Source organism: Niabella sp. (genome assembly GCF_030150205.1).
GTDB lineage: Bacteria > Bacteroidota > Bacteroidia > Chitinophagales > Chitinophagaceae > Niabella.
The window spans coordinates 57,672-173,014 of record NZ_JASLGT010000030.1 but is presented as its reverse complement, the minus strand read 5'-3'; the positions used below and the strand labels follow the sequence as shown (position 1 = coordinate 173,014).

98 protein-coding genes, 1 tRNA gene and 1 riboswitch (1 of these 100 only partly in view) are annotated in these 115,343 nt (G+C 46.5%); of the genes, 64 read left to right on the top strand and 35 right to left on the bottom strand.

The window, feature by feature from the left end; genetic code table 11:
- The 5 genes from Q1V85_RS22760 to Q1V85_RS22740 all read right to left on the bottom strand — a co-directional run.
- Positions 1 to 151: the 5' portion of a FecR domain-containing protein gene (locus tag Q1V85_RS22760; protein WP_300603697.1), read on the bottom strand. The gene continues 578 nt to the left of window position 1, outside the view; only the first 151 of its 729 coding nucleotides appear in the window; the start codon lies at positions 149 to 151; its stop codon lies beyond the left edge, outside the window.
- Between the two features lie 82 nt (positions 152 to 233).
- Entirely contained in the window at positions 234 to 464 is a 231-nt protein-coding gene (locus Q1V85_RS22755; protein ID WP_300603694.1) for a hypothetical protein, read from the bottom strand.
- 212 nt (positions 465 to 676) lie between these two features.
- Complete coding sequence (locus tag Q1V85_RS22750; protein ID WP_300603691.1) at positions 677 to 835, bottom strand: hypothetical protein; 159 nt, start codon at positions 833 to 835, stop codon at positions 677 to 679.
- Positions 836 to 1,698: 863 nt separating this feature from the next.
- A complete protein-coding gene (locus Q1V85_RS22745) occupies positions 1,699 to 3,147 on the bottom strand; it encodes an alpha-L-fucosidase (protein ID WP_300603689.1) in 1,449 nt (482 codons plus the stop codon).
- Positions 3,148 to 3,361: 214 nt separating this feature from the next.
- Positions 3,362 to 3,538 carry a hypothetical protein gene (locus tag Q1V85_RS22740; protein WP_300603687.1) on the bottom strand — a complete coding sequence of 59 codons (177 nt, stop codon included), beginning with the start codon at positions 3,536 to 3,538 and terminating at the stop codon, positions 3,362 to 3,364.
- Between the two features lie 384 nt (positions 3,539 to 3,922).
- Here Q1V85_RS22740 and Q1V85_RS22735 point away from each other — a divergent pair, with 384 nt between their 5' ends.
- Positions 3,923 to 5,941, top strand: a complete 2,019-nt coding sequence (locus tag Q1V85_RS22735; RefSeq protein ID WP_300603684.1) for a hypothetical protein — start codon at positions 3,923 to 3,925, stop codon at positions 5,939 to 5,941.
- 1,045 nt (positions 5,942 to 6,986) lie between these two features.
- On the opposite strand, the gene Q1V85_RS22730 is transcribed toward Q1V85_RS22735, so the two are convergent.
- Positions 6,987 to 7,355: a DUF1304 domain-containing protein gene (locus tag Q1V85_RS22730; RefSeq protein ID WP_300603682.1), complete on the bottom strand. Its 369-nt coding sequence runs from the start codon at positions 7,353 to 7,355 to the stop codon at positions 6,987 to 6,989.
- Between the two features lie 232 nt (positions 7,356 to 7,587).
- Here Q1V85_RS22730 and Q1V85_RS22725 point away from each other — a divergent pair, with 232 nt between their 5' ends.
- Complete coding sequence (locus Q1V85_RS22725) at positions 7,588 to 9,384, top strand: erythromycin esterase family protein (RefSeq protein WP_300603679.1); 1,797 nt, start codon at positions 7,588 to 7,590, stop codon at positions 9,382 to 9,384.
- 31 nt (positions 9,385 to 9,415) lie between these two features.
- On the opposite strand, the gene Q1V85_RS22720 is transcribed toward Q1V85_RS22725, so the two are convergent.
- Positions 9,416 to 10,000, bottom strand: coding sequence for a dihydrofolate reductase family protein (locus Q1V85_RS22720; protein ID WP_300603676.1), 585 nt, complete (start codon positions 9,998 to 10,000; stop codon positions 9,416 to 9,418).
- A 188-nt stretch (positions 10,001 to 10,188) separates the two neighbouring features.
- Complete coding sequence (locus tag Q1V85_RS22715; protein ID WP_300603673.1) at positions 10,189 to 11,607, bottom strand: PLP-dependent aminotransferase family protein; 1,419 nt, start codon at positions 11,605 to 11,607, stop codon at positions 10,189 to 10,191.
- Positions 11,608 to 11,699: 92 nt separating this feature from the next.
- On the opposite strand from Q1V85_RS22715, the gene Q1V85_RS22710 reads away from it, so the two are divergent.
- Positions 11,700 to 12,590: a DMT family transporter gene (locus tag Q1V85_RS22710; RefSeq protein ID WP_300603671.1), complete on the top strand. Its 891-nt coding sequence runs from the start codon at positions 11,700 to 11,702 to the stop codon at positions 12,588 to 12,590.
- A 297-nt stretch (positions 12,591 to 12,887) separates the two neighbouring features.
- On the opposite strand, the gene Q1V85_RS22705 is transcribed toward Q1V85_RS22710, so the two are convergent.
- The 3 genes from Q1V85_RS22705 to Q1V85_RS22695 all read right to left on the bottom strand — a co-directional run bounded on the left by Q1V85_RS22705 (position 12,888) and on the right by Q1V85_RS22695 (position 17,939).
- The gene (locus Q1V85_RS22705; RefSeq protein WP_300603668.1) at positions 12,888 to 14,936 is read right to left on the bottom strand and encodes a M13 family metallopeptidase; all 2,049 of its coding nucleotides are present in this window, start codon (positions 14,934 to 14,936) and stop codon (positions 12,888 to 12,890) included.
- Positions 14,937 to 14,994: 58 nt separating this feature from the next.
- Entirely contained in the window at positions 14,995 to 16,761 is a 1,767-nt protein-coding gene (locus Q1V85_RS22700) for a DUF885 family protein (protein WP_300603666.1), read from the bottom strand.
- 170 nt (positions 16,762 to 16,931) lie between these two features.
- Positions 16,932 to 17,939 carry a helix-turn-helix transcriptional regulator gene (locus tag Q1V85_RS22695; protein ID WP_300603663.1) on the bottom strand — a complete coding sequence of 336 codons (1,008 nt, stop codon included), beginning with the start codon at positions 17,937 to 17,939 and terminating at the stop codon, positions 16,932 to 16,934.
- Positions 17,940 to 18,187: 248 nt separating this feature from the next.
- On the opposite strand from Q1V85_RS22695, the gene Q1V85_RS22690 reads away from it, so the two are divergent.
- Together Q1V85_RS22690 and Q1V85_RS22685 are read left to right on the top strand one after the other, a co-directional pair.
- Positions 18,188 to 20,059, top strand: a complete 1,872-nt coding sequence (locus Q1V85_RS22690) for a PAS domain S-box protein (RefSeq protein ID WP_300603660.1) — start codon at positions 18,188 to 18,190, stop codon at positions 20,057 to 20,059.
- An 81-nt stretch (positions 20,060 to 20,140) separates the two neighbouring features.
- Positions 20,141 to 20,923 (top strand): hypothetical protein, encoded by a 783-nt coding sequence (locus tag Q1V85_RS22685; RefSeq protein ID WP_300603657.1) that lies wholly within the window; start codon positions 20,141 to 20,143, stop codon positions 20,921 to 20,923.
- Between the two features lie 81 nt (positions 20,924 to 21,004).
- On the opposite strand, the gene Q1V85_RS22680 is transcribed toward Q1V85_RS22685, so the two are convergent.
- Positions 21,005 to 21,790 (bottom strand): mechanosensitive ion channel family protein, encoded by a 786-nt coding sequence (locus tag Q1V85_RS22680; RefSeq protein WP_300603654.1) that lies wholly within the window; start codon positions 21,788 to 21,790, stop codon positions 21,005 to 21,007.
- 357 nt (positions 21,791 to 22,147) lie between these two features.
- Here Q1V85_RS22680 and Q1V85_RS22675 point away from each other — a divergent pair, with 357 nt between their 5' ends.
- From Q1V85_RS22675 to Q1V85_RS22665, 3 genes are read left to right on the top strand one after another with little or no spacing between them, the layout of a single operon-like run.
- Entirely contained in the window at positions 22,148 to 22,339 is a 192-nt protein-coding gene (locus Q1V85_RS22675) for a DUF3606 domain-containing protein (RefSeq protein WP_300603651.1), read from the top strand.
- A gap of 18 nt (positions 22,340 to 22,357) precedes the next feature.
- Positions 22,358 to 25,087: a DNA ligase D gene (gene ligD / locus Q1V85_RS22670; RefSeq protein WP_300603649.1), complete on the top strand. Its 2,730-nt coding sequence runs from the start codon at positions 22,358 to 22,360 to the stop codon at positions 25,085 to 25,087.
- A 36-nt stretch (positions 25,088 to 25,123) separates the two neighbouring features.
- On the top strand, positions 25,124 to 25,324 hold the full coding sequence (locus tag Q1V85_RS22665) for a CsbD family protein (RefSeq protein WP_300603646.1): 201 nt from the start codon (positions 25,124 to 25,126) through the stop codon (positions 25,322 to 25,324).
- Between the two features lie 442 nt (positions 25,325 to 25,766).
- Here the strand turns inward: Q1V85_RS22665 and Q1V85_RS22660 are convergent, their stop codons facing one another.
- Positions 25,767 to 26,477: a porin family protein gene (locus Q1V85_RS22660; RefSeq protein WP_300603644.1), complete on the bottom strand. Its 711-nt coding sequence runs from the start codon at positions 26,475 to 26,477 to the stop codon at positions 25,767 to 25,769.
- A gap of 417 nt (positions 26,478 to 26,894) precedes the next feature.
- Positions 26,895 to 27,572, bottom strand: a complete 678-nt coding sequence (locus Q1V85_RS22655) for a dihydrofolate reductase family protein (RefSeq protein ID WP_300603641.1) — start codon at positions 27,570 to 27,572, stop codon at positions 26,895 to 26,897.
- 331 nt (positions 27,573 to 27,903) lie between these two features.
- Here Q1V85_RS22655 and Q1V85_RS22650 point away from each other — a divergent pair, with 331 nt between their 5' ends.
- The 3 genes from Q1V85_RS22650 to Q1V85_RS22640 all read left to right on the top strand — a co-directional run bounded on the left by Q1V85_RS22650 (position 27,904) and on the right by Q1V85_RS22640 (position 31,262).
- Positions 27,904 to 28,926, top strand: a complete 1,023-nt coding sequence (locus Q1V85_RS22650) for an LLM class flavin-dependent oxidoreductase (RefSeq protein ID WP_300603638.1) — start codon at positions 27,904 to 27,906, stop codon at positions 28,924 to 28,926.
- 13 nt (positions 28,927 to 28,939) lie between these two features.
- Entirely contained in the window at positions 28,940 to 30,025 is a 1,086-nt protein-coding gene (locus Q1V85_RS22645) for an NAD(P)-binding domain-containing protein (protein ID WP_300603635.1), read from the top strand.
- A 265-nt stretch (positions 30,026 to 30,290) separates the two neighbouring features.
- Positions 30,291 to 31,262 carry a YihY/virulence factor BrkB family protein gene (locus Q1V85_RS22640; protein ID WP_300603632.1) on the top strand — a complete coding sequence of 324 codons (972 nt, stop codon included), beginning with the start codon at positions 30,291 to 30,293 and terminating at the stop codon, positions 31,260 to 31,262.
- 35 nt (positions 31,263 to 31,297) lie between these two features.
- On the opposite strand, the gene Q1V85_RS22635 is transcribed toward Q1V85_RS22640, so the two are convergent.
- On the bottom strand, positions 31,298 to 31,645 hold the full coding sequence (locus Q1V85_RS22635; RefSeq protein ID WP_300603630.1) for a response regulator: 348 nt from the start codon (positions 31,643 to 31,645) through the stop codon (positions 31,298 to 31,300).
- A gap of 28 nt (positions 31,646 to 31,673) precedes the next feature.
- Positions 31,674 to 32,783, bottom strand: a complete 1,110-nt coding sequence (locus Q1V85_RS22630; protein WP_300603628.1) for an ATP-binding protein — start codon at positions 32,781 to 32,783, stop codon at positions 31,674 to 31,676.
- A gap of 714 nt (positions 32,784 to 33,497) precedes the next feature.
- Here Q1V85_RS22630 and Q1V85_RS22625 point away from each other — a divergent pair.
- From Q1V85_RS22625 to Q1V85_RS22600, 6 genes are all read left to right on the top strand, one after another.
- Positions 33,498 to 33,935, top strand: a complete 438-nt coding sequence (locus tag Q1V85_RS22625) for a rhodanese-like domain-containing protein (protein WP_300603625.1) — start codon at positions 33,498 to 33,500, stop codon at positions 33,933 to 33,935.
- Positions 33,932 to 34,471, top strand: a complete 540-nt coding sequence (locus Q1V85_RS22620) for a TlpA disulfide reductase family protein (RefSeq protein WP_300603621.1) — start codon at positions 33,932 to 33,934, stop codon at positions 34,469 to 34,471. The genes Q1V85_RS22625 and Q1V85_RS22620 overlap by 4 nt, the downstream gene beginning before the upstream one ends.
- Positions 34,472 to 34,871: 400 nt before the next feature.
- Entirely contained in the window at positions 34,872 to 35,963 is a 1,092-nt protein-coding gene (gene dinB, locus Q1V85_RS22615; protein WP_366914025.1) for a DNA polymerase IV, read from the top strand.
- Between the two features lie 427 nt (positions 35,964 to 36,390).
- Positions 36,391 to 37,203 carry a DUF4249 domain-containing protein gene (locus Q1V85_RS22610; RefSeq protein WP_300603618.1) on the top strand — a complete coding sequence of 271 codons (813 nt, stop codon included), beginning with the start codon at positions 36,391 to 36,393 and terminating at the stop codon, positions 37,201 to 37,203.
- Positions 37,204 to 37,577: 374 nt separating this feature from the next.
- Positions 37,578 to 38,069, top strand: a complete 492-nt coding sequence (locus Q1V85_RS22605; RefSeq protein WP_300603615.1) for a GNAT family N-acetyltransferase — start codon at positions 37,578 to 37,580, stop codon at positions 38,067 to 38,069.
- 200 nt (positions 38,070 to 38,269) lie between these two features.
- Entirely contained in the window at positions 38,270 to 38,425 is a 156-nt protein-coding gene (locus Q1V85_RS22600) for a hypothetical protein (protein ID WP_300603612.1), read from the top strand.
- Here the strand turns inward: Q1V85_RS22600 and Q1V85_RS22595 are convergent.
- The gene (locus Q1V85_RS22595) at positions 38,422 to 39,465 is read right to left on the bottom strand and encodes a hypothetical protein (RefSeq protein WP_300603610.1); all 1,044 of its coding nucleotides are present in this window, start codon (positions 39,463 to 39,465) and stop codon (positions 38,422 to 38,424) included. The genes Q1V85_RS22600 and Q1V85_RS22595 overlap by 4 nt on opposite strands.
- 949 nt (positions 39,466 to 40,414) lie before the next feature.
- On the opposite strand from Q1V85_RS22595, the gene Q1V85_RS22590 reads away from it, so the two are divergent.
- The 5 genes from Q1V85_RS22590 (at position 40,415) to smpB (ending at position 43,808) form a co-directional block, all read left to right on the top strand.
- Positions 40,415 to 41,194, top strand: a complete 780-nt coding sequence (locus Q1V85_RS22590; RefSeq protein ID WP_300603607.1) for a (Fe-S)-binding protein — start codon at positions 40,415 to 40,417, stop codon at positions 41,192 to 41,194.
- A gap of 19 nt (positions 41,195 to 41,213) precedes the next feature.
- Positions 41,214 to 41,675: an SRPBCC family protein gene (locus Q1V85_RS22585; RefSeq protein ID WP_300603604.1), complete on the top strand. Its 462-nt coding sequence runs from the start codon at positions 41,214 to 41,216 to the stop codon at positions 41,673 to 41,675.
- A 2-nt stretch (positions 41,676 to 41,677) separates the two neighbouring features.
- Positions 41,678 to 42,187, top strand: coding sequence for a hypothetical protein (locus Q1V85_RS22580; protein ID WP_300603602.1), 510 nt, complete (start codon positions 41,678 to 41,680; stop codon positions 42,185 to 42,187).
- A 101-nt stretch (positions 42,188 to 42,288) separates the two neighbouring features.
- A complete protein-coding gene (gene accD / locus Q1V85_RS22575; protein WP_300603599.1) occupies positions 42,289 to 43,197 on the top strand; it encodes an acetyl-CoA carboxylase, carboxyltransferase subunit beta in 909 nt (302 codons plus the stop codon).
- 164 nt (positions 43,198 to 43,361) lie between these two features.
- A complete protein-coding gene (smpB, locus tag Q1V85_RS22570; RefSeq protein WP_300603597.1) occupies positions 43,362 to 43,808 on the top strand; it encodes an SsrA-binding protein SmpB in 447 nt (148 codons plus the stop codon).
- A gap of 298 nt (positions 43,809 to 44,106) precedes the next feature.
- Here smpB and Q1V85_RS22565 read toward each other — a convergent pair whose 3' ends face one another.
- Both Q1V85_RS22565 and Q1V85_RS22560 read right to left on the bottom strand, forming a co-directional pair.
- Complete coding sequence (locus Q1V85_RS22565) at positions 44,107 to 44,721, bottom strand: response regulator transcription factor (protein ID WP_300603594.1); 615 nt, start codon at positions 44,719 to 44,721, stop codon at positions 44,107 to 44,109.
- A gap of 23 nt (positions 44,722 to 44,744) precedes the next feature.
- Positions 44,745 to 46,673 (bottom strand): ATP-binding protein, encoded by a 1,929-nt coding sequence (locus Q1V85_RS22560; protein WP_300603591.1) that lies wholly within the window; start codon positions 46,671 to 46,673, stop codon positions 44,745 to 44,747.
- A gap of 217 nt (positions 46,674 to 46,890) precedes the next feature.
- Here Q1V85_RS22560 and Q1V85_RS22555 point away from each other — a divergent pair, with 217 nt between their 5' ends.
- From Q1V85_RS22555 to Q1V85_RS22545, 3 genes are all read left to right on the top strand, one after another.
- The gene (locus Q1V85_RS22555) at positions 46,891 to 47,970 is read left to right on the top strand and encodes a hypothetical protein (RefSeq protein ID WP_300603590.1); all 1,080 of its coding nucleotides are present in this window, start codon (positions 46,891 to 46,893) and stop codon (positions 47,968 to 47,970) included.
- Between the two features lie 32 nt (positions 47,971 to 48,002).
- Positions 48,003 to 48,509 carry a hypothetical protein gene (locus Q1V85_RS22550; RefSeq protein ID WP_300603587.1) on the top strand — a complete coding sequence of 169 codons (507 nt, stop codon included), beginning with the start codon at positions 48,003 to 48,005 and terminating at the stop codon, positions 48,507 to 48,509.
- Positions 48,510 to 48,576: 67 nt separating this feature from the next.
- A complete protein-coding gene (locus Q1V85_RS22545; RefSeq protein WP_300603585.1) occupies positions 48,577 to 48,705 on the top strand; it encodes a hypothetical protein in 129 nt (42 codons plus the stop codon).
- 146 nt (positions 48,706 to 48,851) lie between these two features.
- Here the strand turns inward: Q1V85_RS22545 and Q1V85_RS22540 are convergent, their stop codons facing one another.
- The 5 genes from Q1V85_RS22540 to Q1V85_RS22520 form a co-directional block, all read right to left on the bottom strand.
- On the bottom strand, positions 48,852 to 49,265 hold the full coding sequence (locus tag Q1V85_RS22540; protein ID WP_300603583.1) for an arsenate reductase ArsC: 414 nt from the start codon (positions 49,263 to 49,265) through the stop codon (positions 48,852 to 48,854).
- Entirely contained in the window at positions 49,262 to 49,771 is a 510-nt protein-coding gene (locus Q1V85_RS22535) for a DUF6428 family protein (RefSeq protein WP_300603581.1), read from the bottom strand. The genes Q1V85_RS22540 and Q1V85_RS22535 overlap by 4 nt, the downstream gene beginning before the upstream one ends.
- Positions 49,772 to 49,829: 58 nt before the next feature.
- Positions 49,830 to 50,159 (bottom strand): metalloregulator ArsR/SmtB family transcription factor, encoded by a 330-nt coding sequence (locus Q1V85_RS22530; protein WP_300603579.1) that lies wholly within the window; start codon positions 50,157 to 50,159, stop codon positions 49,830 to 49,832.
- Between the two features lie 550 nt (positions 50,160 to 50,709).
- Positions 50,710 to 51,339: an HAD family hydrolase gene (locus Q1V85_RS22525; RefSeq protein ID WP_300603577.1), complete on the bottom strand. Its 630-nt coding sequence runs from the start codon at positions 51,337 to 51,339 to the stop codon at positions 50,710 to 50,712.
- A gap of 94 nt (positions 51,340 to 51,433) precedes the next feature.
- Positions 51,434 to 52,420 carry a DUF5009 domain-containing protein gene (locus Q1V85_RS22520; RefSeq protein WP_300603575.1) on the bottom strand — a complete coding sequence of 329 codons (987 nt, stop codon included), beginning with the start codon at positions 52,418 to 52,420 and terminating at the stop codon, positions 51,434 to 51,436.
- 362 nt (positions 52,421 to 52,782) lie between these two features.
- Positions 52,783 to 52,887: riboswitch (TPP riboswitch) on the bottom strand.
- A gap of 280 nt (positions 52,888 to 53,167) precedes the next feature.
- Between Q1V85_RS22520 and Q1V85_RS22515 the strand changes: the two genes are divergently transcribed.
- The 12 genes from Q1V85_RS22515 (at position 53,168) to Q1V85_RS22460 (ending at position 71,870) form a co-directional block, all read left to right on the top strand.
- Positions 53,168 to 53,338 (top strand): lmo0937 family membrane protein, encoded by a 171-nt coding sequence (locus Q1V85_RS22515; RefSeq protein WP_300603573.1) that lies wholly within the window; start codon positions 53,168 to 53,170, stop codon positions 53,336 to 53,338.
- A 126-nt stretch (positions 53,339 to 53,464) separates the two neighbouring features.
- On the top strand, positions 53,465 to 53,848 hold the full coding sequence (locus Q1V85_RS22510; protein ID WP_300603571.1) for a nuclear transport factor 2 family protein: 384 nt from the start codon (positions 53,465 to 53,467) through the stop codon (positions 53,846 to 53,848).
- A gap of 622 nt (positions 53,849 to 54,470) precedes the next feature.
- Positions 54,471 to 57,497 carry a TonB-dependent receptor gene (locus Q1V85_RS22505; protein WP_300603568.1) on the top strand — a complete coding sequence of 1,009 codons (3,027 nt, stop codon included), beginning with the start codon at positions 54,471 to 54,473 and terminating at the stop codon, positions 57,495 to 57,497.
- A gap of 41 nt (positions 57,498 to 57,538) precedes the next feature.
- Positions 57,539 to 59,209 (top strand): RagB/SusD family nutrient uptake outer membrane protein, encoded by a 1,671-nt coding sequence (locus Q1V85_RS22500; protein ID WP_300603566.1) that lies wholly within the window; start codon positions 57,539 to 57,541, stop codon positions 59,207 to 59,209.
- Between the two features lie 73 nt (positions 59,210 to 59,282).
- Positions 59,283 to 61,190 carry a glycosyl hydrolase family 28 protein gene (locus Q1V85_RS22495; RefSeq protein ID WP_300603564.1) on the top strand — a complete coding sequence of 636 codons (1,908 nt, stop codon included), beginning with the start codon at positions 59,283 to 59,285 and terminating at the stop codon, positions 61,188 to 61,190.
- A 79-nt stretch (positions 61,191 to 61,269) separates the two neighbouring features.
- On the top strand, positions 61,270 to 64,437 hold the full coding sequence (locus Q1V85_RS22490; RefSeq protein ID WP_300603562.1) for a glycoside hydrolase family 2 TIM barrel-domain containing protein: 3,168 nt from the start codon (positions 61,270 to 61,272) through the stop codon (positions 64,435 to 64,437).
- A complete protein-coding gene (locus tag Q1V85_RS22485; RefSeq protein WP_300603559.1) occupies positions 64,434 to 65,987 on the top strand; it encodes a glycosyl hydrolase family 28 protein in 1,554 nt (517 codons plus the stop codon). The genes Q1V85_RS22490 and Q1V85_RS22485 overlap by 4 nt, the downstream gene beginning before the upstream one ends.
- Complete coding sequence (locus Q1V85_RS22480; protein WP_300603557.1) at positions 65,977 to 67,452, top strand: glycosyl hydrolase family 28 protein; 1,476 nt, start codon at positions 65,977 to 65,979, stop codon at positions 67,450 to 67,452. Before Q1V85_RS22485 ends, Q1V85_RS22480 begins: the two co-directional genes overlap by 11 nt.
- 1 nt (position 67,453) lies before the next feature.
- Positions 67,454 to 68,512: a hypothetical protein gene (locus Q1V85_RS22475; RefSeq protein ID WP_300603554.1), complete on the top strand. Its 1,059-nt coding sequence runs from the start codon at positions 67,454 to 67,456 to the stop codon at positions 68,510 to 68,512.
- A gap of 5 nt (positions 68,513 to 68,517) precedes the next feature.
- A complete protein-coding gene (locus Q1V85_RS22470) occupies positions 68,518 to 70,104 on the top strand; it encodes a glycosyl hydrolase family 28 protein (RefSeq protein WP_300603552.1) in 1,587 nt (528 codons plus the stop codon).
- Between the two features lie 15 nt (positions 70,105 to 70,119).
- Positions 70,120 to 71,571, top strand: coding sequence for an acetylxylan esterase (locus Q1V85_RS22465; RefSeq protein WP_300603549.1), 1,452 nt, complete (start codon positions 70,120 to 70,122; stop codon positions 71,569 to 71,571).
- 225 nt (positions 71,572 to 71,796) lie between these two features.
- Positions 71,797 to 71,870 (top strand) — tRNA-Asp (locus Q1V85_RS22460).
- Between the two features lie 305 nt (positions 71,871 to 72,175).
- Here Q1V85_RS22460 and Q1V85_RS22455 read toward each other — a convergent pair.
- Genes Q1V85_RS22455 through Q1V85_RS22440 form a run of 4 tightly spaced genes read right to left on the bottom strand, consistent with a single transcriptional unit; the run spans position 72,176 to position 74,826 of the window.
- Positions 72,176 to 72,865, bottom strand: a complete 690-nt coding sequence (locus Q1V85_RS22455) for a DUF1080 domain-containing protein (protein ID WP_300603547.1) — start codon at positions 72,863 to 72,865, stop codon at positions 72,176 to 72,178.
- A gap of 52 nt (positions 72,866 to 72,917) precedes the next feature.
- Complete coding sequence (gene rlmB, locus Q1V85_RS22450; RefSeq protein ID WP_300603544.1) at positions 72,918 to 73,688, bottom strand: 23S rRNA (guanosine(2251)-2'-O)-methyltransferase RlmB; 771 nt, start codon at positions 73,686 to 73,688, stop codon at positions 72,918 to 72,920.
- Between the two features lie 24 nt (positions 73,689 to 73,712).
- On the bottom strand, positions 73,713 to 74,237 hold the full coding sequence (locus Q1V85_RS22445) for a DUF4112 domain-containing protein (RefSeq protein ID WP_300603541.1): 525 nt from the start codon (positions 74,235 to 74,237) through the stop codon (positions 73,713 to 73,715).
- 31 nt (positions 74,238 to 74,268) lie between these two features.
- Positions 74,269 to 74,826 carry an NUDIX hydrolase gene (locus Q1V85_RS22440; protein ID WP_300603538.1) on the bottom strand — a complete coding sequence of 186 codons (558 nt, stop codon included), beginning with the start codon at positions 74,824 to 74,826 and terminating at the stop codon, positions 74,269 to 74,271.
- A gap of 199 nt (positions 74,827 to 75,025) precedes the next feature.
- Between Q1V85_RS22440 and Q1V85_RS22435 the strand changes: the two genes are divergently transcribed.
- Both Q1V85_RS22435 and Q1V85_RS22430 read left to right on the top strand, forming a co-directional pair.
- Positions 75,026 to 75,637 carry a superoxide dismutase family protein gene (locus Q1V85_RS22435; protein WP_300603535.1) on the top strand — a complete coding sequence of 204 codons (612 nt, stop codon included), beginning with the start codon at positions 75,026 to 75,028 and terminating at the stop codon, positions 75,635 to 75,637.
- Positions 75,638 to 75,819: 182 nt separating this feature from the next.
- Positions 75,820 to 77,157, top strand: coding sequence for a saccharopine dehydrogenase C-terminal domain-containing protein (locus Q1V85_RS22430; protein WP_300603533.1), 1,338 nt, complete (start codon positions 75,820 to 75,822; stop codon positions 77,155 to 77,157).
- A 352-nt stretch (positions 77,158 to 77,509) separates the two neighbouring features.
- On the opposite strand, the gene dapA is transcribed toward Q1V85_RS22430, so the two are convergent.
- Positions 77,510 to 78,400 (bottom strand): 4-hydroxy-tetrahydrodipicolinate synthase, encoded by an 891-nt coding sequence (dapA, locus tag Q1V85_RS22425; protein WP_300603530.1) that lies wholly within the window; start codon positions 78,398 to 78,400, stop codon positions 77,510 to 77,512.
- 121 nt (positions 78,401 to 78,521) lie between these two features.
- Complete coding sequence (locus tag Q1V85_RS22420) at positions 78,522 to 79,496, bottom strand: acetyl-CoA carboxylase carboxyltransferase subunit alpha (protein ID WP_300603527.1); 975 nt, start codon at positions 79,494 to 79,496, stop codon at positions 78,522 to 78,524.
- Between the two features lie 217 nt (positions 79,497 to 79,713).
- Here Q1V85_RS22420 and Q1V85_RS22415 point away from each other — a divergent pair, with 217 nt between their 5' ends.
- The 18 genes from Q1V85_RS22415 (at position 79,714) to Q1V85_RS22330 (ending at position 102,389) form a co-directional block, all read left to right on the top strand.
- Positions 79,714 to 80,568 (top strand): polysaccharide biosynthesis/export family protein, encoded by an 855-nt coding sequence (locus Q1V85_RS22415; RefSeq protein WP_300603524.1) that lies wholly within the window; start codon positions 79,714 to 79,716, stop codon positions 80,566 to 80,568.
- Positions 80,569 to 80,618: 50 nt separating this feature from the next.
- Positions 80,619 to 83,000: a polysaccharide biosynthesis tyrosine autokinase gene (locus Q1V85_RS22410; protein WP_300603521.1), complete on the top strand. Its 2,382-nt coding sequence runs from the start codon at positions 80,619 to 80,621 to the stop codon at positions 82,998 to 83,000.
- Between the two features lie 124 nt (positions 83,001 to 83,124).
- Entirely contained in the window at positions 83,125 to 83,703 is a 579-nt protein-coding gene (locus Q1V85_RS22405; RefSeq protein ID WP_300603518.1) for a serine acetyltransferase, read from the top strand.
- A gap of 337 nt (positions 83,704 to 84,040) precedes the next feature.
- A complete protein-coding gene (locus tag Q1V85_RS22400) occupies positions 84,041 to 85,327 on the top strand; it encodes a nucleotide sugar dehydrogenase (RefSeq protein ID WP_300603515.1) in 1,287 nt (428 codons plus the stop codon).
- 35 nt (positions 85,328 to 85,362) lie between these two features.
- Positions 85,363 to 86,754: an oligosaccharide flippase family protein gene (locus Q1V85_RS22395; RefSeq protein WP_300603512.1), complete on the top strand. Its 1,392-nt coding sequence runs from the start codon at positions 85,363 to 85,365 to the stop codon at positions 86,752 to 86,754.
- Positions 86,755 to 86,757: 3 nt separating this feature from the next.
- Positions 86,758 to 87,765 (top strand): polysaccharide pyruvyl transferase family protein, encoded by a 1,008-nt coding sequence (locus Q1V85_RS22390; protein WP_300603509.1) that lies wholly within the window; start codon positions 86,758 to 86,760, stop codon positions 87,763 to 87,765.
- Complete coding sequence (locus Q1V85_RS22385; protein ID WP_300603506.1) at positions 87,766 to 88,890, top strand: glycosyltransferase; 1,125 nt, start codon at positions 87,766 to 87,768, stop codon at positions 88,888 to 88,890. It abuts the gene before it with no gap.
- Positions 88,891 to 89,605: 715 nt separating this feature from the next.
- Complete coding sequence (locus tag Q1V85_RS22380) at positions 89,606 to 90,325, top strand: hypothetical protein (protein WP_300603503.1); 720 nt, start codon at positions 89,606 to 89,608, stop codon at positions 90,323 to 90,325.
- A gap of 128 nt (positions 90,326 to 90,453) precedes the next feature.
- Positions 90,454 to 91,926 carry a hypothetical protein gene (locus Q1V85_RS22375; protein WP_300603500.1) on the top strand — a complete coding sequence of 491 codons (1,473 nt, stop codon included), beginning with the start codon at positions 90,454 to 90,456 and terminating at the stop codon, positions 91,924 to 91,926.
- A gap of 13 nt (positions 91,927 to 91,939) precedes the next feature.
- Complete coding sequence (locus Q1V85_RS22370; protein ID WP_300603497.1) at positions 91,940 to 92,944, top strand: glycosyltransferase; 1,005 nt, start codon at positions 91,940 to 91,942, stop codon at positions 92,942 to 92,944.
- Positions 92,941 to 95,052 (top strand): bi-domain-containing oxidoreductase, encoded by a 2,112-nt coding sequence (locus Q1V85_RS22365; protein WP_300603494.1) that lies wholly within the window; start codon positions 92,941 to 92,943, stop codon positions 95,050 to 95,052. Before Q1V85_RS22370 ends, Q1V85_RS22365 begins: the two co-directional genes overlap by 4 nt.
- Positions 95,053 to 95,062: 10 nt before the next feature.
- On the top strand, positions 95,063 to 96,166 hold the full coding sequence (gene wecB / locus Q1V85_RS22360) for a UDP-N-acetylglucosamine 2-epimerase (non-hydrolyzing) (RefSeq protein WP_300603491.1): 1,104 nt from the start codon (positions 95,063 to 95,065) through the stop codon (positions 96,164 to 96,166).
- Positions 96,156 to 97,727, top strand: coding sequence for an alginate lyase family protein (locus tag Q1V85_RS22355; protein WP_300603488.1), 1,572 nt, complete (start codon positions 96,156 to 96,158; stop codon positions 97,725 to 97,727). The genes wecB and Q1V85_RS22355 overlap by 11 nt, the downstream gene beginning before the upstream one ends.
- Entirely contained in the window at positions 97,728 to 98,900 is a 1,173-nt protein-coding gene (locus Q1V85_RS22350; protein WP_300603485.1) for a glycosyltransferase family 4 protein, read from the top strand.
- Positions 98,897 to 99,835, top strand: coding sequence for an NAD-dependent epimerase/dehydratase family protein (locus Q1V85_RS22345; protein WP_300603482.1), 939 nt, complete (start codon positions 98,897 to 98,899; stop codon positions 99,833 to 99,835). Before Q1V85_RS22350 ends, Q1V85_RS22345 begins: the two co-directional genes overlap by 4 nt.
- Entirely contained in the window at positions 99,813 to 101,024 is a 1,212-nt protein-coding gene (locus Q1V85_RS22340; RefSeq protein WP_300603479.1) for a UDP-N-acetylglucosamine 4,6-dehydratase, read from the top strand. Before Q1V85_RS22345 ends, Q1V85_RS22340 begins: the two co-directional genes overlap by 23 nt.
- Positions 101,025 to 101,099: 75 nt before the next feature.
- Entirely contained in the window at positions 101,100 to 101,774 is a 675-nt protein-coding gene (locus Q1V85_RS22335; protein ID WP_300603477.1) for a sugar transferase, read from the top strand.
- Between the two features lie 51 nt (positions 101,775 to 101,825).
- A complete protein-coding gene (locus Q1V85_RS22330; protein WP_300603474.1) occupies positions 101,826 to 102,389 on the top strand; it encodes a DUF5715 family protein in 564 nt (187 codons plus the stop codon).
- On the opposite strand, the gene Q1V85_RS22325 is transcribed toward Q1V85_RS22330, so the two are convergent.
- Positions 102,376 to 102,816, bottom strand: coding sequence for a VOC family protein (locus Q1V85_RS22325; RefSeq protein WP_300603471.1), 441 nt, complete (start codon positions 102,814 to 102,816; stop codon positions 102,376 to 102,378). The two genes, Q1V85_RS22330 and Q1V85_RS22325, sit on opposite strands and share 14 nt — an antisense overlap.
- A gap of 104 nt (positions 102,817 to 102,920) precedes the next feature.
- Here Q1V85_RS22325 and Q1V85_RS22320 point away from each other — a divergent pair, with 104 nt between their 5' ends.
- Positions 102,921 to 103,931 (top strand): helix-turn-helix domain-containing protein, encoded by a 1,011-nt coding sequence (locus Q1V85_RS22320; RefSeq protein WP_300603468.1) that lies wholly within the window; start codon positions 102,921 to 102,923, stop codon positions 103,929 to 103,931.
- Between the two features lie 56 nt (positions 103,932 to 103,987).
- On the opposite strand, the gene Q1V85_RS22315 is transcribed toward Q1V85_RS22320, so the two are convergent.
- Positions 103,988 to 105,028 (bottom strand): LLM class flavin-dependent oxidoreductase, encoded by a 1,041-nt coding sequence (locus tag Q1V85_RS22315; protein WP_300603466.1) that lies wholly within the window; start codon positions 105,026 to 105,028, stop codon positions 103,988 to 103,990.
- Positions 105,029 to 105,336: 308 nt separating this feature from the next.
- Here Q1V85_RS22315 and Q1V85_RS22310 point away from each other — a divergent pair, with 308 nt between their 5' ends.
- A complete protein-coding gene (locus tag Q1V85_RS22310; protein ID WP_300603464.1) occupies positions 105,337 to 106,014 on the top strand; it encodes a DUF1003 domain-containing protein in 678 nt (225 codons plus the stop codon).
- Positions 106,015 to 106,102: 88 nt separating this feature from the next.
- On the opposite strand, the gene Q1V85_RS22305 is transcribed toward Q1V85_RS22310, so the two are convergent.
- Positions 106,103 to 107,575 (bottom strand): glycosyl hydrolase family 32, encoded by a 1,473-nt coding sequence (locus Q1V85_RS22305; protein WP_300603462.1) that lies wholly within the window; start codon positions 107,573 to 107,575, stop codon positions 106,103 to 106,105.
- A 153-nt stretch (positions 107,576 to 107,728) separates the two neighbouring features.
- Between Q1V85_RS22305 and Q1V85_RS22300 the strand changes: the two genes are divergently transcribed.
- The 3 genes from Q1V85_RS22300 (at position 107,729) to Q1V85_RS22290 (ending at position 111,750) form a co-directional block, all read left to right on the top strand.
- Entirely contained in the window at positions 107,729 to 109,972 is a 2,244-nt protein-coding gene (locus Q1V85_RS22300) for an HAD family hydrolase (protein WP_300603460.1), read from the top strand.
- 40 nt (positions 109,973 to 110,012) lie between these two features.
- A complete protein-coding gene (locus Q1V85_RS22295) occupies positions 110,013 to 110,822 on the top strand; it encodes an SDR family oxidoreductase (protein ID WP_300603457.1) in 810 nt (269 codons plus the stop codon).
- A 97-nt stretch (positions 110,823 to 110,919) separates the two neighbouring features.
- Positions 110,920 to 111,750, top strand: a complete 831-nt coding sequence (locus Q1V85_RS22290; RefSeq protein WP_300603454.1) for an SH3 domain-containing protein — start codon at positions 110,920 to 110,922, stop codon at positions 111,748 to 111,750.
- A gap of 88 nt (positions 111,751 to 111,838) precedes the next feature.
- Here the strand turns inward: Q1V85_RS22290 and Q1V85_RS22285 are convergent, their stop codons facing one another.
- Positions 111,839 to 112,702: a fumarylacetoacetate hydrolase family protein gene (locus Q1V85_RS22285; RefSeq protein WP_300603452.1), complete on the bottom strand. Its 864-nt coding sequence runs from the start codon at positions 112,700 to 112,702 to the stop codon at positions 111,839 to 111,841.
- 79 nt (positions 112,703 to 112,781) lie between these two features.
- Positions 112,782 to 113,546: a glucose 1-dehydrogenase gene (locus tag Q1V85_RS22280; protein WP_300603449.1), complete on the bottom strand. Its 765-nt coding sequence runs from the start codon at positions 113,544 to 113,546 to the stop codon at positions 112,782 to 112,784.
- Between the two features lie 317 nt (positions 113,547 to 113,863).
- Here Q1V85_RS22280 and Q1V85_RS22275 point away from each other — a divergent pair, with 317 nt between their 5' ends.
- The gene (locus tag Q1V85_RS22275) at positions 113,864 to 114,475 is read left to right on the top strand and encodes a SatD family protein (RefSeq protein WP_300603446.1); all 612 of its coding nucleotides are present in this window, start codon (positions 113,864 to 113,866) and stop codon (positions 114,473 to 114,475) included.
- Positions 114,472 to 115,209 carry a DUF3307 domain-containing protein gene (locus Q1V85_RS22270; protein WP_300603443.1) on the top strand — a complete coding sequence of 246 codons (738 nt, stop codon included), beginning with the start codon at positions 114,472 to 114,474 and terminating at the stop codon, positions 115,207 to 115,209. Before Q1V85_RS22275 ends, Q1V85_RS22270 begins: the two co-directional genes overlap by 4 nt.
- Positions 115,210 to 115,343 lie beyond the last annotated feature (134 nt).

Sequence of the window (115,343 nt, the reverse complement as noted above, 5' to 3'; positions counted from 1 at the left end):
GCAGCCCGGGAACTTCCTTTTCAAAAAACGAAGACGTTTCCATAAAAGCGGGAACAGCCTGCACATGTGCCCGATCTTCGAAGTTGCTGCAAAACAAGGGAAGCCCGGCTTCCTCCGGCTGCGGAAGCTTCCCCATTTTATTCTTTACCATTTAATATTCCCAAACGTTTACGATCCATCAATAAAAACCAGCTGTTCAACACCTCATATAGCAGCGCTATGGGCACCTGCGTTCATTTCACAATAGAAATAATGTGATGACGAACCAGGTCCGACACAAATATTGCTATCGAATCCGTACGCAAATAGATCTTTTCAAAAAGGAACTTACGTTTTTGGTATCCCTCCATAAAATCGAAAAGATCTTTAGAACGCTCGGGATCATGTTTACGCATCCACTCAATTAGTTTTTTTTCGGAGCTGAATTTAACTTTCTTCTCCCTGTTGTTAAAAAGTACCGTCATAATAAGAACATAATAGTAGTAAAGGTATACAGGCTGCGATCACCTTTCAATGAAGCAGAAGTCAACCGGTCACTGACCGCCGGCAGTATCTTCCGATCCAATGACCGTACCTGCTGGTTCTGTCCGTTTATAAAAGCAAGAGGGGAAACCATAGCCTAAAAAAACCGGGAGACCCACTCTTGTCCCTCTAGTAAATTTCAAATAGCCGGGGCTTATTGCTCCCAATGCCATCGCGCTTCAATCCTGTTGCCAGTCACTTCATTGATGCCGGCAACAAGGCTGTAGTTATGAAGCACCGGGATCAGCAGAAAACCATTCTGCCTCCGCACCACACACATATACATTTCCGTTTTTTCTGGATTGCGTTTCATAAACTTCCCGGAACAAAAATAAAATCAAGCGCAAAAACAGGCTTATTCAAACATCTCTTTTATTTTCTTATTTGTCTCTTTTTGAAAGCACTACAGCTATATCGAAAGGCCTGCAACAGGCAGCAGCGATGAACCATTGGCTTTCATCACCTGGGGCGGCATCACACAGTTGAATGGTCGCTCAGTCTTCGGGCCGCCTGGCATCACAGGGATGCTTCGGCTGCGCCCGGCGCGACGATAACAGGATTGGTGGACCTGCGAACCGGCCCTGTATCAAATCGGTGGCCTCTACAAACAAGCAAGAAAAAAGAGACAAACGCACAACACGTTTATCGAATCAAGTTTGATATTTGGCCCTCGAAAGAAAACACTTACCGGGCCGTTGCTTTAAAGTGCTGCCACCTGTACCGGAGGAGGGGTTTACCTTCCATCACAGGTGCGCAGGACCAGAACCTATAGTGAATACCAAAATGTAATATAGCTATAACAGGCCCTATGAACGCGATATATGCAATCATAGGTGATCCCTTATAGCACCGAAAGATGCAGTTTTATTTTAGAGGATTAATCAATCCGGCCCTGCTTAATCTTAGGCAGGGTTTTTTATGCCCCAGGTATAGAAGAACAATCCGGGTGACGAAATGGGGTTTATGTCATCCGACAATGGTAATGAAAGCAAATCACGCTACCGTCATGCAGCGTAGCCAATGACAAAATCAGTACGCTCATGCGGGCAGGATTACCGTTACCCCGACCGTAGCAGAGCGGTCTTTACGGAATCATCCAGGCAACGTAAATGGGTTTTATTTATTAGGCTAAATACAGTCCAGGCCGGGGCAAACTTCCGTTGTTTCAAAAAATCCTTACCAGGCGTTTTTAATTTTCAACACCAATAGTTCATCCGGTGCCTCCCTGGGTTTTAGTGCAGAGAGATCGATCCAACAGCCCTGCTCATTATTCCGGATCTTAAAAACCTTATGAATACCACAGATCTCCGTCGTGGCATTTGGAGGCACCCGCAGGTCCCGGATCTGCAGTACCGGTTTATATGCCGGTAATATGCAGTAAAGATCCCTGCCTTTAGTGGTAAAAAAGATTTCAATATGAGCAGTGTCTGTCTTTGGCTTTACCAGTTCTTCAATATTATAATTTGCCCATAAAACCTGTTGCTTTCTTTCCGGCACCTTCCCGCTGCTCCATTGACAGGCGTGCTTAAAAGGACGTGTGTCATAAATCGCTTCTCCGTTTACTGCCAGCCAGGCACCTATATCTGCCAGGCGTTGTTGCATGATCACCGGTATGCGGCCGTCTGCTGTTGGCCCAATGTCTAACAGCAGGTTGCCGCCTCGTGAAACCACGTCGGCCAGCATCAGGATCAGATGCCGGCTGGTTTTATAATCCTCCAGCTGCTCATTCCGGTTGTAACCGTAAGAATGCCCGATGCCCTGGCTTTCTTCCCAGATCACGGTGGCATCCAGGCCGGTTCCGTATTCAGACGACCGGTACGTAGCCGCATATTTTCCGTTGACATTGCTTCCCCAACGGTCATTGATCACTACGTCTTTTGCTACGGGCGATTGGTTGAACAACCAGCCCAGCAGCTCCTCACTTTTCCATGCCGTGTCTTTTAAACTCCAGTCGCCATCAGAAAAAATAAGGGCGGGTTTATACCGGGTTACCAGATCCTTAAACTGCGGAAACAAATGCTCCGTTACATATTGCTTCTTATCACGCAACCAAAGGGGGTTAAACCATTCGTACAAGGAATAATAATAGCCCATCTTCATCCCTGCCTCCCGCACGGCGTTGGTAAGATCGCCCAGCAGGTCGCGTTTGGGAGTGCCCGTTACCGCATTCCATGGACGCCCCCAGGCCCGGTCGGCCTCCACACTGTTCCACAGGCAGTATCCGTCATGATGTTTACTGGTAAGTACTACGTAGCGCGCCCCCGACCGTTTTAATACCCCCGCCCATTGCTGCGGGTCAAATAGCTCGGCGTTGAACATAGACTCAAACTGCGGATATTCAAAACTGCCGCCATAGCGTTTCTGGTGGAAATTTACAAAATCCTTTACGCCTTTATTCAGCCAATACCAGTACCATTCTGAAAAGCTGGCGTCGCCGGTAGTTTTGACGGGCGCATAAGCCGGAACGGCATATACCCCCCAGTGAATAAAAATACCGAACTTATCCTTATGAAACCATTCCGGCATTTTACGGGTATTGAGCGAGGCCCAGTTTGCTTCATACTTTTGAGCAAACGTTCCCTGCAAAAAAAGAATGGTTAACAACAGGCTGCATATTATTTTCATATAGATCCGCTTTTGTATCGTGTAAATCAGACAGAGGCCGTCCCGGGCAAAAAGCAGGTGCAAGGTAACGGATCCTGTTGCATGCGCATTTTATCCCTAATTGAGGAGGCGCGGCAACTATTTTCACAATAACGCGTACTCCAATTTTCATTCCTGCCGGCACCTGCCATTAAATATTCCATCTCCAATGCAACGCAGGCGCCTCTCTTTATCTTTACTCAAAAAGCTGTTTGCAAACGGGGTAAACAACACCGATCACACCAATGATTAACAGGACGATTTGCCAGTTGGCCAGGCCTTCCTTCCCTTTTATTGCATTGCGAACAACCGAACACAAAAGAACCAGCAACGTTGTTGTGCCAACGATAACGAACAGGTTAGTAAATTTCATACCATTTTTATCTTTCACCCCAGATGAGTGCCTGTATACACAACAGCATTCCCCCATTTCATAAATATACGAAGATCATAAAAACGCCGGAATCCATTGCTGCTAACAGCTTTCGCATTTGTCTCTATTATTGGGAATTTGTCTCTTTTTATGGCCTGGGCCGGGGATCCCTGGCATATTGCCCGCTCCGTCGCCGGCAGCTCCATTCTTTATCCTGCCGCTAAACACAAAAAAAGGAAGCCGATGTTCTTTCTGTTTCCTGAACAGCGCCGTCTTCTATCTAAAGAGACAAACACACAACAAATAAGAGACGATGCGGCACCCCTTGCGGGAAAGGCTATGCTAGTTTTGCAAACGGATCTCCTAAAATAAAATGCAATGCACATGTTAAAAACCTTACTGATCTTTACATTTGGCGTATTCAGCACGCTGGCCTTAACGGCACAAAAGTATAAGACCCTTTTATCGGAAGACTTCGGAACGCCGGGCCCTCCCATCAGCACCAACCCTGCAGGGCTTATCAGTCCGGGCACAACAGACTATGCGGTGAAGACCGCAAACCCCGTAAACGACGGACAGTATGCGGTAGCAACCAACCCCGACCTGGTAGATGATTTTGCCACTTCCGGTGTTAACCAGAATGCCTGGCAAAACACCGGCGACCATACCACCGGCTCCGGGTATATGATGATCATAAACGCCAACACCGCAAAAACCGGGGAATTCAGCGGCAGTTATTATGTATACAGCACCAGCCAGCTGAATATACCCGGTGCTACCTACCGGATCAATTTCTGGGCTGCCAATATACTCCATTACGACCTGGCTACCCGGCCCTCCGGTAACGGTTCCGGGAACACTTACAAAGAAGGATATATCGGTATTTCCGTACGCGATAATGCCAATGGAACCGGTACAAAGTACAATGCTACCGTAAATGGCCAGCCCCAGATAACTACCTGGGTCCTGCCCCGCGCTACGGCTAACCGGAACAATCTTTCCTGGCAAAACCTTACCTCGGCATTTACATTACCCGCAAGCGCAGCGCCCGCCCAGCTGGTATTTAACTTTTACAACGCTGATAACACCGGTGTAAACAGTAATGCCGGTAACGACCTTACGATTGACGATCTCCTCATCGAAATGCGGGCGGTTAACTTATCCGGCACCATCTTCAACAACAACAATGCCAACGGTATCCTGGACGGAACCGAAACCGGCGTTAATGGCACCACTACGCCCTTATATGTATACATTACCGATAATACCGGCAAGGTCATTGCCAAAGCCCCGGTAGATGCCAATGGCAACTATGTTTTTGACACGGAAATACCATACGCTGCCGGCGACATCGGGCTGAAAGCCACCCTTTCTACCCAGAACCTGAACATCGGCGATCCGGGTCCTGCCACCGCCTCCACACCGCCCGGCAGCTCCGTTGTAAGTGAAAACGGCGGTGGAAACCCGGCCCTCCAAACCGGAAGTCCGGATGGGATCATTCGCTTTAACAATACGGCTGCCGACATCTCCGGTCTTAACATCGGGCTACAGCAGATCCCGGTAGCCAACCCGGTGTCTTATGTACTCAATTACCAACCGAAGGCCGGCACACCGATCCCGCTGAACGGAGCTGTTGGCGGTTCCAATACCGGTACCAGGCCTACAGCACCCAATGGTACGGATGCAGAAGACGGCAACCTTGGCGGAAGCACGGTTACCAGCACTTTTGTACTTACAGCTGCCCCGGCCAATGGAACCCTGATGTATGATTTTGGCGCAGGACCAGTGGCTATTGTTTCCGGAACGGAGATCCCCAACTTTGATGCGGCTAAACTAAGCGTTATCCCCAACGGCAGCGGCAGTACTTCCGTTAGTTTCCAATACGCCTTTAAAGACAGGGCAGGTGCGCAAAGCATACCCGTATCCTACTCCGTTACCTGGGCCCAGCCACTACCGGTGGTGTTTGGCGCTGTAAATGCCCGCATCCGCAACGGTATCTTACAGGTTAACTGGGAAAGCCTGGAAGAAACCAATAACCATCATTTTGAAATAGAGGCTTCTGCAGACGGACAACATTTTGTAAAGATCGGTGAAGTACTATCTAAAGCCAATAATGGCAATACCAGCGAAAATCAATCCTATGCATTTTCCATTGCAGCAAATGCGATCCCTCTTGGCACTGCCGGGGTATTGGTAACCGGGCTGCTGGGTATGGGATTCAAACGCCGCAAATGGTTTTTATGGATCCCCGCCGCTATAACTGCAGCCGCTGTTCTTTATTCCTGCAGTAAGAACAACAACCCGCAGCTTCATGAAAACGGGAAATTGTTTGTACGGATCGGCCAGGTAGACAAAGACGGCAACAAAATATACTCGAAAATTTTCCAGGCAACAAATGAATAAAAGACAGATATGGCTATATCGGAAAGGTACCCTGTATGGTCTGTTGGGTTTATCACAAAAATACACAAGAATAAAGAGACAAATACACAACGCATTTCCATTTTAAAGATGCATTTTTGTACCTGATTAAAAAATCACTAATATTTCTCAATGGGCGGGCTTATTCCTAAGCCGGCCTTTTTTTTGAAAAAAACAGCATCCATTTTTTGCATTTAACAAATACCGTATGCCAGACACGGCCAATGCTTCGCGTGCTTTATTATTGAAAAGATCTTTCTTATTCTGCCATATGTAACAGATGGCTTCAAACAGGTATCATTGTATTTGATCAACAGGAAGTACCGGAACGTTTTGGTATCAAAGCCTGCAAGTTGATCAACAGCTGCAGCAGCAGGTTCAGACTTGAAATTGAAGGGCCTTCTTTTAGAACGATGGCCGGCATGCCGGACTTGATAAAAAAAACGAGTCCCGGTAAAGAATTACCCCGACTCTTCGTATTGCTTGTAAATGCTTTTCTGTATTTAAACCATGCAACATCATCACCAGCCGGCAGCGGATCCTGCGAGGCATTTGCGATTACAGCCGCCCCTTGTATCCGTTAAAGCCACCTGGGCTCTATTCATACCATACACAACCGCTAAACTATAATAAAAGCTCCGGCATCACTTTCCTATCCGTCTCTTTCGGATGTGTTATTTGTCTCTATTTTTTAATAAGCTACACAGGCTGCAAATACCCGGTCTCTATCCGGATACAGACCCGGGTCAAAATCCTTCTGTGATCCCTTACTACTAATAAGATAGCGGTTGGTAATGCGGTTAATCCGTTTATTGGCAACCGGAATGAACAATAATAATGCGCTCCTTCCGGCAGCGCCGGGGCTCTTTTGTCCTGGATACTTATAAGAAGAGAAAAGTTCGTGTTGGTTTAAACCAGGGCCGTGTACTAAAAATCCAGCTCCATTAAATACTTCAATTTTTCAGTTACCGGTTTTGAATTGTACATGAAAACCAGGCAGGCCGGTTCTGTCAATATTGGCAGGCGATTACCGGGACAGGCATACCAGTATAATGGCAATAAGGGCGGGCAATGCCTGGATAAAAAATATTTTCCGCGAAGCTGTAGCCGCGCCATAAATACCCGCCACGGCCACGCAGGCCAGAAAAAACAACCGGATGTTTAGCATCCAACCAGTATCTGAAATCAGGAATGACCATATCAATCCTGCAGCCAGGAACCCGTTATACAAACCCTGGTTTGCAGCAAGCTTTTTGGTAGGTTTAAATAACGCATCCGGTAAAGACCCGGCAAAGGCCTTTTTACCTGCTGTTTCCCAGGCAAACATTTCCATCCAAAGTATATACAGGTGCTCTAAAGCGACAAATGCGGTCATGATAAAGGCTGCTGTTTTCATAAACGGATGTTTAATTAAAGTTAGGAATAAAGCGCGATAATGGCTGAGCATTGCTTATTTCGCACACGCTATCTTGTTCCGGGGGAAATTGCCAACATATATAATCCAGGCGGCTGCCGGATGTTCGGCCAATAATTAAGCCACCGTTTTTTTTCCTGCAGATCTTTTAACTTTTTTTTGAACCCGGCGCTTGTTAATTTCATAAGCCAACGCAAATTAAAACCGGATAATTATGAGAACCTTATTGCTGCTGATGATCCTTTCCCCTGTCATCGCCGGTGCCCAACACCCGCTTAATTTTGATTTTGAAGCGCTGGACAATCATTCCGGCATGCCTCAGGGAATGCGGGCAAAAGTACCCGAAGGATGCCGCGTTTCAATTGACGCTGTTCATGTGCATTCCGGAAAATACTCCATAAAAATGGAAAAGGATGCGGCCGCCGCTACGAATGCCTTTGCTTCCGTTTCCTTTGTGCTGCCGGCAGAATACTCCGGCAAACAATTAAAGCTTGAAGGGTATATAAAAACAGAAAACATAAGCGATGGTTATGCCGGTCTCTGGATGCGCATTGACGGTACGCCTCAGCTTGGAAACATGTATCATGAAGCGCTTAAAGGCACCCACGACTGGCAACGGTACAGCATTGAGCTGCCATTGGAAAAAGGAGCCACGGCTATCGTAATGGGTGGAATGCTGACGGGGAAAGGGCGTATGTGGCTGGACAACCTGCACGTAACGCTCGACGGGGTGGATATTGCAACGCTCGCCAAAACAATCCCTGCGGCTTATGCGCCTCAGCCAGATCAGCTTACCTGGATCAGGACCAATGCTGTGCCTTTAACCACCGTTTATGCGGGCAATGGTTTTGCCGACCTGCAACCACTGAAACATTTTGTAGGCGATGCCCGCATTGTATCGCTGGGCGAATGTACACATGGCACCAGCGAAATATTCAGCATGAAACACCGGTTGCTGGAGTTTCTTGTTTCAGAAATGAAGTTCAACATTTTTGCAATAGAAGCCAATATGGCGGAAACCAATGGCATGAATGATTATGTACTGCGGGGCACCGGCAATCCCGAGCACCTGCTGGACACCATGTACTTCTGGACCTGGAATACAAAGGAGGTAAAGGATATGATGACCTGGATGCGCGGTTACAACCAGGCGCACCCAAATGCACCTGTTCAGTTCACTGGTTTTGATATGCAGATGGGAAAAGGAGCTGCCGATAACCTGGAGCGTTTTGCAAAGCAATATGCCGGCAGCCTGGTTGCCACTACAACGGCTATCAGTGGCCTTGTTGAAAAACTGGAGAAACGCAACTGGCAGCAACCGGCCGACTCCCTGGCAGCCCTGCTATTAAAAGAACTGGAGCCCGTAAAAAAACATCTTGATGTACATAAACAACCACTGTCTGCCGCCATGGGCACACAAGCATTTGCATGGATCGTACAAAACGCAACACTGCTGAACCAGTTTGCGCTGCTGGCAAAAGCAGGCCGGAAGGGCCCTTCTGTACGAGACCGGTCAATGGCCGCAAATGCAGACTGGCTGCTGGCACAAAACCCTGGCAGCAAGATGGTCATTTGGGCGCATAATGGACATGTAAACCGCCGCAGTTATACAATGGGAGGCTACCTGGAGGAAAATGGACATAAAACCGATATGCGGGTTATTGGGTTTTCTGCAGGAGCAGGCACCTATACAGCAGTTGTAAAGGGCAAAGAAATCGGCAACAGTAATGCATTGATTGCCCCGATACCCCGCAGTTTTGAAAGTTATGGCCGCGCTGCGCAACTGGGTAACTTCTTCCTCGATATCCGCGCTCAGCAACTGCAACATAAAGATGCAGGCTGGCTGCTGAAGAACCTGAATGTACGTTCCATTGGTGCCGTGGCCATGGATTATCCCCAGTTTCAAATGGATGTGCAACCCGATCTTTACGATGCCCTTATTTACCTGGATCAAACAAAAGCAAGCGATTGTTTCCGGATCAACGGCCAGCAAGCGCCCGTTTCAAAATAATAGCGCCCCGGGATAAACGAACGGGAACCTGCTACACCCGGTAGGTTACGGCCATAACGCCACCGGGAAACGCCTTTACCCCCGCCCATTTCAGATAAAGCGGTACTCCTACCCCCGTGAATACCGGCATGCCCGAGCCCAATGCCACGGGATGGATGGCCAGGTGGTACTCATCGATCAGCCCGGTGGCAATAAGGGCCTGCATAAATCCTGCGCCGCCGATTGCCAGGATCGGTTTCCCGGATCCGCTGGCTTTAAGCTGCCGGATCGTTCCGGCAAGATCCCCGTCAAAAACCTGTGCCCCGGTCCAGGAGGCCGCAGCCGCCCGTTCCTCCGGATTTATTGCAGACGCGGGGTTAAATCCTTTGCGGGTAAAGACACCCTTGGGGATCTCGTTCATCGGCGCGGCAAAGGGACCGGTTGCCGTTGGCCAGTAAGGAGCCATTGTTTCAAACGACTTCCGGCCCATGATAATGAGCCCGGCTTCTCGGGTAACGCCTGCACTCCAGGCCTGTGATTCCGGGTCACCGGTTTTGAAAAGCCAGTCCTTCCCGCCATCGGTGCCGCTTACAAAGCCATCGATCGAAACCGACATTTTCATGATTAATTTTCGCATGGTTACATGATTTACCTTACAAAGGTACCGGCCAGCTCCGGAGGCCGCGGTGGACAAAAACGACAATCATAAGGGGCAATTACAACCGCATCCACCCGAAGAAATGCCGGCTGCTGTATACTGTTTTAAAAGATTGGAGGTATCGCCTGCAACGAAAAACCGGGAAAATCCGGCAGGTTCAGCAGCTGTCATATGCACAAGCTCTTCGCCAGCGTTCCCAGCTGTTTCAGCTTCAGCCCCAGGTCATCCGTCCACGGTAACCCGATACAAAGGCGCATACAGTTATGAAACTGATCCTGTAAGGTAAACATTCTGCCGGGTGAAATACTGATGCGCTTTTTTAATGCATAATTATACAATTCGCCGGTATCGATCGCCCGGGGAAATACTACCCACAATGCCAGTCCGCCCTGCGGCCGGCTTATTTTGGTTCCTTCCGGAAAATGCGCCGCTATTGCAAGCGCATAACGCTGATAATTTTCCTGTAAGGTTTTGCGTAAGTGACGCAGGTGGTTTTCATACCTTCCGGTCATGAGGAAGTTTCCTACCGCTTCATTGATAACAGAAGCGGAAGATAAAGAATGGACCAATTTTAATTTTAGTATTTGCTCCTTATACCTGCCCGGTGCCACCCAGCCCACCCGGTAACCCGGGGCAAGGGTCTTAGACACAGAGCCACACCATAACACATTACCATCTGTGTCAAATGACTTACAGCATTTGGGGCGTTCCGTACCAAAATAGAGATCGCCGTAGGTATCGTCTTCGATAAGCGGAATATAATATGTTGCCAATAATGCCGCCACTTCCTTTTTACGGGCATCGGGCATACAATATCCCAGGGGTGTATTAAAATTGGGCACTAAAAGACATACATCTATCTTAGGCAACAATTTTTTCAATGCATCGATCTCTATTCCGGTTACCGGGTGGGTGGCCACTTCCAGCACTTTTAATCCCAAACTCACTGCAAGCTGAAGAATACCGGGATAACAGGGGCTTTCCAGTGCGATGGTATTGCCCGGTTTTGTAAGGGCCATCAGGCAAAGCGCCAGGGCGTTCATACAGCCGTTTGTAGTGATGAGGTCCTGCTCCTTTAAATCGCCCTTCCAGGCCAATGAACGGGCAGCAACCATTCTTCGCAGTTTTACATTCCCCGGTAAGGGCTCATACTCCGTTCCCCCCTCTTTCAGTTCCCTTGTAGCCAGCACCAGCTCTTTTTTCAGCTTGGCCAATGGCAGGAGATTACCGGAGGGCACGCCGATAGAAAAAAGCGTCAGATCCCTGCGCCCCATATTGGAATAAACGCCGTCGATCAGTTCGCCCGGCTCCCTGTTATTGGCAACGGGCAAAGGATGACTGGCTTCCGGCAGCGGCAGTTTCAAATAGGGTAACGGGCTTACAAAATAGCCGGATTGCGGTTTTGATGCTACCAGCGATTGGGCCTCCAGTTCAAGAAAAATCCGTTTAGCCGTATTGATGCTGATCCCATGTTCCTTACTTAATATCCTTACGGAAGGCAAACGCTCACCGGCTTTCAAAACACCCTTCCTGATCTTGTTTGCGATGTTGCCGGCAATTTCGTTGTATATAAATACTTTTTTCACAGCACAAAGCTAACTGTGTCCATCAAAACAACAAAAACTGTGGCTGTGTTTATCCGGCTTCATTACCGAATTTTGCAGCAAAATTAGATCGCATGACCGCATTGAGTACAAGTAAAGTAGCAGCAAACACCACACAAGGCTGGCTGAATGGATTTATTGGTGTGGTATTATTTAGTGGTTCCTTACCTGCAACAAGAGTAGCCGTTGCCGCATTTAACCCGTTATTCCTTACGGCTGCGCGGGCGTCCATTGCGGGCATACTTGCGTTGGTGGTGCTACTGGTCTTTAAAGAAAAACGCCCTAACCGGAAACAGCTCATCCCCTTAGCGATCGTGGCGCTGGGTGTAGTGGCAGGCTTCCCCTTATTAAGTGCACTGGCATTAAGATATGTAACCGCGGCGCATTCCATTGTTTTTATAGGGATCTTGCCGGTGGCAACCGCCATATTTGGTATCATCCGCGGCGGGGAACGTCCACGGCCTGTATTCTGGCTATTTTCCCTTACCGGGAGTTTACTGGTGGTAGGTTATGCGCTTGCACGCGGCGTTTCGGCTTCGCCTGCAGGCGACACGCTGATGATTGGTGCCGTTATCCTTTGCGGACTGGGTTATGCGGAGGGGGCAAAACTAACAAAGATACTTGGCGGCTGGCAGGTGATCTCCTGGGCGCTGGTGCTTGCACTGCCGGTCATGTTGCCCCTTACATGGGTTTATATACCGGCATCCTTTGAAGGCATTGGCACAGCCGCCTGGGTTAGCCTGGCGTATGTATCGCTGTTCAGTATGTTTATCGGCTTTGTTTTCTGGTATAAAGGGCTGGCACAGGGCGGCATTGCTACCGTAGGCCAGCTGCAGTTATTGCAGCCCTTTTTGGGGCTGGCATTAGCCGCTTATTTATTACACGAAAACGTAAGCATGGGCATGGTTGCCGTTACACTTGGAGTGATTCTATGTGTGGCGGGCACAAAGAAATTTGCAAGGTGATGGCCGGCAGCAAGGGACATAAAAAAAGGCCAGGTACCAGCATTATGATTGCACGCAACCGCAAGGAACAAGGGCCGCGCCAGGTTTGCCAGGGCAACTGCCATAATAATTTTCATTGCGATCTTTGCGTCTAAATTTTTACCGCAAGGCGCGCAAAGAATCCGCGAGGCCCGCTATAACAACAGGTCGGATGGCGTTCAAGCTATCCTGTCATCTGCCATTGACAACCATGTTAAGCCGACCTTATCATAGCTTCCGTTTAGCATCCATACATGTTCACATTGTCCTGGCTTCCCGCTACCAGATCCTTATCCGGTCTTTCGGTTCCCGGTACATTTTTTGGCCGGGTTGTACATTGAATGCCTTGTAGAAGGGATCAAAATTCATCAAAGGCCCGCGTACCCGCCAGTCAGGCGTGGAATGCGGATCTGTATGCACCAGCATTCGCATAATAGCATCTGTATACTTGGTCCTCCATGATTCTGCATAGGCCAAAAAGAAACGCTGGTCGGGTGTAAAGCCATCAATTTTTGTATCACTTTTCCCTTGCTGGGTCATTTTAAAGGCATCATAGGCAATGGCCACCCCGCCAAAGTCTGCAATGTTCTCCCCCGATGTCAGCTTACCATTGAGGTGCATGGAATCCAGCACTACAAAGCCATCATATAACTGTTGTATCTGTTTTACTTTTTCATCAAATTTTACTTTATCCTGTTTGGTCCACCAATCGTGTATATTGCCCACTTTATCAAATTGTGCCCCCTGGTCGTCGAATCCATGGGTGATTTCATGCCCGATCACCGCACCGATGCCGCCATAGTTTACAGCATCGTCTGCATCCTTGTCAAAGAATGGGAACTGCAAAATACCCGCGGGAAAATTAATATCGTTCTTGGTTGGATCGTAATAGGCGTTCAGCGTTGGCGGTGTCATCATCCAGATCGTTTCATCTACCGGCTTGCCTAACTGGGATAACTGGAATTCAAAATTATTCTGACTGGCAGATACGACATTCTCAAAATACTTCGACTTGTCAACATGCACCTTACTGTAATCACGCCATTTGTCCGGATAGCCAATTTTCCTGCGGATGGTTTTGAGCTTTTCTTCGGCCACTATTTTGGTGGAATCGCTCATCCAATCCAGTTTTTGAATGCGTGCTGCAAAGGCTTTTACCAGGTTATTGATCAATGCATCCATACGCTGTTTTGCCTCGGGCGGAAAATATTTTTTTACGTATAGCTGCCCCAGGGCCTCACCCAGTTTTTTGTCGGTAACACTGCAGATCCGCTCCCAGCGCGCCTGCTGCACTTTCTGGCCGGTCAGATCTTTCCGATAGCTAAACGCAGCATCCTGAAAAGGCTGACTCAGGTAACCGGAATAGTTCTTTAATATATGAGCCCGGAAATAGATTCTCCAATCGGCGATGGGCACCGTTTGTAAAAGGGTGTTCAGCCGGGTATAATAACCGGGTTGCTCCATATCTACGGAGTCAGCACGGGCACCGATATGGCTGAAGAAGGCCGTCCAGCCAATATTGGGTTGTTCCTTATCGATTTTGGCAAACGCCACTTTATTATAGTTCTCTTTTACATTGCGCAGCTCCACTACTGTTTTATGTGCCGTTGCCATCTCTTTTTCTATCTGATACACGGTAGCGGTATTTTTCGCGGCCGTTGCAGGATCCGCACCGGCTAACCGGAACAAGGTTGCCAGATAATTTTTGTACGAAGTTTGAATGGCAAGCGTGGCACTGTCTGTTCTGAAATAATAATCCCTTTCAGGCATACCAATACCGGTTTGCAGTAATATGGCAATATTCATGAGACTGTTTCCCTGGTCAGAGTCTACATGAAAACCGAAAATGGTTTCATTCCCCTTTTTTTCCTCTTCTGCCACAAACTTCAGCAGGGACGGCAGATCCGTAATGGCATCAATTTGGGCCAGCAATGGTTTTACCGGTTCGTACCCCCGGTTGTTAATGGTAAGCGTGTCCATACCCGAAGCATAAAAATCGCCCACCTTTTGTTCAATACTTCCGGCACTGCCGCTATTGTTTTTCGCAGCATCATCTAAAAGTGTTTTCAACTGCTGCTGTATTCTCCGGTAAACATCCAGGCCACTTCCTGCATCGAAATAATCCGGGGAAATTTTAGCAGTGTCCGCCCATTTACCATTGGCAAACCGGTAAAAGTCATCGCCGGGCTTTACGGTACTATCAACGAACTGTGTTTCTATAAAATGTTCACGAACCGAACCGGGATGACTGCCGTTGTTGTGGCATGCAGCAATGGCGCTCAAAAGCGCAGCGCCAACGGCAAGAGTAGTGAGCCTGCTTTTATTCATTTGTTTTGTTTTTATTATTGAACGCAATCCATGTAATGACCGGATCTTTTAGTTTGGGTTATTTAACCGATGCCGCCCAATCATCCATATAATTTTCAAATACCGTTAAAGGCATGGCACCGCCTTTCAGGATGGCATCATGAAAATCGCGGATACTGAATTTGTCGCCTAAGCGGGCTTTGTACCGGTTGCGCAGCTCCTTTATTTTCAGTTCGCCAATTTTGTAGGAAAGCGCCTGGGCTGGTAAGGCCATATAACGTTCAATTTCCAATGTCACCATTTGTTCCGACATCGGTTCATGATCCATCATATACTTTATAGCCTCTTCCCGGGTCATTTTGCCGGTATGCAAACCAGCGTCTACCACCAGGCGGATGGCCCGGTGCATTTCCGCGCTCAGCGCCCCCAGCTGATGATAGGGACTGGTGTAAACGCCCAGCCCCCTGCCCAATGATTCGATATATAAGCCCCATCCCTCTGTAAAGGCACTGTTGGCATATTTTTGCCGGAACAGCGGAACGCCCGTATTTTCATGTTGCAGGCTCAGCTGGTAATGATGCCCGGGAATTGCTTCATGTAAAAACAAATTCTCTATATCCAGGTTGGTGATATTGAATGTTGCAGGATCCACAATGGAAACATAAAAAATGCCCGGGCGGTTGGTAGGCAGATCTCCCGGAAGATATTCAGCAGGAGTAGACGCGGCCCTGAAAGCTTCGGTTTTCCGGATCTCAAAAGGTGTTTGGGGCGCAACGCCAAAATATTCCGGAAGATGGGGTTTTATCGTTGCATAAACTGCGTGGATGGCATCCAGCACTTCCTGGTCCGTTTTAAACGGCATAAATTGTTTGTCGGTTTTCATAAATTCAAACAATTCGGACAGCGTTCCTTTATAACCGATGGAATCTTTTATCTTTTCCATTGCTGCCGTAATCCGGGCCACTTCGGACAGGCCTAACTGATAGACGGCTTCCGGGTCTTTATCAACCGTTACAAAAGCGGCAATATAGTCCTTATACATTTCCCTGCCGTTGGGCAGGGCATTGAGCCCGGAACTGGAACGGGCGGCGGGTAAATATTCATCCTGGAAGAAATCGGCCAGTTTCTGCATCGAAGCAAAAACAGCGGTGGCCATCACGTCTTTAAACGCCGCGCTTAAACGTTCCCGCTCTTCTTTGGAAAAATTTTCCGGGAAGTTTTTTATTGGTCCGTAAAAAGAAGCGGCTTCTTCATTTTTTGCCAGTGCCTGCATTTGCGGGATGGTTTTTATAACCAATGCCCGGGGCAGTACGATTCCTGTTTTAATACCTTTACGCATATTATCAATCGCCACATCGGTCCATCTTGTAAAAGCCCGGCAGCGCTTCAGCCAGTTGTCGTAATCTTTAACGGTTTTAAAAGGCTGTGCCGATGTTCCTGAACCTGCTATAGCCAGATACATGGGGAAGCTGAAAAACTGGCTGATAGGCATATATTCCAGGTGGTGTTTTTCCATTCTAAGCCCGGTTTGAATATCACTTTCCAAAATTGCCAGGGAGATCCGGTCTTCTTTGTTCAGTGCTTTTTTTTCAAATGTGTTCAGCTGGGCCAGGTAGCTGGTGTACATATGGTGCACCGCTTCCAGATGCTGCGCATCATCCGCAGGAAACTGATCGTTGTAACCATCAACACCATCAAATGTTGCCTGCAACGGATTGAGTGCATAATATGCTTTATAATACTGGTCGAAAAGCCGGTGAAGTTTTGCATTTTTTTGCTGTGCATGGCCGGCGATGATGCTGCCGGTAAAAATAGCAGCGCAAAGGATCATTTTTCTCATATTCATTGTACAACAGTTTTGTTACCAGGTTCTCAGGGCCAATCGTTACCTGTTTTTCAAAAGCAAGTGGCAGTTGTTTTGGCTGCGACCCCGGGGGCATACGAATCTGCTACTTGCCGAAGTGCAAATTTCACCAAAACCGGTATGCAGATCTGGCAAAAAAATGTGCAGAAACACTATTTTTTCACGTAAGAAGCCGGGCTTTCACCATACACCTGCTTAAAACTACGCCCAAATGCGGACGTATCCTGGTACCCGATCTTATAGCAAACATCTTTTACATGATGCCCCAATTCCAAAAGCTTGAGCGCTTCCTTCATTTTCAGGTTCCGGAAATATTGCGCGGCCGTAAGCCGGAAGATGGTTTTAAATTTTTTATTAAAGGAGCTCTCCGACATTTTACATTGCGCTGCAAGGAAACCGGTTCCCGGGAAATCTGCGGCATAGGATTTTTCCATATAATTGAGCGCAACTTCCAACTCGCCGGACTCCTGGCCTGATGCACCTGTTTTGTACTTTTGTATGCCGGAAATTTCCTCCAGGAACGAGCTGATCAGCGTATATGATCCTGTTTTTAGCTTCAGCTTCTGAAAAATGTCCTTTTCCTTGTTGAATGCGGAACAAATAGCTTCAGCCAGGTGCTGGTATTGTTTCACTTCTGCCTGCACGAAGGCCTTTTCCCGGAAATTTAATACAGGGGCAATCAATGGCTTTTTTGCCAGGGAGGCCATATCCAGGTTTTCGGCGATCCATTTTTTATGCATTTCGATCTGGATGCCAAATGCCTGCTGCCGGGCCTTGATAAAAATTTCGGCATTCATTTGTCCGTTGAAAAAAGCGGCAAACTGGTTGCCCGAATAAAACTGTTCGTCAACTTTCAAATACAATGGATTCTTGGTACGCTTTTCCGTAAAATAAAAAACAAGGGTAAAATAGTCGGAGTCAGGATTGGGGATCAATCCATATTCCGCGTCTACCGGGCTGTAACTGGTAAAAGAAAACAGGAAGAGCCCGTCCTCCAGGAGCCGGTATTTAAACGAAGAATCTATGACCTCATTTTTAATTTCTATGGCCCCGGAATTTTGATCGTGCCGGGCATCGGGGTGCAGCTGCAACATGCTATTGATATACACTTCCGGGTCGGAAATAATGGTAGAAAAGCGGATCGATTCAGGGAGCTCCATATTTTACAGGGTATAATCTTCAAATTTATTAAATTATACGTAAATAAGGAGCACTAACCGGAATTCGGGGTTCTGTTATTTGAAGCACAGCGAAGCCATTACGTTCTCCGGGAAGTAATCCGGGCAAAAATCAACCTGCTGTAGATTTTATTCCCCACAATTTCCTTTTCCGGATCTGCCAGGTGGTCTTTCAACTCCTTTTACGCGCCTTCGTCCAAATCCAAAAGCAGAAACCTGAAAGGTGTTGAATGAATGCGTATCTTGTGTTTACTCTTATGAAAGAATCGAATCGCCCCCCTAAACCCTTCACCAGTTCCGAAAGCTCCTTAACCGCTTTGGCTGCATCTGCATTTGATGCCGTTTTTAGTATGAGCGGCGACTGGCAGCAGATGCGGAGTCTTAAAGGCGCCGGCATTGCTGTAACCGCTCCCATCGCAGACTGGATGCAGGTATATATTCCGCAGGAGGAACAGGCCCGGGTTTCCAATGCCATCCGGCAGGCAGTTTTAAACAAAAAAAAAATCCGCTTAACGCACCGCGTGCTGCAGCCCGATGGCAATACCGGGTGGGTATTATCCACTGCCGTACCGGTCCTGGATCACCAGGGTGCTATTACGGAATGGTTCGGCGGCCTCATCGATATTACAAAAAGCCACCGTACACCGGAGCTGATGCAGGCGACCGGGCTGATGGCGGAGCGTCAAAAACGCCTGTATGAAACCATTACTGCAAACACGCCCGACCTGATGTATGTATTTGACCTGGAGTACCGCTTTACCTATGCTAATAAGGCCCTCCTGGCCATGTGGGGCAAAAGATGGGAAGATGCTATTGGAAAAGGATTGCGGGAAAACGGGTATGAAGACTGGCATGCGGAAATGCATGAGAAAGAGATCGATGAAATCAGGAGAACGCAACAACCCATCCGGGGAGAAGTGTCTTTTCCGCATGCCGTTCTGGGCCGGCGTATATACGACTATATTTTTACACCGGTATTAAATGATTGGGGTGAAGTGGAGGCCATCGCCGGTACCACAAGAGATATTACGGATATACGGAATGCTGAAATGAAAATCGCTGAAAGCGAAAACCGGTTCCGGAATATGGCCGAAGGTGCAGACGTAATGATCCATGTAACAGACGGGCAGGGAACCAACCTGTACTTTAACCGGCTATGGGCCGTAGTTACCGGGCTTCCCATACCCAAACTATTAACATCCGGCTGGGTACACCTGGTGTATCCCGAAGATAAGGCACGGGTAGAAAGCTTACTGGCCGAAGGTATTGTGAAAAGGCACCGTTGGAAATCCGAGTTCCGTATTTTAAGATCAGACGGCGCCTACCTGTGGTTGCTGTTACAGGCAACGCCCCGTTTTCATTCCGATGGTTCTTTTGCAGGCTATATTCATTCGCTGGTCGACATCACGGAAATCAAGGAAAACGAGCAGCGCAAAAATGATTTCATCAGTACCATCAGCCACGAATTACGAACGCCGCTGACCTCTGCCGCCGGCTTTGTAGAAATACTCCAGGCCAGGGCAGCAACTGATGGTGACCGGCAGTCTGAAGACCTGCTGACGATCGTAAACAAACAGCTCGAAAAGATGACACGGATGCTTCATAACTTTTTGCATGCTGCCCGTTTTGATTTACCCGCCCCTCCTGTAAACCCGGAGCGGTTTAATATCCGGACCCTCCTGCTCGACTTAGAGGAGGAGTTTAACGCAACCACCAGCAGTCACACACTTACCTTTAAGCTGCAGGATATCTGGATCGATGCGGATAGAGAGAAAATTGCGCAGGTCATTCACAACCTCGTCAGCAATGCCCTCAAATATGCACCGGCCGGATCCACCATTACCATCGAATGCAGCGTTACCAATGGCTTGCTGCGGTTAACGGTTGAAGATACCGGCCCGGGCATCCGCCTGGAAGAGCAGCCGTTGATCTTTACGCGGTTTTACCGGGTTCGCAACACACAAACCCGCTATATTTCGGGATTTGGCATCGGCCTGTTTATCTGCAGCGAAATCATTAAAGCACATAACGGGCAAATCGGGGTGGAAAGCTGGCCCGGCAAAGGCAGTGTTTTTTATTTTACCCTGCCGGTTGCCCATTGACCGTGTTTGCACCCTCTTGTTTATTTGAATGTGGTGGTATGGAACAGTTCTTGTGCATAACCATAGCTGAACTTTAAAAATATGGCCCAATCAACTAAAGACTTACCCTCATTTATCGTTTACCAGCCCAACGCAAAAACATTCCATATCTGCCTGGAGGCCGGCAGCGTTTACTATGTATGGTCCGGCATCTATCCGCCTACCCGCGATAACCGGTTTGCACGCAGCATTACCCGGCAAAAGGACATGGCCCAAAAAGAAATCCCCCAAAAAAAGGTTTATGACAAAGGCACATATACGGTGAACAAAGGCGATGATAAAGCTGCTGCAGAAAAAAAACTAAGAGCCGGTACCAGTAAACAATCTTTCTCTTTTATCTTTTACGGAAAGCGGCTCAAGGGCCGGTTTATTATTAAGCAAACTGCAGCCGGCACCGTAATTCAAAAATTTAAAGACTCATTTGCAACTGAAGAAAATGTTTTAAGTGAGGACCTTGGCAGAACCATCAGCCTGATGATACCGGATTACGATCCGGATTCCATAAAACTGCCTTCTCCTCAAAAAGAAAAGCGACCGGCAGCCGTTAAAAAGGATAAGCCGGCTAACGCAGCGAGCCGGCATTCCGCTGAACAACCAACCGCCGACAAGCGGATCGGCAACACCGGGTATCATTTCGCTTTTTATCACTCAGATGCCGGCCCGGATCTTTGCGTTGTTACGAATGACCGGAATGAAGTCCTCGTTTTGCAAAAGCACAAAGACCACTGGCAGTTGCTCAAAGCCGCTAAAGGTGCGGTGCTGAAAAAGGCCGATGCACTTGCTTCACATGTCCGGGCGCTGCGTCGGATCCAGGATCCATCTTAACAATAACGAACCGGCCTTCCTTCATCGCTCCTTTAGAACGGTCAGCAGGCATATCATTAAACCGAATACGCAGCCCTGCAGCTACATTCCCGGCAATGGCAGCCCCGATTGTTTCAGGCGTTGTAACAATTTTTCCTGGAATTGAAATTTGGTATCGGTAAAACCATGCGCATTGATCCAGAGGTTCAGCATCACTTTATACCCATCGGCTTCCAGAGAAGAAATCCCGATCCTTTTGGGCGGTTCATGGAGAATATTCCCCGAATCTTCAATTGCCTGGCCGATGATCTGCTTTACCTGCTCGTAGTCCGTACCATTCGTAAATTTCATCTCAATATCCAGCCTCCGGTTACCGGACGCACTTACATTAATAATAACTTCATTGGATAGCTTGCTGTTGGGAATGACAACGATCCGGTTATCGAAGGTAGTTACAATCGTATAAAAGATCCGGATCTCTGTTACCGTGCCTTCCTGCCCCTGTGCGATGATATTGTCCCCGGCCTGGAACGGTTTTAAAAAAAGGATAAGCACACCACTGGCAAAATTCTGCAAGGTACCCGAAAGTGCCAGTCCGGCCGCTACACCAAAAGAAGTGATCAATGCGGCAAACAGGGTCATGGTAATACCCGCGATCTGCATAACGGCCAGTAACAGCAGCACCCGGAGCAGCACAACCACCATACTTTGCAGAAAGGGTTTTAATGAACGGTCGATTTGCTTCTTCCCCATTACACGGCTCAGATAAGCAGCAAAAAGCCGTATCAGCCATAAGCCCAGGAACAATACAACAAGAGCCAGCAGCACAGCAGGCCCATGCGTGATCATCCATGAATACATCCGATGCAACCAAACTTCTGCTTTCATGATTACTGTTTTTATCGGCAGTGAGCGCTGATACTGTTTGCCTGTGAACAGCACCGCCTCTTTGTCCGCATTTTCACCCGCAATTACCATTCCTAATGTTGTTTCCTTAAGAGGACCTGGAAATATCGCAACACTTTTTTTGGAAAAAGCGGTAGTATCACCTTAAACACCCTCGGAGTTAAGCCGTTTAGTGATTCTTCTTTGGCAACAATTTTGTAGTTCCAAATAAACGGGGAGCACCGTTTCCCGGCCCCGGCATTACCTGCTGTTTTTAAAACGGGTTTTAAAGTTGCCGGCAAACAGCCCCCATAACTCCAGGTCTTGATTCTTTAAATAAATGATTAAAACACTCTGACCATGACAGACAATAAAGCGATACAGGACGCGCGCGACCGCAGCAAGGTAAGCGGATCCGAAAAGTATGAGATACAGTACTTCAAAGATAAGCTGGGTGTGTCGGCCCAGGCTGTTATGGGGGCTATAAAAGCAACCGGCTCCAACAACCGGAAAACCCTGGAGCAATACTTAAGGAAAAGACACCATAAATAAACCCATAACAGACTTCGCATGTCCCTTACAAAATACCGGCAAAAGCGCAACCCCTCTAAAACTCCGGAGCCCTTTGGCGGCGAAAAGGCAGAAAAGGAATTGCTGCGCTTTGTAGTGCAGAAACATGCTGCTTCACATCTTCACTACGATTTCCGTCTTGAAATGCGGGGAGTATTGAAAAGCTGGGCGGTGCCAAAGGGACCATCTACCGACCCGGCTGTAAAACGGCTGGCGATGATGGTAGAAGACCACCCTTATGACTACCGCAACTTCGAGGGTATTATTCCGGCGGGGCAATATGGCGGCGGAACCGTTATTGTTTGGGATGAAGGCAGATTTGCAGATGCGGACCTGGAGGATAGGCCCAAGGCCGAACAGGAAAAGCACCTGCTTCATGGTTTGTTTACCGGGAAGTTAAAGTTTGTGCTCCATGGCAAAAAACTGAAGGGCCGGTTTGCCCTTGTTCGTGCGCCGGGCCGCGGAGAAAATGCATGGCTGCTGATGAAACTGGATGACAAATATGCCTCGCCAAAAGATATCTTATTAAAGGATAAATCGGTACAGTCTGGCAAGACCATAGAAAAAATAGCCGCAACCAGTAAACATATTTATGGTCAGGCCGCATCTAAAGCAACAGCAGCAAAAAGGCCGGCCTCAAAAACTTCTTCCGCAAGAAAAAAGAGCAACAAACCATTGCCAGCCACCAGTGCGCAATTGGAGGAAACACTGGATACGGACGTAGATGCGCTGCTGGCAAAAGCCAAGCGCGGCAGTATGCCCGTTAATATTAAACCGATGCTTGCTACCCTGGTTGACAAGCCTTTTGATGATCCGGACTGGCTTTATGAGATCAAATGGGACGGTTACCGGGCGCTGGCATTCCTGCGGAACGGGCAAACCAGCCTGCGCTCGAGGAATGATAAGGTCTTCGATAAAAAGTTTTACCCGGTTTATGATATCATCAGCCAGTGGAAGTTCAATGCCGTGTTCGATGGTGAAATTGTAGCCTTAAATAAAAAAGGAGGATCCAACTTCAACATCCTGCAAAACTGGCGCAGTGAAGCCGACGCCGAACTGGCCTTTTATATTTTTGATATTCTTTGGTACAATGGAAAAAATCTTATGGGCCTGCCCTTAACCGAACGGCAGGCCATCTTAAAAGCAGTATTGCCGGCAGATGATGACCGGATCCGGCTTAGTACGGTTTTTAATGTACCGGGTACAGAGATGTTTGCAGCGGCTCAAAAAATGGGACTGGAGGGTATTATGGCCAAGCGGGCAAGTAGTACATACACGGCGGATCTGCGCAGCAAAGAGTGGTTAAAAATTAAGGTTCATAAACGGCAGGAGGTGATCATTGCCGGTTTTACAAAAAATGCAGGCACCTCCAAAACCTTCAGTGCGCTGCTCTTAGCGGTTTATGATAAAAAAAAGCTTACTTATGCCGGCAAGGTAGGAACCGGTTTTTCCGATAAGCAGCAAAAAAGTATGATGGAACAATTTAAGCCGCTTATTACAGACCATTCGCCCTTCCGGGAAGAAATTGATGTAGACAAACCTTCACGGTTCAGGCAGCGCATGGGCGCAAAACCTACCTGGCTAAAGCCCCGGCTCGTTTGTGAGATCTCATTTGCGGAGATTACGGAAGACGGCGTGTTCCGGCACCCTTCCTTTGAGGGCATGCGTGCCGATAAAAAAGCTGCCGATGTGATCCGTGAAACAGCAGCCGATACGCTGCAGGTGGTGGATGAAGTAAACAACCAGCTTAAGCCCTCAACGGTGTTAATGAAGCCGCCTGAAGATCAAAGCCGCAAAACATTGCTTAACCCTACGAACGAAACGCAGGTACGGAAAATTAACGGCCATGAATTAAAGTTCACCAACCTGAGCAAAGTATTCTGGCCAAAGGAGGGCTACACTAAAAGAGACCTGTTTAACTACTATTACCAGGTAGCCGAATATATACTGCCCTATTTAAAAGACCGGCCTCAATCGCTTAACCGTTTTCCGAACGGGATCAGCAAACCGGGCTTTTATCAAAAAGATGTAAAGGGCAAATCTCCCGACTGGGTAAAAACATTCCCTTACACAACAAGCGAAGGAGAAAATAAAGAATTCCTGGTTGGAGATAACGAGGCCACCTTATTATGGATGGCGTCCCTTGGCTGTATTGAAATGAATCCCTGGTTTAGCCGCGTTCAGTCGCCGGATCATCCGGATTATTGTGTACTGGACCTCGATCCGGATAAAAACACCTTCGACCAGGTGATAGAGATCGCCGTTGCCATCAAATCGGTACTGGATGCCATCCAGGTACCCTGCTGCTGCAAAACTTCGGGGTCTACCGGTTTGCATATTTATATCCCTTTAGGAGCAGCATATACCTATGATCAGTCACAGCTATTCGGACGTTTGATTGTAAGCGTGGTGCAGCAGCAATACCCATCTTTTACCAGCCTGGAACGAATAGTGAAAAACCGGAAAGGAAAAATGTACCTTGACTTTCTTCAAAACCGGCCTGGTGCCACGCTGGCCTGCCCCTACTCGCTTCGTCCCAAACCAGGTGCCACCGTTTCTATGCCGCTTCATTGGGATGAATTAAAGCCGGGTCTGAAAATGACGCAGTTCACCATTCAAAATGCAGTGCACCGTATTAAGGAAACCGGGGACCTGTTTAAACCCGTTTTGGGCAAAGGCATTAACCTGGAGGCTGCCCTGAAAAAGTATCAGCGCATATTTGAGCAATAATTATACGCATATTTTAAACATTAAAATTTTAACATTATGAACCCCGTAAACGACAAGATCAAAGGACACTGGAACATTATTAAAGGCAACCTGAAACAACGATGGGCCGACCTCACGGATGATGATCTGCTTTACGAAGAAGGCAGAGAAGATGAATTGCTGGGAAAAATACAAAAGAAAACCGGCGAAACGAAAGAAAACATCAATGCCTTCATCGATAAAATGAAGTTTGATTAAACAGGGCCGGCCATTATAAACCATAAAGTTACCGGGCTACTGAGGCACAGAAGAACCACAAAGACCGAAAGGCACAAAGAAACACAAAGAGCAAATAGCCTTAGTGCATCTTCGCGCCTTGGTGTCTTGGTGGCTAATACCCGCGCCATAGCCACCTGCAGCCCCTTAAATAAAAAAGATCACAGCCAACCTTCATTAGCTGTGATCCCTTATCTGTTCAAGACGGATTGAATGACTTAGAAGTAGAACACCCCGCTTACACCAGGGGATCGGGATGACTTGTGAGCCATCGAGCGGTACCTAACCTTAGTGCATCTTCGTGCCTTCGTGTCTTGGTGGCCAATACCGGCGCCATAGCCATCTGCAGCCCGTTAAATAAAAAAGATCACAGCCAACCTTCATTAGCTGTGATCTCTTATCTGTTCAAGACGGATTGAATGACTTAGAAGTAGAACACCCCGCTTACACCAATGGCACGATGCTGATTACTTTTATTGGCATTATTATCATTGCTTCCCCCGGGAGCCGTATTGGTAAGGCCGATGCCGTATTGCGCGTGCACCCCTACTCTGCCAAAATCCAACCCGCCGATAATATTTGCACCAAAATCAAACCGTTTAAATTGTCCGGAACCTACTGTTCCATTCCGGTCACTACCATCCAGCGGATTATCATTTCCCCATTTAATATTTTGAGATGATGTTGTCGTAGTGCTTCCTGTTTCCACGGTGGTCTTCAGCTTACCACCCAGGCCCACAGCCGCATAGGGCCCTGCTCCTATATAGGCTTTCACCTTATCATTAAACGGCAACATGATGGCCACATTTACCGGCAATTCCAGGTACAGCGGGTTTACTTTATAAGTGGTTTTTACACCATTCGTTAACGCGGTTGAGGATTCTGTTCCTTTAGATGTAAGATCCAGGCCGGTTCTGATTTCAAAGGTAGATCCCAGCGGAATGGCTCCGATCACCCCTGCATTAAAGCTATTTAAGCTTTTACTGTCGTCTAAATTGCCTTCCCGGCCATTTGTAATGTTCGTGTTGTTCCACCCTGCTTTCACTCCAAACTTTGCATCGGCAAAACCCTGGGCATGAGCAAAACCGGTCATTCCAAAAAGGGCCAGGGCTCCAATAATTAATTTGCGTTTCATAGTTTCTGTTTTTTTGATAAATAATTGCGGTACATATCCCAATTGTTATGTCATATTGCATGCCAAAACCGGGCTGCCCGCTGCTGCAATTATTTATTTTAAAAAATAAAAACAGGACGCCCTTCTTCAATGACCTAGTTTCCAGATGATTATTTCCCTATTTTTTCAGTGCACACACCCGGCCGGATTTTAATCCCGTTTTTCATAGGTTTTTGAGATTAAACATCCGCCATTCATAGCGCCGGACAGCAATCCTGCAAAAAACAATGATAAAAATACAGCCATCGGTATCGAATGGCTATAAAGTTAAAAATTGGTGTAACGCATATGGCAGCTGTGTTACGGTTTGCTGCAATCGCAATCAGCATTACCTGTTTCAAAACAGCGGTCTGCGCTGCGAATGATCTGTAATGCTTCTTAAACCGTATTGTTCCGACCTTCCTCTTCCGCCCATTTCCTTCTTCGTTCCATTTCAGCTTCACTGATGGTGGCTGCTTCAAAATGGCCCAGCTTCACTTCGCCCGCCGGTACATAGCTGGCAATAATGATACCGGCCGGTGCTACTGCCGATGCGGTCATTTTCCACTCCTGGGCAAGTGTACCTTCCCCAAACAATCGCTTCCCTTTTCCCAGTGTGATCGGGTATATCCAGGTATGCAGTTCATCTACCAGCCGGTGTGCAAACAAGGTTTGTACCAGCACACTACTGCCAAACACCAGCAGATCCGGTCCATCCTGTTCTTTTAATTGCTTTAATTCGTTTACCACGTTTTTGCTGATCAATACCGAATGATTCCAGGAAGTGTTAACCGGCGTTGTGGCCACTACATATTTGTTGACCTGGTTAAACGTTCCGGCGATGGCATCGTTTTGATAAGGCCAGTACGCCGAAAATATTTCATAGGTACGGCGCCCCAGCAGCAGGTCAAACGGCTTGTTCATCAGTTTTGCCAGTTCCCTGTCCGTTTGCTCATCCGGATATCCGAATTGCCAGCCACCCCATTGAAATCCATTGGCAGGATCTTCTGCAGCCCCACCCGGTGCCTGCAGCACCCCGTCCATTGTCAGAAATGTTGTTACAATTATTTTACGCATCGCTGTTTGATTTATCATACAAAGCTAAACTGCTTCCAACTCCGGAGTGGCATAAACTTGCGACAATGCTGCGGGCCGTTTACGCCAGGGGATCCGCTTACCAAAAGCATGGCCGGCATCTTCCGCTTAGATCAAACCGCTTCAGGGTTAAAGAGACATCCGGCAAAAGCTTCGTTCCGGATGCCAAAGAGCGTGGCATTGATTTCCGGGTGTCCCCTGTTTACAACAATCGCGGCAGATGTTTGTTATTTATTAAATTTGAATCGTATATACCAAATCTCCGGAGGAGCGATGATCCATCGCCCGGCGCACCGGGAAACAAATAAAACAGATGAAAAAGATAGGTTTTTTATCATTTGGACATTGGGCCAATCATCCGGCCTACAGCACCAAAACGGCGAGCGACACCTTGCTGCAGTCAATTGACCTGGCGGTAGCGGCAGAAGCGATCGGTATAGATGGTGCCTATTTCCGGGTACATCATTTTGCCAAACAGCTGGCATCCCCGTTTCCTTTATTGGCCGCCATTGGGGCCAAAACCAGCAAAATAGAAATCGGTACCGGGGTCATTGATATGCGGTACGAAAACCCGCTGTATATGGTGGAAGATGCCGGTGCTGCTGATTTAATATCCGGCGGACGTCTGCAACTGGGCATCAGCCGCGGCTCGCCCGAACAGGTCATCGACGGCTGGCGCCATTTTGGTTACGAACCGGCTGCCGGGGATACCGATGCCGATATGGGCCGTAAAAAAGGACTGGAATTTTTTGAGCAACTGAAAGGTGTGGGATTTGCCCAACCCAATCCCAACCCGATGTTTCCCAATCCTCCCGGGCTTTTACGTTTGGAACCGTTTTCCCCCGGGCTGCGCAACCGTATCTGGTGGGGATCTGCATCGGACGCTACAGCGGTTTGGGCCGGAAAAGTGGGTATGAACCTGCAGAGCTCCACCCTTAAATTTGATGAAAGCGGCAAGCCCTTTCATATACAGCAGGCCGAACAGATCCGGTTGTTTAAACAGGCCTGGAAGGAAGCCGGCCATACACATCAGCCCAGGGTTTCGGTAAGCCGTTCTGTGTTTGCATTGGTCAACGACCAGGACCGGTATTACTTTGGTCATGAGGCCGACCGGACCGATAAGGTGGGCATCCTGGAAGCAGACAAGCGTGCCATTTTTGGCCGGAGTTATGCCGCAGAGCCGGATCAGCTCATTAAAGAGCTGGCCGAGGATGAAGCCATTCAGGAAGCCGATACGGTCTTATTAACCATTCCCAATACCCTGGGAGTAGATTATAACATCCACGTGCTTTCTTCCATATTGGAGCATGTAGCGCCCGGACTGGGATGGCGGTAAACGGAGCAGTAGCATGGTGCATAAAATCCGATATAAAACCAGGATCGCCGTTATTGGCGCCGGGCAGGCAGGACTATCCGCTGCTTATCATTTAAAGAAACAGGGATTGCATATTGGCCGGGATTTTATCATTCTTGACGAAGCCCCCGGCCCCGGTGGTGCCTGGCAATACCGGTGGCCTTCGCTTACACTGAGCACGGTTAACCGCATCCACGATCTGCCCGGCATGTCGTTCGAGGCAACGGTTAACACCCATGAAACGGAGGTGAGGGCCAATGCGGCCGTACCCCGTTACTATGATTTGTATGAAAAGAAAATGGGCATCCGGGTATACCGTCCGCTAAAAGTTGAAACGGTTTACAACCATGAGGGACGGTTTTATATCGACAGTTCCAAAACCCTGTTCTCTGCCTCCGGCATTATCAATGCAACGGGTACCTGGGAAAATCCTTATATCCCCGAATACCCGGGCGGGGATCTTTTCCAGGGGGAACAATTGCATACCAAAGATTTTAAAACGGCCGGTTATTTCAAAGGCAAACATGTGATTGTAGTGGGTGCCGGCATTTCCGCCATCCAGTTGCTGGATCAGATTTCGAAGGTAACCACCACAACCTGGGTTACCCGCCGCCCACCCGAATTCAGAGAAGGTCCTTTTGATGATGTGGCCGGTCACAATGCCGTTGCCCTGGTAGAAGAGCGGGTGCGGAAAGGGCTGCCGCCGCTGTCTGTAGTTTCAGTTACCGGCCTGCCTGTTTCACCCGAAGTGATCGACATGAAAAAAAGAGGGGTTTTAAAACGGTTCCCCATGTTTAATGAGATCACCCGGGATGGCGTAAAATGGAGCGATGGCCATGAAGAAAAAGCAGATGTCATTCTCTGGAATACCGGTTTTAAAAGTGCCCTGGAACATCTAAAGCCCGTTTTACCACGGGAAGCAAACGGTGGCATCCTGATGACCGGAAGGCTGGCAACCATGGTAGCCAAAGAACCCCGCATTCACCTGGTGGGCTATGGTCCGTCTGCATCCACCATTGGCGCCAACCGCGCCGGAGCCGCCGCGGCAAGGGAATTAATGAAGACATTGGAACTATTATAAGTTCCTTCCATCTCTGTTTTCCAGCGCAGGTGATAAGGCTTTATCATCCTTACATACAGGTATTTTGAAAATCCTGCATACTCCCTGGTGGAATACGGCCTTCGTTTTCATTCCAGGAGGTGCAGCCCGCCCTCCTGCTTTATAACCCTTTACCATCTGTATTAAAAATATGGGTTTGGCATGTTTATTTATTATAATTAATGCCCTTTGTACACATTAAACAGGCATACCAGGTACCGATCATTCATTATAACCGGAAACCACTATGACGGAATTATCAGCAGCAGCCCGTACAGGAAAACCGATCACCCTTAAAGGAATATGGAAGGTGCTGAAAGCCACCTTTAATGGTTTTTCCGAACATAAGATCACCAAACTAAGCGGTTCGCTGGCGTATTATACCGTGTTTTCGATGGCCCCCCTGCTGGTCATGATCATTTCCCTTTGCGGTCTCTTTTTAGGAAGAGAAGCGGTGGAAGGCGAAGTATTTTCCGTTTTACGCGGTTTTGTAGGACAGGATACCGCCAGTCAGCTCCAGGAAATTATCAGGCATGCCTCCCTTACCGGCAAAAGCAAGATCGCGGCCATTATTGGCGGTATAACGCTTTTAATTGGGGCAACCACTGTTTTTGGCGAAATCCAGGATTCAATCAATACGGTATGGGGGCTGAAGCCCAAGCCCCGGAAAGGCTGGATAAAGCTATTGCAGAACCGGTTTCTTTCCTTTTCGGTTATCATCAGCCTGGGGTTCCTGTTACTGGTTTCGCTTACGATATCCGGCATCATCGAGGGCATCAGTAACGGGCTCCGTGCCCGGTACCCGGATGTTACCGTGGTGGTTTTCTATGTGATCAACCTGGTGCTTACCCTAACGGTCAGCGCTGTTATTTTTGCAGTGATCTTTAAGGTGCTTCCCGATGCCCGGATCCGCTGGCGCGATGTAATGGCCGGAGCATTGGTTACCGCCCTTTTATTTATGCTGGGCAAGTTTGGGATTTCGTTATATATTTCACAAACAAAAGTGGGCAGCACTTATGGTGCCGCCGGTTCGCTGGTGGTCTTGCTCGTATGGGTATATTACTCTTCCATCATCCTGTACCTGGGGGCAGAATTCACAAAGGCCTATGCCGTGGAATACGGTGCCGATATCCATCCTAATGATTATGCGGTTACCACAAAGGAAGTTACTGTTGAAACCGGTAAAAAAACGGTGCAGGAAATGGAGGCGCAAAAGTAAAAAGGTTAGCTATTATTATATCCAGGCAGTACCGGTCAGGAGACCCGCTCCACGGATGCAATGATCTGTTTAATGCTGAATGGTTTACTGATAAAATCATCGGCGCAGGCATCTTCCATATTGTTAAACTGATGCGCCGACATCATGATCACAGGTATATGACGGGTTAAATGATTTGCTTTCAGCGACCGGCACAATTCCACCCCATTGCCATCCGGAAGCATAATGTCCAGTATAATAATATCCGGTTGCTTTGCCTGCAGTTCCGTATTCAGATCGCTTGCAGAAGCGCCGATCCGCACTTCATACTGCGCCTTCTTAAGCACATACTCTATCAGGTAGCGAATGTCCTCATCATCTTCTATAATTAAAACATTTTTCACACTAGTCAATTAAAATAGGATACATGGGTTATGGATGCTGCTTTGGAATGGAACATATAAAAACCGATCCGTGGCCCTTCCGGCTTTCTGCCCGGATGGTTCCGCCATGCCGTACAATGATCTCTTTACTGATATATAAACCGATGCCCAGCCCGGAAATATTGGAATTGGGTTCAACTGCCCGGTAAAACTGGGTAAAAATTTCGGGTAGATGCGCGGCATCAATGCCTACCCCTTCATCGGCAACCGATATCTGCACCCAGCCATCCGTTTCCTCTATTTCCAGGGTCACCTTTCCTCCGGAAGGGGCATATTTAACGGCATTATTAAGCAGGTTGATCAGCACCTGCTCCAGCCGGATCCGGTCAGCATAAACAACGATGGGGTTTTCATTTTTAAAAACGAATGTGTGCTTAGAAAAATGGGCAAAGCCGGCCAGTACTTCATGTGCCATTGCCACTATATCAAAATCTTCGCAACGCAGCAGCAATTTTCCAAGCCGAAGACGGGATACATCCAACAGATCATTCAGCAGCGTTGTTAATTTGTTGACCTGCCGCATACTTCGTTCCAGTAATCCAAAATGAATGCTATCCGGAGTAGCCTGTATTTGCAGCACCTCCAGGAAGCCCCGCAGGGAAGTGATCGGCGTTTTTAGTTCATGTGCTGCCAACGCAATAAATTCATCTTTTTTCCGGCTCAGCATTTCAACTTCCTGGTAAAGCCGCTCTTTCTCCTGCTTGGCGGCGATGTCTTCTGAAATATCGCGTGCAATTTTAGATGCGCCAATAATTTCCTGCCGGTCATTAAATACCGGCGAAATCGTAAGTGAAATGGGAATCAGTGCTCCGTCTTTGGCCATACGTACCGTTTCAAAATGTTCTATTCGCTGGCCCCTGCCTATCTTCTGCAGAATATAGTCTTCTTCATGTACCCGGTCTTTGGGTATAATCAGCGAAATATGCTTACCCAGCACCTCTTTTTCCTTGTAGCCAAAAAGCCGTTCGGCTGCAGGATTCCAACTTGTAATGATTCCTTCCAGTGTTTTGCTAACGATCGCGTCCTGGGATGAGGATACAATAGCCGCCAGCAGGGCCTGCTTCTCTTCCGCTATTAAACCTGAACTCCGGATATACATATTACTAATACTCTTTGTATCCTTAAATAACGGGAACTGCCAGCACCGATACGAATCAAAGGTCTCAAAACCAACAGCCCTTTTTCGCTACCGTTACAAGCCGGCAAAAAACATTCCATCATTCCGTTGCGGCGATGCAGGATGCGCATTGGTTCTTTCTCCATCAGCATACCGGTAAGTATCCTGCACAACGGGCGTCCGTTACATAAGCATTCGTCGTAAATTTACCATCCTATATGAATTGCGACTAATTTAAGAAACTTCAGCGATACCGTCATCCACTTTTACATTCCCTTTTAAAAAACTTTTTGAAACCCTGTCTACCCGGCGTTTCCATGCAATTTTCGCCATGCGAAAGTATATACCTGTGGAAAATATTCTACATGATCTAAAAATAAAAGATGGCTGCCCCAATCCGCAACACAAAGAATATTTTTTAGAAGGGCTCCGGCCGGTTAAAAACAACCGCCTGTTTCATATATGCCGTTCCGGAAACAGATAGCATTTAAAACCGGCTTATCCTCACCTGTTTTCCAAATCGCTATAAGCATGAATATCATAAAAAATATGCAGCAGCATTAATAAAACAACCTGCTAAGCAACTGCGATCACCTGCCTATTGGCCCCGGGTTATCATCGCTTCCGGCGCCCTGCCCCCTGTTCAACACCTATTGACTGAATATCCAAATCCCTATCTTCGCTAAAAGATATAATATGAAGCAGGCAATTTTCTTATGCTGCGTATTCCTGTTGTTAAAAGGCGCAGCGGGTGCGCAAAACACAAAAGAGCCCTGGAATGAAGCACAGCTGATGGCCACGCAAACACTTGCTGACCGGATCGACAAAAAGCAGGACGGAAATCTTTTGATTTTATCAGTAGGCCCCGATGCCGTTATCAAGGGTTCTGTGAACATGGGCCCGGCGCATGAACCGGAACATTTACAGCAATTAAAACACTACCTGAAAAAAATTCCCAGATCCAGGGAAGTGGTGCTCTATTGCGGTTGTTGCCCGTTTGACCGCTGCCCCAATATCCGACCGGCGTTTAAAACATTAACCGGTATGGGTTTTAAAAAAGCAAGGCTGCTCAACATCCCTAAAAATATTAAAGCAGACTGGCTGGATAAGCATTACCCCGTAAATGAAGAATGATGTACCGGATGCTGAACCTCTTCCTGGTTTGCCTGGTTGCCGGGAGCAGCGTTGCGCAAAGCAATGCATTAAAGACAGGACAGGCTGCACCGGAGATCCATATGCCCCGGCTTAACGGTACGGCTTTCGCCCTCAGTGAGATGCGGGGACGGCTGATCCTGATCGATTTCTGGGCCAGCTGGTGCGCCCCCTGTGTAAAAGAGCAGCCGCAATTAAAGGCCTTGTACGAAAAATTTGCGCCTTTTGTAAAAGCAGAAAAATTTGAGATCCTGGGCGTTTCGCTGGACAAAAACAAGCAGACCTGGGAAAAGACGGTGGCTCGTCTTAAAATCAGCTGGACGCAGGTGAGTGACCTCAAATTCTGGAAAAGTCCGGTGGCAACAGATTACAACATAGAAGAATTACCGTTTAATGTACTGGTGAATGCGCAAGGCAAAATAGCAGCCATCAACCTTCATGGAAAAGAACTGGAGGACTTTATACAACAACATCTTCAGCAAAGCCCGCCTCCTGCCGCAAATGATCAACCAAAATAAGGATGGATAAACGGGCATTTAAAGGCCGCTCCTTAAGGAATAAAATCTGCGCATCTGCGGCTAACGACCACGTTAGCAACCATCAACATTTTTATTGCCGCTAATCTTCTTGCTTGCCCTCTTTATCAAACTGGCAACTGCTTCTTAATTGACCATTTCCGGCATTAAAAACAAAATCTGCGCATCTGCGGCTAACGACCACCTTAGCAACCATCAGCCTTTTTATTGCCGCTGCTGCTTCCTGCCGGGCCTTTTTTATCAAACTGGCAACTGCTTGTTATTGACCATTTCCGTTAAAAACAAAATCTGTGCATCTGCGGCTATAAGAATCGCTCATTCGTCTTCCTTTTTCTAAAAAAACTAAGCCCTCCACAGGTTATGCTTACCTTGCGGCCAAAACATCAGCCTGCAACGCAAGATCATTCATATCGATATGGACGCCTTCTATGCTTCGGTGGAGCAACGCGATTTTCCCGAATACCGCGGCAAGCCCCTTGTAGTGGGCGGCTCACCGGAAGGGCGCGGCGGCGTGGTGGCCACGGCCAGCTATGAAGCCCGGAAATATGGTATTCATTCGGCCATGTCTTCCAAAACAGCGCAGCGGCTTTGTCCCACCGCCCTCTTTGTTTTTCCAAGATTTGATGCATATAAAGCCGTATCCCGCCAGATCCACGCCATCTTTCACCGGTATACAGATCTTATAGAGCCGCTTTCGCTGGACGAAGCCTACCTCGATGTAACCGAAGACAAGCTGGGCATCGGGTATGCGATGGATATTGCGCAGGCCATTAAACAGGCTATAAAAGAGGAACTGAGCCTAACGGCATCTGCAGGCGTATCGGTAAATAAATTTGTGGCTAAGATTGCTTCCGGTATGCAAAAACCAGACGGACTTACATTTATCGGTCCATCGAAAGTAACCGCATTTATGGAACAGCTACCGGTTGAAAAGTTTCACGGAGTGGGCAGGGTAACCGCCGCCAGGATGAAGCAAATGGGGTTGCATACCGGGGCTGATCTTAAGAAAATGCCAGAAGCCGACCTCATCCGGCATTTTGGCAAAACAGGAAAATTTTATTACCAGATCGTGCGTGGCATCGACGAGCGGCCGGTGGAACCAGACCGGGAAACAAAGTCCATCAGCGTGGAAGACACCTACCAGGAAGACCTCACAACAAAGGAAGCTATGCTCCGCGAATTGGAAACGCTTACAGAAAAACTGGAGGAGCGCCTGTTGCGCGCCCGGCTAAAAGGCCGCACGGTAACCGTTAAATTTAAGTTTCACGATTTTACCATCAGCACGCGCAGTCATTCGCTTATTACGTCGTTCAATGACCGCGTGCGGTTGCTCGATACCGTTCGCCTGATCCTGGATAAAGCCGATCTTTCCGACAGGAAGGTGCGACTGCTGGGTGTGGGGCTTTCAAACTTTGACGCATCTGGTGAAGAAGCCGGTGCAGCGCAGCGTGGCAACCAGTTAAGATTGTTTTAGTTTTTATGCCCCAAAGGCTGGCGGGGCAGGCGGCAGCCACTAAGGCACTAAGGCTCGAAGAGACACTAAGGTTATTTTTTCTTTGTGTTTCTTAGCGTCTTTCGGTCTTTGTGGTTCTTAATTCTCGCAACGGCGCAAAGGTGCAAAGACGCGGCGGGTCAGTCGTTGGCCACGAAAGCACTAAGGTTAAGTATCGTCCAATATCCCACAAGTCATCCATGTTCCCTTAAAAGCCCACTATGATAAAATCAAAACCCGTATAAAAAGAAAAAAGGCCTGCCCTAAAAAGAGCTGGCCGTTGCTAACCTATGAAAAACACCGGGTGCAAGATACATAAATAATTTAAAAAAAGAAAAAGAATTATTTTTACCCAAAAAAAAATCAGCGACACCGGATTTGACCGATGGTGGAGCGTGTTTACCGGTTTATGATATCCTACCACAAAGCTTTTTATGTATCCCTGTTGCTCCTGATGGCCTGTTGCTCCTGCAGGAAAGTAATTTATCCGAAATATAAAGCCGGTGTGGCACCGAAAGCCGTTATACAGGCAACCCTTTCCAATCAGAAAGATTCTGCCATCGTATATATTTCCCAAACCCTGGCTGTAGATGATCCGAATATATATTCCGGAACTGATGGCGCCACGGTTTCCATCACCCGGAATGGCAGCACACCTGTAACCCTGAATGCAATGGGTAATGGCCGGTACAGCGGGCATATTCTTACGGCTGCCGGGTACCAGTATACTTTAAGGGCGCAGGTTGGGGGCACAACCTTTAACGCAGTTTCGAAAATGCCGGCCAAAGTGTCCTTCGACTCCCTTTTTATTACACAAAGAACCATCCTGGGAAGAACCATGCGGATCCCAACAGTCATATTTACCGATCCGCCGGCCAGCGGGAATTATTACCGGTTTATTTTGTCGGTAGACGGTTTTGAAAGCACCACCATTTTTATTGAGGACGACCGTCTGTTTAATGGAAATAAGATGACACTGGAACTGCTGGATGTCTTTACAGACAGCAATGCTCCTACCTTTATCAATAAATATGATCGTGTGATTGTTGAAATGCAATGCATCAGCAAGGAAACCTTCGATTATTTCAATCAGTTAAAAGCCGGAGCCCTGGGACAGGGCAACAGCGCTAACCCCGGCAACCCTATATCCAATATTACCGGGGGGGCACTGGGGTATTTTAGTGTGCATACCTCCGAGAAAAAAGAGCTGTTTGCCGATTAGTGTTGAGCGGTAAGGTTTCCGCGGATTCTTTTACGCTTTATCGCAGGGAAGGGTTCCCGCTGATTCCGCTGATTTCTTTCACTGATCTTCGCTGATTTGATTTCCTTCGCTTTTTATGGCTCATTGATTACACCGATTTACACAGATGCTTTGAACGTGCATCGTATACAGTTCATCCATCCTATGTGCTTCTGTGAAATCGGTGAGGGCCCTATCAGCTCCTGATTCGCGCCATCTGCGGGAGACGCTCCTGATGATTCAGCTGATCTTTACCACTGATTTGCATCCATTATTTTTACATTGCGTCTGCGAAAATCTGCGGGGCAATTCCCCCGGGCAATCACTCCCTCCCGGAATTTGTTACATTTGAGCCTATGAACCCAGCAGCAACAACAACGCCATCCCCGGAAATCCGGCAAATCCGGTTCCATGAAGCGTTCCTGGTAGTACCCCTCTTTGATCAGTACCGGGTATTTTACAAACAGGCATCCGATATTCCCCGGGCACAGGCCTTTATTGAAGCAAGGCTGCAAAACAACGAGTCCGTTATCTTCGTGGCCTTTACAAATCAGAACGGGTTGCTGCATCCTGCCGGGTTTACCCAGCTTTACCCCACCTACTCCTCCGTAAGAACCATAAGAAACTGGATCCTGAACGATCTGTTTGTAGAAGCCGCCTACCGGAAATCCGGGTTTGGCGAAGCGCTGATCCGCAGGGCGATGGAATTTGCCACTGCTGCCGGCGCCCGTTTCCTGCAACTGGAAACAGCAAGCGATAATTTACCGCGCAAAAACTATATAAACGCATCGGGTTTCAGCAACAGCAGCCCGGTACAGATTTCCAGTTGTACCGGTACCCGCTGGTGAACTAACAAATACCTCAAAAAAATGGGATCCCCAGGAATACGCTAAGTGCGTAATGACATTCGTTTTTTACCCCCTTGCAAGCATTGCGGGTTCCTGGCGATCTTTGCGGTAAAAAAACCAACCGCATGGTGCGTAAGGTACACGCATCCCAGTTGGCAATTTGCCGGATTGCCATTACCTTTACGTAAAACGATACATCCATGTCACTATTGAATCAGAAGAACCAGAAGGATAAAAAAGGTAAAGATAAAAAGGGCGGCGCTGCAGCTTCTGCGAATTCCAAATTCATTCAAAAGCCCAAAAGCTCCGGCTTTGTAAGCAAACAACAGAACACCGGCTCCCAGCGGGGCAGCTAATCGAATTGTTCCAATACCTTAAAATGTTTCCTGGAAGCACGGAGAAATGCTTTCCCCTGGCGAAATGACCAGTACGGTACCCCGTGTTTGTAATTATACCGGCTAATAGTATATAGGGCCTTCCAGTGCCGGAGGATCTCTTTATAGGCCTTACCCAGTGACATATTGCAATCATAAATATGATTGGGCTCCGCTCCCGCCCCGTTAAACTCCAGCACGATAAAATTCTTTCCGGCCTTTAGATCTTCAACAGAGGTCGTTTTGATATCATAGCGGCCGTAAAAAAAGCTTTCGTTATAATGGCTGAGCCGGTCAAATACGCTCCGCAACCGGTCATCGATCTCTGCATCCAGGTTGGTAAACCTTGCCCCGCGATTGTGGTTACCCGCGTACGACAAATAAAACACTTCCTGGTCCGGCAATACCCGGTCGTACCGGTGGTGATGCCGGTGCTCCATCTCCTGCAGCCGGTACCGTGCCCGGGGATGCTGTTGAATCAGTTGCTCAAGCGTATGTTTTCCGTCACCCTGCACCTGCAATAATTCTTTATGAATAAACCCGGAAACCACCCCCTCTTTCTCCCAGGGATAACGATAATAAAATACGCTCACCTCAACCGGGTAATCCACTTTTTCCTGCGCAATATATTCTACCGGCATCCGGTCGTGGTATTTTTTCAACTGCTGTTCGTTCTCAATCACCCGGAACAGGATCCCCTTCATGCCCACATCGGGCTTTACAACAAACGGGAATGTTAAACCCGACGCCTTCAGCTGGGCCAGCACTTTCTCAAAAGGAATACCGTTCCGGATATAGATCGTAAGCGGAATGACTTCGGCCGGAAGCTGCTCGTACATTTCTTTTTTCCCTTCTCCTTCAAAACCGCCAAAAGCAATGGTAGGATTGCTGGGTGTAAAAAACCAAAAGGACCGGCTGCGTAAACAGTACCAAAGCCAAACCGGGCTAATCGGCGCATACAGCACATTAAAATTCCACAATTCCCAGTTAACGATCCTTTTAAAAAAATTCCTTACGCTCATTAATAAAATATGCACAAATATAAGGGTATCTGGTCCCCCCTCCGGGAATTTAAAATAACCAGGGAGAAATATATTATAATTTGAAAATTTGAAGATGTGGAAATGAAGATCCGGGTATCTTTAAGCGATCAGCTGTCAGCCATCAGTGATCAGCAATCAGTTTTCAGTCTTCAGTTTTCAGCCGGTTCCGTACGGGATCACAGATTTGTCAATTCTCAGAGCGTGTTAAACAGGAAATCACCCGTGGACTAAGAATCGTTTGTATGCCGGAAAAATTCCATAGTCTCCCCAGTCTGCATGTCCCCCAAAAAGCTAACCTGAAACCAGGAACCGCTTTTAGCGATCAGCCGTCAGCCATCAGTTTTCAGTTTTCAGTTATCAGCCGATTCCGTACGGGATCACAGACTTGTTCGCTCTCAGAGCGTGTTAAACAGGGAATCACCCCCTGGCACATGAATCGTTCTGTATACTTGAAAAATCCCAACGTCTCCCCAGTCTACATGTCCCCCAAAAGCTAACCTGAAACCAGGAACCGCTTTTAGCGATCAGCCGACAGCAATCAGTTTTCAGTTTTCAGCCGATTCCGTACGGGATCACAGACTTGTCCGCTCTCAGAGCGTGTTAAACAGGAAATCACTCTTGGACTAAGAATCGTTTTGTATACTTGAAAAATCCCAAAGTCTCCCCAGCCTGCATGTCCCCCAAAAGCTAACCTGAAACCAGGAACCGCTTTTAGCGATCAGCCGTCAGCCATCAGTTTTCAGTCTTCAGTTTTCAGTTTTGATTATTTTCAAATTCTCACATTTCCACATTTTCACATTTCCACATTTTCACATTTTCACATTCCCCAATTTGCCCATTCTCACATTTCCACTCCCGATAGTCATCGGGATTCAAATTTCAAATTATTCCTCCGTACCTTCGTGTGCAACAGAATTGATAAAAAGAAATGAGTATAGCTACTGTAGCGGAATTGTTTGCAAAGGGCGAAACCCCGGAAGTATTATTTTGGGTGGGTTGCGCCGGAAGTTTTGATCAGCGGGCCCAGCGCATTACCCGCGCTTTTACAGCCATGCTGGACAAAACGGGCATCAAATACGCCATATTGGGAAAGGAAGAGATGTGCACCGGAGATCCGGTAAGACGTGCCGGCAATGAATTTATGTTCCAGATGATGGCCTACCAGAATATCCAGATACTAAACGGATATGATATAAAAAAGATCGTTACAGCTTGTCCGCATTGTTTCAACACTCTAAAAAACGAATATCCTGCACTGGGCGGCAATTACGAGGTAATTCACCATACCACCTTCCTGCAGCAGCTGATCGAAGAAGGACGGATCAGGTTAAAAGAAGGCGGTTCGTTTAAAGGCAAAAAGATTACGTATCACGATAGCTGCTACCTGGGCCGCGCCAATGATATTTATGAGGCACCCCGGAAAGTACTGGAACTGCTGGATGCCGAACTGGTGGAAATGAAACGTTGCCGCAGCAAAGGCCTGTGCTGCGGAGCCGGTGGCGCGCAAATGTTTAAAGAAGAAGAAAAAGGCACCACACGCGTCAACCTCGACCGCAGTAAGGAAGCCATTGAAACCGGGGCCTCCGTCATCGCATCTGCCTGCCCGTTCTGCAATACGATGATGACCGATGGTGTAAAAAACGCTGAAAAAGAAGATACGGTACAGGTCCTGGATATTGCGGAAATCATTGCAGGTGAGCTGGAATAACCCCTTATCTGAAACCAATATGATCACAAATATTTCAAAAATCACCATCGATGCCCCTCCCCAAAAGGTTTGGGATGCCCTTACCCTGCCGGAGCTGGTAAAACAATGGCAATACGGAAGCGAGCTCAAAACCGACTGGAAGACCGGCAGTTCCATCCGTTTTACCTCAAAATGGCAGGACCAGGTATTTGAACAATGGGGCACCGTACTGGATGTACAGCCCTATCAGCAGATTATTTATAATTTATTTGCGCCGCGACCGGATCTGGAAGACCGGCCGGAGCATTATTTTATCATGCGTTATCTTTTAACAGAAAAAGACGGCGGCACAGAGCTGGAGATTCAGCAGCTCGACGATCGCCCGGGCGCCAGACAGGAGCCGCCCCAGGGTGCAGAGAACCCCATACTGCAAACGCTGAAAAAAGTAGCCGAATTGAACGAAACCGATCCGGGTACTGTTATACAAGAAACAGATAATTGATCATGAATTTAGCATATAAACATCTTTTAAATCCCGATTTCTCCCCCTACTCCCGGGTTTGGGTGTACCAATCTTCCCGGCTGTTAAGCCTTTCCGAGGCCTTTGATGCAGAGGACCAGATCCGGGAATTTACCAAAGCCTGGGTTAGTCACAGCGATGATGTACAGGCAGAAGGGCATTTGTTCTTTGGCCGGTTTGTAGTGCTGATCGCGGATGAAACCCATATAAAAGTAAGCGGTTGCAGTACGGACAGCTCCGTTCGTTTTATAAAAAAACTGGGAGAAGCCTTTAAAGTAGACTTTTTCGACCGCCAGAACCTGGCCTTTGTCAAAAACGATAAGATTGAAATCCTACCCCTGTCGCAGGTAAAATATGCGCTGCAGCACGCGATCCTGACGCCGGACTCGCTCTATTTCAACAACCTGGTATTGAACAAAGCGGAGCTGGAAAACGACTGGATCCTGCCGATTAAGAACAGCTGGCTGGCAAAAAAAACGGGGATCGCCGTCTGAACCCGGAAAAGCGGTTTTCCGGAGCCAGAAGCTGTCTGAATTGGTAAAAAATGAACAATCCTTATATTTGTTCCTCAAAACATTAAACAAGGAAACTGAATATGTCCAAAGAGATGGAAGATTTTGATGCCGACCTGAGCGGGGCTGGTCAGGATAAAGAGAAGGCAGGTTGGTTCAAAAGAATCAAAAAAGGTATTCTTACCAAAACATCCGAAAAGCGGGAAACACAGGAAGGGCTTTGGACAAAATGCCCGGAGTGTAACTATATTTCCACGCAAACGGAGTTAAAAGAGCAGCAGTATGTCTGCCCCAAATGCGGATACCATCACCGCATCAGCAGCTTACAATACTACGATATCCTGTTCGATGATAAAGAATATACCGAGTTGTTTGATAATATCCGCGGAAGGGATTTCCTGGGTTTCACGGATCTGAAACCTTATAAAAAAAGACTGGAAGATTTTTGGAGCAATACCGATATGGACGACTCGATGCGCGTGGCGGTTGGCAAAGTGGAAGGCGAAGGCATCGTGGTGGCGGCTATGGACTTTGCGTTCATAGGGGGGTCATTGGGCAGTGTGGCAGGAGAAAAATTTGCGCGGGCGATCGATCATTGCATCAAGCATCGCCTGCCGTTTATGTGCATCTGTAAAAGCGGCGGTGCCCGCATGATGGAAAGTGCTTTTTCACTGATGCAGCTGGCCAAAACCAGTGGCAAACTTTCCCAGCTTACAGACGCGCAGCTCCCCTATATTTCCTTTTTAACTGATCCTTCATTCGGAGGCATCACCGCCTCTTTCGGAATGCTGGGCGATCTGAATATTGCGGAGCCCGGTGCACTCATCGGTTTTGCGGGTCCGCGCGTTATCAAGGAAACGATCAAAAAAGACCTGCCGGAAGGCTTCCAGCGCAGCGAGTTCCTGCTGGAGCACGGGTTTCTGGATTTTATTGTAAACCGGAAGGACCTGAAGCATAAACTGGCAACCGTTCTCCGTCATTTCCGGAATTAATTTTATGGGCCCGGCGTCCCTGCAAATGGCAGCTTCCTTGCGTCGCACACTTGTACACCAGTGCATAAAGCAGCCAGGGTCATCAGCTACAGTAACGTTTAAACGCATCCGCTTTTAAACCCGGAACCTGAAACTTGAAACATTCAACCTGAAACTTGCCCCCGTTGGCCAACCAGATATCCATAAAGAACCGTTCAGCATACTTTGAGTACTTCATCGATGCTACCTACCTCGCCGGCATGGCCCTGCTGGGCACGGAGGTAAAATCATTGCGCGCGGGCAAGGCCAGCTTTAACGACAGCTACTGCATCATTCACCAGGGCGAGATCTGGCTTAAAAGCCTGCACATTGCTCCCTATTCGCATGGCACTGTAAACAATCACAATCCAGACCGCGACCGTAAGCTCCTGTTACAAAAACGGGAAATAAAGAAGATACAGGCCAAGCTCAAAGAAAAAGGCTACACCCTTATTCCCCTGCGCATTTTCCGCAACGAGAACCAGCTCTTCAAAATAGAGATCGGCCTCGCCAAAGGAAAAAAATTATACGACAAACGCGAGAGTATTAAAAAGCGTGATGTGGAACGCGATCTGAAGAAGTATGTAAGGTAGGTACAGCTTTTAGCGTTTAGTTATCAGTTTTCAGTTATCAGCCTTCAGTAATCAGTTTTCAGTCATTGTTGTCTTGTGATCGGTGATACAGCATCGGGCATCAAACGGACCTAACCGGAAACTTCAAATCTCAAACCTGGAACAGGCGATCAGCCTTTAGCCTTCAGTTGCACGCTTTGTCATCCGTTTCTATGTCTCCCTTGTCTCCTTGTCACCCCAATAATTGAATGGGGAAAAGTAAAGCGTTGCCGTTCGGCACACCTAACCTGAAACTTTAAACCTCCAACATGGACCCATTCTATATCAACGCCAGCTGCACCGCCTTGCGTACCAGGGCTGCGGTATTTTTGGCATCCAGCTTTGTCAGCAGGTTTTTGCGATGGGTATCAACGGTGGCAACGCTTACAAAGAGGCGCTGTGCCATTTCATTATTGGTAAATCCTTCGGCAATCAGTGCCAGTACTTCCTGCTCCCGCCGGGTAAGCACTACCGCAGGGATATTGTCTTTTCTCATAGCCTGGGAGGCCTCTTCACTCAGGTAAACCTTTCCCTTTGCTACATCCCGGATGGCTTCCAGCAGTGCTTCCTTAGTGGCATTTTTTAATACATATCCCGAAGCCCCGTTCTCCATCATTTTCTGAATAAAACTCTGCTGACTGAAAGTACTGAGGCCAATCACAAATACAGAGGGGTAAAGCCTCCGTACTTCTTTGCAAAGCTCCATTCCATTTCCATCCGGCAAATTAATATCCATCAGGATCACATCCGGCAATTGCCGCTGAAGAAAGGCCAGGCAGGAAGCAGCGGTCGTGGCATGTCCCGCCCATTCGATCTCTTTTTCTGCTCCCAGAAGCGACCGGATGCCCTCAATCACCATATGATGATCGTCTACGATAAATACGGTATATATCATAAAAAAATAATTCAGGCCGTTGCTTAAGGATTTCCCGCCGGGATTTCGATAAATACAGACATTCCCTTACCCTCCTGCGTTTGTACGTCCAGTGTTCCCTTCAGGAAATCTACCCGGTTTTGAATATTCTGCCAGCCGATGCCCCCACTGTGCAGGAGTTTTGCCGGATCTGCTCCCCTTCCGTCATCTTCCACCGTAACCGAAAACAATCCATTTGCATAGCTCACCTGTACAACGGCATGGGCTGCGGCAGCATGTTTCAGTACATTATGGATCAGCTCCTGCACGATCCGGTAAACGGTCACTGCGGTGGTTTGTTTCACCGGGGCCTGTTCCATCCCGATAGACTGGTATACCAGGTGCAGCGCACCGCTCTGACGGATGCTATTACAAAAATCGCGCAGCGCCGTATCCAGGCCAAACTTTACCAGTGATTCCGGCATCATATTGTGCGCCACGCGGCGCATTTCCTTAATGGAGCTGTCCAGCATATCCATACTGCGTTCAAAGGCCAGCTGGTTCTCCGGCGTCATGATTAAATTTCCTTGCATGGATTGAAATGCATGTTTTATACCACTCAGCATCCCTCCCAACCCATCATGCAGGTCTTTGGCAAGCCGGGAGCGTTCCTGTTCTTCACCTTTTAATACGGCCTCCGTAGCGGTAAGCTGCCGTTCCGTTTCCAGCTCCGTGATCCGCTGCTGCTGGGCGTTACGGCGATGCCGGTAGTTGCGATACAGCAATACCAGGATGGCAAGCAACCCCAGTGCGCCACCGATCAGGATATGATTAAGGGTACTTTTTTGACGGATGGAGAGCCGGTTAATTGTATCCTGTGCCTTCAACTGTACAATTTCCTGCTCTTTGTTTTCAATACGGAAGCGCACTTCCAGCATGGAAATCTTTTGCCGGCTTTCTTCCGAGTTCAAGCTATCAGAAAGCGCTTGCTGCTGCCGGTTGTAGATATATGCCTTTTTATAATCACCACTCCGGGCATACCACTCGCTATATAATTCCAGTGCATCGGCCTTGAAGCTTCTCATACCATTTCCGCCGGCAAGCCGGTATAGCGAGTCGATGCAGGCAAGTGCACCCGCCTGTTTCAGATCTGTTTTAAGCTGTGCCAGGGCCACCAGTGCTTTTGCGATCTGCACCACATCCTGGTTTTCGCGGGCATATGTATACGACTGTTTATAGTACTTCAATGCCATCAAAGAATCCTTTTGATAATAGGCCGCTACATCCCCTTTATTCAAATAATAAGCAAACAGGCTTTTGCTGTTCTGCAGTTGCCGTACAACGGGCCAAACGACCGCCAAAATAGAGTCGGCAGCGGCATAGCGATCGATATTCATCAGCATGGTAGCCTTATTCATCAAACAGGTGGCCAGCAAACGCGGATCATCAAATTGCCGCGCCGATGCCACCGCCCTGTCGGAAAACTCCATAGCTTTTTGATCGTTACTCAGCTCCGTAAAGCAATTGGCAATAGAAGAATAAACACTCGCAATGGTTTTGAAGTGTTGGTTCTTTAAAATCCGCTCCGCCTGAAAGTAATCATCAAGCGCTTTACGGAAGTCCCCGATGCTGTAATACAGGTTTCCCCTGTTATTGTGCAAATGCCTCTTATTTAATACCAGGTTAGAGGCAGTATCGCCACCCAAAAGCGCTGCGGCAGTATCTCCATACCGCAATGCGGTTTCATAATTCCCGATATTTTTATAATAGGATAACGATAAAATGTAGGCGGTACTCAATCCCCATTTGAAAGCGGTCTTTTTGCTTAAGCGGATCATTTCTTTCAGGTAGGGTTCAAAATCGGACGTATTCTCATTCAGGGTTGCCTTCATATATTCATACATGGCCACAATACGAAGACTGTCGGTTTGAGCAATGCTGATATTCCTGCGCAGGCTGTCTTTATTGATCTGCGCCGGTACCTGTAAGTTCATTAACAGAGATAGAACAACAAGCGGCAGTATTTTTTTTCTTGCACAGAAAGATCCCGTTGTCTTCATCCTACAAATAAAAGGTATTGCCCCCGCCACGGGCATCCCCTATTTCAGGGAGATTTCAATCCTGCCGGTAAAAATCCCCTTTTTACAGGATAACAGGCCGCTGTTGCACTCTATAGTTTTACAGCATCAAATAAAATCAAAAACATGCATTATGAAACGTATCGCCCCCATTTTGCTCCTGGTGCTTCCACTTTTGCACAACTGCACCAAGTCTTATGATGTAAGCACAGAGCCGTTAAAAACAACGCAGCAAGCCGGCTCCATCTATAGGTTAAAGACATCGGAAAAAGATAGTACCGGTGCATTTCCAGACAAAGCCTATCCTTTTCCAACAGACTTTGAAAACCGGGTAGCTGAAATTGTAAAGCCCGCCCAGGAAGCTTTACTGGCCATTTTAAACAAAGACGAAACCGGCACCTACAGGGCCTATCTCGAAGACATTCAAAAAATAAAAGATCTTAAATCCATTGAAGATGGGTCAAAAACACTGGACCTGATCAAAGAAAAATATTACCCCTTTATCCGGGACGCCTGGAAAAAGGCAGCGATCGATGAAAAGGAATACAAAGTAAAAATTCTTAAGGCGCTGCCGGACAGCCTTAGAGCATCTATTGAATTTGCACCCGAATTCCTGGTATTTACGATGAAGGGCCATACACGGAAACCGGATCCCGAACCGTTTCCCACGGCACCCTCATTAACATGTGTGGATGCACAAGTCACCATTTTTGATGTTCCGAAAACCGACAAGGCATTAGCAGCAACAGCTACTGCCATGTTAGACCAGGGTCGTTTTTTGTTCGCCACTGCCAGCAGCTTTCCTCCGGGCGGAGGATCTTCTGCAAGGGATGATGCGGCAACAAACGTTACCATACCGGGCACCTTTCCAAACGACGATAACCTGATACGTATCAAAAAAGAATTTGAATGGATGGGGGGAGCAATGGCTATATCCGGAGGATGGCTGTCTGTAAGCGAAACAGCCTATGGGTCGCATTGGTGGGGCTGGGATCATTTTGTAAAAGTGGTAGCCCCGGTAATCTGGTATGTAAATTATACGGCAACCAGAACCCTGAGCAGTGAAGAACTGGTAGAAAAGCGGTTCCTGTTAAATATCCGGTATGGCTTTAGTTCCTTTGCGGCCGCCAGAACGCTGCCCATTTCAGGTGCCACAGCCAGTTCCGATATTACCATCCGGAAATGGGAACTATGCGAAGAAAAGCCCCAATAACATTAAATACCCCCCACCATCAATCAATGATTATGAAAACAGGATTCCTATTTACATTCATTTACAGTATACTGCTGTTCTCCTGTGCTAAAACAAAGGAATACAGCACGGCAGATCTTTCCCTTCAGGCAACAAACCGGCAACCCGCTTTGGCCATTACAAAGGCGGCAAGGTATCCGCCGCTAAAGCAATACATCACCACCATCACCTGGCGCGGCGCCCGGGTGTGGTATACCCCCGGGGCAGCCTGGGTAGATTCGGTACTGTCGGTAAATTTTTATGGCAATGGCCGGCTCGAGTGGGTAAAACAGGGCTGGGAATATGTACCCCGCCTGCCCGGCACCTATTCCATACAGGGCAATAACATTACCATCCGGTTCCGGTACCCGCCCTATACGCATCAGCTGGAGGGCGTATACGACCGGAATACCGGGGCGATCACCGGCACATTCACCGAAACCCGGGATCCGGCCAGTGGTGCCCCTCCCGCTTACATACCGGGAACCATTACGGGAACATTCAATTTTTATAAAAAGTAAACGGGGATGTTGTAAGCCGCCTACAGATTACGGCGCATCCGGGAACCCGGAAATAAAAAAAGCAATCATGTACAAGTATTGCATCGCACTAACCGTGCTTCTGATAGCCATCCTGGCATTTAAAACAGCCGGTGATGTACTGGAGCAGCTCGGACTGTCGGCCCGGGCCGCCCGGCAACATATCCTGGACAAATGATGTAACCTCCAGCTTTGTAAAACAGTGGCTGCAAACCGGTATCATAAAACCTTAAACAGCGCGTTTTCTTTTCCGGGTTCCTTCCCCGAGCCCCGGAAAGAAAACTATTGGTATGGTATTTTTTTAATGGCAGCGATTTGAATATCTTAAAGATTCGTTTGAACAAAATGCCGGGCATACGTTTTTATTAATTCCCTCACCCTTGCGAACTCGTTTATAGTTTCTTCCTCCGTGCCCTGGAACTTTGCAGGATCAGGAAAATTGTGATGCATTTTTATTGCCCTTCCGGAAAAGACCGGGCACTTTTCTTTTGCATGATCACATACTGTAATAATATAGTCAAAATCAATAGTACGATACTCCGTTACATGATTGGAAGTCTGTGCCGAAATATCAATCTCATCCGCTTTCATAGTGGCTACCGCCCTGGGGTTTACACCATGTGTTTCTACGCCGGCACTATAGATCTCCGCCTTATTCCCCGCAAAATGCCTTAAATAGCCTTCGGCGATCTGGCTACGACAGCTGTTTCCCGTGCAAAGCACCAACACTTTTTTCATGTAGTTTTCTTTTGTTTTTTTTTACAAGCCGGAAGCTTAGCAGCATCCTCCCCCGGGGTACAGGCAGCTGAATTTAATGGCAACTCCTGTAAGGATACTTTTTCCTCCCCAACAGGCACACAATGATCTTGCGCAAGGCAACCGGTAACGGTAGAAACCAGTACAAACGATTCCCCGTTAAAGTCCAGGGCATACTTTCCGATGGTACTATCCTGGTATTCTACTTCTACTTCAAGGTTGTCGTTGATGGATAGCTTTTGTTCGCAGAGATGGATAATATCCAGCAATTTACCAGGCTTTAAACGATGCTCGTAGTCATTGGCCTCCCACAGCTGAAAATTCACTTTAGCCTCATAACGGGTTGTTCCGCCACAGTCAATAAAATGTTTATTTACCATTCCTACTTCGGTTACATGAAAATGTTCCGGCACACGGGTGCCATCCGGTAACTGAAATGCCACATTATTTAAGCCGGGCAAAATGCTTTTGATTTCATACAATTTCATACATTCTTATTAATTGTTTATATGATCGTATTATTACGATAAATGATCAAAAAAAAATTCAACAGCAGTTCTTTACGGGTGTAAATGAAGTAAAAAATGCGAAAAGCTCTTTGCCGGTCTGCGCCCACACTTTTTCATCAATACAATAACAAATGCTGGCACCTTCGATATTTCCCATTATAATGCCAGTATTTTTCAACTCCCGCAGGTGCTGGGATATGGTAGCCTGCGCCAGTCCCAGCTCTTCCACCAGGTCGTTACAAATACAGGCTTTTGCCTTTATAAGATGCTGAAGAATTGCAATACGTGCAGGATGGGCCAATGCCTTTAAGATCGTGGCTAACCGATTCTGCTGTTTGTTAAATATTTCAGTTTTAGTAATTCCCATTGCCGGTCATTCATTGCAATATTACGATATAACAATACAACGAAAAAAAATATTTTCCGGGGCCTTCAGGGAACCCGGAAAGGAAATATTCATGCAGCAGACGGTCTTACCGGTCTCCCTTTCACCCGTTTTAAACCATTAAAGATATACCCGCTCAATATTCCGGCAAATCCTTTATCCTTACCGCATCCGCTGCAACCACCGGGTTGATCGTCCCCATAAAAGCAATGGAAAACATACTGAAAAGAATAGATAATATTATGATTCTAAAAGATGAGCGGCAAAAGACGCCGCTGCGCTCCTTAAGTTGCCGGCGCACACAGAATCACCAATTCAGGGACGGCGATTTCCTGTTTTCATTTCGAAAAAGCCATTGAAGGAAAAGCTACGAAATGCGGCCGGAATCGACGTCAAAAAGTTCGAAAAGATCAAATAACTTGCGCACCACTTCATTCAAATATGGTTTACCGGGCCTTATCTTTTGCGAATCGCAGGCACATTTTTATTTGGTTAGCGTTCGTCTTTCCCCGGCAGGCAATGGCAATAAATCTCATGCACGTTTTATAATTTTGACCACTTCTTCAGGATACATAATAAAGTAGGCCGCATTGATCCCCTCAAATTGTTTACATCCCCAAACAGCCAACCCGAAATCAACACCGGCCTCCCGGGCGCATTGATAATCATACATAGTGTCGCCGATATAGAGCGCTTCGTCAGCTTTAATACCAGCCTGCTTCAAGTAGAGGAGCATGCCAGCTGATGATGGTTTGGGGTTGTGGTAATCATCAATGCATAATGAAATATCGATTTTATCCTGCAAACCAAATGGAAGAAAATCTTCTATATATTCTAACCGGGTTTTAGAAGTTAACACCCCAATTTTCATGTTTTCATCTTTTATGGCAAAAAGCAATTCTTTGATATAGGGAAATAACCGAACTTTTGAGAAATGGCTTTTGAATTTTTTTTGCCAAACGGACACTACCTTTTCTATATCATCAACTTTAAGCATTTGAAGCGCTGTCACTCCTGGTATTCCCAATGCGAAATGTAAATCTTCTAATTTATAATCACCATTATGCGTTTCTTGCAGTGTTTCTTTTAAAGAATTTAGTACTGCCGCTTCCGTATCAATCAATGTTCCATCCAGATCAAAAATGATATGTTTATATTTCATATAATCTCTTTTATCGTAGCATTACTCCAAATCCGTTTCTTATGTATGGGGTTCTTCACCAATGTTACTGTACCTGCACTTTACTCATTTCATTTCAGAGCTTTAATTTTACAGATAGTTTAGACAGTCCGTAAGCAAAAAGGATCATCACTCCCGCCCATACCACCGAACCGCCTACTGCCAGCCATACCTGTGTTTTTTGCTTGTAAAAGAACAGGGGAATGCCCAGGCCCCAGCAAATAAAATAAACAAGATCCGGCAGCAGGTAGGTGGTTAAGGAATTCTGGCCGGCCATCTTAAAAAGCTTCGCCCATTTCACCTTCCCCCATACATCTGTAAAATAATATACGATCACAAAAAGCAACAGGCTGATCCCATTGCACACCATAGCCCAGCTGGGCGTGGCATAAATTTTTGAAAGAATAAACCAGTGGCGCAACACAAATCCTGCGGCCAGGCAACCCACGCCCATGGCAACCAGTATCCGTAATAACGTTCTTTTATCGCCCGCATATTTCCGGAGCATCATTCCTGTTGCCAGTCCGGCCAGCACAATAGACGGTACATTGCCATTCCATACCACACTGGTTATTTTGCCGGCAAGCCCCCCGATATGCCATATCTCCGATTGTGAAAGTATATTCAGCACCACAAAAAGCAGCCAGCAACCTGCAACAGCAGCCAGGCGCCCGCCTGCACAGAGATAAATAAGTGCGGCAGTAAAATAGCCCCAGCCGATCAGTCCCAGGATGCCCCACCAGCCTGTTTCCATCCATTTTACATCCCCCGGTGTACCGGCCTTAAAGATCCATGCAAGATAAAGCAATCCTCCTGCTCCCGCAAGCTGAAGCAATACAAAGAACGGCCTCATCCGTTGATTAACGGGATAGGCATTCCATACCAGGAAGATGCACCCGTATACCAGCGACTTCCATAACAGCACCGGCATACCGGTTAATTCGGGGTTAACACGTCCCCCGTTCAGCATCAGCAACCCGATGATCAGCAAACTAACCGACCGGAGCAGGATATGCCACAGCAGTTGCGGCCATCCGTCCCCCTTTCTTCTTCGCGAATCCATCGCATAGGGTATCGAGAGCCCTGCCATAAACAGAAAACCCGGGAATACCCAGTCTGCCAGCCCCTACCATCGATCTCCGCCTTTGTATGTACCAGCCAGTGCGGTACACCAGGCTCGTACAGATCATTTACAAACAGCATCAGGCACAAAGTGATGCCCCGCATGATATCGATAGCGCTAATCCTTCCAGCAGACTGAGATTTCATATTGATGCCGGTTTTTACATCAAAAATACGTTTCCTTTGGATCACGGGCAGCTACCGGGTAAAATGCAATAAAACGGCCGGCCGTTTTTATTCGCCTTCTATAAACAGCTTTTTATGGGATATAATATCAGGAAAAAGCCTCCGGTAATACCGGAGGCAATAAATTTTCTTACTTCCTGCGCTGGCATTATCCTGCTCAGTTCAACGGGTTTATTTCTCAGTACGTATCTTTCGATCGTTTCACCTCCCCGGTAAAGAAAATCTATTTATAAAATAACAAAATTGTGCCAAAATGCAATAACCTGTCTTATACCCGAATTTAGGCCGTTTTGCATATTTTTCTTACATATACTGTAGAATCCGTTCCCCGGATAAGGTATTGCGTTACCCTTTCAAAATATTCTACAGATGACCTAATAAGGTGCTTAGAGCGTTCTCCTCGCCCCGGTATCAGCGCGGCATTATATTTGGTTGAAAATGTTTTAAGCAGCCGGACAGCCTGCGGCTTATAAAAATCTTTAAACCATTAAAATCGTTACCCATGAGAAATTTATTGTGGTTAGTAGCAGTAATTTGTATCATTATCTGGATCCTGGGACTGATAGGCGTTGGAGGTGGTATGGGGTTAGGAAACCTCATACATATATTATTGGTGATTGCGGTGATCATTATATTATACAATATTATTTCGGGGCGAAAACCAATTGATTAATCAGTATCCAGGAACAAACCCGTCTACCCCGTTTTGAAAGCAACAGGGCATCAGCAATGAATTGGCAGCAACAGATTTCATTATGTTCCCATTATAAACAATTCATAACACATTAAATCATTTGTTATGGCTATACAAATCCTCGATTTGGAAAAAAAATACTGGCAGGCAATGGAAGCCCACGATTATGATATCGTAAAGAGCCTTACCCGTTTCCCCTGCATCATTGCGGGTAAAAACGGCGTAAGAAGCGTGGATGAAGCCAGTTTTAAAGAAATGTTCGACTCCGGTGCGGGGGCGAAAATAAAAGTAGCCGGTATTTCCGGCGCCGAAACGCAGCCAATTGGCGAAAACGGCGCCGTGATCGCATACCAGATAGAATTAAGAACAATGGACGATGAACAAAAACCTTCTGTAAAATGTGCCTGCGCCTCTACCTGGATCAAAGAAAATGGCAACTGGGTTTGCGCACTTCATACCGAATCTGAATTAGCCCGGGAAAACGGGTAGCAACCATCCTGGCTTTGCGATCCATTTTATTCGCGGAAAAGGGGTAACCACCATTCTGTTGCTGCGCACACATAGGCATTCCTCTACTGCCGGATGTGAACATAAATACTCTAATCATTCCCACATCAATTTTAATTTTTTAGCAGGTAAGATCTGCAAACACTGTGCATAATTCTTTGCCATAACCGGCCCGCTTCATCAGCAGCAAGTTTTACGAACGAATGCAACCTGATAAAAACATTTTCTCAAAAGCCGGGCAATAATAACAGGCTCATCCGCAGGAACAGCATCACCCGGTATATTGAATTAAAAACGTAACCCCAAAAACGGGCACTGTACTCAATAACACGAAAAGACTTGTTCTGTATATAAACAGAACAGGGTATCATACATTTTACGGTTTGTTGGAGCGCCCGGCTATTTCCAATCCGAATCTCAAGGCCCGGGCGAACCAGTGTTTCAAAACCCCCTCATCCCATTGTTCTACCGGAAACGATTGCGTAAATATTTAATCAGGAAAGGCCCTTCCTTTTTAATTTTATTCATAACGTTGCGGCTTAACTGTGCTGCAGCTATCTCAATTATACAAATTGCTTGTGTTAAAAACGATTAAATTGTTCAAATGAAAAAATGTTTCTTTGCCTTTTTTTTCCTGGCGGCATTGCTGCTACGCGTCAATGCGCAACAAACCGAATTCTCAGGCACGATCACAGATGATACAGGTGCACCGCTAAGCGGGGTGAATGTCATGGTTAAGGGTTCCTCCACAGGAACCGTATCCGATAACAACGGCGCCTTTAAAATCAAAACAGCTTCCAAAGGAATACCTATCCTTACTTTTAGCCATTCAGGCTACCAATCGAAAGAGCAGCTTGCTGCCGGCGGTACATTGCGTGTGGTACTGGAAAAGGCGATCAAGGGTGAAGATGAAATTGTGATCATCGGATATGGCTCGGTAAAGAAAAAAGACCTTACAACCTCTATTTCCACATTAAACGAACAGGATATCATGAAAACGCCCATTACCTCGCTGGAACAGGCACTTCAGGGAAATGCCGCGGGCGTGCATGTGGTTAACACTTCTGCCGAGCCCGGAGGCGAAATCTCCATACGGGTAAGAGGTGGCAGCTCTATTAAAGCAGATAACGAACCGCTGCTGGTTGTTGATGGCTTTACTACAGACCAGGGACTTGCATCGCTCAACCCCAGTGATATCAAATCGATAGAAGTATTGAAAGATGCAGGAGCCACGGCCATTTACGGATCGCGGGGTGCGAACGGCGTTATTATGGTAACAACCAAAAGTGGTAGCAGGGGAAAGCCGGTAGTCCGGTTCGAAACCTATTACGGTACGCAGCATTTAAGAAGAAAACTTCCGCTTTTAAATGCGGCCCAGTTGGCAACACTTGCCAATGAAGGACGGGTAGCGGCAGGTCAGAGCCCCATCACCAACCAGCCCGACACGATGCAAACCACACGCGACTGGCAGAGCCTGATGTTCCATGAAGCCCCCCAGCTCAGCAACACCGTTTCCGTTGCAGGAGGAGATGACCGCGTGAAATATTATGTATCTGCCAGCTACCTTCGGCAAAGCGGACTGATCATCAACTCCAATTATTCCAGGGCGGCCTTGCGCAGCAATATCGATTTTAACTTTAACAAGCAGGTTTCTGCGGGTGTTAAGCTCAACCTGTCGCAAACCATTAAGAATGGCATACAGGTAGGCGACAACGGATCTATCCTGCGGGCCAATTCCACCAACCCTACCGACAAAGGGTTGCTGGACCCTTCCGGGTCTTTTTATGTAGACCCCGAAACCGGCGATCCGGTGTCTACATCTCCCCTGGCCAATGCACAGGAAACCACCAATGAAAAAAGGAATTTCAATGCCCAGGTGAGCGGTTTTGTGCAGGTACGGTTTTTAAAAAACTTCACATTCCGGTCCAATGCCACCATCAGCCCTACCTTCAGAATCGATAACTATTATTTTCCAAACTCCATAAAAGGCGATAAGGTCAGCGATGGCTACCAGCAATATGACGGCTATAATAAATGGTCTAACGATAATTCCGTCAATTATACCAAACTGGTAAAAAAGCACACTATTACCGCTTTGCTGGGCGAAGAAGCCACCGGAAGCTTCCGCAACAATTTCCGCGCTAGAAATACAGACTTTGCCACGGATGTTTTCCTCTTTTATAACCTGGGGGGCGGCAGCGGCGTACCCTCCGTAAACTCCTCGGCAGAAGAATACCAGTTATTATCCTATTTTGGACGGGCCACTTACGGCTATGACAATCGTTATTTATTTTCCTTTACATACCGGGCCGATGGTTCCTCAAAATTTGGAGCTAACAACCGCTGGGGGTATTTCCCCTCAGCTTCTGCAGCATGGCGCATCAATAATGAACGATTCATGCAGCAACAATCGCTGTTCAGCGATCTCAAACTACGCATGTCTTATGGTGTGAACGGCAGCGACCGGATCAGTGCGTACTCCTCGCAGGCGCTCTATTCTACAAGAGCCACGGCCATTGGTGGTGTGGTGGGCATCGGGTACATGATCGACCGTATGGCTAATGAGGACCTGCGTTGGGAAAAAACAGCCGAGTACAACGCAGGACTGGATATGGCTTTTCTTAAAAGCCGGATTTCAATAACTGCAGACTACTACTATAAAAAGACCACCGATCTGTTGCTGGACTTTGCACTGCCCGCAGCATCCGGTTATACCACTGTGGCTAAAAACGTAGGCAGCGTGGAAAACAAGGGCTGGGAGTTTTCCATCACTTCCAGGAATATTATAGGAAAATTTAACTGGACCACCACATTTAATGCCTCCATCAACCGGAATAAAGTATTGGACCTGGGCGGCCCCGAGGAGATCTCTGCCATTTCCAACTCATCGGCGAATACCAAGTTTGGAAATGTAATACTGATGAAAGTAGGGCAACCGCTTGGTGTATTCTTCGGGCACAGGACCAACGGTATTTATCAGACCGCAGAAGAGGCCGCAAACGGACCGGTGTTGCAGGGATTAGCCAACATGCCCGGCTTCCTCAGATATGTAGATCAAAACGGCGATAATAAGATCACCGATGCAGATAAGGTGATCCTTGGAAATCCGCAACCCAAGTGGAGCGGGGGAATGACCAATATGATCAATTATAAAAACGTTGACTTTACGGCTTTCATTGTATTTCAGCAGGGCAATGCCATCATGAATACCGGTATTGCAAAATTGCTGAACCTTACCGGCGATAACAACCAGCTGGCAAAGGCCCTGGACCGCTGGCGGCCGGCCAACCCGGAGAACAACGACCCCGGCAATCCCAGCAACACCATTCCCCGCGCCTACCGGAACTATCCCGCCATCATGTCTGATTTTTATATTGAGGACGGGTCTTACCTGCGGTTAAAAACCATTTCGCTGGGATACACCATCAACAATAAGCGCATCAGCCGCATTAAGGTACCCAACACCAGAATTTACGCATCTGTTACCAACCTGCTCACCTTTACCAGCTATTACAGCGGCTACGACCCGGAGGTAAGCATTATGGGCAAACAGGGCATCGGTGCCGGTATTGATAATGGGTCCTATCCAACCAGCAAAATGTACCTGGTAGGATTAAATATGACCCTGTAAGTTGATTCATTACATAATTCTAATAACAAAACTATTTATAAATGAAAAAGAAATATAAAAGCGTACAAACATCTTTACTCTTTGTATTGCTGGTTATAGTTCTCTTCAGCGCCTGTAAAAAAGGTTTTTTAAACGAGAAAGTATACAGCAATATCTCTGCAGTCAATTTCTGGAAAAACGGGGATGATGCCCGGTCAGGACTGTACGCCACTTATACCCTGGCTCTGTCATTTGGCCCCAGGGATTGCCGGCCGTTCTTTATCCTCACGGATATGGTAACCGATGATATGGATAAGGAATACTCCAATTCCGAAGACGAAAGGCGCCAGATACAAAACTTCAACTTTTCGGCCAATAACAGCTACTTCAATAATGCCTGGATTTCATTATATAAGACCATTGCCCAGGCCAATGATGTTATAGAACATGTGCCAGGCATTGAAACCATGACGGAAACAGAACGGTCTATAATGGTAGGCGAGGCCCGTTTTTTAAGAGCCCTGGAATATTATTACCTGGTGCAGCTATGGGGATCTGTTCCATTGGATACGATTGTGGTACGCACCATTGATCAGACCCTTATGCCAAAAGCACCGGTAAAAGAAATTTACAACCAGATCATCAATGATCTGAAATTTGCCGAAACCCACTGCGCAGATGCCGCACCGGCAGTAGGCCGCGCCTCCAAATGGGCGGCCAAAGCCTTACTGGCCAAGGTATACCTGGTGCTTGCCGGGCCCTTCAGCAACCGGAATGCGGAAATGCTGAACCAGTCAGAAGCCCTGCTGAAAGAGATCATCAGCTCCAATAACTTCCAGCTGGTACCCAATATTATCGACTATTTCAACATCAGTAAAAAGAGCAGCACGGAAGTGATATTCGAGCACTATACGTTAGGTGATGTTTCGGACCGGGTAGGCAGTTTCCTGCACCGCAATTTCCTGCCTTCATCAATTTCAGCCCCGGAAGTTACGAAGCTCAGCACGGCTGGGTATAAAGCATGGACGCCCACACCGGATCTCTGGTCGCTGTACCTGCCGGGTGATGACCGGCTTAAAATGTATACTTCCGCTTATGTAAAAAAGAACAGCAACGGTACATTTGGTATTCAAAAATACAATGTGCCTTATATCATGAAGTACGTTGATTCCACAACCGTAGCCCGCGACTACAAGGCCAACAATCTTCCCGTGATCCGGTATGCAGATGTATTGTTAATGTATGCAGAAGTATTGAATGAACTGGAAAAACCGGGCCCGCAGGGCAACCCGTATTATTATCTGAACCTGGTTCGGAAACGCGCCTTTTCCAAAAACCCCGATGCCAACGCAATTTCCGACGGATCCCTCTCCAAAGAAGAATTCCGGAATATCGTAATGCGCGAGCGGCGGCTGGAATTTGCACATGAAGGTCAGCGTTTATTCGACCTGAAGCGGACGGGAACATACATTCCGGTAATGACAGCGCTGGCACAAAAAAATGTAGCAGCGCTTGCTGCAACACCCATACCCACCTGGTCCGGCACATATCCGGCCGGGGTATACCCCAATCCTACCGGTCCGGTGGCCTATGCTGCAGGAACTGTTACCTATTCTGCCGATTTTTTAAAGAATACCAAAGTCGTGGCGCCCCAGCCATACCAGATCGTATTCCCCATACCCTACATGCAATTGCAAACCTTTGATATTGGGCAAAACGAAGGCTACGAATAAAAATAAATCAACCGCAAAACAAATGCAACAGCGTACGATAAAAAGCAAACAGGCAATCAACAAAAGTTTTGAAATGAAGCGAAGGATCTTTCTCACCGGCCTTGTAACACTTTTGCTTACAACATACGCAAAAGCCGATACCCGCCTGATCCGCAACCTGGACATCTGGGATATATGGACATTCAATTACAATGCCTCGCACTGGATGGAACAGGGTAACCTGGGCAAAGGCGCATCCATGTACGGTGATCGGGATGTACCCATTACCCAACTCCCGGCGGCCCTTGAAGGAGCCGACTGGATCCAGACGGCCTACGGATCAAAAAACTTTACCGGTAAGCGGCTCGCTACCTTCCAGTGCAATGAAGACGCAGACGTATATATTGCATACAACACGCAACAAACGGTTTTACCAGCCTGGCTCGGCACTTACAAAAAAACAAACGAGGTCATTTACAATAGCCTGGGCGCCCGGTTTGAACTGTATCGCAAACGGTTTAACAAACAGGACACAGTATCGCTGGGACAAAATGGCAATACCAATGCCCTCATGTATATCGTAATTGTAAAAAACGTAAGAACATTGGACAAAAGTGCCCGGCCGGCCGGTAAACTGTTTGATATCACGCGGTATGGCGCCAAAGGCGACGGAACAACAGTAAATACAACAGCGATACAGCAGGCCATAGATGCCTGCGCCCATGCCGGAGGAGGAACGGTCTATATTCCAAATGGTATTTTTGTTACCGGAACTCTGGAGCTCCGGAGCAATACAACGCTTTGGGTGGCAGCGGGAAGCATCCTGCGCGGATCTGCCAATAAAACAGATTATCCGGAGAAGAAATGCAGCTTTGCCTATTTCAGGTCCAATGAACATTTCCAGCTTCTTTATGCAGAAAAGCAGCAACATATCCGCATAACCGGCGGCGGTATCATAGATGGTTACTCCCACGGCGACGGCTGGCCCTGGAAGGGAAAGTCGAACGAATGGGAACGCCCCCGCCTCATCCGGATGGTAGAATGCAGCAATATACAAACAGATAACATTACCCTTATCCGGAGCGCTAACTGGACACAATTATACGAGGCCTGCGACGATCTGAAACTGGAAAATGTACGGGTGCGTTGTTACACCGGTCAGCATAACCAGGACGGCATTGATATCAGCAGCTGTAACCGGGTATCCATCAAAAATTTTTATTCCATGAGCGGCGATGATGCCATTTGTATGAAAGCCATGTCGCAGAAGCCTACGGAAAATGTAAAGATCGACGGTGTGATTGCCCGTTATGCCAATTGCCATGCCATCAAGATAGGCACCGAAACACATGGCGCCGTTCAGAACATTCACGTTACAAACGTAGTAGCCAATGCCCGCTACGGCATTGCCATAGAGTCGGTGGACGGGTCAACTGTGGACGGCGTTACGTATGAGAACTTCCTGCTTACCGACTGCAGCACCCCGCTTTTTATACGGCTGGGTGAGCGCGGCCGTACCTATGCCGGGGGGCCTGCCAAAGCCCCGCTTGGTTCCATGAAGAATATTACCATCCGCAATATTACCAATACCGGTATCCGGTATGTGGAAGAACGTAACGGGCCTGGTGTAGGCGCTGCTATTGGCGGGTTACCCGATCGTAAGATCGAGAACCTGCTTATTGAAAACTGTAATTTCCTGTTTTATGGTACCATACAGGATTCCGCCTATGTGTTCCAGGAAGTACCGGAGAACCGCAACAAATACCCGGAGTTCAATATTTATGGTACCTGTCCCGCATATGGCCTTTACACGCGGCATATAAAGGGATTGACCATCCGTAATGTAAAGCTGCGGCTGAAGCACCCGGATATACGCCCCGCCATCGTATTGGACGATGTGGAGCAATACCGGCTTTCAAAAGTGGATGCGGAATCGTTTCCCATAACCCTGCCATTTAAATTATGGAACAAGCAAAAGGGCGAACTAAAAGCGGAGCTATAAGGCCCGCAAACGCTGCACAACACAACCGGTCTGTTACCGGATACGTCTACCTGAATGATGCTGATTAATCTAAAAAAAAATGAAACAACTCAACCTGAAATTATTTTTGATCCCCTTCCTGTTCCTGCCCTGTTATACATTACAAGCCACCCCGGTGCAGCACGCAGCTGCCAAGAAAGCCGTGGATCCAGCTGCATCACCCCGTATTACCAAGATCATAAACCGGGAATGGACCTTCAATTATTTTCCTGAAGAGAAAGCCGATAAAAAAGGTTGTGAGCAGCCGGGCTTTGACGACAGCAAATGGCCGGCGGTAGCGGTTCCCCATACCTGGAGCACTTATGAAACTACCGGTGAGCGCCATCCCTTTATCCGCAACCCTTCAGACAAGGACAATCCCTACTGGTGGAAAGGCTGGGGCTGGTACCGGAAACGTTTTTCCATCGATCCCCCCCAAAAAGGGAAACGGATCTTCATCGAATTTGAAGGTGTTCAGAAATATTGCAAAGTGTACATCAACGGCAAATACATAGGCGATCATAAAGGCGGATACGGTTCTTTTGATTTTGACCTTACCGATGAAATCCAATGGGGCAAAGAAAACGTACTGGCCTTAGCTGTTAATAACGACCTGGTTGACCGGTACAGCATCGCTCCCATGCGGGCGGGGAACTTTGATGTTTATGGCGGCATTTACCGGGATGTAAGCCTGGTGATCAAATCCCCGGTATACATTCCCATGCAGGGATCTGCCAGCCACGAAGGCGGAACCTTTATTACCACTCCAAGCCTGGCAAAAAACAATGGGAAGGAAGGTGTGGTAAGGGTACAAACCTATGTAAAGAACGACCTGAAGGAAAGCCGGACCATCCGCGTAAAAACGATTATAACCGATGCACAGCAAAAACCGGTTGTGAGTTTTGAAAAAACAGCTACGTTAAAACCCGGGGAATTGGCTAATGTGGATCAAACCAGCCCGGTGATCCAAAACCCAAACCTCTGGTCGCATGAATCACCTTACCTCTATACGGTTGTTTCCGAAGTTTATGATGGGAATGCCCTGGCAGATACCTATACCAGTCCGCTCGGTTTCCGTTGGTTTTGGTGGGATTACAAGGAGAACTTCCTTTACGTGAACGGGAAAAAAATGGTGATCCATGGTGGCAACCGTCACCAGGAATACGCCTGGCTGGGCGATGCCATCCCAAAATGGATCACCGAAATGGATTATAAGGATATGGCAGAAAACCTCAATTATAATTTTATGCGCACGGCACATTATCCCAACGACAAGCGGGTATACCAGCTTACTGATCAATACGGGATCGCTATAGATGAGGAACTGCCCAATATCAAGAACCAGGTATTTGACAAAGAAACACAGCAGCAGATGCTGAAAGAAATGATCCGGCGCGACCGGAACCATCCCAGTATCATGCTCTGGAGCATGGGCAATGAAACCAACCATGCAGCCGACTCCAAATGGACGTTAGATGAGGATACCACCCGCATCATAACAGCCAGGAGGGTATTGGAAGGATCGCAGGGATTGTATGCGCCCCATTCTGACGAGAACCTGGGCATTGAAAGCCTGCTGCGCTGTAATATCCGCGGCTGGTATAATAAAGATGTAAAAGATATGGAGCCTTCCGATGGTCAACACGCCGGTACCGAAGAACAGCAGCACCAGCTGCTCATCAAAAGCAACCGCCTGGGCACCGGCAATCTTTGTACCTGGCTTTATGCCGATCATGGTGCCGACCGGGAATACCTCAACAGCCCGCTAAAGCACATCAACCCCAAGGGCTATGTAGACCTGTACCGGCAGCCCAAATACTCCTACTATCTCTGGCAGGCCAATTACTTAACCAGACCCATGGTATGGATCATGCCGCATTACTGGAGAAGCCGGTACCTGGGGCAGAAAAAAGATATCGTAGTGGATGGCAGTTGTGAAACCGTGGAGCTGTTTGTAAACGGCAAGAGCAAGGGCGTGCAGCATCCGGATAAAGAGAATTTCCATTCCGTTGTTTTCAAAAACATAGAAATAGTAAAAGGCGAGATCAAAGCCATCGGGAAAAAAGGCGGGCAAACCGTTACTTCTGTCATTCAAATGGCAGCAGCGCCTGCCCGGCTTACGCTTAAAGCCAGTCACACTTCTGTACCCGCAGCTAAAAACAGCGTGATCATCATTACCGCCAATATCGTTGATCAAAACGGGGTTCCGGTATTGGGCGCCAATAACCCGCTTAAATGGAGTGTGAAAGGCCCCGCTACACTGGTAGGTCCGGAAAGTTATACCAGCGACATCGATAGTCATGAGCAAATGGATGGTACCCTGTATACCGATGCTCCGGTCACCAATGTGATCCGTTCCAATGGTCAGCCCGGCGAGATCCTGGTGACCCTGCAATCGCCCAATCTCAGCTCTGCTACTATAAAGATCAATGCGGTAACAGATACATATGCCATTGCTGAAATAGCAGAGCCTAAACTGTCGGATGCCGGAAGAGCGGCTGTTGCGCAAAACCCCGAATCCGGCAACACCGTAAACAGCAAGATCCCGGTAGTGATCAAAGAGACCGTTGATGAATTTGAGATGCCGGGCAAAACCCTGGAAGCCTACACATCGTTCATCACCGGTTATATGGCAAAGAAAAATCCGTCGGCAGATATCACCAGTATTGAATTCAAAGCCCTGGCAGGCTTGTTTGCTTCCCATATGCAGAATAACTACGGTCGACTGGTGGCTGATGATTATAATTTTAATATCGAACACTTTAATAAAGCCGCTTATTTAGCAAAAGTAATCTCCGCTACGCTCCTTCCGGACCTGTTTAAAGAAGGGTTGCGCCGGTATTATGCCCAGGCAATTATTGTAAAAGGAGATGATAAGAATGTGCACACGGAAGAGAAAAGGATAAAAAGTATTCCCGCCAAAGGAAAACTGATCGTTGTAGGAAAACCAGTAGCCGGAAATACCACTGTCCAATATATGTCCACCAATGACCTGGAACAGCTCATAAGAAAAATATACCCCGAAGCAGCAGGTATGAGCGATGAAGAACGCCTGGACCTGGCGGTATACCTGGCACAGATCAATCCCTATATTGGCAGAACCACCGTAAGCAGCCAGATCCGCAAACAGGATAAAAAGACAGCGGAACATTTTACCATCCGCGAAAACGAACCGGTGTGGTTCCCGGATTATGATACCACCCTTAAAAAAACAAAAAAGAAAAAATGAACATGATCAATACAAGTCGCTTATTATTCCTGCTCACAGTACTTTCCTTCTCCGTTCCCGGATACGCCGGTAAGAATACGGAGATTCATGTACTTCCGGTTGAAAAAACAGCAAAGCAAAGTACCCTGTTCTCTGTTTCGGTAAAGGGGCAGCCATTATTTACGCAGACTTTTAAGGACATTCACTATGTACATTTTGAGCATAACAAAAGCATCTCCATAGAGATCCGGTCAACTCAACCCGTAACCAGCTTTGAAGTAGCGCCCAAAACAAAAGTGCATGGTGCTGCAAAAAAAGGGAACAGCATTACCCTTAATATAGCCGGGCCCGGTTACTATATTGTTACCGTAAACCATAAAGAGCGGTTGTTTATTTTAACAGACAATATCCAAAAGGACATTGCCCAAAATAAAGAAGTGGTCAGCGTGATGCAATTTGCCCCGGACAGTACCGGTGCGCAGGTAACTACCCGGGCGCTCCAGGAGGCCATCGACAAAACCGCGGCAACCGGTAAGATTCTTTACTTCCCCGCCGGTATCTATAAAACAGGGACCCTCCGGGTAGGCAGCAACGCCAACATCTTCCTGGCTCCCGGTGCGATGATCAAAGGTTCAGAAAAAAGAGAAGACTATCCTGCAGACGATCATAAAAAAGAATCGGATCATGTAAATGACAAAGCGCATTTTACAGACAATGGGGAGTGGATGACGTTTAGCCGGCTCATCCTCATCGACAATGCCACCAATGTAAAGATATGGGGACGTGGCATTATTGATGGCAATGGAGCCGTGGTAAGGGCGCAGGGTAAACCGGCCAACCTCATCCGCATACGCCATTCCAAAAACGTACTCCTGGATGGCATTGAGCTGCGCGATCCCGCTTGCTGGAATACCCATATCCTCTATTCGGACGGTGTAACCATCCGGAACATCAAAATGCTCAACGACCGGGATGTGGCCAATACCGACGGCTTTGATCCCGATGCTTCCAAAAATGTACTGATCGAAAATTCCTTTGCTTATTGCAGCGATGATAATGTAGCCATAAAAACAACCAACAATGGCAATCTTCTGCAGGACATTGACGGCATTACCGTGCGCAACAATGTTTTTTTAACCAAGAAATCGGCATTGAAAGTAGGTACGGAAACCAAAGGAGCCCGGATGCGGAATATCTTATTTGCCAATAATTATGTGGCAGAAGCAGACCGTGGACTGGTATTGTATTGTTATGATGGCGCGCTGTTTGAGCACATCCGCTTTGAGAACAATTATTTTGAAAAAGGGCTTCAGACAAAAAATCTGAAGGCCATCCATTTCCAGATCAAAGAGCGCAACGGGAAAGGACAGATCCGGAATGTGCTTATAAAAAATTGTGATTTTGCCGCTTCTTTTTCAACAGCAGCAGAAATTGTAGGGCTGGATCCGCAACACACCATCGATGGCATTTTGTTTAAGAATGTGCGGATGGGCGGCACACTGCTGTTATCACCAAAAGATCTTTCTGCCACCACCAATCCATTTGTTAAAAACATCCGCTTTGAAAAATAAATACATCCTTGCATGGCTGGCCGGCTGTTTATGGATTACCGGGGTGGCCAAAGCCCAGTCCGTTATCCGCCCAGTAACCCATTACGATATGCCTGGCAGGTTCAGCGTGCAGGCCAATGGCACAACGCTTCCGGTTGCCGGCTACAAGGATGTGGAATACGCCGCCTTTCAGCAACAAGGCCCGCTGCAGTTTACCGTGCACAGCAGTGATTCCATTGCGGCCTTTACCATCAGCCCGCTTTCAAAGAACATAGCCGGCCGGAAAACGGATGCCCATACATTACAGTTTACATTACCGGAGCCTGCTTACACTGTAGTGACCATCAACAAAACGCAGCGCCTGTTCTTATTTGGAGACCCGGTGTTAAACCCGGTAACCACACCCTATATTTCCGTTCTTGATTATAAAGCAGATGCCACGGGCAAACAGTTGAGTACCGGGGCCATTCAAAAGGCAATAGCAGCTGCTTCCCGCAGCGGGAAGACCCTTATTTTCCCTCCGGGCATTTACCGCTCAGGCAGGCTCACCATTCCTTCCAACACCCATATCCGCATGGAGGCCGGGGCCTTATTAAAAGCGGCCGATGATCTTGCGGATCTTCAGCTGCCTGCCCAACAAAAGCCCCGGGGGTTTATCCATATTGAAAACGCCGAAAACGTTTCCATTACCGGGGCGGGCACTATTGATGGCAACGGTCGCCTGTTGCGCACCCGGTTCGGGGACGAAGCCCGTATCCGCCTGCTGCTGATCCAATCTTCCCGCAACGTGGTCATCAGCGGCATCATCCAACGGGACCCGGGGTCCTGGAACACGCAGATCCTCCACTCAGGCCTGGTAAGGTTCTCCCGGGTAAAACAATTGAATGATGCGGCGCTGCCCAATACCGACGGGTTTGACCCCGATGCTTCTACTCAGGTTACCATTGAAAACTGTTTTGGTTATTGCGGTGATGATAACGTGGCCATAAAAATCACCCGGGAACAGGCCCATCAAAACAGAACAGCTGATATTATCGTGCGCAACTGTGTTTTCCTGACCCGTAAATCATCCCTTAAAGTAGGCACCGAATCCCGGGGTGCGCTTATTGAAAATATCCTGTTTGAGAACAATGATGTGCTGCTCTCCGACAGGGGCATGGCCCTGTACTGTTCCGATGGTGCAACCTATCAGCACATTACCTATCGCAACAACCGGTTTGAGGAAAACTACCCGGATGCCAAAAGAATGGGCTTCCAGTTTGTGATCAACAAACGAATGCCTCAAAGCAATGCCGGTATCATCAAAAATGTATTACTGGAAAACAATCATTTTTATACAACCTTTCCCCACCCTTCTGAAGTTAAAGGGCTCGACAACCATCACCGGGTTGAGGTACAGATCAAGGGACTCACCATCGCAAAGCAAAAGATCACACAACTTAACGGTATTGTTGTGGCTACGGATGCAGCCGTTTCAATAGAATGATATGATGAACCATTTTAACCGCAGAACCTTTATAAAAAATACGGCGCTGGCTTCCGCCTCGCTGGTACTTACGGCCGATAAAAAAGCGATACAGGCACGTACCGGCGGCAAGCTCTTAAACGCATATTATCTGCGCGCTCATATGTATACCATTGTTCCCCGGCAGGTTCAGGAAGATATGAAATGGATGGCCGGTCACGGCACGGATGTGGTCAGTATCGGCATCCTGGAGCAGGACCTGCATTCGGCCGTTGAGAACGTCCAGATCATTGCAGAAGCTGCAGCCAAAGCGGGACTGGGTCTGTACGTGGTGCCCTCCCGCTGGGGGGGTATGCTGGCCGGCGCTCCTAAAGTTCCCAGTGTTTTTTCTGTTTTAAACCCGCAGACCTGGATCTTAAAAAAAGACGGTCGCCCCGCTACCAATAATATTACAGGTGTCATCAGCAGCGTGCACTACCCGGAGACAATGGACTTTTTTAAAAGCTCCATCGATAAGATCATGAGCCTTTGGAAGGTGAACGGCATTATATGGGATGAACCCAAATCCTTTGTGATGGATTATTCACCCGCAGCCCTTGAAAAACTGGGAGCCACCGCCACTTTACAGGACCATGTAAAAGCCGTTATCCGTTTTTACGCGCAGGTCAACGATCACATCAAACAAAAATACCCGCAGGTTGCTACTTCCATGTTTGGGTACGCGAACTTTGAAGACTTGATCGTGCACGAAGCCGCACAAACAAAAAACCTGGACTACTTTGGTTGCGACGGGCGTCCCTGGCGTAATGAGGACGGCGGCAAACAGGAAGGCGCGGGAAAAGTACTGTTAGGCGCCGGCGAACGCTTTCTGGAAGCCGCACACCGGCAAAATAAAAAAAGCCTGTGGCTGATAGAAAACCACAATATGGACGATGCGGACGTTGCGCTGATGGAGAAGCGTTTTCCGGAACTGCTGTCAAAGAATATAGATCAGCTGATCTACTATTATTATCCCCGCAATATCCGTAATCCGGATAAGGCCATGAAAATAATCGGCCGGTATATAAAAAAGTTCAAATAAAAGCTATGAAACAGTTTTGTTTTTTAATCGCGTTCACTATAGGTATTACCACCCATGCGCAATGGAAGGCTTATAGCCCAACACCAGGTATGATCAAAAGCAGCGCGTTCAGATTACTTGTTAACGGAACCGAAGTGCCCGTAGAAGCTTTTAAAGATATTCATTATGCTCGCTTTGTTATAGAGGGAAAGATAACCGTTGAAGTACAGGTAGCTGCTGATGTTCCCAATTTTACGCTAAGCCCCCGGAGCTATAACATAGCAGTAGAGCAAGCCGGCAATAAGCTGCGTTTTTCGATAGACCGGCCGCGGAAGCTGATCCTGCAGGTAGGGCCTCAGCAGCAAAAGCTGTTCCTGTTTGCTGACGCACCGGAGCAAGACGCTCCGCAATTGACCGGAAAAAATGTGATCAATGTAATGGATTTTGTTACTGATGCCAGCGGCCGCACCCTGCAGACCCAACAGCTGCAGAAGGCGATTGATAGAGCAGCTGCCCTTAAAGCGATCCTGTATGTACCCAACGGAACCTATCGCACCGGCACATTGGTGTTGCGCCGGGATGTACAGCTTTATCTCCGGGATGGGGCATTGATACAGGGATCGGATGATATTAACGACTACAACGATAACGGTGACAATAAAACCGGGGTCATTACCCGGGGCCGCGGGGCCCTTATTTATTTTGACCGGGCCGATGATGCAAAAATTTACGGGCGGGGTGTGCTGGCCATATCGGGCACCGCCATCAAAAACAAAACAGGCATTAAAATACGCGTCATCAATGTACGAAGCAGCAACAATGTGACTATAGAGGATATCATTATCCGCGATTCCGGCGGGTTTACCGTGCACCTGCAAAACTCCAATAAGCTTTTAATGAAAGGATATAAGATCATCAACGATATTACACTGCCCAATGAAGACGGTACGGACCCTGATGGATGCAATGGTGTAGTGATCGATGATGTATTTATGTACACCTCTGATGATGCCATTGCGGTAAAGGCCGATCATCAGCCCTGCGAAAACATCCTGGTACAAAACTGTGTGTTTTGGACGGTCAAATCGGCCCTTAAAGTAGGCTCCGATCCTGCTTTTGGAGCAAAGAATATAACCTTCAGCAACAATGATGTGGTGCATGCCGACCGCGCCCTGGCCGTTTATGCCAGTGCCGGAAAGGTAGATGGTGTCCGTTTCATCAACAATAAATCCGAATTTATCGGAGGCAATGCCAAGCGGCAACTGATCGTTTTCCAGGTAAGCAATGCCAAAGAGGACAATACGGATACCCGGCGCCGTGGCATCGGGTCTATTAAGAATATAGAAGTGATCAACTATACGGCCTACCACCAAAGTGAACGCCCCAGCCTTATTTCAGGAACAGTAGCCAAAGACGGCACCCTTCATAAAGTTTCCGGCGTGTTGTTCCAAAACCTGGTCATCGAAGGAAAAAAATGCCTGTCGCCACAGGAAGCCCGTATCATTACCACTCCCAAACAATTGCCGGCAGATCCCAATATCCCGGACAAGGACCAAAAAGCCACGCCGTTAAAGAAACCGTTGGAGGCAACGGAAAATATTCGGTTTTTATAAATAATCTTCATTGCCATGATCATAAAGAAAGTAACTCCCATTTTGTTATGGATGCTTCCGTTCCTGGAAGCCGGCGCACAAAGCCCTGAAGCAGTGTACCAGCAACCGTTAAAAACAGTCCTGGAAAAGATCCAGCAACAGTATAAGGTAACGCTGGTTTATGAAGATAAAAATATAAAGGACAAAGTCGTTAATTATGCCACCTGGCGCCTGGTACCGGATGTAAAAACCACGCTGGATAATGTGCTGAAACCGTTGGACCTGGTATATAAACAAAAGGGGAGCAATGAATTTGAGATCTCTAAATACGAGTACTTCAGGCGTTCTGAAGCCGAGGGACGGCAGCACCTGGACCAGCTCCTGAAACAGTATACGGATGCCACTGCTTTTGACCAACGCAGGACCGGTCTCAGGGCTTCTATTTTTGCGGCATTGGGGATACAACCACAGTTGGAGCGCCCGCCTTTACATACCATTACCGGTGCTAAAAGAAAGATGAAAGGCTATACCGTAGAAAATGTTGCCTTTGAAAGCCTGCCGGGTTATTATGTTACAGGAACACTTTACACCCCCGATCACATAAAGGGAAAGATACCGGTGATCCTATCGCCGCACGGGCATTTTTACAATAAGATTGACGTATCCATTCCTAATGAAAGAGGCCGTTACCGGCCGGATATGCAATACCGATGCGCGGCACTGGCGAAGATGGGCGCTGCTGTATTCAGCTATGATATGTATGCCTGGGGCGAGTCCGTGCTGCAAACCGGCAACAAATCCTGGCATCGCACCGGCTTTGCCCTTGCCATGCAAACCTGGAACAGCATGCGGGTACTCGACTTCCTGCTGGGCCTTTCCTATGCAGATCCTGCCCGGGTGGGCATTACAGGAGCATCGGGCGGCGGCACCCAAACCTTCTTACTGGCGGCACTGGACGACCGGGTTACAGCAAGTGCGCCGGTGGTAATGGTTTCCTCTGCATTTTATGGAGGATGCCCCTGCGAAAGCGGTTTGCCCATTCATGAAGGATGTAACGAAGTAAAAACCAATAATGCAGAGATTGCGGCGCTGTTTGCCCCCAAACCACAGTTGGTGATCTCCGATGGAAACGACTGGACGCAATCTGTACCCGGTACCGACTTCCCTTACCTGCAAACTGTTTATGGCTTTTATAACCAGCGCCCGGCCGTCCGCAATGTGCACCTGCCCGATGATGAGCACGATTATGGTTTTTCAAAAAGAGTACCCATGTACCGGTTCTTTGCAGACGTATTTGGTTTAAATATAAAACCGCTGCTCAATGCCGCCGGAAATATCGACGAAAGCAATATTACCATTCAACCCGCAGAGCAGTTGTTGTCATTTGGTCCGGATGGGAAACTGCCGTCCGGCGCTTTACATACACATGCCGCAATTGTAGCTGCTTTTAACCGGTTTCACCAGGCACATCACCCTGCAGGAAATTAATCCAAACCAGCCTCAAGCTGTTCCTAAAGTTCGGAATGCTTTCAACTGTTGTTCGACGCCTGTTTATTATAATCTACGGGAAAATATTTTTACATTTTGTATAAAAAAAATGGGAAAAAGTTTTGACAGGAAAAAAGCATAGCCTATATTTGCACTCCCAACGGAAATAATACAAGAATCAGTATCTCAGTTGGTTAGAAAGAAAGTTCTTTATTAAAAATAGTTGGATCGGTAGTTCAGTTGGTTAGAATGCCGCCCTGTCACGGCGGAGGTCGCGGGTTCGAGTCCCGTCCGGTCCGCAAAAGCTCCTTTTTAAGGGGCTTTTTTTATGCCCATAACCGGATGACAATATCAATACCAACAACTATGTATCGGATCCGGTTGAATACCTGGATGTTTATAAATTAAGGATAAATTTTAGCGGGTCTCAACAGGAAAAGGCGCAGGAAATACGCTCCCGCGGGATAAAAACTAGGAATCCGGTTGGCATAATAAAAGAAAAATTGCGCTTTCATATATAGCACAACCTGTCTTTGGCAACCTGGCAGCTTCCAAGGTATTGGATTTTATACAATCAAAAATGCTACCGTTAAAATAAGGAGCCTTATAACTCCCGTACCCGGATATTGCGGATCCGCACCTCTGAATCGTGTCCCAGAAACGCAATATGTCCTTTTTCATATAACAACCGGGGATCCTTAGCCAGCGTAGCTGCCGGCAATGCCTTTACATCGGTGTCGAGAATGGTTTCCCCGTTCAGTACAATTTTTATTTTAGAACCCCGTACCGTAACCTCCTGGAAGTTCCACTCCCCTGTGGGCTTTAACCCCTTCCGCTTTGCGGGCACATATCCATACAGTGATCCATGGTACTGGTAGGGTTTGAGCGCCTTGTATACCGCAGCATCATTATCCAGGATCTGCAATTCGATTCCGTCATAGCCCTTGGCACCTTCTACCAGTTTATGATGAAAGCCCAGGCCATTATTTGCCGCCGGCGTCAACAGGAACTCAAAGCGAAGGATACAATCGCGGTATTCGTTCCGGCTGTATAAATTGCCATAACCTTTTGTTTTTTTAACAATGGCATTTTCACGCACTTCATACTGGTTATTTCCATCGATCCAGTTGTTTAATGAATGGCCGTCAAACAAGGATACGAACCCCTCCTTCTGCTCTTTTCGGGATAATACATTTACATCCGCCCCGGCCGAAGGAGCGTTTTTGGGGGAACAACTAAATAGGGTAAACCCGATTAACAACAGCAAGAGGTTTTTTGGGGTGCAAATGCTCATAACAAAGTTTTGATGATATAGATATAAACGTAGACAATACTTATAGCAATCATTATGCTTTCATCCGTTGCTGCATGACCTCATACAGGATCATGCCGGTGGCAACCGATACATTCAAGCTTTCAAACTGGTTCTGCATGGGAATAGAAATGGCGGTATCGCATATTTTCAGCAGGGCCGGGTAGATCCCCTTCTCTTCGCTTCCCATTACAATAGCGGCCGGGACGCTAAGATCGGCCTTGGCCACGGGAATCGCCGCTTCCATGGCACTGGCAAATACCGTAACACCATTCAGGTGCAGTTCATCAACGGCTTTCATCAGACTGTTGACCCTGCATACGGGAATTTTTTCCAAGGCTCCGGCGGAGGTCAGGATCGCATCATCGTTCAAAGCGCCTACCCCTTTATCCGGTATAATGATCCCCTGCACCCCGCAACACCAGGCGGTGCGGGCAATGCCGCCAATATTGCGTACATCTGTAATACCGTCCAGTATTAAAAATAACGGAACCGTACCGCTCTCGATCACAAAAGAAAGCAGGTCCTGCAGGTTCTGGTAAATGATCTTTGACTTTTGCGCCACCACTCCTTCATGGTTGCCTACATTAAAATGCGCCAGCCGGGCCGCAGGCACATAGTTTACCGGTACCTGTTTGGCAGCCGCCAGCCGGCGGATATCCCCCGTTACCGGGTCTTTCAATTGCTGGTCAAGATAGATACGGTCCAGTGCATCGCCCTGTTCCAGCGCCTGCAGTATGGCTTCCCGGCCAAAAACCAGGCTGGACTTCTTGGGTCTTTGTTGTTTTTTTCTAAAATCTTTCACCACGCAAAGAAAAGAAAACCCGTCTTAAAAATTCATTTTTAATACCGGCGATTTTTGATCCCACTCCAATATCCACTGCAGGAACTTAACAGCCAGTATCACCAGCAGTACCAACACGGCTCCCGCCACCAGCAAAACCGTAAGAATAACCGATCCTGCACTGCCCTTATGTTTCCCTTCCGTATAGTGTTCTGTAAGCAGCTTCAGGTTGCGGGTATTGGCTTTATAAACAAAATCGAAGACCCATCCCAGTACGGGGATGGCGCCCACAATCGCATCGAAGGTGGCGTTCACCACCATTTTGGCCACCAGCTTGCCCGATGCGCCATACTGCGCCATGGTAATGATGAGCCCGATCGACATCAGGTAGCCGCTTACATCGCCCAGCACCGGTATAAAATTTAAAATCGGGTCCAGTCCGAATTTAAAGCCGCCAACCGTAAACTGCTCGTCCATCAGTTTGCTGATCGTTCTTACTGTTTTCAAGCGGGGATCCGTAGCCACCGCTATCTCCCCTGGGGATAATGACCGGTTTCGACGTTTTATCATTGCTCTATAAGATATTTATTTGCACGGGCAACTATACCAGCATGCCCTGGTACTGCAGCAACGCTGCCTTCTGAAAAGCAGCCACGGAAATCGCATCGGTAATCACACCTGTTTCCACCATTTCCAGGGCCTCATCTAACGGAAGTTTGCGAATGGTGAGCTGTTCGGTTTCCTCCGGATCGGGCGTTTTCTGAACCAGGCCGGTAGCCAGGTATATGATCGCCAGCTCATCCGATACCGAATTGGATAAATGCATACGCAGCAACTCCTTCCAGTGCAATGCTTCCAATCCGGCTTCTTCCAGCAGCTCCCTCCGGGCACTTTCAAGCGGATCACTCCCTTCCGGACATCCGCCTTCGGGGATCTCCCAGGTATAGGCATCAATGGCAAAACGGTATTGCCCGATCAGGTAGGTATGCTGATCCTTGTCCAATACCAGGATCCCGATGGCAATATTCTTAAAATGCACTTTTCCATAGATCCCCTTTCCTCCCGCAGGATTGATCACATCAAATTCCGTTACATTGATCCAGGGATTATCATATACTTCCTGTTTTCCCAATACCTTCCATGGATTTTCCATCGTCATCACGCCTGTTTTTTGAATGCTAAAATTAACGATTATTATTCCAGTAAGCGGCCTAAAACCGGGCCAAACTAACCGGGACCGTTTATCATTTATAAAAACTAAATGACAAATCTGAAAAACGCCGGCTCCGTTTATAACAATAATTCAGTTAGTTTTGCGTATTAATAGTGAACAACTTAACACTTTAAAAATAATGATTATGAAAAAAGTTTTCTTCTCCGCCGGTGTTGCCGCCCTGCTTGTACTGGGATCCTGCGGAAACAACGCTTCGGAAAAAAGCGGAGCCGACTCTACCGCAGCAGCCCAGCCGGATACAACAACACCAGCAGCCCCTCAAACCCCTGCTCCCGAAGGAACAGCAGTAGCTGTGGCCAACTTACAGCTGACCAGCGACAGCACCCGGAATATCGGAACTGCAAAATTTTATAAGCTGGGCGATGGAAAGATCCGCCTGGACCTGGAGATTAATATGAAAGAAAGGGCCGACAGCAATGTGGCTGTACATTTTCACGAGCATGGGGATTGTGGTATGAAGGGTGAAAACTCACATGGTCACTGGAATCCAACAAAATCAAATCACGGTCAATGGGGTTCTGCTTCTTTCCACTCCGGTGATATCGGCAACATCCAACTGGATGCATCCGGCCACGCAACAAAAAGCGTAACCACTGATCTGTGGAGTGTGGAACCAGGCGAGAAAGAAATCATCGGACGAGCCATTATCGTACATGGCGGTACAGATGATTACAAAACCCAGCCCACCGGGAACAGCGGTCCCCGCGTAGGATGTGGGGTGATCACCAAGCTTTAATCAACCATTTTTTATTTACAGAGGCGGTCTCAGATTTGAGACCGCCTTTTTTTATGAGGCAGAATAAAAATTTTAATGCCACAAATAAATCACTCAGCAACCTGTTGCATGATTTTTTTCCCGCTGCCAGTTCCTGTTTAGCAGACCAACGGTATTCCCAGGAATTGTTTAACTTGTAGCATATGAAAAAGATCCTTCTTTTCGGGGCCGGCAAATCGGCAACGGTGTTGATCCGTTACCTGCTGGATCATGCAGCACAGGAGCACTGGCAGCTGACCATTGCCGAAGCAAACCTTGAACTGGCACAAAGCAAGCTCAACAATCATCCGGCAGGAAAAGCCGTGGCCGTACATACAGAAGATGCATCGCTAAGAAAATCGCTGATCACCGAAGCCGATATCGTTATTTCAATGCTGCCACCGGCCCTGCATATGCTGGTAGCCCGGGATTGCCTGGATATCGGCCGCAACCTCTTAACCGCTTCTTATATCGACGAAGCCCTGCTTCAGCTAAAAGAAACGATTGAAGCAAGGCAGCTTTTATTTCTTTGTGAAATGGGATTGGATCCCGGTATTGATCATATGAGCGCCATGCAGCTCTTTGATCGCATCCGCAACAAGGGTGGCATCATCACCGGCTTTCAATCGCATTGCGGAGGACTGATCGCCCCAGAGCATGATAACAATCCCTGGCACTACAAGATCAGCTGGAATCCCCGGAACATTGCGCTGGCGGGCGCTGCTGGCGCCGTTTATAAAGAAAACGGAGCAGTAAGAGAAATTCCTTATCACACTGTTTTTGAAAACTGTCCCATACTCCATATCCCATCCCTGGGAAACTGGGCCTGTTATCCTAACCGCAATTCGCTCACCTATATCCCGGTATACCAGTTGGAATCGGCGGCCACTGTTATCCGCACTACCCTCCGGCATCCCGATTTTTGTATTGCCTGGAACTTTATTATAAAGGCCGGACTGTCTACAGTTACCGATACCACACTTGTTACCAGCTACCGGGGCCGGTCTGTTGCGGAATGGTTTACGGCCTGTTTAAATTTTTATACGCGTTGCCAAACCTTTAATGATTTTTTAAACCGCTATGTACCGGAAGCGCAGCAACAACTGGTAAATACCCTGTTCCGCTACCTGGGTTTACTGGATGCCGTTCCCATTCCGCCGCAGGCCGTTGTGTCTGCCGACATTCTTCAATACCTGATGGAAACCAGGCTGGCATTGGCCCCCGGCGACCACGATATGATCCTTATGGTGCATGCGGTCACCTACCGGCTGCAGGAGCAGGAACGAAAGATAACCAGCACTCTGATCGTAAAAGGTACCGATGCCGGGCATACGGCCATGGCTAAAACAGTAGGCCTCCCATTGGGCATCGCCACGAAGCTGATTTTAAGGGGACAGATCCGGACAACCGGGCTGCAGATCCCGGTCATAAAAGAAATTTATACGCCCATCCTCGCCGAACTGGAACAAAACGGGATCCGGTTTACTGAAGAAGATCTTTGATAATGAACCGCGATCAAAATTGTCATTATAGCATTTCATTAAGCAGCCGGTATGCAGCACGTGAGTTCTTCTAATATAGGAGTCCAAAAAGGACAATGGTATTCATAAACAATATCCAAATACAAAGCCTGACGGGCCCAAAACCATTTCGCCTGTTTTGTTTCCATCGGAACAATCTATTGGTAGCGGGGTTACGGCCGAAGATCATTGGGTGTGCCGTAGGTACACCCGATAAAGATAATATTGACGCCGGTTCGTTATGAACTTCCAACCGGCCGTTGAGGATCGAAGGGCCATCATAATAAAAAAGGCCTCCATCAGGAGACCTCTACAAATAATATCAACAGCGGTATTAACCAGCAATAGCTGCCATCAGCTGATCGATATGCGCTTCATGCGCCTGGCTGACAGGTACTACCGGCAACCGCATCACATTCTTGCAATAGCCCATTTTATTCAGCACATATTTTACACCGGAAGGGCTTCCTTCTTTAAACAGCGCATCTACCATATCCAGGTATTTCAAATGCAGGGGGCGTGCTTCTTCAAATTTACCCGCCAGGCAAAACCGCACCATCGCTGCATATTCCTTTGGATAGGCGTTGGCTACTACGGAAATCAATCCGCTGGCACCGCAGGCGATCATCGGAAGCGTAATGGCATCGTCACCGCTGATTAGCATAAAGTCTGCCGGCTTGTTCTTCATGATCTGGTTGACCTGCTCAAAACTGCCGGAGGCCTCTTTTGTAGCAAAGATATTTTTACAATCATGTGCAATGCGTAGGGTTGTTTCAACCGATACACTCATCCCGGTACGGCCCGGTACGTTGTACATAATGATGGGCAGCGGCGCCGCATCATTCAATGCTTTATAATGCTGGTAAATCCCTTCCTGCCGTGGCTTATTGTAATAAGGCGACACAGAGAGGATGGCATCATAACCATCCAGCTTCATATTTTCAAAGGCCTCCAATACCTCACGGGTATCATTGCCCCCCACACCGGCCACCAGCGGCACCCTGCCGGCAGTTACCTGCTTTACAAAATCGAATACTTCCTGCTCTTCTTCGCGGGTTTGTGTAGCACTTTCACCCGTTGTACCTATCGCAACAAGGTACTCTACTTTATTTTCAATCCAGAAATGGATCAGCTTTTCAAAACTGGCCCAATCGATCGTACGGTCTTCATTAAACGGAGTAACAATAGCAATACCTGTTCCTGTAAATTTTTGTTGTAATGACATTTATGTAAGAGATATTAAACGTTAGATATTAAATATTGGAAACTGGATGCGAATGGGAAATTTAAACCAGAATAGACCACTATTGTCTATTGACCATTGCCTATTCACTATTATCTATTGCTTATTTATATTCTTCCCAGAATCCCATCTTTGAAAATTTTTCGATCCGTTCATTCACCCGTTTCTGCGGATCGATGGGTCTTAATTCTTTCAGTGATGCGATCAGTTGTTTTTTAAGATTAGCCGCAGCAATGGCATAATCCCAGTGGGCACCACCATCTGGTTCCGGTACAATTTCGTCTATAAGACCAAACTCCTTCATTTTGGAAGATGTCAGCTTCAGTTGTTCCGCGGCTTTCATCTTAAAGTCCCAGCTACGCCATAAGATCGTTGAGCAATTTTCAGGGGAAATAACGGTATACCAGGTATTTTCCATCATAAAAACGCGGTCGCCCACGCCAATACCCAATGCTCCACCGCTGGCCCCCTCACCAATGATCACACAGATCACCGGCACTTTCAGGCGCATCATTTCATAAATATTGCGGGCGATAGCTTCCCCCTGGCCTCTTTCCTCAGCCTCAAGGCCCGGAAATGCACCCGGTGTATCTATTAAAGTAATAACCGGTTTGTTAAATTTCTCTGCCAGTTTCATTAACCGCAGCGCTTTCCGGTATCCTTCCGGGTTCGCCATTCCAAAATTCCGCAGCTGGCGCTTTTTAGTATTGGAACCTTTTTGCTGACCAATGATCATAACTGTTTGTCCGTCAAGTGTCGCAAAACCGCCTACCATGGCCTTATCATCCTTAATATTGCGGTCGCCGTACAGTTCCACATAATTATCCGTCATCAGCTCAATATACTTATGAGTATACGGGCGGTCAGGATGCCGGCTTAACTGAACACGCTGCCAGTCAGTAAGATTCCGCGTAATGCTTTTACGCGTTTCTGCCACTTTTTGTTCCAGCTGCATTACCTGATCAGAAAGATCGATCTTGGTTTTCTCTGTACGTTCTTTTGTTAATTCAATTTCTTCCAAAAGGTCCTTAATCGGCTTTTCAAAATCTAAAAATTGTCTAACCTGATCTTGTGGCATAATTTTTTCTTCTTAATACGCGTCGAAATTAAGAATTTCTGAAGGATAACCTGAAATTTTAGCTAAAAACATTCAGTCCTATTTTTCGGGCCCTCCCTGACATATCGTTAAAACGCATGTGTAACAGGGTATAAACAAAACATTTCTAAAAAAAGCGGTACTTAAATGTTGCAACGTTATCTTTGCAGCATTCAATGCCCTCGAAACCTCGATATTTATGAAAATATTCGAAAACGCCCCCTATAAACCCAAGGATGGAGTATACCCTTTACTCACATTCCTCTTCGTATTAATTGTAAGTTCCTGCAGTACGAACAGGAATCTTGTGTACTTTAACAATCTTCCCCCGGGAGGCGATACCGCTCAGATTGTCAATAAAATGAGCGCAAAAATTGAAAAAGGTGATGTGCTTGGAATTACGATCACCACACTAAGTCCGGAATACAACCAGCTTTTTAGCACCGGCACTGCGCCCCAGGCGCCCGTTTCCGCTGCGCCCGTTTCCACTACCGCAACTACAGCTGGGATCAGCAATACGAACGCAGACGCAGCGCGGAATGGGTACCTGGTGGATGAGAACGGGCAGGTGAATCTTCCTGTGCTGGGCAAAATTGATTTATTAGGACTTACCCGAAAAGAAGCGCAGGATAAGATCACCGCAGAAGTGGCCAAAACCGCTAAAACGCCTATTGTTAATATCCGCTTTCTCAATTATAAAGTAACCGTGATCGGTGAGGTAACCCGCCCGGGCTCTTTTAATGTTCCGGATGAACGGGTGAATGTTCTGGAAGCCCTCGGTATGGCCGGAGACCTTACGCCCTATGCCATCCGCGAAAATATACTGGTGATCCGTGAAAAAGAAGGTACCCGTACCATGCAGCGGATCAACCTGGCAGATAAGAATGTGTTTAACTCGCCTTACTTCTATCTGCAACAGAATGATGTAGTATATGTGCAGCCCGAAAATACGCTGAAGGCCCGGCAGGCTGACGCAAGCAATTACCGGTGGATCCCCATTGCTACAGCAGGGATCACGGCCGTTGCTGTAATCCTGGCTTCCCTGCTCCGCTAATGCATGCGGTGCTTTCCTGAATTTTTATGTTAACCATTTACTCCCTCTAAATGAACGAAGAACCTTTAACATCCGTTGACCAACCCAGAGAGCTTAATTTACGCGCTGAGATCACACGCTATACCCGTAACTGGTACTGGTTTGTATTGGGTGTACTTATTTGCCTGACCCTCGCTTTTTTTTATTTACGCTATACAACTCCCGTGTATCAAACAACGGCTGAGTTGCTGGTAAAGGATGATAAAAAAGGCGGTGGAGGAGCCGCTGACGCCATGCAGATGTTCCAGGATCTGGACATCTTCAACACTACCAAGAGCGTAGATAATGAAGTGCGCGTTCTGAAAAGTAAAAGCCTGTTACAGCGGGCAATGCGGCAACTACCCGGTTTACAACCCACCCAATTTGTGCAGGGGAATATACGCACTTCTGAAGCTTATGGAAAAAGCAGCCCGTTCATTATACAGATTGATACGCTTTACGAAGATTCGCTTTTAAAAAGAGGCGTGGGAAATTACTCAATTTCAGTAAATAAAAACCGTACCGGATTTGTATTAACACACAACGATGGAGCATCACAGACCTTCCGCTTCGGGCAAAAAATACAAATGCCTTTTGGTACATTCAGCATTGTGCCCAATCCCCAATACCGGTTTTCAGATGATAAGATCCTGCTCCGTTTCAATAATATCAAGGAATACGCTGCTGCTTATGCTAAAAACATGTCTATCGACGTAAGCGATCAGCAAACCAGCACCATTATCATTAACGTTAAGGATCCGGTTTCACAAAAGGCAATTGATATCATTAATAAGCTTATTGAAGTTTATAACCAGGATGCCGTTGATGATAAGAATATCGTTTCCAGGAATACGGTGGCGTTTATAGATGACCGGCTGCGAACCCTGGTTGGCGAGCTTTCCGGCGTTGAAAAAAAGGTTTCCGACTTTAAAGAAAAGAACCAGATCACGAACGTTACTTCAGACATCAGCCAGTATATGACCCAAACCCAGGGATTATATCAGAAGCTGGAAGATGCTAAATTACAGGCCTCTATTTTGAATTCACTGCAGACCTATATCGGCAAACCCGGTAATGAACATTCGATGGTACCCACCTCATTAGGCATCCAGGACGCTACCCTTAATGGGCTTATTGAAAATTTCAACAACCTTCAGCTCAAACGTCAGCAAACCCTCACCACTGTGGAGCCTGACAATATCCTGGTACAGAATATCGATAAAAGTATCAGTGCAGTGCGTAAAAGCATTTCTGAAAATATCCGCAACCTGCAAAAAGGAGTTTCAGTTACAAAAGGTTTGATCAACCAGGATTATGGCCAGTTCCAGTCAAAGATCAAAACCGTTCCTGCAGTAGAACGGCAGTTGCTGGAAATTCAACGGGAGCAGGGTATCAAACAAACCATCTACCAGTACCTGTTGCAGAAAAAGGAGGAATCGTTGATCTCCCTGGCGGCCACTGTATCCAACTCCCGTATCATCGATGATACAGCCTCCGATGACACACCTGTTTCACCCAAAAAATTGATGATCTACCTGGGTGCCCTGCTGGCGGGTCTGCTGCTTCCTTTAGGGATCATATATGTGAGCGATCTGTTCAATGATAAAGTACGCCTGCAAAAGGACATTCTGTCCCGCACAAATATTCCCATCCTGGGAGAGATCATGCATGCCCATTCCGATGAAGAGCTTGTGGTAAAAGAAAATACCCGCACACCCATTTCAGAGATGTTCCGCCTGATCCGCAGCAATCTTAAATTTGCTACCTCCGGGGAGGATGACAAAGTAATTCTGACCACATCCAGTATGAGCGGGGAAGGAAAGACTTTCTTTTGTACGAACCTGGGCGCCAGCCTGGTATTAAGCGGGAAAAAAGTTGTATTGCTCGAATTTGATCTTCGCAAACCCAAATTATTGAAAGGGTTGCAGATCACCGCTTCCAAAGGGATCTCTAATTTCGTCATTGACCGGAATCTGAAATACACAGACCTGATACAGCCCGTAAAAGATCTGGAACAGATGTACGTGATTGGCTCCGGCCCCATACCGCCCAATCCTTCCGAGCTCCTGTTGAGCAATCGTATCGGTGAACTTATCGATAATCTCAAACAGGATTATGACCATATTATCATTGACTGTCCGCCGGTTGGACAGGTATCGGATGCTTTCACGCTTGGTGCATTTGCCGATATCAGCGCTTATGTGGTGCGATACAATTATACGTTCAAAGAACAGCTGAATATTGTTCAGGATATTTATACCAACAAAAAATTAAATCACCTGATGATCGTGCTGAATGATGCCAGGCCAAAAAATGCCTACGGTTATGGATATGGTTACGGATATGGATATGGTTATGGAGAAACATCCAAAAAAACTTTCTGGCAAAAGGTAAAACGCCTGTTCGGAAAATAAGTTTCTGTTCGTCATGGAGTGCGACGCGAATAACCCGGCAATCTCCCCGGATCGTTTAAATGCGATCAGAACCTTATCTGTTGATTTATAATTATACAGAAGATCAGTAATCAATAACCGGTGTATGTACAAGATTGAAAGTTTTACACAATTAAAAGAATTTATCAGGTGCGACTTATACAGGTATATAGGCAAAACTGTTGGGAACGGCGATTTACTGAAGGGGTACTTCAGGATTCCCGGCTTCAGATATTCCTTTTGGCTAAGATGTGCGAACTATTACAGTGGCAGAAACAAAATTGCTGGGCTGTATTGCCGGCTGCGACTAAGACATTATTCCATTAAATACGGAATCCAGATACCTTATCCGACCAACATCAACAAAGGCCTGTATATTGGCCATTTTGGTGACATCGTTGTAAACCTAAATGCCACGCTGGGCAAAAATGTAAACATATCCCAGGGGGTAACAATAGGCCAGGCGAACAGAGGTGCATTTAAAGGTGCCGCTATCCTGGGCGATGAGGTCTATATTGCCCCCGGAGCAAAAATTGTCGGGAAGATTACCATCGGTAACAACGTAGCTATTGGCGCCAATGCGGTCATCACCCGCGATGTCCCGGACGACGCAGTAGTAGTGGGGATCCCCGGTAAAATCATATCCTATGACGGAGCTACCGGATACATAGAAAAAAAAGTATGAATTATGAATATTAAAACATGCACTAGTTCTTTGAAGTATTGTTAATATTGAGTTCCCCGGGAAACCAGCAGAAACTATTTGCCCTCTCCGATCATAAAATTATTTTTCTGCAATCGGTGTTACCCGGTCATTCATCTCATATTATGAGCAGCGGCTGTATAAACAAGGGCATCGCCACAGCAATTTTGCGGGAAAGCAATTTGCACCCGGGTTTAACAAAATCATACAGCATACAGCCGGGTTTCCGGCAAAATTTCCGTAAGGGATTTATTAAGCTGGCTTAATGACAATATTTCAAAAAGAAAAAAAATTTAATCGATAGCATAATTATAACCAAATGACCATGAAGATCTCTGTAATAGGCCTCGGCTATGTAGGGTTGCCCCTGGCAATTGAATTTGCGGCACATTATCCTGTTGTAGGATTTGATATTAATAAAGAAAGAGTTGAAGAGCTGAATAATGGCAAAGACCGTACGCTTGAAGCAGACGTTGCCAAGCTTGAACACGCATTAAAAACTGCAAAGAATACCAACGGCAGCAAGGGGTTAACCTGCACTTCTTCATTAGACGTATTAAAAACAGCAACTATTTTTATAGTAACCGTACCCACTCCTATTGATAAATATAATGCGCCCGATCTTAGCCCTTTACTTAAAGCTTCAGAGATGCTGGGCACGATTCTGAAAAAAGGCGATATCGTAATTTATGAATCGACTGTATATCCCGGCTGTACGGAAGAGGATTGCGTTCCGGTCCTGGAAAAATTTTCGGGCCTGAAATTCAATGAAGATTTTTTTGCCGGCTATTCGCCGGAGCGGATCAATCCCGGAGATAAAGTGCACACATTAACCTCTGTTATGAAGGTCACTTCCGGATCAACCCCCGAAATAGCACAGGTCATTAACAAGTTATATCAAACAATTATTATAGCTGGTACACATCTGGCGCCAAGCATCAAAGTAGCCGAGGCATCCAAGGCCATTGAAAATGCGCAAAGAGATGTGAATATCTCTTTCGTAAATGAACTTTCCCTGATCTTTGACCGGGTGGGTATCGACACCACTGATGTGCTGGAAGCCGCAGGTACCAAATATAATTTTTTGAAATACAAACCGGGGCTGGTGGGCGGCCATTGTATTAGTGTAGACCCCTACTACCTGGCGCACAAAGCCACGCAACTCGGTTATCATCCCCAGGTAATTTTATCCGGACGACGCGTAAACGATTTCATGGGGCAATTTATTGCAGGCAAAGTGGTAAAGCTAATGATCCAGAAAGGACATACGATCAAGGGCGCAAAGGCGCTGATCCTGGGCGTAACATTCAAAGAGAACTGTCCTGACGTACGCAATACTAAAGTAGTGGACATTTACGAGGAATTGGTACAATATGGCCTTGAAGTAGATATATATGACCCATGGGCCAACAAACAGGAAGTAGCACACGAATACGGAGTACCCATTAGCAGCCGGCTGGAAGAAAAAGATTACAAAGCAGTGGTTATTGCTGTAGCGCATAATGAGTTCAAACAATTGTCGTATCAAAAATATAAAGAAGCAGACACCGTAATATTTGACGCCAAGTCTCTTATAGACAGGGAGCTGGTTGACGGAAGGCTATAGTTATTTATTAATTCGTATTATCTACAAAATATTATATGAGTGATTCACTCAATATTTTTAAAAGTTCAGTTGTATACGCAATAGGAAATTTTGGCAGTAAGATATTATCGCTGGCATTGGTAAGTTTGTTTTCGTATTATCTCACCAAGTCCGAATATGGAATTTACGATCTGATCATTACCGGTATTACATTCCTGGTGCCGGTAGTTACCTTACAAATAGGCGACGCAGTATATAGAAATTTATTTGAAATAACAGGCGCAGAAGAACGTTCAGAAATAATTTCAAGCGCATTCGGATATGTTTTGGTTTCAATCATTATATGCGCCATTCTTTTTTTAATCATTTCCGTTTTTGTACCATTCGCATTTATAACAGAATTTCTCCTGCTGCTATTTTTTTCCTGCATGCTCCCCTTCCTGCTTCAGGTTACCCGGGGACTCGGCAAAAAGCAACTGTATGCAACTGTAGGGATCGCAAATACCGTTGCCCTCCTATCTCTTTGCCTGGTATTTTTGGTTCTTTTTAAAAAGGGCATATACGGGCTATTAATTGCTTCTATCCTGGCCAACTGTTTTGCATGCCTGCTTCTACTGTTTAAGGGGGGGCTGTTGAGATACATTTCGTTTTCTAAAACAAAAAAACAGGTTGTTGTTGAGTTGCTAAAATATTCCTGGCCACTGGTGCCCAATACAATCAGCTGGTTTCTGATCACGATGTCAGACCGGTTTATCATTTTATACTGGCTGAATATGGACGCGAACGGGATCTTTGCGGTATCCACAAAATATCCAAGCCTGATCATGATGGTCAATTCCGTTTTCATACTTGCGGTTCAGGATCATGCCCTGGATGAAAAAAGCGGCTTTAATTCCAGATTTTTCAATACCTATATACGGTTCGACTTTACGCTTATAAACATTTTCATTTTAATTACCCCGCTGCTCACACGATTTACATTATCAAAAGAGTTTTACGAGGCCTGGAAATATATGCCGCTGCTTTATATGTCCACCGCCTTCATGGCTTTTTCCTCCTATATAGGTGCCTATTACCTGAAATTCAGAGATACAAAGGGCCTGTTTTATACCACTATTGTCGGAGGGATCATCAATATTCTTGTTAGTGGAGGTATGATGCCATTTATCGGGCTTTATGCTCCTGCGCTGGGTTCTTTATTAAGCTTCCTGGTAATGTACATCATAAGGTACCGATACATATCTAAAAAATTTGAGGTTCGGATCAATAATAAGGAGATCCTGCTGCTCTTTGCAGCATCGGTTGCCTGTATGGCCATTTTGTTTTTAAACAATACGACAGGCACTTACAGTTTGTTAGTGATCAGCCTCCTCCTGTTTTTTATTTATAACAAAGAACTTCTGAGATACCTGTACAATAATTCGAAAAAATTAATTATAAAAAAGTAGTTTATGAAATATGGGCTGTTAAATTATGAAGAGAGTGCGGATGGGCTTTTTAATATTGGAGATCATATCCAAAGCCTCGCTGCAGAACAATATCTGCCGCAGGTAGACCGGTTGGTTTACAGAGATCACCTGAATGAAAATTTAGGTGAGAAACACAAAATAATCATGAATGGCTGGTTCACTTACAAACCCGAAAACTGGCCACCAACAGCCGACATTATTCCCTTGTTCATATCTTTTCACCTGAATCAGGCCTATGCGGAGCGCCTTCTGTCGAAACAGGAAAATGTAGACTATCTGAAGAGCAATGCACCGATCGGATGCAGGGACTATTCAACACTTCAGCATCTGCAGCGATATGGCATCGATGCTTTTTATAGCTTTTGTCTTACAACAACTTTAGGGTTGAAGTACAAACTCCGGGATGAAAATGAAAGAACCGATGAGATCTTAATGGTAGATGTACTGTTCAAAGAGAACTTCGATGATCTGTATAAATTGGATAGCAAACGTAAAATCATTCATTTATTAAACGGAAAATACTACAAAAAAGGGCTTTGGAAGAAAAAGATCCGGTCATTGATTCCTGATGAGATCTTATCCAAAGCCATATATATATCCCATGCTTACAAAAATAAAGATATCCCGAGGACAGACCGATTCGAATACGCCCGCAATTTACTCCGGAGATACGCAAGAGCAAAGCTCGTAATCACTTCAAGAATCCATTGTGCGCTGCCTTGCCTGGCAGTTGGAACACCGGTGATCTTCGTACATGGCGGCGGGCTGAAACACGAAAATGAAATAGCCAGGCTTTCGGGAACTATTGAACACCTGAATGTTTTATTAGATCACAATGAGGTCATCAATGATGAAACCAGGCGAAAATACCCCAACCTTCTGGTACCGGGGGAATTCGATTGGAACAACATAAAAAATCCGGAAAACTCAAAAGCGATTTCGGAGAAATTGCAAGAGCGGTGCTTTGATTTTATCCAAAATGATCAGTAGATGAAAATAATGCAATTTATTCCCAATTTACTATCAGGAGGGGCAGAACGTTTTGTTGTCGACCTAGCGAATAAACAGGCTGAAACCAATAGTGTCGTACTCGTGGTCTTTTACTCCCGCAAAACCATCCGGCAGCAAACGCTGTGGAATGGCGTGTCAAAGCATGTAAAACTGATTTGTCTGGATAAAAAATTAGGATTGGATTTAAGTATCTATAAAAAGATCTATAAGGTTTTAAAAAAAGAGCAACCTGATATTGTACATACACATATAGGCACCATCCGATATGTATACCCGGTTGTTTACCTTTTTAGGAAAAAAATCAAAGGAGTTCATACGATTCATACCCAGGTTGAAAAAGACAGGATCTCCAAGGCAGACTTTTTATTGAAAAAATTCTTTTACAGGACAGATTTCTGTACCCCCGTGCTGATTTCCAATGTTTTTGAAAAGGGGTTTATACAGCATTTTCCTAAAACCCAGTTTTACCAAATTGATAACGGAAGAACCATCATTACAGATGGCCATACGACGTCTAATGAAATAACAGCGTTTATAGAAAGTGCCTCAACTGCTCCTGCTGTCTTTTTGTTCGTTGGCAGGATCAGTCATCCAAAAAACATCACGCTCTTAATCAATTCATTCAAGGAATTAGCAAAAATAAATAACAATGTAGTTCTATTTTTGATTGGCCGGATAAATGAGCCGGACGAATGGGAAAAAGTACGTGCCACAATTGAAGATGAAAATTCAAGTTTTTTTTACCTGGGAGAAAAAAACAATGTTCTGGATTATTTGCAACAGGCCGACTTCATCTGTTTCTCCAGCATCTACGAAGGGATGCCGATCAGCCTTATCGAAGCATTTGCGATGGGCACCATTCCGATAGTAACTCCTGTAGGCAGCATGCCTCAAATGGTAGGACCGGATGGATTTATATCCGAAGATCTGTCAACCGGAGCGTATAGCAGGTGTTTACAAGACGCGCTCCTCCTGTCAAAAAGCGACAGGGATGTATTAAAAAGCAATTTGAAAAATAAATACAACCAGGAATATACTATGGATGCCTGCGCATCGAAATATGAGGCCGTATACAATAAAATAATGCTTAAAAACAAAATGTAAGCACCCTGATTGAGGACTACAGGTTTCACGTACTAATCCTCCGGGTTTTAAACAGATTTAAAGAGATATGATAGTTAAACAGGATAATAAAAATTATGGGATACAGATCCTCCTATTAATTGTAATATCTGCGATATCATTAATCGAACAGAAAATGTCTGTTTTATTGTTTTCGCTTTTTTGGATTCTATCCGGCAACGTGATCATCACGTGCGCTTTTCCACAAGAAAAGAGAGCGGCCTCTATCCGCCTGTTTTCTTTATTCTTTACGATCTACCTCATTTATTCGTACCTGTGTAGTTCTTTTTATGTATCAAATCCGTTCCAGGATTATTTTTATGCCATTGATTCCACAAAGTTCTATTCAACGGCCGATCGGTTAGGCAAATCAAATAACCTCTCACAGCTGTTGAACGCCGGCCTTACAAACTTTTATTCCAGGGAATGGCGGGCCTTTGCAGTCATATCCGGTCTTATCGCATTTTTCGCCAATCATATCGACGCCAACAACATCATCGTACAAAAGCTGACCGTTATTTTTGCCTCTGCACTGATCATCCCTTTTTTATATAATATACTCTCCCGTTTTTTTCCCGAAAGAAAATCGTACAGGTTATCCATTGTATATGCGATACTCTCCTACTCCTTCTTCTTTTCATCAGAACTGCTACGCGACGTGCCCATTGGCCTGTGTTTTATGATCTATTTTTATAGCATGTTCACAAAAAAAACAGTATTAAAGGTATTTCTACTGGCTTTCCTAAGTTATATTATTTACCTGTTCAGACCTGAACACGGTCTGTTTTCCATCACGCTCTTGTTCCTGTACCTGTACTTATTTCTTTTTGAGAACAATTACAGGAATAAAGGGGTGATCATTTTCGGAGGCTTTGTAGCAGTGCTTGTGGTGCTTTTTCTCTTTAGAAATCAAATCGCAGAAGGCCTTTCAACCATATCAAACACAACCAATTCCTACAGCAACTTGAGTTTGTCTTCCGCAGGGAGTAATTCATTTGGTGCGCAACTATTAAAACTTCCTTTTGGCATCAGACATATTACAATCGGGCTGTTTTCACAAACCTTACCGTTCCCGTTTTATGACAGGCTCGACAACATAGGCATGTTGCCATTAAGCATTGCCGCTATTTTCTGGTTTGTAATATGGATCATCCTGTTAACAGGCTTGTTTTATAAACGAAAATCAATTACCGGAAACAAAAAAGCATTCTACCTGTTTTTAATATCCTGCCTCCTCGTTCTCGGGGCAACGTCGAATGCAGATACAAGAAGGATCATGTGTGTATTCCCGGTCTTCTATTTGGCAAGCATGCTCGTCTTATATTCATATAAAAAGGAACAACGTTTAAGAATTATTGTTTTGGGAATTGGATCTTATGCATTATTAATTACAGGTTATCTTTTATTAAAATCCTGAGCATGAAAAATCTTATATCATTGACACCCTCAATTTTAAAGATAAATAATCTTTTTACGATGTTTAAGAGACAACTTCGGAAATACAACATCGTTTCACAGGCAATTGAAAACAATAAAAATAAAGCAATGAAAAATAAGCAATTAAAAAATATAATAAAGGGCGTATTCATACTCATTCTTATCAATTTAAGCAATTGCAATACCACAATTGCTCAGCCGGTTACCTGGTACATCCCCTGGCAAAATAAAACAAGTAATTTACAGGTGGTGCCCAATACCCAGGCGATCCCGGTATTGCTGAATAGTAAAAACTACCGTATACTAAAAGTGCGGAACACCACTACCTTCGGCATCAAATTATCATTCAGTAAAATAATCGTATCCAATAAGAACGTTTCGGTAAAAATCAGTTCTCTTCCGGCAATGAGGGATTTCAAGAATAATGAAATACTGGATGTCATATTACCGTTGAACCTCACCCAATCCATAACGCTACCGCCCATTTCCTCCGCCTATTTTTTAATCGAATACAGTGGGTTACAGGCCGGCAATGCATCTGTTAGCTTTTCATTAAACCGCAATATTCCTACTTTTTCACAATCTGTAGTAGTAGGCACTGCGCAGTCCAGCAATCAGCTTAATTTAAATGTATGGGCTTACTTCAATAACCCGCTGATTGAGGGGCTTAAAACAACTGTACTGAACGACCTTACGGATCACAAAGTAAATGTATTGGTGATCCCCCCGGCAGCGTTACCTTCCGTAACAGCAGGCGACATTAATACAACAAAACTAAGTGATTATTTAGAGGGGACCAATGGAAGATTCAGCAAGTATCTGCTGTTTATGAACTATAAGAGCAGTGCTGATTTCATGTCAGATGCGTGGAAAACGAACTTCCTCAACTGGTACCAGGCAACCCGGCAGGCATTCGTGGCCAGCGGAATCGATTTTTCAAAAGCTGTACTTTATCCGTTTGACGAACCAGACCTAACCAACGCTACAAAGCTGGTTGCAATGATTCAATGGTGCCGTAGCAACAATATCGCTTCCCCATTTTATACAACATTAAGCGCCCAGGGTACCGGGTATCTGACGCAATATGTAGATATCACGCAAGTATATTCTGGAAATGAGAGCATCATTAACGAAGTGCTCAATACACAAAACAGGAAAAGTGAGTTATGGTTATACGAAATTAAAGCGGCCGGCAGGAACCTGGAGCCAACGGCCTATTTAAACATGGGATGGAAAGCCCAGAAACAGGGTGCCAAAGGCATTGGCGCATGGAACTACTGCGAGGTAGGCAGCGGCTTTAATAAACAATTCAGTGCCATTACACAGTCATTAATGGGTACATGGGGAGCGCTTACAGATGATCCGGTACACGATTACTCGATGATTTATCGCAAAGGCAATGATCTGTTCTCCAGCTTGAGATGGGCAGCGCTGGCCTTTGCAAAAGACGACTACGACTTCATAAACTTATATAGAAGCAAATACGGAAAGAGCAAAACCGAAACCTTAATCAACAACCTGTTGAATAAGACAACCAGTCTTACCGAATGGGAATCAATAAAGCTGAGCCTTCTGCAATAAGACAAAAAACAGTATGCATTCCACCAACACGATACCTTTAAATCAACCTGAAAGCAAATTCCTGGTACTGGGAACGGTACCCCCACCGATCGGTGGCGTTACGGTACATGTTAAACGGCTATTAGCGCATTTAGATAAGAATGGAATCAGCTATAAATTCATCGATATAAATAAAAGCAGTAAAACAACCATTCTAAAGGCCTGTTTAAAATATAAATTCATACATCTTCATTCTTCAAATGTTTACCTAAGATTCCTGATCGCCTTATTATGCTTTGTTTTCTCCAAATGCCTGATAAGCACCTATCACGGAGATTTAAACAGATATGGCCGGTTCAAAAACCGGCTCGACCGGTGGTCGGTAAGGCTTACATCATATCCCATTTTATTAAATACCAATAGCTATAAGATAGCTGCCAGGCTTAATAAAAATGCACAGTTGTTTTCAGCTTTTATTCCGGCGGACCAGGTATTATCTTTAGAGCCATCGATACTTGGCCAGATTCGCGGATTAAGAAAAAAGGGATTCGTGTTTTGCACCAACGCCTATAATGTCTCCTATGATAAAAATAACCGGGAGATCTACCAGATATCCGACCTGGTAACTATTTTCAATACGCTGCCGCATTTATCCCTGGTCATTTCGGATCCGTCTTCTAATTATTCGCAATTATTAAAAAAGGGCGGAATCAACAATAATATATTGCTGATTCCGTTCGAGCATGATTTCAATGCTGTGCTGAAAGAGTCGGATTGTTTTATACGGTTTACAACCACGGATGGAGATTCGATTTCTGTAAAAGAAGCTTTATCGCTGGGTGTACCCGTTATAGCTACTGATGTAGTTTCCCGTCCTAAAGGAACCATTTCCATATCGAACGATTTAAACGAATTATTGAGCACACTGCAGCATTTCACAAAAACAGAAACACCGGATATTGAAATGATCAATGGGGCAGAACAACTGATCCCTTTATACAAAAATATCATGTACAATTTTAACATATTGTCTAAATGAAGCAAATCATACAATCCTTTAAAACAGGAGAAACCATTTTAGAAGAGATACCGGTGCCGGAAGTAAGCCCGGGAACTGTGCTGATAAAAACCACACGAAGCCTTGTATCGTTAGGCACGGAACGGATGCTGGTGGAATTTGGAAAAGCCAACCTGATCCAAAAAGCCCGGCAACAGCCGGATAAGGTAAAACAGGTTTTGAACAAGATCAAAACGGAAGGGCTAACACCCACCCTGGAGGCCGTTTTTAACAAATTAGGCACTCCCATTCCTTTGGGTTATTGTAATGTAGGTAGCGTTATTGCCGTAGGTAAAGGTGTTAGTGAATTCCAGATCGGCGACCGGGTGGCTTCAAACGGCCATCATGCAGAATATGTATGTGTTCCTAAAAACCTGGTGGCTAAGATACCGGATTCCGTATCGGACGAAGAAGCCGCCTTTACGATTATTGGTGCCATTGGTTTGCAGGGCATCCGCCTTTGTGATCCTACACTGGGTGAAACCATTGTAGTGATGGGCCTGGGCCTTATTGGGCTGATCACGGCTGAACTGCTGATCGCCAATGGATGCAGGGTTATTGGTGTAGACCTGGACGACCGGAAGCTGGAGATTGCCCGGCAAAAAGGCATCATTCCCTTTAACCCGCGGAATGATGGTGATGTGGTAAAATTTGTGGAGGAACAAACGCATGAGACAGGTGCAGATGGGGTAATTATTACGGCCTCCGCGAAGACCAACGATATCATTACCCAGGCGGCACAAATGAGTCGAAAGCGAGGTCGCATCATATTAGTAGGAGTTGTGGGTCTTAATCTTGGTCGCTCCGATTTTTATGAAAAAGAGCTCAGCTTCCAGGTCTCCTGTTCCTATGGACCCGGCCGTTATGATGAGGACTATGAGCAAAAAGGGATGGACTATCCGTTACCCTTTGTACGGTGGACCGAAAAGCGGAATTTCGAAACCGTTTTGAACGCTATCGCTACCAAAAAACTGGATGTAACGCCCCTGATCACAGAAAGAGTACCGATAGAAGAATTTGGGAAAATATATGGCAATATGAGCAGCGGTGCCATCGCCTCCCTGCTGATATATCCGGAGCAAAGCAGTAGCAGTCGTATAGTTGTAACAAACCCGTCAGCCAGCTTTACCCCGGGCCCGGGCGGCATTGGAATCATTGGCGCGGGGAACTTTACCCAAATGACCATGTTGCCCGTTTTAAAAAAGATACAGGCACCACTGGTTGCTATTGCCAGCAAAGGCGGTGTATCCGCTACGGTACTGGCAAAAAAATACGGGATTCAAAAAAGTACCACTTCCAACCAGGAAATTCTGCAGGACCCGGCAGTAGACCTGGTAATGGTTATGACCCGGCATAACCTGCACGCTTCCATGGTTATTGATGCTTTAAACGCAGGCAAACATGTATTTGTGGAGAAACCGTTGGCATTGAACAACACGGAACTGGATGCCATTATTGCCGCATACGATGGCCGCAAAACACTAACCGTGGGCTTCAACCGGAGATTTTCCCCGCATATTCAAAAATTAAAATCCTTATTAGGACAATCCCAGATGAACGTCGTTGCCACCATGAACGCCGGCCATATTCCGCCTCATATTTGGGTACATGACCTGGATGTGGGAGGTGGCCGTATCATTGGCGAAGCCTGTCATTATATAGACCTGATCAGCTTTTTAGCAGGCAGCAAGGTCACAGCAGTTTGTATGAACGCTATGGGCGCACAGCCACAGGAACATACCGATAATGCTTCCATATTGCTGCGCTATGAAAATGGCAGCACGGGAGTTGTAAACTACTTCAGTAATGGTTCCAAGGCGTACCCGAAAGAGCGGATTGAGGTCTTTTCCCAGGAACGCACCGCTGTGGTCAATAACTTCCGCCTTACGGAAGCCTTTGGCTTTAAAGGATTTTCAAAGCTTAAAACACCTATTGATAAAGGGCATGCAGCACAGTTCAAACTTTTGTGCAACCGGATAAAAACGGGTGGTGCGCCGCTAATCCCTTTTGATGAGATCGTGAATACCACAAAGGCCAGCTTTGCAGCCATTGAAAGTATGAAAACAGGTAACTGGATTAAAGTAATTTAAAAAGAAAAAAATGCAAATAACCATTATAGCCGGCGCTCGTCCGAATTTCATGAAAATAGCACCCATAATTAACGCAATAGAAAATAACCAGCGGCAGGGTTTTGATCTGCAATACCGCCTGATCCATACCGGCCAGCACTACGATAAAAAAATGAGTGGCGACTTCTTTGAACAACTTGGCATACCGGAACCACATGCCAACCTGGAGGCCGGAGGAGGTAGCCAGGCAGAACAAACAGCGGCCATTATGGTACGTTTTGAAAAGGAATTGCTGGAGCATCCGGCCGATCTGGTTTTGGTAGTAGGTGATGTAACGTCCTCTATGGCCTGCAGCATCGTAGCCCAGAAATTACATACAAAGGTAGCCCATGTAGAAGCAGGTATCCGCTCCGGCGACTGGACCATGCCCGAAGAAATCAACCGTATTGTAACAGACAGTATCACGAATTATTTTTTCACCACAACGCCAACAGCGGGTGAAACGCTCAGGCATAACGGCATCCGGGAAGAACAGATCTTTTTTGTGGGCAACACAATGATCGACACACTATTGAAACAAATGCCCCGTTTTACTAAACCAGCCATCTGGGATCAATTGGGACTCGAAGAAAAAAAATACATAGTAATGACGCTGCACAGGCCGGCAAATGTAGATCAGGCAGATCAGCTGAAAAAGTTAATTGATACAATTGTAAGCGCTTCAAACGGCCTGCCGCTTATTTTCCCCGTGCACCCCCGCACCGCAGGGATGTTAAAGCAAATCGGTATCGCTGCCCCAAATTTGCATACCGTTGACCCCATGGGTTACCTGGAATTCAACTTCCTGGTACAGCACTCCCTGGCAGTGGTAACCGATTCCGGCGGCATCACCGAAGAAACAACAGTGATGCAGGTACCCTGTATGACGTTAAGAGACAATACGGAACGGCCCGAAACCATTTCCATCGGCACCAACGAATTGCTGGGCACCAATCCCGAAGCGATCCCTCCCGCCTTTGAAAAATTATTTTCCGGCAACTGGAGAAAAGGAGGCATCCCCGAAAAATGGGACGGTAAAACCGCAGAGCGCATTACAGCACATTTAATAAAACTCTACAATCTTCATGCTTCGTAAGATAGGGCTGCTCCTCAATACCATTAAATACCTCAAACCGGTTCAGTTCCAATACCAGTTACGGTTCCGGTTAAAAAAGCCGTTGCCGTTAACAGCCTACAGGCACCCGTACCGGCCTGAGCAATTACAATTGCCGTCCTTTACCGCCAGCCCTCCCCAGCCATCAATGGCCAGCAAAACGGGGAAAGACTTCCGGTTCCTGAACATTACGCAAACATTCGACGATCATATCGACTGGAACTTCCAAACCCATGGTAAACTCTGGAATTATAATCTTCAATATGCGAATTATTTATTACAGGATGGTCTCTCTTCTGAAATAAAAAAAGCGCTCTGGCATTCCCTTCATGAATGGTTGTATTCGGGTGAGCTCAGCCTGGAACCGTATCCTGTTTCACTCCGCGTCATTAACGGAATCCGTTTTCTTTCCGCAAGTGATGCACCGGATGCTGAAATGCTTTCTGATATGCACGCGGAACTGACGTTCCTGACCAAACGGCTCGAATTTCATCTCCTGGGGAACCATTTGCTGGAAAATTATTTTGCCTTACTGATGGGCGGCGCCATGTTCTCCGAACAGTCGTGGATCATGAAAGCTGAAAAAGGCTTGCAAAAACAATTAAATGCGCAAGTACTTCGGGATGGAGCACACTTTGAGCTGAGCCCGATGTACCACCAGATCATTTTATTCCGTATGCTGGAACTCTTAGACTGGTATGCTAAATGGAAAGACAAGAAGCCAGACTTCGAATCGTTTATAAAACGAATGGCGGTAAAAATGTTAACCTGGTTACAACAGATATCCTTTCAGAATGGCGATATCCCACATTTTAATGACAGCGCTACCGGCATTGCCCCCCCTACTTCCTGGCTTCTGCAATACGGCAGCCTTTTGAAGATCGACCCGGATAAACAGCAGGCATCACCGGATGATTCAGGATACCGGAAGTTCGATATCGGCAATTATGAGTGCCGGATCGATGCTGCTGCAATCGGTGCCTCCTACCAGCCCGGTCATGCACATGCAGACGCGCTTTCCTTTATCCTATACGTTAATGGGTATCCCATGCTGACAGAACAAGGCACTTCAACTTACCAGATTGGTGCCCGCAGGAACCTGGAACGGAGCACCGGGGCCCATAATACGGTAGTGATCAATAACCAGAACCAATCGCAGGTGTGGGGCGGGTTCCGGGTAGGCCGCCGTGCAAAGGTGCGGATTGAATCAGAGACGGGTAACAGTTTTGCAGCTTCGCACGATGGTTATCAGAAACAGGGCGTCATTCACCGTCGTCATTTTCAGTTTCAAACCGACAGGATCATCATAACAGATGAACTGACAGGGGAAACGGCCTCCGCCTGTGCGTTTTTTCATTTTCATCCATCGCTATCAAAGCTTCATATCGATCTCAATAAGATCATAGAATTTAAACATGCTCACGACGTTATTGAAGAACCCTATAAAATGGCAGAAGGATACAACCGGTATCTGGAAGGGATCAGGATAAAAGCAACGTTTAAAAACAAACTGATCACCATTATTCATGTAAACAGGATATAAATGTCAAAAAGAATACTTTACCTCAGCTTTTATTTTGAACCTGATCTTTGTGCAGGATCATTCCGCAACAGTCCTTTGGTAAAAGAACTGGCAAACCAGGCAAAAGAAAAGAATGCATCCATTGAAGTGTTTACTACGCTTCCCAACCGGTACAGCACCTTTCAATCGGAAGCCCCGGAATTTGAAGAACGCGATAACTACCGGATACACCGCATTGCCATTCCCAAACATAAAAGCGGGATGCGGGACCAGATAAATTCATTTAAAACCTATTTTAACGCTGTTAAAAAGCATACCAGGGGACAAAAATACGACCTGGTGGTCGCCTCTTCTTCCCGGCTGTTTACGGCTTACCTGGGCTATTCCATTGCAAAGAAAAACAATACCCCGCTTTATCTGGATATCCGGGATATTTTTACAGACACCATGGAGGACGTATTAAAAAGCTCAGTGGCAAAGCCAGGCATACTGGCCGTTCTGAAATTTATTGAGCGAAAAGTATTTAATTACGCAACCCACATTAATCTGATATCAGAAGGCTTTACGCCCTATTTCAAAAAATTCCGGTCACCGGGTTACTCGTTCTATTCCAACGGCATTGATGAAGAATTCTTAAACATCCCTTCAGCCACCCGGCCTCAAAACTCCATTAAAAAGATTGTATACGCCGGCAATATAGGTGAAGGGCAGGGTCTGCATAAAATCGTACCCCAGGCTGCGAAAAAGCTGGGCGATGCATATAGATTTCTGATTGTTGGAGATGGTGGTGCAAAAGCGAAACTGCTCAGTGAAATGGAACGCCTAAAAACAAACAATATACAGATCCTTCCGCCTCAGAACAGAAGCGATCTGCTGGATTTATATCAGGATTCGGATTTTATGTTCATCCATTTAAATGACTACGACGCATTTAAAAAAGTACTGCCTTCTAAAATTTTTGAATTAGGTGCTTATAACAAACCCATTGTTGCGGGTGTTGCCGGATACGCCCATGAGTTTATTGAAAAAAATATTCCCAATAAAATACTTTTTCCTCCCGGCGACTCAGAGTCAATGGTGCGGCAGCTGTCTTCGTATGCATACACGCAGGAAGAGCGGGTTAACTTTAAAGAAAAATTCCGGAGAACAGCCATAAACAAAGAAATGTCCAAATCTATATTAACCTATTTATGAAAACAATATTGATAACGGGCGCCTCTGGATTTGTTGGCAGTAATCTTTCCAAGTATGCTGATAACGAAGGAATGAAAACCATTCCCTTATCGCTCAGACGTGCTGATTGGGCGTCATTATTAAACAGCTCCAACGCTGATGCCATCATTCATCTTGCAGGCAAAGCACATGATACCCGCAACAGTTCTCTGGAAAAGGAATACCAGCATATTAACCGGGACCTAACCATTGAGGTCTTCAGGCAGTTCCTTAACTCGGATATTAAGGATTTCTTCTACTTCAGTTCCGTTAAAGCTGTAGCGGATACGGTGCCGGACATTTTAACAGAAGAAGCCATCCCTAATCCGCTCACTCCATATGGGAGATCGAAATTAGCCGCCGAGAACTATTTACTTACGGCGGATCTTCCCAAAGGCAGGCGCCTTTTTATCATCCGGCCCTGTATGATCCACGGGCCGGGAAACAAGGGCAATCTCAATATGCTTTATCAACTTGCAAAAAAAGGACTCCCCTGGCCATTGGCGGCTTTCGAAAATAAAAGATCGTTTTTAAGCATTGATAATCTATGTTATTTAATGATACAAATGCTTAACAATACCGAAATAAGGTCCGGTATCTATAATTTTGCAGATGATGTATCTTTGTCTACAAATGAGCTGATCGCATTAATTGCTAAACTCGAAGGCAAACGACCCCGACTCTGGACCATCCCCTCTCGCTTTATAAGCCGTTTAGCAACTATCGGTGATACACTTCGGTTCATTCCATTGAACACCGAGCGTCTAAAAAAATTGACGGAGAACTATGTTGTATCGAATGAAAAAATTAAAAAAGCCCTGCATATCGAACAACTACCGGTAACGGTAAAAGATGGATTAATTAACACAATAAAAAGCTTTAATACCTCTAGTTATGCCTCTAAACTTCAACATTGAGCAATTTATTGGAGAATACATTACCCGCCGCTCTCAAAGCCTGTTTCTCCCGGACATGAAAGATCATGCCGAAAAATTGCATAAGGAAATCAATAACAAAAACGTGCTTGTCATCGGCGGTGCCGGCACGATCGGATCCTCCTTTATCCGGGCGCTTGTAAAATATCACCCGGGCAAACTCATCGTAGCCGATATCAATGAAAACGGACTGACAGAGCTTGTCCGTGACTGCCGGAGCCGGACAGACCTGCAGTTGCCGGACCAGTTCAAAACCTACCCGGTCAATTTCAGCGATAAGGCGTTCTTAAAGATTTTCGAACACGAAGGGCCTTTTGATATTGTGGCCAATTTTGCAGCACATAAGCATGTGCGTTCGGAAAAAGACATTTTCTCAATCGAAGCGATGATCGAGAATAATGTAACACGGGCAAAGGATCTGCTGGAACTGCTTATGAAACAACCACCGAAGCATTTCTTTTGTGTTTCCACAGATAAAGCCGCCAACCCCGTAAATGTAATGGGTGCCAGCAAAAAGCTGATGGAAGAAGTCATCCTGGCATATTCAAAGAAAATGAAGATCACTACAGCCCGGTTTGCCAATGTGGCTTTTTCCAATGGTAGCCTGCTGGCCGGATTTATCGAACGCATCTTAAAACAGCAACCGCTCTCCTGCCCTTCGGATGTAAAGCGTTTTTTTGTATCGCCCGATGAATCGGGACAGATCTGTTTATGTGCCTGCATCCTGGGACAATCCGGTGAAATATTTTTTCCAAAACTGGAGGAATCAACAATGGTGAACTTTGCGGATGTGGTACCCCCGTTCCTGAAACAGATGGGATTTGAAATGGAGATCTACGCATCGGAGGAAGCCGCGAAAAATGCAGCTATGCATATTCAAAACAACCATTATCCCGTGTACTTCTTCCCCAGCAATACCAGTGGAGAAAAACTATATGAAGAGTTTTATACCGATGAGGAAGAACTGGACACCAGTACCTACCAGGCACTTGGAATTGTAAAGAATGCAAAAAGACGGGAAATAAACGATCTGAACAAGGTTATAAGGGCGCTAAGAATGGTCTTTGAAGATACACACGCAGAAAAAAAAGACATTGTTGCCGCTTTGAATTCGATGATTCCAGGATTTGAGCATATTGAGACAGGAGTTAATCTCGATCAAAAAATGTAGCAGATACCATCATTTGGCGTATTCCTTGCAGCAGTCGTCCGTTCAAACATCTTATCGTCCCTCTAAACTCAAACAATGTATTCCTTTTTTAAGCGCCTCTTTGACCTTCTTGTGTCTTTAACCGTATTCATTGTTATATTACCGCTTACGATCCCAATTGTGATCATCCTGTTATTAACAGGCGAACATTATATTTTTTACCGGCAAAAAAGGATCGGGTATAAAAACAACTATTTTCACATCATTAAATTTGCTACTATGCTCAAGAACAGCCCCAACATGGGAACCGGGCTGATCACCGTCCGGAATGATCCCAGGCTGCTTCCGATCGGGGGTTTTTTAAGAATGACAAAGATCAATGAGCTTCCGCAGATCCTGAATGTGATAAAAGGCGATATGAGCCTTGTGGGGCCCCGTCCCCTGGTTGACAAAACATTCAATGCGTATCCCCATGCGGTTAAAAGCAGGGTATACGACTCCGTGCCCGGAATAACGGGAATCGGCTCCATTATTTTCAGGGATGAAGAGCAGTTGCTGACCAACACCAAGATGGATCGTGTGGAATACTATGAAAAAGTGATCGCACCTTATAAAGGTGAACTGGAAATGTGGTATCACCAGCATAAGAGCCTCCGTGTTGATTTCTGGATCATTTTTCTTACTGGCTGGTCCATTATCAATCCGAAGACCCAGCTTCCACATAAAGTATTCCGGAACCTTCCGCAGCGAACTTTTACCGATATCCTATAATGCATGAGGCCTGGCTTCCCTATCTTTGCGCTGTTTACACATCCGCAATTCATGAAGCCAGGCCTGTTTTATATCATCCTGTTCTGTTGGGCGTTAGTGACCGGCACGCCTGTCTCTGCCCAAAGCGCACGTTATAAGGCGCACCTGGATGTAGCACGGCAACATGGGGTACCTTTATTAAAAAGCAGCACACAGGTAAAAAACTATGTGGGTAAAAAACAGCTGACAAAGGTCAGCGCCGGAAAAGGATACCGGGTTCAAAAACTCGATTACAGTGCCCCGTATCTTACACCAAGAGCCAAGGCCGTATTGAACCAGATCGCCCGTTCCTTCAATGCCCAAACCAAAAGTACCTTTACCGTTACCTCGCTTACCAGAACGGTACACGCACAAAGCCGGTTGCGACAGGTGAATGGGAATGCCACTTCAGGATTGAGCTCTCATAATTATGGCAGTTCTTTTGATATTTCCTATATCCGCTTTAATGGCCGTAAAGGGCCGAATAAGCGACTTGAGCGGGCACTGCATGCCGTGTTGGCCAACTACCAGGCAAGAGGCAAGATCCTTTTTATAAAGGAGTATTATGTGAGCTGTTTTCATGTTACGGTACGGTAAGGTGTTCCGGTGTAAAATTCAGCATCCACCGGATGCCAAAGCGGTCGGTCAGGGAAGCATAGTAACTCCCGGTTTTTGTAGGCACCACCCGTTGCGTAGCGGTTCCGCCCTTCCCCAGCCGCTGGTAAACCTGCATCAATTCATTTAAGCTCCTGCATTCCAGCAGCAGCGCAATATTGTTACCCGGGCACCATCCTTCATCGGGAACCAGGTCGGTTGCTATAATTTCTGCGTGCGGGCACCGCAACGAAGCCTGTAAAACATAGGCTTCCAGCGCCTTTGGTAATTGATCGGCACCTACAGACTCACCCAATGTTTGAAGATGTAATTCTCCCCCCAGGCATTTTTTATAAAAAAGCATGGCCTCCCGGCAATTCCCGTTAAATGTTAAATATGATTTTATCCGGATCACTGGCGATTCTTTCAAACACAAAATTGGTTAAAATGAGGCGTTTATAACAGTGGCAGATACGCCATTGAAAGGGGTTGTTCGCGACAGTTACATTAATTATCTTTACGAAAATTTTCAACATGAAACGGATCTGTATTTACGTTCCTATCAACGGGGTAATTGAAGCCATTACGCCGGCGGCAAGAATTTTTCAGACCGCCAATGAATTTCTTATGGCCAATGGCTACCCCGCAAAATTCAAAGTGGAGCTGGTGGGTTTACAGAAAACGATCCCGCTTTCCAACGGGTTATATGCGGTAACGACAGACCGTTTGCTTAAGGAAGTAACAGAAGCCGACCTGCTGATCATTCCCGCATTGATTGATGGTGATATGCGCAAGGCGGTGGCAGCTAATGAACCGGCGTTATCGCTGATCACAGCCATACATGCGCGTGGCACCGAAGTGGCATCGCTTTGTTTAGGCGCGTTCCTGCTGGCAGCCACCGGCATACTCGATCATAAAAAATGCTCTACCCACTGGGCATATTACCATGAGTTCCTGCAGCTCTATCCCCAGGTTGAAATTACCGACGGTACAGTGATCACTGATGAAGCCGGCGTATATTCCAGCGGCGGTGCCAATTCGATATGGAACCTGCTGCTATACCTGGTAGAAAAATATACCAACCGCGAAACAGCCATCCTGCTTGCCAAATATTTTGCGATCGATATCGACCGGAACAGCCAGAATGCCTTTTCCATTTTTAAAGGTCAGAAAGATCATAATGATGAAGGCGTTATAAAGGCCCAGGATTTTATTGAAAAAAACATCGGCGACCGCATCAGTATCGACCAGCTGGCCGCACTCATTGCCGTAAGCCGGAGAAGTTTTGAACGCAGGTTTAAACAGGCCACCAACAATACGGTACTGGAATATATTCAGCGGGTACGCATTGAGGCAGCCAAACGCAAGTTTGAAACCAAGCGGCTGAATATAAACGAAGTGATGTATGACGTAGGCTATACAGATACCAAGGCCTTCCGGGATGTGTTTAAAAAGGTAACAGGCCTCACGCCTATTGAATACCGGAACAAATATTACAAGGCCAACCTGGATATGCCTGCGGCCAGTTATGCTTTTTCCGCATAACCAGACTTGCCGCCCCTGAATCCGTTTCAGTACCTCAGCAAAACAGCATTAACCTGCTACCCCTGTTTCTTCAGCGCCTCCTTTACCTTTGGTGCTATTTTAGTACCATAAATCTCGATCGATTTCATAATATCCTTGTGCTTAGGTGCACCGGTATCCATATGCGTGGCAAAACGGGTAAGTCCGAATAATTCCTGCAGGTATAAAATTTTATCAACTGCCTCATTGGCATCTCCGATCACCAGCGCGCCGTTCTTCGTTTTTCCAAAATCAAACTGGTTCTTCCGGTAAGGCGGCCAGCCTCTTGTACGCCCCACACGATCCATCTGGGCAGCGTATATCGGGTAATACATTTCACTAAGCGCGGCGCTGTCTTCTCCATAAAATCCATGCACATGAATCCCTACCTGGTATTGATCCATCGGGTGTCCGTATTGCTGATAGGTTTCTTTATACAATTCAAAAAAGGGTTGAAACTGAGCCGGAGATCCGCCGATAATGGCAATCATTAATGGCAATCCCAAACGGCCGGCGCGTTCTACAGATGAAGGTGTACCGCCCACAGCGATCCATACCGGCAGGTGATTATTGGTGGCTCTTGGTAATACCATCTGCTCCTGCAAAGGCGCCCGGTGCCTGCCCTTCCAGGTGATCACCGCTTCTTTATTGATCTTTAACAGCAGATCCAGTTTCTCTTCAAATAAAGCATCATAATCGCGCAGGTCATATCCAAATAAGGGAAAGGATTCAATAAAACTGCCCCGGCCGGCCATAAGTTCGGCCCGGCCGCCGGAAAGCAGGTCTACCATCGAAAAATTCTGATACAACTTCACCGGGTCCGATGAACTGATCACCGACACCGCACTTCCCAGTTTGATATTTTTGGTAACCGCTGATGCCGCTGCCAGCACAATTTCCGGGGTAGGAACGGCATAATCTGGGCGGTGATGCTCACCAATACCGAAATAATCGAGCCCTACCTCATCCATCAATTTTATTTCCTCTATAATTTCTTTCAACCGTTCACCCGGCGCCTGCACCGTATTGGTTGCAGGATCAAAATGAAGGTCTCCAAACATACTGATACCGAGTTCCATATTTTTTTATTTTAGCTACAAAAATAACACCCTTATCCGGAGCTGCGCTTAACCTAGATTAATGAAAGCGGCAACACGGTATTTGTGGAGGGCCTTTATTTCTGTAAATACTACAGGCAGAAGAACATGAATGACCGGGAAGACATTGAGTTTGGTTATCATCATTTATATGACCCGTCTTATCCGCCGGTCCTCCCGGTCTCCTCAACGGATAATCGCTAGCCGGCGCTCCAGCGCGCGCCGGTAAAGCCGCTTTAAAAGACTTTAAAATACGCCGGCAAAAGCGTAGCTTTATCAAAACTACAGGAATGAACGACTCCGTATTTACCGGTTCGCAAAACAGCCACGGTAAGGAAAATCAAAATATTCCCTGCCGGCAACTACGTCCTGCTTTGTTTGAATACATCAAACTGGAACGTCCGGATCTTAAACGGTCGGACAGCATTCCTTACCACGAGCTCAATGAATACAAGCTGCGGTATATCTCCAAATACCTGCTACGGGATATTCATCAGCTTTCAGAACTGGAAGATAGTGTGATCTCATCCATGACCAATCAAACGATCATATCTGATATGATTGATGAGGACGACAACAACAAATTAACCCTGGGGCAGCGGCTGGCCGACCGTGTATCCGGCTTTGGAGGCAGCTGGACCTTTATCATTTCCTTTATCGTTTTTCTTCTTGTATGGATCGCCCTGAATCTTTACTGGTTACAGAATAAGGGATTCGACCCGTATCCCTTTATCCTGCTCAACCTCATCCTGTCCTGCCTGGCGGCGCTCCAGGCCCCCATCATTATGATGAGCCAGAACCGCCAGGAAGAAAAAGACCGCGTTCGCGCCAAAATGGATTATATGGTGAACCTGAAATCGGAACTGGAAGTACGCATCCTGCATGAAAAACTGGATCAGCTGCTGACGAACCAGGAAGAATACATGAACCGGTTAATGGATATGGAGAAGAAAAAGCCCAACGATTAATTTGATAATGTGGAAATGTGCTAATTTGAAAATAGGGTTTACGTTTAACATTTACAGGGTCTTCGGATATTGATAAGTTTGCCCGCCATCAGTCCCCGTATTCACTCTCCGGTACAGGCAGGTTTTTCAGCGTGGAACTTCTGAGGGAGATGGATGAAGAGGCCGAATACAAACCAATGCCATTTCCAAAGTAGGTATAATCGATCAGGGACAATTTTACAATGCCATCAATAGCCAGTTCTATATAATTGCCGTAACGGATCAGCCGGAAATGAAACTCCTTTTCTTCTTTTAAATGAAAGATATTATCCTGGAGTACATTGTAAATAAAATTTGAGCGGGTATTGGCTGCGTTAAAACCCCAGCGTTGAAGATGTACCACGCTATTGATCACATCAAAACTATAATAATATCCCGATCCCTCTTCATCAATATCCGTTACCAGTCCCAGCTTACCCATACCCTCCACTGCCAGTATGCCCTCCCAGATAAAACTGGGTGCCGATTTCTGTATCACAAAAACTTCATACCCGCTGCGGGAACCACAGGTCCATTTATCATCCGCCTGCTCAAAGGATGCCGTAGGATTGTTGAAGAGCGGAATGATGGATCCCATTTCATTCTGCACAAGGGTTTGGATCACCATCTGATCCCACCGGTAATAACTCTTCAGCACCAGTCTTCCCCGGTCATCTGTTTCCAGCTGTTTGGGTGGTGGAAAAATGCGCAGGGCATTTACATTCCCGTTTGCATAAAAGAAGTTGTAGATCAGCAAATAATCCCCATCCTTCTGAATGCGGGCAGCATAGTTTCCCTGTGGCAGTAATACGTTGTTGTGAAAACAATGATATTCTCCCATAAAATCAGGAGCAAACCAATACCGTACTTTTATATCCTCGCGGATCGAGCCCAGCAAATAATGACGCCCATTCAGTTCAAATACACAGGGGCACTCCACATCATCATACATCCGCGGAAAATGCAGCGGCGGGTGAAAGATCAGCTCCTTTTCCATCAGCTGCACCAGGCCCACACAGCCTCTTCGCGAAACGGGTCCGGCAGCCGCCCGCGTACAAACAAGAAAAAAAGTTTTATCATCATAATCATACCGGAAAGGATCCCTGAAGCTCATCCACAACCGTGGATTATTCTCATAGGTTTCATAATGCGGCGCCCTTGGTCCAAATGGGAACACTTCATCATTCACCTTCTCCCAGTCGAATAAATTATCAGATACCGCTAATCCAATTTTTGATACTACACCCCGGTCTTTACGCTGCAGCCCGGTATAATACATCTCGAACCGGTTATTGGTAGCATACACCTGCATGGTCCAGAGCATATCATCATCCCAGTCGCCGGGATCGCCCACAAACAGGGCATTTTTTACCCTTCTCCAGGTGATGCCATCCTTCGAAACCGCATGGGCGATATAGTCATGATTGGGAATGATCAGGTGAAAAAGATGGTATATGCCTTTATGCAGGATCATGGTTACATCGCCTATTTCCCACTCACTGAATCCTGATCCTGAATATAAATTATCAGTTAATCGTTCCATTTTTAAAAAATTAATTATATTTCAACCGTTTTTAGGTCCGGTTGTTGCTTCATGGTGACCGGAAATTTTGTGTAAGTAGCCCTCTTCCTGGATCAACACCGGCGATCCCCGCCTTCCGGGAAACAATACTTACCTTTTATAAATGAATACACAATGCAGGAATATTACATACAACTCTTTAGTCCGCATGGCTTGATCCGGTATCAGCAACCTGAAATCGGAAGGGATAAGGACACGGGCGGACAGGTAAAATACGTGCTGGAATTACTGGAAGCCCTGTCTCATCATCCGCAGGTCAGGAAGGTGGATCTTTTCACCAGACGGATCGCCGACAAACGGGTATCTGAAACCTACAATCATGAAATCGAAACCATATCTTCCAAAGCCCGTATTGTACGCATCACCTGTGGCGGTCAACTATACAAACCTAAAGAAAGTTTATGGGATAACCTTGATGAATTTGTAGACAAGGTTATCCGTTTTATAGAGCAGCAGGATGACTACCCGGATATTGTACACGGGCATTATGCCGATGGCAATTATATAGCCGGGGAGATCAGCAAGATCTTCGAGATCCCTTTTATAGCTACCGGTCATTCGCTGGGGCTGAACAAAAAGAATATTCTTTTAAAAGATGGGCTTTCGGAGGAAACGATCAACCAGAAATTTAATATGATCCGCAGGGTAAATGAAGAAGAAAAAACCCTGAAGCAGGCCAACCTTATCATTGCGAGCACACAACACGAGATCGATACACAATACAGTGCTTATGTTAATAAAAGCCAGGCCCGGTTCCTGATCATTCCGCCCGGTATCAATACGGAAGTATTTTATCCGTTTTACCGCATCGGCCTGCCTTCTTTTACCGTGCCGCTGGAGCAGGAACAGGCCATGTACCGGGTAAGTTCAGAGATCGAACGTTTTCTCTTTGCCCCCGGCAAACCCCTGATCCTTTCCATCGGGCGTGCCGATAAGCGCAAAAATTTTGAGACCATCATCGATTGTTTCGGGCAGGATAAAGAACTGCAAAGTATGGCCAACCTGGCCATCTTTGCCGGTGTACGTAAAGACATTACGCAAATGCCGGAAGATGAGCAGGAAATTCTTACCCGGCTCCTGTTACTGATGGACAAATACGACCTCTACGGTAAAATGGCCCTGCCCAAAAAAAACGACCCCTCACTGGAAGTGCCCGAAATATACCGCCTGGCAGCGCAGCGCAAGGGCGTATTTGTAAATGCCACTCCGGGTGAAAACTTCGGGTTAACCATCGTAGAAGCGGCCGCCTGTGGTTTGCCGATTGTGGCTTCACCCACCGGAGGTCCGAAAGAGATCATCGGCAACGCTCATAACGGCATGCTGGTAGATGTGCAAAACACCAAAGAAGTTGCCGATGCGTTAAAGAAGATCATTGCCGATACCACGCTTTGGGAGCGGTATTCTGCCAATGGCATACGGGCAGGACAGGAAGACTATTCCTGGGAAGCGCATGTAAAAAATTATCTCAAAGCGGTTGATGAAATTTATAAGCCAACCGCAGCGCTGAAAGAAACGCAGGAACTGCCCCTGGGCAAAAAGCTAATGAAGGCTGAACTGTTTTTTATTTCCGACCTCGACGGAACACTTGTTGAAGGCGACGATGATTCAGGCCTTGACCAAATAAAACAATGGGTAGATAGCAATAAAAACAAAGTGATCTTTGGAATCGCTTCCGGCCGGAATAAAGAACTAACCCGGATGGCGCTGCAGCAATTCCGGTTTCCGGAACCCGATATCCTCATCTGCTCTGCCGGAACAGAGATCTACTATACCCGCAACTTTCTTCCTGACCCCGGCTGGGAAAGTCATATCAATCATCAATGGAAGCGGAAAGAGCTGGTAACCGCATTAGAAAATTATCCGGGTTTGCATTTGCAGGAACCCGATGCCCAGTGGGAATACAAACTGAGTTACTATGTAGACGACCGCTTTAGGGAAGGTGATCTTGCCAATCTTTACAAATTCCTGGACGATCGCAAACTAAGAGCGAAAATATTACTGACCGACAACCGGTTCCTGGATATTTTACCGGTAAGGGCCGGGAAAGGAAATGCCGTGCGCTACCTGAGCTATAAATGGCAGCTGCCACTGGATCATTTCATCACGGCAGGAAATGGAGGCAATGACATCGACATGTTGCGGGGCCATACCCGCGGCATCGTTGTATCCAATCACAGCCCGGAGCTGGGATTCCTTAAAAAGAGCCGGCATGTATACTTTTCAAAAGAGCGGCAAGCCATCGGCGTAATGGAGGGTATTCTGCATTACCAGGAGCTGCAATTCTCAAAAAATGAGAAAGCAGAAATAAAGAGTGAGAAACCGGGTCCGGACCGTCATCCGGATAAAAATCTGAAATGATCAATTATATTCTTATTTTTACCGCTCATAATTCAACTCTATGGCATATAATCTTTTAAAAGGGAAAAAGGGAATCATCTTTGGTGCGTTGGATGAAAAATCCATTGCTTGGAAAACAGCACAGCAATGTTACCGTGAAGGGGCAGAACTGGTGCTGACCAATGCTCCGGTGGCATTACGCATGGGCGAAATCAACAAGCTGGCAGAAGAATGCGGCAATGCCCCTGTAATTGGTGCGGATGTTACGAATATGGATGACCTGAAGGCCCTGTTTGAACAATCAGTCGCACATTTTGGAGGTAAGATTGATTTTATCCTGCACTCTGTAGGTATGGGCTTAAATGTGCGCAAGGGAAAGGAATATACCGATTTAAACTACGACTGGAATCATAAAACATTCGATATTTCATCCATGAGCCTGCACCGTATTTTAAAGACGGCCTGGGACCTGGATGCATTAAACGAACAGGCCAGCGTGATCGCGCTGACCTATATTGCCGCACAACGCGTATTTCCGGACTATAGCGAAATGGCCGATGCCAAGGCGCTGCTGGAAAGCATTACCCGCACATTCGGCTATTACTATGGCGTTAAGAAAAAAGTGCGGATCAATACCATTTCCCAGTCGCCTACAAAAACAACCGCAGGCAGTGGTGTAAAAGGCTTTGACAATTTTATCAGTTATGCGGAGAAAATGAGCCCTCTGGGCAATGCTCCTGCTGAAGACTGCGCCAATTATATTTCCGTTATGTTCAGCGACCTTACCCGTTATGTAACCATGCAGAATCTTTTCCACGACGGAGGCTTTAGCTTTACAGGGGTTACTGAAGCGGTATTGGAATCCATGTAATAAGCATCCCTGGTATCCGTAACGCGTACGCATACAGTCATCAATTAATGAATACACAAAGAGAAAGGGCGATCCCCTTTCTCTTTTTATACATACTATGAAAAGATCATTTTTTACCTGCTGCCTGGGCCTTGCAACCCTGGCAATGCACGCACAATCCGATACGCTGCAATTGTTTGAAAAACAACAGACCGTTTATGCACTGGCAGATAGCGTAAACATCCGTACCGCTCCATCCCTGAACGCAGAAAGCACAGATCTTATTTCCCTGGGTACACCGATGAAGATCGTGGGCATCAGTCCGGTAGCCCTTAATTTGAACGGTGTTATTTTCCCCTGGTATAAGGTATCCTATAATAACGGCAAAAGTGGATTTATATGGGGTGGCAAACTGGCGCTGGCCTCTTTCCGGAGTCAAAAAAACACCGATATCAGCTTCCATTATGGGGTAGAGCGGGTTACAGATAGCGGTATTGTATTGCAGATACGCGTGGCAAAAAACGGCACAGAGCTGCAGCGCCTTTCTTTTAACGGTTTGGGCAACCCATCGCCCCGCTTATACAGCTGCGAGAACCGGTCTAATAGAGGACTAAAGAATGTAGATGATATTATTGAAATACAGGGAGGTTCCGAATCCTGCGGCGAGGCCGGGGGTACGCTTACTTTTTTCTGGAGCGGTCAGCGACTGCATTTTGTAAGAAGACAATTCGATACGCCGGACGGGGAATACTTTGACCGTACTTATTTTATTTATCCCAGCGATATGGAGGGGATCAAAGATATGATTATTGAAAAGGAGGTAGCCGGAGAAGTCCTTTTTGAAGAGGGACAAAAAGTTGCCAGCTGGGACAGCAATAATGTTAAATACAGCACCAATAAAGCCACCAAATACCGCTGGACGGGTGAAAAGCTGGAAGCGGTGAAATAATATAAATTCAGCGCTTATAATAAACCATTAAGAAATGAAGAACAGATAAGATACTGCTTCATTTCTTAATGGTTCTAAAACAAGATTTTTACGATCCTTTCTGATACGCCGCTGCGGTTTGTTTTGATGTGCCCAGTCCTTCAATGCCCAGCTCTATCACATCGCCGGGTTTCAGGTACCAGGGTTCAGGTTTTTGTCCCAGCCCTACGCCAGCCGGAGTTCCAGTGGAAATCACATCACCGGGCAACAGGGTCATAAACTGGCTCAGATGGCTGATCACCTGCTGAATATTAAAAATAAAATCGGAAGTAGTGGAATCCTGCATGGTGGTTCCGTTTACTTTCAGCCAGAGATTGAGGTTATTCGGGTTTTCAATTTCATCGCTTGTTGCCATAAAGGGCCCCAGCGGCGCAAAAGTATCACAGCTCTTTCCCTTTACCCATTGACCGCCGCGTTCGATCTGGAATTCCCGCTCGCTGTAGTCGTTATGTAAAGCATATCCGGCTACATAATTCAATGCATCTGCTTCTTCCACATAGGACGCTTTCTTGCCGATCACCACGGCCAGTTCCACTTCCCAGTCGGTCTTAACCGAATTCTTTGGGATGATCACATCATCAAAGGGTCCGCACAAAGCCGTGGTAGATTTAAAAAATACCACCGGCTCTTTCGGAACAGGGGCATTGGTTTCCTTTGCATGCAGGGCATAGTTTAAACCGATGCAAATGATCTTGGAAGGACGGGCTACACAGCTGGCCCAGCGTTCGTTCTCTTCTACAATTGGCAAACCGGCACCCTGTTCATTTACAAACTGGCGCAGCCGCTCCAGGCCATTCTTTTCAAAAAAAGCTTCATTATAATCTTCTCCAAATGCAGACGCATCATAACGTATACCATCAATCAGTACACCAGGTTTTTCCGTTCCCGGTTGTCCGAACCGTATTAATTTCATATCCTTATTTTTTGTATTTCTATATTTTAAGTTATTGGCTTTTTTTCAGCAAAGACCATCGCTCACCAGTTAAAAATGATCAGTTATTCAACTTTATAAACCCACCATCGATCGGGTAATCGCAGCCGGTAATAAAGGAAGCCTCATCACTGCTCAGGTACAGGATCAATGCGGCAATCTCCTCCGGTTTTGCCATACGGCCGATGGGTTGTGTTTTTGATAATTTTTCGAACATTTCCTGTTCCCGGCCCGGGTAGGTTTTGGCAAGAAATCCATCTACAAACGGGGTATGCACACGGGCAGGTGAAACACAATTACACCGGATGCCATCATTGATATAATCTTTCGCTACCGACAGGGTCATGGCCAGTACGGCGCCTTTGCTCATCGAATAAGCAAACCGGTCCGGCAACCCGATGCTTGATGCAATGGACGCCATATTAATGATCACGCCCCTTCCCTGCGCCTTCATCCGGGGGATAGCCGCATGCAGCGTATTGTAAACCCCTTTTACATTTACGTTATAAACCCGGTCAAAATCAGTTTCGCCGGTGGTATCTGCCTTTCCGATATGCGAGATCCCGGCGCTGTTTACCAGTATATCAATCGCCGGCAGTTGCCCAAAGGCCGTAGTAACCGCTTCCTGGCTAGACACATCAAGGAAAATACCTTCCGCATTGCCACCGGCTTCGCGGATCTCCTCAATGGTTTGCAGCGCAGCCTCTTTATTAAAATCGGCCACTACCACGGCGGCTCCTGCTTTTGCAAATAAAAGTGCCACGGCCTTGCCGATGCCACTTCCGCCTCCTGTAATTACGGCGGTTTTATTGTTTAGTTGAAACATAATTAAATATATACGCTTAAAATTAAAATGGCGCAGCTAATTTACCATATAAATGATAAAAAAGAGGAGTAAATGGAGTATAAGATTGAATGACACAGGCGCTTATCCATTTTTTTCAGCGATGAAACAACGATTACCAACCATACTTCCCGGATGGCCCGGGAACACTGGCAGATAAAATATTTTCAAAATACTAATTATTTTAGTATTTTTATACAACTATCGTTCTTTATTATAAGCTCTTTACCTAATAACAGAAATTATAAGCACTTAAGCTTATAATTTAATTTATAAGCCTATTTGCTTATATTTGAAGTATGATAGCGATCATTACCGGAGACATTATCCGTTCGGAAAGTATGGATCCTAAAGAATGGATGCCGCTCTTGAAAAGCTTTTTAAAAAAGCAAGGTCACACCCCTGCAGACTGGGAAATTTACCGGGGGGATGCTTTTCAATTGCGGTTACCACCGTCTGAAGCCCTCTTTAAGTGCATACTGTTGAAAAGTATGATCAAACAAAAAGCAGACCTGGATGTGCGGCTAAGCATTGGATTGGGAAGTGCATCTTATCAAACAGAAAAGATCACAGAGTCGAATGGAACAGCATTTGTAAGATCGGGCCGGAAATTTGACAATATGAAAGAAGAAAAAACCACCCTGGCCCTGTCTACCGGTGATGAGAAAACCGATGCCGCCCTAAACCTTATGGCGCGGTTTGCATCGCTGATTATGGACAATTGGAGCCCGGCGGCAGCGGAGATCGTACAGTTGTTCCTGGAAAAGCCCGACTGGAACCAGCAACAGATCGCAGAAAAATTAAAGATCAATCAGTCTGCCGTAAGTCAGAGCCGCAAACGCGCACAATTTGACCTGCTGATGGATTTTAATACATTTTATCAAACAACGATAACCGGCCTTAACACATGACACTACTCCTACAACTGTTGCTGGCGCATCTACTGGGCGATTTTGTTTTACAACCGTCCCGCTGGGTAGAAGAAAAAGAACGTAAAACCTACAAAAGCGCCAAACTGTACCTGCACGTACTCATCCATTTTGCATTGATCCTGCTCATCACCATGGATCTGCGGTACCTGCCGCTGGCAGCGCTTATTGCGGGCAGCCACCTGCTGATTGATCTTGCAAAACTTCAGCTGCAAACGGCTAAAAACAGGAAAACATTTTTTATCCTGGACCAGGTATTGCACCTTGCTGTAATTGTGTGGGCGGCCTGGTGGATGGAGCCATTTACCATACACCTGACCACTTCGCAGGCGAATGCCCTGCTGATTACCACCACCGGCCTGGTACTGCTGACCACCCCGGTTTCTGTAATCATCAAACTGATCTTATCCAAGTGGGCTCCGGCAACGGAGATCAGAACAGATATTATTGAAACGAAATCGCTGCAACACGCGGGCATGATGATCGGCTATATTGAACGCATACTGGTCCTGATCTTTATCCTCAACCTGCAATGGGTAGCCATCGGGTTCCTGGTAACGGCCAAGTCCGTTTTCCGTTTCAGCGATCTGAAAGTAGGGCAAGACCGGAAGCTGACCGAATACATCCTCATCGGCACCCTGCTGAGCTTTGGAATTGCGATCGTGATCGGGGTCATCGTAAATAAACTGCTGGTATCCGGCTTAACCGGCACCTAAGGCCGGGCGCCTATACCGTTGAAAGTGCTTCCTGTACCTGTTCCGGGCTCAGGTTTTCTATTTGCTTCCTGGCTTCCTGAACCAGGTCCATAACAGATTTGGGATCCATAGTATTTACATCTTTAACACATAAA

What these genes read in the sequence shown, in the direction of transcription:
- Q1V85_RS22755 (WP_300603694.1), bottom strand. Translation starts at nt 464, where the DNA reads ATGACGGTACTTTTTAACAACAGGGAGAAGAAAGTTAAATTCAGCTCC.
- Q1V85_RS22750 (WP_300603691.1), bottom strand. Translation starts at nt 835, where the DNA reads ATGAAACGCAATCCAGAAAAAACGGAAATGTATATGTGTGTGGTGCGG.
- Q1V85_RS22745 (WP_300603689.1), bottom strand. Translation starts at nt 3,147, where the DNA reads ATGAAAATAATATGCAGCCTGTTGTTAACCATTCTTTTTTTGCAGGGA.
- Q1V85_RS22740 (WP_300603687.1), bottom strand. Translation starts at nt 3,538, where the DNA reads ATGAAATTTACTAACCTGTTCGTTATCGTTGGCACAACAACGTTGCTG.
- Q1V85_RS22735 (WP_300603684.1), top strand. Translation starts at nt 3,923, where the DNA reads ATGTTAAAAACCTTACTGATCTTTACATTTGGCGTATTCAGCACGCTG.
- Q1V85_RS22730 (WP_300603682.1), bottom strand. Translation starts at nt 7,355, where the DNA reads ATGAAAACAGCAGCCTTTATCATGACCGCATTTGTCGCTTTAGAGCAC.
- Q1V85_RS22725 (WP_300603679.1), top strand. Translation starts at nt 7,588, where the DNA reads ATGAGAACCTTATTGCTGCTGATGATCCTTTCCCCTGTCATCGCCGGT.
- Q1V85_RS22720 (WP_300603676.1), bottom strand. Translation starts at nt 10,000, where the DNA reads ATGCGAAAATTAATCATGAAAATGTCGGTTTCGATCGATGGCTTTGTA.
- Q1V85_RS22710 (WP_300603671.1), top strand. Translation starts at nt 11,700, where the DNA reads ATGACCGCATTGAGTACAAGTAAAGTAGCAGCAAACACCACACAAGGC.
- Q1V85_RS22705 (WP_300603668.1), bottom strand. Translation starts at nt 14,936, where the DNA reads ATGAATAAAAGCAGGCTCACTACTCTTGCCGTTGGCGCTGCGCTTTTG.
- Q1V85_RS22700 (WP_300603666.1), bottom strand. Translation starts at nt 16,761, where the DNA reads ATGAATATGAGAAAAATGATCCTTTGCGCTGCTATTTTTACCGGCAGC.
- Q1V85_RS22695 (WP_300603663.1), bottom strand. Translation starts at nt 17,939, where the DNA reads ATGGAGCTCCCTGAATCGATCCGCTTTTCTACCATTATTTCCGACCCG.
- Q1V85_RS22690 (WP_300603660.1), top strand. Translation starts at nt 18,188, where the DNA reads ATGAATGCGTATCTTGTGTTTACTCTTATGAAAGAATCGAATCGCCCC.
- Q1V85_RS22685 (WP_300603657.1), top strand. Translation starts at nt 20,141, where the DNA reads ATGGCCCAATCAACTAAAGACTTACCCTCATTTATCGTTTACCAGCCC.
- Q1V85_RS22680 (WP_300603654.1), bottom strand. Translation starts at nt 21,790, where the DNA reads ATGAAAGCAGAAGTTTGGTTGCATCGGATGTATTCATGGATGATCACG.
- Q1V85_RS22675 (WP_300603651.1), top strand. Translation starts at nt 22,148, where the DNA reads ATGACAGACAATAAAGCGATACAGGACGCGCGCGACCGCAGCAAGGTA.
- ligD (WP_300603649.1), top strand. Translation starts at nt 22,358, where the DNA reads ATGTCCCTTACAAAATACCGGCAAAAGCGCAACCCCTCTAAAACTCCG.
- Q1V85_RS22665 (WP_300603646.1), top strand. Translation starts at nt 25,124, where the DNA reads ATGAACCCCGTAAACGACAAGATCAAAGGACACTGGAACATTATTAAA.
- Q1V85_RS22660 (WP_300603644.1), bottom strand. Translation starts at nt 26,477, where the DNA reads ATGAAACGCAAATTAATTATTGGAGCCCTGGCCCTTTTTGGAATGACC.
- Q1V85_RS22655 (WP_300603641.1), bottom strand. Translation starts at nt 27,572, where the DNA reads ATGCGTAAAATAATTGTAACAACATTTCTGACAATGGACGGGGTGCTG.
- Q1V85_RS22650 (WP_300603638.1), top strand. Translation starts at nt 27,904, where the DNA reads ATGAAAAAGATAGGTTTTTTATCATTTGGACATTGGGCCAATCATCCG.
- Q1V85_RS22645 (WP_300603635.1), top strand. Translation starts at nt 28,940, where the DNA reads ATGGTGCATAAAATCCGATATAAAACCAGGATCGCCGTTATTGGCGCC.
- Q1V85_RS22640 (WP_300603632.1), top strand. Translation starts at nt 30,291, where the DNA reads ATGACGGAATTATCAGCAGCAGCCCGTACAGGAAAACCGATCACCCTT.
- Q1V85_RS22630 (WP_300603628.1), bottom strand. Translation starts at nt 32,783, where the DNA reads ATGTATATCCGGAGTTCAGGTTTAATAGCGGAAGAGAAGCAGGCCCTG.
- Q1V85_RS22625 (WP_300603625.1), top strand. Translation starts at nt 33,498, where the DNA reads ATGAAGCAGGCAATTTTCTTATGCTGCGTATTCCTGTTGTTAAAAGGC.
- Q1V85_RS22620 (WP_300603621.1), top strand. Translation starts at nt 33,932, where the DNA reads ATGATGTACCGGATGCTGAACCTCTTCCTGGTTTGCCTGGTTGCCGGG.
- Q1V85_RS22610 (WP_300603618.1), top strand. Translation starts at nt 36,391, where the DNA reads ATGATATCCTACCACAAAGCTTTTTATGTATCCCTGTTGCTCCTGATG.
- Q1V85_RS22605 (WP_300603615.1), top strand. Translation starts at nt 37,578, where the DNA reads ATGAACCCAGCAGCAACAACAACGCCATCCCCGGAAATCCGGCAAATC.
- Q1V85_RS22600 (WP_300603612.1), top strand. Translation starts at nt 38,270, where the DNA reads ATGTCACTATTGAATCAGAAGAACCAGAAGGATAAAAAAGGTAAAGAT.
- Q1V85_RS22595 (WP_300603610.1), bottom strand. Translation starts at nt 39,465, where the DNA reads ATGAGCGTAAGGAATTTTTTTAAAAGGATCGTTAACTGGGAATTGTGG.
- Q1V85_RS22590 (WP_300603607.1), top strand. Translation starts at nt 40,415, where the DNA reads ATGAGTATAGCTACTGTAGCGGAATTGTTTGCAAAGGGCGAAACCCCG.
- Q1V85_RS22585 (WP_300603604.1), top strand. Translation starts at nt 41,214, where the DNA reads ATGATCACAAATATTTCAAAAATCACCATCGATGCCCCTCCCCAAAAG.
- Q1V85_RS22580 (WP_300603602.1), top strand. Translation starts at nt 41,678, where the DNA reads ATGAATTTAGCATATAAACATCTTTTAAATCCCGATTTCTCCCCCTAC.
- accD (WP_300603599.1), top strand. Translation starts at nt 42,289, where the DNA reads ATGTCCAAAGAGATGGAAGATTTTGATGCCGACCTGAGCGGGGCTGGT.
- Q1V85_RS22565 (WP_300603594.1), bottom strand. Translation starts at nt 44,721, where the DNA reads ATGATATATACCGTATTTATCGTAGACGATCATCATATGGTGATTGAG.
- Q1V85_RS22560 (WP_300603591.1), bottom strand. Translation starts at nt 46,673, where the DNA reads ATGAACTTACAGGTACCGGCGCAGATCAATAAAGACAGCCTGCGCAGG.
- Q1V85_RS22555 (WP_300603590.1), top strand. Translation starts at nt 46,891, where the DNA reads ATGAAACGTATCGCCCCCATTTTGCTCCTGGTGCTTCCACTTTTGCAC.
- Q1V85_RS22550 (WP_300603587.1), top strand. Translation starts at nt 48,003, where the DNA reads ATGAAAACAGGATTCCTATTTACATTCATTTACAGTATACTGCTGTTC.
- Q1V85_RS22545 (WP_300603585.1), top strand. Translation starts at nt 48,577, where the DNA reads ATGTACAAGTATTGCATCGCACTAACCGTGCTTCTGATAGCCATCCTG.
- Q1V85_RS22540 (WP_300603583.1), bottom strand. Translation starts at nt 49,265, where the DNA reads ATGAAAAAAGTGTTGGTGCTTTGCACGGGAAACAGCTGTCGTAGCCAG.
- Q1V85_RS22535 (WP_300603581.1), bottom strand. Translation starts at nt 49,771, where the DNA reads ATGAAATTGTATGAAATCAAAAGCATTTTGCCCGGCTTAAATAATGTG.
- Q1V85_RS22530 (WP_300603579.1), bottom strand. Translation starts at nt 50,159, where the DNA reads ATGGGAATTACTAAAACTGAAATATTTAACAAACAGCAGAATCGGTTA.
- Q1V85_RS22525 (WP_300603577.1), bottom strand. Translation starts at nt 51,339, where the DNA reads ATGAAATATAAACATATCATTTTTGATCTGGATGGAACATTGATTGAT.
- Q1V85_RS22520 (WP_300603575.1), bottom strand. Translation starts at nt 52,420, where the DNA reads ATGGATTCGCGAAGAAGAAAGGGGGACGGATGGCCGCAACTGCTGTGG.
- Q1V85_RS22515 (WP_300603573.1), top strand. Translation starts at nt 53,168, where the DNA reads ATGAGAAATTTATTGTGGTTAGTAGCAGTAATTTGTATCATTATCTGG.
- Q1V85_RS22510 (WP_300603571.1), top strand. Translation starts at nt 53,465, where the DNA reads ATGGCTATACAAATCCTCGATTTGGAAAAAAAATACTGGCAGGCAATG.
- Q1V85_RS22505 (WP_300603568.1), top strand. Translation starts at nt 54,471, where the DNA reads ATGAAAAAATGTTTCTTTGCCTTTTTTTTCCTGGCGGCATTGCTGCTA.
- Q1V85_RS22500 (WP_300603566.1), top strand. Translation starts at nt 57,539, where the DNA reads ATGAAAAAGAAATATAAAAGCGTACAAACATCTTTACTCTTTGTATTG.
- Q1V85_RS22495 (WP_300603564.1), top strand. Translation starts at nt 59,283, where the DNA reads ATGAAGCGAAGGATCTTTCTCACCGGCCTTGTAACACTTTTGCTTACA.
- Q1V85_RS22490 (WP_300603562.1), top strand. Translation starts at nt 61,270, where the DNA reads ATGAAACAACTCAACCTGAAATTATTTTTGATCCCCTTCCTGTTCCTG.
- Q1V85_RS22485 (WP_300603559.1), top strand. Translation starts at nt 64,434, where the DNA reads ATGAACATGATCAATACAAGTCGCTTATTATTCCTGCTCACAGTACTT.
- Q1V85_RS22475 (WP_300603554.1), top strand. Translation starts at nt 67,454, where the DNA reads ATGATGAACCATTTTAACCGCAGAACCTTTATAAAAAATACGGCGCTG.
- Q1V85_RS22470 (WP_300603552.1), top strand. Translation starts at nt 68,518, where the DNA reads ATGAAACAGTTTTGTTTTTTAATCGCGTTCACTATAGGTATTACCACC.
- Q1V85_RS22465 (WP_300603549.1), top strand. Translation starts at nt 70,120, where the DNA reads ATGATCATAAAGAAAGTAACTCCCATTTTGTTATGGATGCTTCCGTTC.
- Q1V85_RS22455 (WP_300603547.1), bottom strand. Translation starts at nt 72,865, where the DNA reads ATGAGCATTTGCACCCCAAAAAACCTCTTGCTGTTGTTAATCGGGTTT.
- Q1V85_RS22445 (WP_300603541.1), bottom strand. Translation starts at nt 74,237, where the DNA reads ATGATAAAACGTCGAAACCGGTCATTATCCCCAGGGGAGATAGCGGTG.
- Q1V85_RS22440 (WP_300603538.1), bottom strand. Translation starts at nt 74,826, where the DNA reads ATGACGATGGAAAATCCATGGAAGGTATTGGGAAAACAGGAAGTATAT.
- Q1V85_RS22435 (WP_300603535.1), top strand. Translation starts at nt 75,026, where the DNA reads ATGAAAAAAGTTTTCTTCTCCGCCGGTGTTGCCGCCCTGCTTGTACTG.
- Q1V85_RS22430 (WP_300603533.1), top strand. Translation starts at nt 75,820, where the DNA reads ATGAAAAAGATCCTTCTTTTCGGGGCCGGCAAATCGGCAACGGTGTTG.
- dapA (WP_300603530.1), bottom strand. Translation starts at nt 78,400, where the DNA reads ATGTCATTACAACAAAAATTTACAGGAACAGGTATTGCTATTGTTACT.
- Q1V85_RS22420 (WP_300603527.1), bottom strand. Translation starts at nt 79,496, where the DNA reads ATGCCACAAGATCAGGTTAGACAATTTTTAGATTTTGAAAAGCCGATT.
- Q1V85_RS22415 (WP_300603524.1), top strand. Translation starts at nt 79,714, where the DNA reads ATGAAAATATTCGAAAACGCCCCCTATAAACCCAAGGATGGAGTATAC.
- Q1V85_RS22410 (WP_300603521.1), top strand. Translation starts at nt 80,619, where the DNA reads ATGAACGAAGAACCTTTAACATCCGTTGACCAACCCAGAGAGCTTAAT.
- Q1V85_RS22405 (WP_300603518.1), top strand. Translation starts at nt 83,125, where the DNA reads ATGTACAAGATTGAAAGTTTTACACAATTAAAAGAATTTATCAGGTGC.
- Q1V85_RS22400 (WP_300603515.1), top strand. Translation starts at nt 84,041, where the DNA reads ATGACCATGAAGATCTCTGTAATAGGCCTCGGCTATGTAGGGTTGCCC.
- Q1V85_RS22395 (WP_300603512.1), top strand. Translation starts at nt 85,363, where the DNA reads ATGAGTGATTCACTCAATATTTTTAAAAGTTCAGTTGTATACGCAATA.
- Q1V85_RS22390 (WP_300603509.1), top strand. Translation starts at nt 86,758, where the DNA reads ATGAAATATGGGCTGTTAAATTATGAAGAGAGTGCGGATGGGCTTTTT.
- Q1V85_RS22385 (WP_300603506.1), top strand. Translation starts at nt 87,766, where the DNA reads ATGAAAATAATGCAATTTATTCCCAATTTACTATCAGGAGGGGCAGAA.
- Q1V85_RS22380 (WP_300603503.1), top strand. Translation starts at nt 89,606, where the DNA reads ATGTTCACAAAAAAAACAGTATTAAAGGTATTTCTACTGGCTTTCCTA.
- Q1V85_RS22375 (WP_300603500.1), top strand. Translation starts at nt 90,454, where the DNA reads ATGAAAAATAAGCAATTAAAAAATATAATAAAGGGCGTATTCATACTC.
- Q1V85_RS22370 (WP_300603497.1), top strand. Translation starts at nt 91,940, where the DNA reads ATGCATTCCACCAACACGATACCTTTAAATCAACCTGAAAGCAAATTC.
- Q1V85_RS22365 (WP_300603494.1), top strand. Translation starts at nt 92,941, where the DNA reads ATGAAGCAAATCATACAATCCTTTAAAACAGGAGAAACCATTTTAGAA.
- wecB (WP_300603491.1), top strand. Translation starts at nt 95,063, where the DNA reads ATGCAAATAACCATTATAGCCGGCGCTCGTCCGAATTTCATGAAAATA.
- Q1V85_RS22355 (WP_300603488.1), top strand. Translation starts at nt 96,156, where the DNA reads ATGCTTCGTAAGATAGGGCTGCTCCTCAATACCATTAAATACCTCAAA.
- Q1V85_RS22350 (WP_300603485.1), top strand. Translation starts at nt 97,728, where the DNA reads ATGTCAAAAAGAATACTTTACCTCAGCTTTTATTTTGAACCTGATCTT.
- Q1V85_RS22345 (WP_300603482.1), top strand. Translation starts at nt 98,897, where the DNA reads ATGAAAACAATATTGATAACGGGCGCCTCTGGATTTGTTGGCAGTAAT.
- Q1V85_RS22340 (WP_300603479.1), top strand. Translation starts at nt 99,813, where the DNA reads ATGCCTCTAAACTTCAACATTGAGCAATTTATTGGAGAATACATTACC.
- Q1V85_RS22335 (WP_300603477.1), top strand. Translation starts at nt 101,100, where the DNA reads ATGTATTCCTTTTTTAAGCGCCTCTTTGACCTTCTTGTGTCTTTAACC.
- Q1V85_RS22330 (WP_300603474.1), top strand. Translation starts at nt 101,826, where the DNA reads ATGAAGCCAGGCCTGTTTTATATCATCCTGTTCTGTTGGGCGTTAGTG.
- Q1V85_RS22320 (WP_300603468.1), top strand. Translation starts at nt 102,921, where the DNA reads ATGAAACGGATCTGTATTTACGTTCCTATCAACGGGGTAATTGAAGCC.
- Q1V85_RS22315 (WP_300603466.1), bottom strand. Translation starts at nt 105,028, where the DNA reads ATGGAACTCGGTATCAGTATGTTTGGAGACCTTCATTTTGATCCTGCA.
- Q1V85_RS22310 (WP_300603464.1), top strand. Translation starts at nt 105,337, where the DNA reads ATGAACGACTCCGTATTTACCGGTTCGCAAAACAGCCACGGTAAGGAA.
- Q1V85_RS22305 (WP_300603462.1), bottom strand. Translation starts at nt 107,575, where the DNA reads ATGGAACGATTAACTGATAATTTATATTCAGGATCAGGATTCAGTGAG.
- Q1V85_RS22300 (WP_300603460.1), top strand. Translation starts at nt 107,729, where the DNA reads ATGCAGGAATATTACATACAACTCTTTAGTCCGCATGGCTTGATCCGG.
- Q1V85_RS22295 (WP_300603457.1), top strand. Translation starts at nt 110,013, where the DNA reads ATGGCATATAATCTTTTAAAAGGGAAAAAGGGAATCATCTTTGGTGCG.
- Q1V85_RS22290 (WP_300603454.1), top strand. Translation starts at nt 110,920, where the DNA reads ATGAAAAGATCATTTTTTACCTGCTGCCTGGGCCTTGCAACCCTGGCA.
- Q1V85_RS22285 (WP_300603452.1), bottom strand. Translation starts at nt 112,702, where the DNA reads ATGAAATTAATACGGTTCGGACAACCGGGAACGGAAAAACCTGGTGTA.
- Q1V85_RS22280 (WP_300603449.1), bottom strand. Translation starts at nt 113,546, where the DNA reads ATGTTTCAACTAAACAATAAAACCGCCGTAATTACAGGAGGCGGAAGT.
- Q1V85_RS22275 (WP_300603446.1), top strand. Translation starts at nt 113,864, where the DNA reads ATGATAGCGATCATTACCGGAGACATTATCCGTTCGGAAAGTATGGAT.
- Q1V85_RS22270 (WP_300603443.1), top strand. Translation starts at nt 114,472, where the DNA reads ATGACACTACTCCTACAACTGTTGCTGGCGCATCTACTGGGCGATTTT.